Below are 81,596 nucleotides of genomic sequence, written 5' to 3'. Positions count from 1 at the left end.
TTTCTTTTTTGTGAACATTTGATAATTTAAGTATTCAACATCGCTTACGCTTTGTTGGCACCTTCATCAAACGCCCACACTTATCGACTGTTAATTGTTAAAGAACTTATTCGGTGTTTCTTCTGCCGCATGGTACGAAGCGTTGTGTTCGTTGCAGCAGAGAGGTGAGATTATGCAGCGTTTCGCGTTTCTCGTCAACCTCTTTTTCTTACTTCGCTTCTTTCGAAACGCCCCTGATCTGTCCTGCAACTACTTGATTTCGCTACCGAATCAGCGGGAGGCAAACTATAGCAAAAGGGCCGCGTTTCCACAAGCCACCTTTTGCCGATTACTTCGATTTATAGGTGATCAGCGGCATGGCCACATCCACGTTGTTGACCACATCATTGGTTCCGCCCGACATATCAAGGCTCGCCTTGTCGCACCATTGCACCCGACCCGACGTACTCTGGCCCAGCACCTCAGCCATGACCTCATGAATCTTGGCCGCGACCTCGCCCTGGAGTGCAGTCCGCCTGGCGGGAGCCATGTCGGCCATCGCGCGCCGCTGCTTTTCGATAAAGCTGCTGTTGCGCTGCTTCCAGCCGTTGGCGGCGGTAACGAATTTCTTGCTCAGGGGCGCCGCATTGGAACAGACCGGCTCAAACTTGGCGGCCACTTCGGACATCAGCGCCACCACCAGCACGGCATGCTGCAGCTCGGGCGACGGCACGCCGGCAGCCGAGATGCCACCGCCGGACGCATCGGCGCCGCTTCCCTTGGGGCGCGGCGCGATCTTGGGCTGGGCCGGCACCGGACCCTCCACTGCGCGCAGCACCGAGCCCTTCATCACGCTGACCTTGAGCTTGTCGCCGTTTTGCGGACGGTCGGAAAACGTGACTTTCCCATCCGGACCGACGGTCTTGTACATTTGCTGCGCGGACGCGGCGCAGCAAATAAGGGCAGCAACGATGACAAAAATGGGCTTTAATTTATTCATGTGACAAAAAGTGGCGCACTACTCCACACGAGGGTGATCGATTCATATACTAACGTAGCATGGGGGCGATATGCGTAAATATATTTCCCATACGCACTTTTCTGAGCAAGAACACAACAGCTTGGCTCTTCAACCGCATTTGAATGCAAGATTTATGCCTGAAATTGTCATATGGTAGCAAAATCCCACTGGCACCTGCCGGTCACCAGCCCTGCGCGCAGGTAGAATGGCAGCTTTCGCCAACGCCGCCCGCCATGACCATCCTGCTCTCGACCCTGAACGCCCGTTACGCCCACGCCTCGCTGGGGCTGCGCTATCTACTGGCAAACATGGGCCCCCTGCAGGAGCAAACCAGCCTGCACGAATTCGTGATCGGCGCGAAGACCACCGAAATCGTCGAACGCCTGCTGGCGCAATCGCCGCGCATCATCGGTTTCGGTATCTATATATGGAACGTCGAGGAAACCACCAGGGTTGTCGCCATGCTCAAGCGCGTCGCGCCCCAGGTGGTGATCGTGCTGGGCGGGCCGGAAGTGTCGCACGAGCCGGGCGAGCAAGCCATTGTGCAGATGGCGGACTACCTAGTGACCGGCTGGGGCGACGTCACCTTCCCCAAGCTGTGCGGCGAGATCCTGCACGGCCCCAAGCCGCTGATGAAGATCCACGCCGGCGTGCAGCCGCCGATGGCCGACATCGCCATGCCCTACTCCTTATATACGGACAACGACATCGCCAACCGCACCTTATATGTGGAAGCGTCGCGCGGCTGCCCGTTCAAGTGCGAGTTCTGCCTGTCGGCGCTCGACAAGACCGCCTGGCCCTTCGGCCTGGACACCTTCCTGGGCGAGCTCGAAACGCTGCACGCCCGCGGCGCGCGCCTGTTCAAGTTCGTCGACCGCACCTTCAACCTCAATATCAAGACCAGCCTGAAGATCATGCAGTTCTTCCTCGACAAACTCGAAGCGAACCCGGACGACCCGGTCTACGCCCACTTCGAGCTGGTCCCCGACCACCTGCCCGATGCGCTCAAGGATGGCATCCGCAAGTTCCCGCCCGGCGCGCTGCAGTTCGAGATCGGCATCCAGAGTTTCAATCCGGCGGTCCAGGCGCTGGTGAGCCGGCGCCAGGACAACGCCAAGGCCGCCGAGAACATCCGCTGGCTGTGCGAACAGTCGCACGCCCACCTGCACGTCGACCTGATCGCCGGCCTCCCGGGCGAGGACATGGACAGCTTCGCGCGCGGCTTCGACCAGCTGGTGGCCCTCAAGCCGCACGAAATCCAGTTCGGCATTCTCAAGCGCCTGCGCGGCACGCCGATCATCCGCCACACCGAAGAACACGGACTGGTCTTCGATCCCTACCCGCCGTACACCATCCTGGCGACGAAGCTGATCGACTTCCAGACCATGCAGCGCCTGGTGCGCTTTGCGCGCTACTGGGACCTGGTGGCCAACTCGGGACGCTTCGCGCACACGCTCGTGCACCTCCTGGGCGAGTCGCCCTTCGCCAACTTCATGGCCTTCTCCGACTGGATCTATGCGAAAACCGATGCCACCCACCGCATTGCGCTCGACCGCCTGGCCAAGCTGGTCGCGCAATGGCTCGAGACGCGCGGCATGAGCCGTACCGACGCGGCGCAACTGGTGGGCAGCGATTATGCCGGCCGCATCGACGCCCCGGCCGAGAAGGCCAAGCCGGTAGCGAGCGTGCCGCAGCGCCAGGCGCGTCATCTGGCAGCGTGACGGCCGTGCATACGCGCGCGCTGTAAACAAACGATTACATAGGCGGTCCCGCCCCCCGCGCACGAACTCCTGTAGCGGTCACGGCGATTCTCTTTTACACTGGCGCAATGCAGATTGAAAATGCGCCAACTTTAACCCTCGAATCGCCTGATGCAGGCTCGCCCCAATCGGTCGTCGCCAACGGGATCTGGCAGGTCCACGCGCTGGCCCAGTGCGGCGCGATCAAGACCATCAACGCCACCCTCACCTCGCTCAAGGACAAGCCGGCGCTGGTATGGGACCTGACCCAGATCGTCCGCCTCGACCACATCGGCGCCCAGATGTTCTGGAACGCCTGGGGCAAGAAGCGTCCCGCGCAGCTCCAGCTGGCCGAAAAACAGGAAGAACTGTTCAAGCGCATCGAAGAAGCGAGCAAGCTGCAGATGCCGCGCACGCGCCCCAACCGTTTCAACTGGGTGATGACACTGGGCAGCGGCATGCTCAACTTCTTCGAGCATACGCAAGGTTTCATCCGCCTGATCGGCCAGGTGGTGCAGGATATCGGCCGCTTCATCCGCCATCCGATGACGGGGCCGTGGCGCGAAGTCTCGGCCAATATTTTCCATTCCGGCTTCCAGGCGCTCGGCATCACCGCGCTGGTGGGCTTTCTGATCGGCGTCGTGCTGTCCTATCTGTCGGCCCAGCAGCTGCGCATGTTCGGCGGCGATATGTACCTGGTCAACATCCTGGGCATGAGCGTGATCCGCGAACTAGGACCGCTGCTGGCCGCCATTCTGGTCGCGGGCCGTTCCGGGTCCTCCATCACCGCGCAGCTCGGGGTGATGCGCGTGACCGAGGAACTCGACGCCATGCTGGTCATGGGCATCTCGCACGGCTACCGCCTGATCATGCCGAAAGTGGTGGCGCTGGCGATTTCGATGCCGCTGCTGGTGGTATGGACCGATGCCATGGCCCTGATCGGCGGCATGGTCTCGGCCAAGGTCGAACTGAACCTGTCGGCGCGCTACTTCCTGCAAAAGCTGCCGGACGCGGTGCCGCTGTCGAACTACATCATCGGCCTGCTCAAGGGGACCACCTTCGGCATGCTCATTGCGCTGGTATCCTGTCACTTCGGCCTGCGCATCAAGCCGAACACCGAAAGCCTGGGGCGCGGAACCACCACCTCGGTCGTCACCGCCATCACGGTGGTGATCCTGGCCGACGCGGTGTTTGCGATTATTTTCAGCGGAGTCGGTTTCTGATGGATGAACAACAAGCGGAAGGCGCGCGCCAGCACCTGAACATGCGGCCCGAGGAAGATGTCGGCCCGCCGGTGGTCCAGATCACCAAGCTGTGGACCAAATTCGGCCGCACCGTGGTGCACCAGGACCTGAACCTGGACATCTACCAGGGCGAGATCCTGTCGATCGTGGGCGGCTCGGGCACCGGCAAGACCGTGCTGCTGCGCCAGATGCTGGGCCTGGAGACGCCCGCGAAAGGCTGCGTGCGCGTGTTCGGCGAAGACATCAGCGAGGCCGACGCCGACCAGCTGCAGCGCATGCGCAACCACTGGGGCATGCTGTTCCAGCAGGGCGCGCTGTATTCGGCGCTGACCGTGTTCGACAACATCGCCCAGCCGCTGCGCGAATTGCGCGCCCTGCCCGAAGACGTGATCCAGGACGCCGTGCTGCTGAAAATGAACATGGTGGGACTGGGCGTCGAACACGCCAAGAAGATGCCGTCCGACCTGTCCGGCGGCATGATCAAGCGCGCCTCGCTGGCGCGCGCGCTGGCGCTCGAACCGCAGCTGCTGTTCCTCGACGAGCCCACCGCGGGCCTCGACCCCGACCTGTCGGACGCGTTTGTCGCGCTGATCCAGTCGCTGCACCGCGAGCTGGGACTGACCGTGGTCATGGTCACGCACGACCTGGACACCCTGTTCGCGCTGTCGACCCGGATCGCGGTGCTAGCCGAAAAACACGTGATCGCGATCGGACCGACGCGCGATGTCCTGAAAGTGGACCATCCCTTCATCAAACAATTCTTCCTGGGTGCGCGCGGCCAGCGCGCCCTCGAAGTGCTCGACGAATACGACGCCGAGCACGCACCGGAGCACTAGCATATGGAAAACAGATCACACGCCCTGATGACAGGTTTCTTTACGATTGCGCTGCTGGTGGCCACGGTCCTGGCGGGCATCTGGTTCAACCGCGACCGGGTCGAGCGCGTGCCCTACCAGATCGCCACCATCCAGTCGATCCCGGGCCTCAATCCCCAGGCGGCGGTGCGCTACCGCGGCCTGGAAGTGGGCAAGGTCGACGACATCAGCTTCGATACCAAGACTCCCGGCCAGATCCTGATCCATCTGTCGGTCGATGCGGAAGCGCCGATCACCCGCACCACCTTCGCCACCCTCGGCTACCAGGGCGTGACCGGAATCGCCTTCATCCAGCTCGACGACGAAAAAACCGGCTCGACCCTGATGGCCAGCAGCGAAGAGAAGCTGGCGCGCATTCCGCTGCGTCCCGGCCTGCTCGACCAGCTTGAAAAGCGCGGCCTGGTGATCCTCGACAAAGCCGAGGAACTGGCCACCCGCCTGGACGCCATGGCGGCGCCGGAAAACCAGAAGATCATCCTCGATGCCTTCGCCAACATCAGCAAGGCCGCCATTGCCTACGGCGAGATTCCGGCCAAGCTCGAACCGACCCTGGCGCGCCTGCCGCAACTGACGGCCAAGGCCGACCAGAGCCTGGCTTCGTTCGACACCTTCACGTCCAGCGCCACCGCCATGACGCGCAGCTACACCAAACTGGCCGACGACCTGCAGTCGCCCAATGGCGCCATTGCACGCCTGAACAGCACCGTGGACCGGGTCGGCGGCTCGCTCGAAGCGGTCACCACCGACCTCGAAATGCAAACGCTGCCGCACTTCGTGGCCATGACCGACGAAGCGCGCACCTCGCTGCGGGCCGTGCGCCGCACCATGAATTCGCTCAACGACCGTCCGCAAAGCCTGCTGTTCGGCGCCGCGCCGCCCACCCCGGGGCCGGGTGAACCAGGTTTTACCGCACCGACCAAATGAGGACCACCGTGAATCACACCCAGAATCCACGCACGAACGTGTCCACGAACGTGACCACGAACGTGTCCACGAATGTGCATGCCAGCCTGCGCCGCCTGCTGCTGGCCGCAAGCACCGGCGCCGCCCTCCTGCTGGCCGGCTGCGCCAGCGAAAAACCGGCCCTGAACACCACCTTCGACTTCGGTCCCGCGACCAATGCCGCGCAGGCCGCGCGCGCGCCGATCGCCGCCGTCGTGGTGGGCGACGTCACCGGTTCGGCGGCGCTCGACAGCGAGCGTATGTACTACCGCCTGAACTACAGCGACCCGCTGCAGGCGCGCGCCTACGCCAACAGCCGCTGGAGCGCCACGCCGCTGCAGATGGTCACCCAGCGCCTGAAGTCGCGCATCGCCCAGTCGGGCGCCAAGGTGCTCAGCGTGAGCGACGCCTCCGACGGCGTGCCGATCCTGCGCCTCGAAATCGACGACTTCACCCACAACTTCGACAGTCAGGCCCAGAGCCACGGCCAGCTGGTGCTGCGCGCGTCGCTGTTCCAGGGGCATAAACTGATCGACCAGAAAACCTTCGACCGCAAGAACCCCGCCACCAGCATGGATGCCGGCGGCGGCGCGCGCGCGCTGGCCGGCGCCACCGACACGGTCGCCGCCGACGTCATCGCCTGGCTCGCCACGCTGCCGCTCAAAAAAGAATGAACGCGCCCGACGCGCCGGGGCCCGGTCCCGTACCCGCACCGCTGACGGCCGCCGTGCGCGGTTCGCCCGTGGCGCGCGCGTCGCTGCTGGCCTACATGCTGCTGATCGTGTACGCCAGCTGGTTTCCGTTTTCCGGCTGGCGCGGCAGTGGCCTGTCGCCGCTGATTTTCCTGACCCTGTCCATGCCCCAGTACTGGACCGGCTTCGACGTGATGGTCAACATCATCGGCTACATCCCGCTCGGCACTCTGCTGGTGCTGGCCATGTACCCGCGCGTGCGCGGCGTGTGGGCCGTCCTCGCCGCGGCCATCCTCGGCATCCTCGCATCGGGCACGATGGAAGCGGTACAGACCTACCTTCCCAGCCGCGTGCCGTCGAGCCTGGACTTCATCACCAACTCGGCCGGCTCGCTGGTGGGGGCCATCATCGGCGCCCTCGGCGCGCGCTCGTTCCTCGACCAGAGCCGCCTGTACAAGCTGCGCCAGCGCTGGTTCGCGGCCCACGCCAGCCAGGGCCTGGTGCTGCTGGCCCTGTGGCCGCTGGCCCAGATCTATCCGCTCGGCTACATGTTCGGCCATGGCCAGCTGCTGCCGATTTTTTCCGAATGGCTCTCGGCCTGGCTCGACACCGATATCGACCTGGTCACCCTGCTGCGTCCCGGCGCCGCCATGAGCGTGGAACAATACTGGCTGTCGGAAACCATCATCACCGCCTGCGGCATGACCGGCGCCGTCCTGACCATGCTGTGCCTGCTGCGGCGCGGCGCCCCGCGCCTGTTGCTGATCGGCGCCATGCTGGGCGCGGCGCTGCTGACCAAGACCCTGGCCAGCTCCCTGCTGTTCAAGCCCGACAATGCGCTGGCCTGGATCACCCCGGGTGCCCAGGGCGGCTTCCTGATCGGCCTGATCATGCTCGCCGGCCTGGCCTTCGCGCCTGAAAAAGCGCAGCGGCGGCTGGCGGTGGTCACTCTCGTGCTCAGCCTGCTGGTGGTGAACACGATCCCGGTCAACCCCTACTTCAGTGCCACCCTGCAAGGCTGGGTGCAAGGCAAGTTCCTGAACTTTAATGGCGCAGCGCAATTCCTATCCCTGCTATGGCCGTTTTTTGCGATCTGGTTCCTGCTGCTGCCCTCGCATAAACTCAATCGGCGCGAAGAGCGCGTATCATTGCGCTAGCTTGACGCGTAGTTTTGCGCGCATGCAAATACCGATCACGCAGTACAGGAAAGAAACGGGAACCCCCATGAGCGATACACCCTACTTCGAGCAGCACGTCTTTATCTGCATAAATGTGCGCGAGGATGGACGCCAGTGCTGCGGCAAGCTCGGCGCCGAAATCGCGCAAAAGCACGCCAAGCGCCGCATGAAGGAGCTCGGCCTGAACGGGCACGGCAAGGTGCGCATCAACCAGGCCGGCTGCCTCGACCGCTGCGACGAAGGCCCGGTGCTGGTGGTCTATCCGCAAGGCACCTGGTACACCTATGTCGACACCAGCGACATCGATGACATCATCGACTCCCATTTGGTTGGCGGCAAGGTTGTCGACCGTCTCAAAATCTGATTACTTGTTTACATGAACACTGCCACGCATAATCTGCTGAACAAAAACGCTGAAAAATTCACCCTGGCCGGCGGCGCCGGCCCGATGGAATGCCTGCTCGACCTGCCGGCAGGCGCGCCGCGCGGCATCGCCCTGGTAGCCCATCCGCACCCGCTGTACGGCGGCACCATGGATAACAAGGTGGCGCAAACCCTGGCGCGCACGTTCGTTGCGCTCGGCTACGCGGTGGCGCGCTTTAACTTTCGCGGTGTCGGCGCATCGGCCGGCGTGCACGATGGCGGCGCCGGCGAGACCGATGACATGGCCCTCATGCTCGCGCACATGCAAGCCCAGTACCCGGGGCTGCCGGTGGCGCTGTCGGGCTTTTCGTTCGGCACCTTTGTGCAAGCCCAGCTGCAGCAACGCCTGATCGCCGCAGGGCGCCCGGCCGAGCGCCTGGTGCTGGTCGGCACGGCCGCCGGCAAGTGGCCGATGCCCGATGTGCCGGCCGACACCATCCTGATCCACGGCGAAGTCGACGACACCATTACCCTGGCCCAGGTGCTGGACTGGGCGCGGCCGCAAGACATTCCGGTCATCGTCATTCCCGGCGCCGATCATTTCTTCCACCGCAAACTGGCCCACATCAAGACACTGGTGGTCCAACTGTGGCGGCGTGAGGGTGAAACCCCACTATAATTGGGCGCCCTTTTTTTGCACCACCTTTATTGAGTACTTATTCCCATGAGAAAACTTATTGCCGCACTGGCTGCCAGTGTCCTGGCGCTATCGTCCGCCGTTGCGCAAACCATGCCCTCGCCGACCATCGCTGCGCGCTCCTGGATGCTGCTCGACGCCACCAGTGGTCAGATCATCGCCTCGCACGAGCCCAACGCCCGCATCGAACCGGCCTCGCTGACCAAGATCATGACGGCCTACCTGACCTTTGCCGCGCTCAAGGAAAAGAAGCTGGCCCTGAACCAGATGATCAACGTCTCGGTCAGGGCCTGGAAGGTCGACGCCAGCAGCTCCAAGATGTTCATCGACCCGGCCACGCCGGTCTCGGTGGACGACCTGCTGCACGGCCTGATGGTGCAGTCCGGTAACGACGCCGCCGTCGCCCTGGCCGAAGCGGTCGCCGGCGACGAAAGCGCCTTCGTGTTCCTGATGAACCGTGAAGCCCAGCGCATGGGCCTGAAAAACACGCGCTTCGCCAACCCGCACGGCTTGCCGCACCCCGACAACTTTTCCACCGCCCACGACCTGTCGGTCCTGGCCGCGCGCGTGATCGCCGACTACCCCGAGTTTTACAAGATCGACTCGGTCAAAAGCTTCACCTACAACAAGATCACCCAGCCGAACCGCAACCGCCTGCTGTGGCTCGACCCGACGGTGGACGGCATGAAGACCGGCCACACCGAAGCGGCCGGATTCTGCATGATCGCCTCGGCGCGCCGTCCCAACGGCAACAGCCAGCGCCGCCTGATTTCGGTCGTGCTCGGCACCAATTCCGACCAGGCGCGCACGCAGGAAAGCCAGAAGCTGCTCAACTGGGGCTTCCAGAACTTCGACACGGTCAAGCTGTATGCCAAGGGCCAGGCGATCCAGACGCCGGAAGTGTGGAAAGGATCGGCCAACGTGGTCAAGATCGGCTTCAACCAGGACGTGCTGGTGACGGTGCCGAAAGGTGTCGCGGCCAAGATGAAGCCTGTACTCGAACGCAACGACCCGCTGGTCGCCCCGCTGCCGCTCAACAGCAAAGTCGGCACCCTGAAGATGATGGTCGATGGCAAGCAGATGCTGGAATTGCCGGTGGTGGCGCTGGAAGAAGTGCCGCAAGCCTCGATCTTCGGCCGCGCCTGGGACTCGATGCGTCTCTGGCTCAAGTAAGCCGCAAAGTTGCCTGACCGGGGTCAGACCTCGCTTAGGCAATTGACGCTATTAAATTTGAAAAAGAAAGAAACCGATGACCGCAGTCCTGCCCGCCGACCTGTTTTGCCCACGCGTAAGTACACGCTCCCATGGCCCCGACCTGTCGCGCATCGTCGCCGGCATGTGGCGCATGGGCGAGTGGGGCATGTCGGCCGAGCAGCGCGTCGCGTTCATCGAGCAGTGCATCGCGCTCGGCGTGACCAGCTTCGACCATGCCGATATCTACGGCAACTATGGCGTCGAGGGCCTGTTCGGCGAAGCCCTGCGCCTGCAGCCTTCGCTGCGCGACCGTATCGAGCTGATCAGCAAGTGCGGCATCAAGCTGGTATCCCCGCAACGCCCGCAGCATGCAATCCAGCATTACGACACCAGCGCCGCCCACATCGTGGCCTCGGTCGAGCAATCGCTGCGCCAGCTGCACACCGACCGCCTCGACCTGCTGCTGATCCACCGTCCCGATCCGCTCATGGAGTTCGACGAGATCGCCGCCGCCTTCGCGGCCCTGCGCCAGGCCGGCAAGGTGCGCCATTTCGGCGTGTCGAATTTTTCGCGCCACCAGTTCGAGTCGCTCAACCGGCGCATCGAACTGGCCACCAACCAGGTCGAGTTCTCGCCCCTGCACACCACGCCCATGTTCGACGAGACCTTCGACGGCCTGCAGGACCTGGACGTGGCGCCGATGATCTGGTCGCCGCTGGCCGGCGGACGCCTGTTCGCCAGCAGCGACGACAATGCCGATCACCTGCGCCTGGTCATCAAGGGCATCGCCGATGCGCTGAACCAGCCATTCGCCAGCGTGGTGTTTGCGTGGATCATGCAGTTGCCGTGCCGTCCAGTGCCGCTGACCGGCACCGGCCGCATCGAAGCGATTGCCGTGGCCGTCGCCGGCACCCGCTTCACGCTCAGCCGCGGCGACTGGTTCGCCATCCTGCGCGCCGCGCGCGGTCACGAAGTGGCGTAAGCCGGCCGGGAGCAACGAGGATGACGGAGATCGTCGAGAGCACGGCCCTCACCGCCCTGCAAAAGAAGGACTTGCTGCACCGACTGGCGCGCATCGAGGGCCAGTTGCGCGGGGTGCAGAAGCTGATCGCGCAAGCCGCCACGCCGTCCGATTGCGACGCGGTGGCGCAGCAGATGGCGGCGGCGCGCAAGGCGCTGGACCGCTCTTTCGTGCAACTGCTCACCAATACCATCCAAACCCAGAGCGCCAACGCGCGCGACCTGACCGAAGCACAAGCCAGCGCCAGCAAGCTGGCCGCCATGCTCGACAAGTTCGCCTGAGGCGCTCGCGCCCCGGGTGCTAGTCTTCGTACACGGCCGGGGCCGGCACGCCGCGCCAGCCCAGTTGCCACGCGATATTGAGCAGCAGGGTCACGCTGATGTACAGCACGAAAAACAGCACGAAGAAGCGCGTCTGCAGCCAGGCGAGCAAGGCGACCCCGATGCCGATAACGACGAACAGCAGCATGCTTTTCGGCTGCTTGGAGCTGGGAAAACGCACCGTCGAGACCATCAGCGTGCCGACGCCCACCATCAGCAGCATGACCAGATAAGCTTGCATGGTGGTGGTCAGCGGCGCCGGCCAGGCGACCACGACGGCGGCGACGCAGGCGGCGCCGGCCGTGATCGGCATGCCGACGAAGTAGCGCGGATCGGTGCGTCCGACATTGACGTTAAAGCGCGCCAGCCGCAGCGCGCCGCAGGCGACAAAGACGAAACAGGCCAGGCCGCCGGCGCGCAGCAGGGTCGGATGGTCGGCGCCCAGTTGCACGAAGCCGTAGCAATAGAGCAGCATGGCCGGCGCGCAGCCGAAATTCATGACGTCGGCGATCGAGTCGAGCTGCATGCCGAATTCGGATGAGGTATTGGTGGCGCGCGCGACAAAGCCGTCGAGCGCGTCGAACACGCCGGCCAGCACCAGCAGGATGGCGGACATGCGGTAGTCCGCGGCAAGGCCGACGTGGGCATTGTCGACCGACATGACGATACTGCCGAAGCCGCACGCAATCGATAGCAGCGTGACAAAGCTCGGCAGGGCAAACTTGGCGCGCGCGAGGCGCTGCTGGCGTGTGGGTTTCAAGTGGTTTCGCAATCGCATCGAGGATAGTGTTGGTATTTTACAGCGTCGACCTGCATGCGCCAGATCAAACGGCGGCAAACAAATCTCACCGATTTCTGAATTCCCCTAGAATCAATTCTCAAGAGATTTTTCCAGCCGGGGGAGAGCAGGATGAACAGATTGCATCGCTGGAGCACGCTGGCAGCGGGTCTGTCATGCGCGCTGGCCATGTCCGCCTGCGGCGGCGACGGCGACAATCCCCCCTCGGCCCAGACCAGCGCCTCGGCCGCGCTGGCCCAGGTGCCGGGCGCCCCCCTCGCCACCAACAATACCGCGGTCGACGGCTTGAACTGGATTAACTTCCGCCGTGCCCAGATCGGCATGCCTGCACTCACGCGCAACGCCAATATCGAGCGTGCCGCCCAGGGTCACTCTGACTATCAGAAGAGCAACAACAAGGTGACGCACGACCAGACCGCCGGCGCCCCCGGCTATACCGGCGCGCAGCTGCTGGACCGCCTGACCGGTGCCGGCTATGTGTTCGTACCGAGCAACACTGCCTATGGCGAAGTGATCTCGGCCACCTCGAACGCGTCCGGCTTTTACATGGCGGAAGAATTGATCACGGCCATCTATCACCGCTTCGTGATGTTCGAGCCCAAATTCAAGGAAATCGGCACCGGTTCGGCCACCAACGCCGCCGGCTACACCTATTTCACCAGCAACTTCGCGTCCAACAACGGCTTCGGCCCCGGCGTGGGACGCGGCAATATCGCGACCTGGCCGGCCGATGGCCAGGCTGGCGTCACGCCTAATTTTTTCAGCAACTACGAAGAACCGGACCCGGTCGAGAACCTCAACGAAGTGGGCTACCCGATCAGTGTGCACGCCGACCTCGACGCCGCGCTGACGGTGGACAGCTTCACCGTGCGCCCGCGCGGCGCAGCGCTGCTCGACGTCAAGCTGCTCAAGCTCGGCGTGGACAGCCACACGCCCAAGTCGGCCGCCGCCATCATCCCGCTCACCGTGCTGGCGCCACGAACGGTGTACGACGTCAGCTTCTCCGGCACCATCGACGGCCTGCCAATCACGAAAACCTGGTCTTTCACGAGCAAATAGGGCGATACGGCCGCGGTTTGCCGTTGAAAATCTGCTATCGTGTGGTTTATTAGATAATGAACATCAGTCCATTCATGCCTCCGAGAGAGAAGCCGCCCGCCCCCATCGAATTGCGTGCCGATGCGACCGCGCGCGCGGTGATCGATATGGCCGACGGCATCGACCGCATCATGGGCAACCGCGATCTCTACGCGCGCATGCTCAAGCGCTTTCGCAGCGATTATGCGCACGGGGCGGTGCCGATCGCCGAAGCGCTTGGCGCGGGCGACACCATCGTGGCGCATCGCCTGGCGCATACCCTGAAAGGCGCGGCCGGCATGATCGGCGCGCACCGCCTGCACCAGCATGCCTGCGCCCTGGAACTGGCGATCCGCACCGATCCCCTGGCGCAGCAAGTGGCGCTCAATGCGCTCGCGGGCGCCTTCGACAAGGTCTTGCACCTGCTCGACCAGGTGCTGGCCGGCAGTGCGCCGGACGGCTTCGTGCTCGACATGCCGCAGCGCCCGCTGCTGCAGGACCCGGTGCTGCTGGCGCGGCTGGTGGAATTACTGATCGACGCCGATGGCGCGGCGGTCGACCTGCTGGACGAGTCGGGTGCGAGCCTGCGCGTGATCCTGGGCGAGGCCAGGCTGGCACGGGTGACGGCAGCGGTGAATGACTTCGATTTCGATGGCGCCCTGCGCGCGCTCAGGCAAACCGCGCTCTGATCGACGGCGATCGCGCGGCGTGGCGCGGCCGCGTCAGCGGGTGTATTCGGCTTCCTCGTCGAACGAATCGGCGCAGGCCTTGCCGCAGAAGCGCTTGACGCTGTCGAGCGGCTTTTCACAATACCAGCACGAGCCCTTGGGCGGCAGGGCCTGACGCGGCCTCACCGGCGCCGACGGCGCGTCGGACGAGACGTCGAGCCCCGCCTCCTTTTCCGGCAAACTTTCCTCTATCGTTCCCACGAGTCACCCCCAAAATGGCAGCACAGCGAATTCTCAGAGCAAGATTACTTTAGCGGAATACTTTGGACATGAGAATTCGCAAGTCCGGCGGCATTCGGTGAAACGGTCACGATCAATCCCAAGTTTGCACGCAATATGCGGCTGCCGCAATCAAGGGAAAACACACGTTCGTTGCGACGCAACAACCACGGAGATACCCGACAGTGGGTAGATTCGCAGCGTTAAATCATAGCAGGGTTGGAAATGCGCGTCGGCCGCGGGGACGGCCGGGAAGGAAGGGAAAATGCCGGCGGCCTTACTTCGCCGGCTCGACCGTGACGATGAGGGAGGAGGCGGTGGTCTGGATGCGCGTCGGTACGAATTGCACCCCGGCATAGCGCAAATCTTCCGGGCGGAAGTTGTAGACCGCGACATCGGCGACGACCTTGTTCATCAGCACATTCGCCGCCGCGGCCAGGTTGCGCTGTTGTGCGGCGTCGATGCCATCGATGGCGAAGCGGTCCACGCGCGGCTCGGCCATCAGCACGGCGTTGCGGCCCGCATCGATATACGGGCGGCCGGACATGGCCAGGCTGCCGCGCCATGACTGGCGCGTGAAGGGCGAGGCCACCGCCGCCTCCAGGGAAACGCCGACGCGGCCGCTGCCGGGGACGAGCGACAGTTGCGGGCGGTGGAGCTGGATATCGAAGATGTCCAGCGCCCGGTTGCTGATGGGGAAGCGCCGGTCCATGCCTGCCTGCAGCTTACTTAATGGAAGTTCAATCTGGCGCGGGCCGATCACGCTGGCGCAGGAGGCCAGCAGGCTGCCGGCCAGCGCCAGCAGCGCGCATGTGCGGAGGAGCTTTTTCATGAGACGAAGGCTAGCATAATTCAATGGGGACGGCCGCGAGCGTGATGATGCGCGGGACTTCCCGTCCGCATTTGGACCGACGACCGTTCACTGAATCTATTTTTGCCACCGCCATTAAGACCGTCATTCCTGCCATTGGCAGAAATGACTTCCCGCGTAGGCGGGAATCCAAGGGGCTGTCGCTGAGCAAACAGGGCTTGGATTCCCGCCGAGGGCCGCCTTGGCGCGGGAATGACGGTTTTGAGTGTAGTGGCAAAAACGACTGACGCTACACCCAGCGGCAGCGGCACGCAGCGCATCCGTCTATCCCCCATCCCCAGCGCAACCTTGCGCGCGCGCCAGCAGCAGCGCCCGCTCGCGCAAATTATTGGTCAACTCCGCCGCCTGCCTGAACTCGGCACAGGCCTCGTCCATGCGCCCCAGGCGCGCCAGCAAATCGCCTCGCACGCTGGGCAGCAAGTGATAATTGCGCAGCGTATCGCTGGCGATCAGCGCATCGACCAGTTCCAGCCCGGCCGCCGGCCCGTACGCCATCCCCAGCACCACCGCGCGGTTGAGCTCCACCACGGGCGACGGCATCAGCTGCGCCAGCGCATCGTACAGCGCGGCAATGCGCTGCCAGTCGGTCTGCTCCGGTGCCAATGCGCGCGCATGGCAGGCGGCGATGGCGGCCTGCAGCGCGTACGGCCCGTAGCTCTCGCCCAGCTGCCCTGCCCGTTCCAGCGCCGCCAGCCCGCGCCGGATCAGCAACTGGTCCCAGCGGCTGCGGTCCTGGTCGAGCAGCAAGACCGGCTCGCCTTGAGGCCCGAGCCGCGCCCGCGCGCGCGAGGACTGGATTTCCATCAGCGCCACCAAGCCGTGCACCTCGGATTCCTGCGGCAACAGGCCAGCGAGGATGCGCCCCAGCCGCAAGGCCTCGTCGCACAGCTTGGGGCGCATCCAGTCGCCGCCGGCGCTGGCCGAATAGCCTTCGTTGTAGATCAGATAAATGACTTGCAGCACCGACGCCAGGCGCGCCACCAACTGGTCGGTGCGCGGCACCTCGAACGGGACCTTCGCTTCGGCCAGGGTGCGCTTGGCGCGCACGATGCGCTGCGCCACCGTCGCTTCGGAGACGAGGAACGCATGGGCGATTTCATCGGTCGTCAGCCCGCCCAGCAGGCGCAGGGTGAGCGCCACGCGCGCCTCGGTCGAGAGCACCGGGTGGCAGGCGATGAACATCAGGCGCAGCAGATCGTCGCCGATGTCGTCTTCCAGGGTGGCGTCGAGGTCGGGCGAAGCATCCTGCAGCAAGGTTTCGATTTCGTAGGTGAGCTCGGACTCCTTGTTACGCTGCAAGGTGGCATGGCGCAGATGGTCGAGCGCGCGGTTCTTGGCCACCGTCATCAGCCAGGCGGCCGGATTGTCGGGAATGCCGGCCTCGGGCCAGCGTTCCAGCGCACTGACCAAGGCGTCCTGCGCCAGTTCCTCGGCCAGGCCGACATTGCGCAGCATGCGCGCCAGCGCCCCGATGATGCGGGCCGACTCGATGCGCCAGACGCCTTCGATAACGCGCGCGGCCGCGTGCTTCGCCTGCGTCGCTCCCTTTGCCGGCATCGGTTCCTTTGCTTGCGTCGCTTCCTTTGCCGCCATCGGCTAGCGTGGCACGGGCGCGCCGGCCAGCTGCGCGCGCATGCCGGCGTCGAGCTGATGAGTGCGCATGTGCTGCTCGGCGGCGCGCAACTCGGGCGTGAAGACGGCGGCGCCGTCATGCAGCTCGGCCAGCTGGCGGATTTCCACCTCGACCGGCGGGCCGACCGGATACGGATTGCGCGTGGCCCAGGCGATAGCGTCCTGCAGCGACGGGGCGCGGATCAGCCAGTAGCCGGCGATCATTTCCTTGATTTCGGTGAAGGGGCCATCGACCACGGTCAGCTTGCCGGACGCCAGCCTGACGCGCGTGCCCAATGCGCTCGAGCGCAGCCCGTCGGCCCCCAGCAGCACGCCGGCGCGCGCCTCGGCCGCATTATGGGCGTCCAGGGCGTCAAGCCGGGCGCGGGCGACCGGGGCTTCATTTTCCAGGTCGACGCTGGAACGCAGCAGGATGGCGTAGCGCTGGCCGGACGCACCGGGCTGCTCGGCCGCGTGGACGTCGGCGCAGCCATCCGGGCAGCCGCTCACGCGCACCTCGACCTCGGCGGCGCCCGCCTCGCCCGGCGGCCAGCGCGCGGCCCATTCCAGCGCTTCGCCTTTCGATGCGACATCGATCGCGGCGAAGCCGGCAATGAGCGCGTGCGCACCCGCAAAAGGACCGTCAGTCCGGATCACGCGGCCGTCGGCGATGCTCAGGCGCACGCCGCTGGCGCTGGGAAGCAAGTGCTCGCAGGCGCGCAGGATGCCGGCGTCCGCCATGGCGCCGGTGTAGGCCACCAGGGCCGCGCGGCCGGCGGGCGAGATGGGCAGGCCGGCTTCGTGGGCCGGGTCGGATCGCCGCAAGAGCATGTAGCGCATGGTGTTCTCCAGGTGGGGGCGCAGTGAACGAATCGTGCCGATGAACCGCCCTTCCCGCCTGATGGGCGGGAAGGGCAGGAACGGCATGGACTACAGCTGCGCGCGCAATCGTTCTTCCTGCTCGCGCAGCTCCGGCGTGAATTCGGCGCCGAAATCTTCCGCCTCAAACACTTGCCGGATCTCGATCTCGGAATCGCTTTCCATCGGATTCGGACAGCGCTTGACCCACTCGATCGCTTCTTCCTTCGACTTTACCTGAATCAGCCAGAAGCCCGCAACGAGCTCCTTGGTTTCGGCAAACGGCCCGTCGACCACAGTGCGCTTGTTGCCCGAAAACTGGACGCGCGCGCCACGCGAACTCGGGTGCAAGCCTTCGCCTGCGAGCATCACGCCGGCCTTGACCAATTCTTCGTTGTATTTGCCCATCTCGGTCAGCAGCTTTTCGCTGGGCATTTTTCCAGCCTCGGACTCGGGGCTGGCCTTGACGATGATCATGAATCGCATGGTCGGTCTCCTGTCATGCGCCGGGTTCGCCGCAGGCCTTGGCCGCGCCTTCCTGCATTTCTTCCATGGTCATGTCGCGCACGTGATGGGCGATCGACCAGCTGTGGCCGTACGGGTCCTTGACCACGCCATAGCGGTCGCCCCAGAACATGTCGGCCGGCGGCATGACGGCGGTGGCGCCGGCGTCGATGGCGCGCTGGAATGCCGCGTCGGCATCCTGCACGTACAGGTGCAGGGTGACGGGCGAGCCTTTCAGGGTCAGGGGGCCGATGGAACCCCACTCCGGCGTTTCTTCGGCCAGCATGATGGCGGAATCGCCGATGCGGATCATTCCGTGGATCAGCTTGCCATTCGGCGCCAGCATCTTGCCGGTATCGGTGGCGCCGAAGGCCTTGACATAAAAATCGATGGCCGACACGGCGTCCGCGCACACGATGTGCGGGGTAACGGTGTGCATGTCTTCGGGAATACGTTGGACGGCTTGCGTGCTCATGGAGATTCTCCTTTGCGTATATTGGTTAGTCAGTCAATGGTTGGTTAAGTTCCGTGCGCCAGGTGGATGGATCGGGATCGAGATCCGGACCGCTGACGTACACTTCCCACAGGCCAGGCGCTTTGCTCAGGCCCTGCGCCTCGATCCAGGCCATCAGCTGGCCCCAGGCGCCGGGCAAGGCGTCGTAGGGCCCATGCAGGACGGCGCGTGCCACCCGCGCCGCCGGCAGTACACCGGGCTGCACGCGCCCGGCTGGCGTGACCGGCGCGGACACCGGAACGCCGATTTCAAAGTCGAAACGGTCGGGCTGCATGCTGAAGTGGTGCGAATAGCAGCGTCCGGCAGGGCCGTTGCCCTGGGCCGCGGTCGTGGCCAGCAATTCGGCCATGCCGGGGCCCATCACGTGGACGATCTCGGCGCGTGGAATGTCGAGGCGAATGACGGCCGCCTGCACCGGGTCGGTACGGGTGATATACGGCGTGTCGAGCATAGCGTTTTCTCCTTGAAGAGTGGGTTGCTACTACGACGACGAAGCAGCCATCGCGAAATCGACAGCTTTTTTGATTATTTTTTAGTTTACTTCCAGGCGGCCGGATCGACCACGCCGATCGCGCGGAACGCGGGCTGGCAGAACAGATAGCCCTGCATCAGGTCCACGCCGGCATCGCGCAGGAAATCGCGCTCGCCGGGCGTTTCGATGCCTTCGGCCAGCACCGCGATATCCAGCTTGGCGCAGATGCTCACGATCCCGGACACGATGGCTTGCCTGGCCGGGCTGGTATCGATATCGCGCACCAGCTGCATGTCGATCTTGATGATATCGGGCTGGAATTCGGACAAAAGGTTCAAGCCGGCATAGCCGGCGCCGAAATCGTCGATGGCGGTGCGAAAACCGAAGCGGCGGTACTCCTCGAAGATATTGACGAGGTGCGGGCGGTCCATCACCTGTTCGCTTTCGGTGACCTCGAAGATAATCCGCTCGATCGGAAAGCCATATTCGCGCGCCGCATTGAAGGTGCTGCGGATGCAGGCTTCGGGCCGGTACACGGCATTCGGCAGGAAGTTAATCGACAGTAGCTCGGCGATGCCCAGTTCGGCCGCGCCGCGAATGGCCCGCACCCGGCAGGCCTGGTCGAACATGTAGCGGTTGGTATCGTTGACCTTGGAAAGCACCGAATACGCCGATTCGCCGTTCGGCCCGCGCACCAGCGCTTCGTGCGCGTAAATGGCGCGCTGGCGCAGGTGAACGATCGGCTGGTAGGCGTATTCGAAATCGAAACCCAGTTCGTCGTTATTCCTGCATTGCACGCAAGCGGCAACCGGCTTGACGTGGGCATCGTCGGCGGGGCAAATGGGGATCATCGGGCAGCCACTCCTGGAAATGCGGCGAATGAGCCACTATATCAAATGAGCGGACTCATGCGCGCACCGTGCAAGCGGCCCGGTGCGGCTTGCCGCTTGCCGGTGTAAAACTATCGCGCGAGGATCGCCGCTGCCGTCTGCTTCAGTATGCCGACCCGTTTGGCGGTGCAGCGCACGTCCTGCTCATTGTACGTTTCATCGGCCAGCTTTTCGCACTCGACCGCACGGGCAATAATCTTATGTACTGCGCTGCCGCGGCGCACCAGCAATTCACTGGTGTAGCTATTCATCCACGCCTCGTCGCCAAGGCCGGCGACCGGGATCACCTGGCTGGACGGCGTGGTCATCACCATGTCTTTTTCGGCGCCGGCCGGCAGCGGCTTGGTGTATTGCTCGATGATGAACATGGATGGACCTTGCTTGGCGGCCGCCGTCGTGAACACACATGCTTCCGAGAACATCCCCGTGCTGGCTTCCTTGCCGACCACCGGCATGCCGATCAGCGCCGCGATGGTCGCGCTTGGCAGAATATCGCAGACAGGCGTCGCGATCGCGGGCGCGGCAAAAGCAGGCAAGGCTGCCAGTTGCACTAGCAGAATAGCTGCGGCGCGAAAATACTTCTTCATACACATCCCTTCGGTTGTCATTGTGTCGATCAGCTGAGCATTATAGCAACATTAGTTTCATTGCTATAGAGATAACTGATGCACATTCACAACACAACGGAACGGGCGGTCATGCCTGTTGCAACTGCCGGCGCGCTTCCATCACGGCGAATCCGAGCAGGTTCGGCCCTTCCCACTGGTTCGGGTCTTCCGAACGGGGATCGGCCGCGGCCAGGCCGGTGCCCCAGATGCGGTCGACCGGACTGGCTTCGACCAGCACGTGCGCGCCGGTACCGGTCAGGAACTCGCGCAGGGCCGGGTTTTGTCCGAATTTGGCGACGTTGGCGCGGCAGACGATATCGAAACGGTGCGCCAGCCAGTCGGCATCGACAAAACCGGCCACGCCGCGGCCGAGCGCCTTGGCGGCGCCGGGGGTGGGCGCGGCAAGTACCTTGGCGCGGGTGGGCTCGTCGTTGAACAGGCGCGCCTTGGCGGCCATCATGAAGTGCTCGGCGGTGGCGTAACGGTCGCCGTCGAGCTCGAACGGGGCTTCGTACCACTGGCTGAAGCAGCTGCGCGTGATCTTGCCGTCCTTGGCGGGCGTGTGGCCCCAGAACTGCAAAAACGAAAACGATTCGCCGGCGTTGAAACGGCTGCGCAGTTCATCCAGGGTGCGTGGTAATTCCATGTTGAAGCCTTTTCGTGCAGGGAAATCATTAAAAATAACGCTGTGGCGCTGGCCGGTAACCTATTTACCGATACAAAAGCGGCTGAAAATCACACCCAGCAAATCATCCGACGAAAACTGGCCGGTGATACTCGACAGCTGCGCCTGCGCCAGCCGCAATTCCTCGGCGAACAGGTCGAGGGACTGGTCGTTTTGCGCGGCATGCTCGCCCGCCAGCGCCAGGTGCTTGTGCGCCGAGCGCAAGGCGATCAGATGCCGTTCGCGCGCCAGGAACAGCGATTCGCCGGTCTGTTGCCAGCCGGCGATGCGCAACAATTCCGCGCGCAGCAAGTCCATGCCCACGTGCTCATGCGCAGACAGATAGATATTGGTCGCTTCCTCGGTCGGGTTGACCGAGGGCTTGTGGCCCGACAGGTCGATCTTGTTCCACACGCGCAGCACCGGCACGCCGGCCGGAAAGGCGGCGACGATGGCGTCGTCGGCCCGGGTCGGCCCCTGGTCGGCGTCGAGCAGGTGCAGGATGACATCGGCCTTGGCCACTTCGCCCCAGGTGCGCTCGATGCCGATGCGTTCGACCACGTCCACGGCGTCATCGATGGTGCGGATGCCCGCGGTGTCGATGATGTTAAGCGGAATGCCTTCGATCTGGATGGTTTCGCTGACCTTGTCGCGCGTGGTGCCGGCGATCGGGGTGACGATGGCCACGTCGGCCCCGGCCAGGGCATTGAGAAGTGAAGACTTACCCACGTTGGGCTGGCCGACCAGCACCACGTTGAGCCCTTCGCGCAGCAGCGCGCCCTGGGCCGCCTGCTGGAACACACGCTCCAGGGAGGCCACGATGACGGCCAGCTGGCCGCGCGCGTCGGACTTTTCGAGGAAGTCGATCTCTTCTTCCGGGAAATCAAGGGTCGCTTCGACCAGCATGCGTAGGCCGATGGTTTGCTCGACCAGGGTATTGATGGTCTTGGAAAAGGCACCGGAGAGCGACTGCGTGGCCGACTTGGCGGCGGCCTCGGTGGAGGCGTCGATCAGATCGGCGACCGCTTCGGCCTGGGCCAGGTCGAGCTTGTCGTTCAGATAGGCGCGGCGCGTGAATTCACCCGGCTCGGCCAGGCGCAAGCCGGATTCGGCGCCCGCTTCGAGCACGCGTGCGAGCAGCATCTGCAACACAATCGGTCCGCCATGGCCCTGCAGTTCGAGCACGTCTTCGCCGGTGTACGAGTGCGGGCCCTTGAAATACAGGGCGATACCCTGGTCGATCACGCTGCCGTCGGCCTGCTTGAAAGGAATATAGGTCGCGCGGCGCGCGCTCAACGTGACATCCGGAAACAGCACGGCCAGCAGCGGCGCCAGCGATTTGCCGGAGGCGCGCACGACGCCGATGCCGCCGCGGCCCGGTGCGGTGGCGATTGCGGCGATGGGGGAAGTATCGAGTTTCATAGGTGTGATTGTAATTTAATTGCCGCAACAGGCTGGCGGCATTGTGTTGGCGCGCGCGCGGGCATAAAAAAAGCCCGTGGGGAACACGGGCTTTTTTGAGCGCGGCTAACGCTTATTTCTTGGCTGCGGCGTCTTCAAATTTCTTGGTGATCACCCATTGCTGGCCGATCGACAAGATGTTGTTGACTACCCAGTACAGCACCAGACCCGACGGGAAGAAGATGAACATGACCGAGAACGCCAGCGGCATGAACAGCATCATCTTCGCTTGCATCGGATCGGCCGGGGCCGGGTTCAGCTTGGTCGTGATGAACATCGAGATCGCGTACAGCACCGGCAGGATGAAGTACGGGTCGGGCGCGGTCAGGTCGGTGATCCAGCCGATCCATGGGGCGCCGCGCATTTCGGCGGACGCCTGCAGCACCCAGTACAGGGCGATAAAGACCGGCATCTGGACCAGGATCGGCAGGCAGCCGCCCAGCGGATTGATCTTTTCGGTCTTGTACAGTTCCATCGTGGCCTGGTTCATCTTGGCCGGGTCGCCTTTGTACTTCTCGCGGATGGCTTGCATCTTCGGCGTCACCACCTTGATGCGCGCCATGCTCTTGTAGCCGGCAGCCGACAGCGGGAAGAACAGCAGCTTGATCAGGATGGTGAAGGCGATGATGGTCCAGCCCCAGTTGCCCAGGACATTATGGATCTGGTCCATGACCCAGAAGATCGGCTGCGCAATGATGGTCAGGAAACCATAATCCTTGACCCGCTCCAGGCCCGGCGCGATGGTGGCCAGCTTGTTTTCGTCCTGCGGGCCGGAATACAGGCGCACGTCGCTCGACACGCTCGCGCCAGGGGCGATGGTGCCCAGCGGCATCAGGGTACCGATGGCGTAGAGATTGGTGTCGATCTTCTTGGTGAAGATATCACGCGGCTTGTTTGCCGGCGGCAGGAAAGCCGAGACGAAATAGTGCTGCGAAATGGCGACCCAGCCATCGTTCGCCTTGGTGGCGTGCTCGGCATGGCCTTTTTTCTCGATGGCTTCGAACGTCAGCTTCTGGTAGTGCTCGCCCGGGGTGTACATCGTCGGGCCCGTGTAGCTCGAATTGAAGTAGGACTCGCCCTCTGGCTTGTTGCCGTGGTGCAGCAACTGCACGTACAGTGACGGATTGACCGGCGCGGTGCCGACGTTGGCGACATCGTGGCGCATGCCGATCAGGTAATCGCCACGCTTGAAGGTGAAGGTCTTGGTCAGCTTGACGCCGGCCTGCTCGGCTTCGAGCACCAGCTGGACTTCATTGGCGCTGTCGAGCGCGCGCGGACCGGACTTGGCGACGAAGCCGGTTTCATGGCTCGGCATCGCCGCGCCCGCCACATTGCCGATCAGGCCGGTCTGGCCGACATAGATACCCTTGGGCGTCACATCGAACAGGACCTGGTTCTTGGTCTTGTCGATGGAATCGCGGAACTTGAGCAATTCAAGACGCTTGATCACGCCACCGGCGGTATCGATGTCGACTTTCATGACATCGGTGGTGATGGTGATCGTTTCGCCCTTGAAAGCGGCCGGCGCGGCGGCGCCAGGCACGCCGGCGACGCCAGCGGCGGCCGCCGGCAGGCTGGTGGCCGGTGCGGTGGTGGCGACCACGGCCGTCTTCGCAGGCGGCGCGGCGGAAAACATGGACTGTTTACCGTTCGCTACCATCCAGTCGTTCCAGAGAACCACCAGCGAGACGGAAAACACGATCCACAGGATAGTACGTTTATTGATTTCCATTGAGGTATTGGTCAGGAGTGGTTGCAGCCGCAAGCGGCTGTAGAAGAATTCTTCGGGCGCGCGGGGGGCACCGGATCGAATCCGCCATCATCCCACGGATGGCAGCGGCACAGGCGGCGCGCGCTCAGCAGGCTGCCGCGCGCGGCGCCGTGGGTGCGGATCGCTTCGATCGCATAATTGGAGCAGGTCGGGTAAAAGCGGCAGCGCTGCCCCAGCATCGGGGATAACATCAGCTGATAGCCACGCAATAACCAGACGAGCAGGGTATTCATGGGGACGCTTTCGGCTCGCTTGCCGCGTCGGGTGTCGCATCGCGCGGCGCACCAGGTGACGCACTACGTGGCGCTTGGGACGAAAACAGGCGCGCAATTTCAGCGCGCAGGATCGCCTTGAGCGCGGCGGTGGTGGCCGGGCCTTGCTTGGTGTTGACCGGGCGCGCGAGGCGCACGATGCAGTCGACGGGAGGCAGCGGCGCCATGCGGAACAGCTCGCGCGTCACGCGCTTGATCGTATTGCGGGTGACGGCACGAGGCGCAAAGCGCTTGGCCACGACCACGCCGAGCCGCGCATGCGGCAAGTCGTTCGAGCGGGTGTAGAGCACGAAATGGGCTGTTTTTTGGGCAGGGCGCAAACGAAAAACGGATGAAAATTCATCCGTTTTAACGATACGCCGAACGCGCGCGAAGTCGTGTGAACCTTCGCTAGTCATAGCCAACCGCGATCGAGCAGTAAGTGCCAGACTTATACAGCCAGGCGTTTGCGACCCTTGGCGCGGCGTGCATTGAGCACATCGCGACCGCCACGGGTAGCCATACGTGCGCGGAAGCCGTGCGTACGCTTGCGACGAACGACGGAAGGTTGGTAAGTACGTTTCATGGTGGTCTCGCTTAAAGCAAAATAAAATGCAAAATCGGGTCTGACGTCCCGTCAGTTTTCGGCGCCAATGACATTTCGCAGATGTTAAGCCAGCGTCACGCCACAGCAAAAATACTCGTATTTACCCGCTAAGCCACACCAACAAGTCACAGCAAGCTGACTCATTTGCACGGAGTACGGGCGGGGAACCTTGGATTAGAACTCATTTGACTGGCTTTTGTCAAGGAAGGCTGTGGTTTGGGGGCTTGGCTGGGGTGGATGGGCGGGGAAATGTTGGGTGGGAAACACAGTGCAACCGCGTCGTTCCCGCCGAGGGCCGCCTTGGCGCGGGAACGACGGTGGGGGTAGGTGCGTGCAGCTGGCGCAGAATACGAGAACGACGTGAATTTACGACAACTTGCCTTTCCTCTATTTCCCCTCTGCCACGTCACCTCCGCACCGAAAATAAGCAGCGTGCCTGTGGATAACTCGGGCCTTCGCGGGTAGAATAGCGTGTTACGTGTGGCGAACCGCTCGCAACGCATGCGCTAGCGAAGCATCATCGAACCGCCCCTCCACACCTTATTCAGACAGAAGATTCATGGAAAATTTTTGGCAGACCTGTTCCGCGCAGTTGGAACTGGAGCTGACGCCGCAACAATTCAGTGCGTGGATCAAACCGCTGGTTGCCCTCGACTACGAGGACGGCAAGTTGCGCATCGCAGCACCGAACCGCTTCAAGCTGGACTGGGTGAAGTCGCAGTTCGCCAACCGCATCACCGCCCTCGCCTCCCAATACTGGGAAGCGCCGACGGAAGTGCAGTTCGTGCTCGACCCGCGTAACGCGCTGCCGAAAAAACCGGTCGCGCCCCATCCGGCCCCGAACGACGGCCCGCTGCCCGGCACCATCAACAATGGTCCCGGCAATGGCCCGGCGGACAATCCGGCTGCGCCCGAAATGTTCAACATCGGAAATTCGCCGCGCCGCGAACAGAGCCGCGTCAACACCGACCTGACCTTCGACAGCTTTGTCACCGGTAAGGCCAACCAGCTGGCGCGCGCCGCCGCGATCCAGGTGGCCAACAATCCGGGCGTGAGCTACAACCCACTGTTCTTCTACGGCGGTGTGGGCCTCGGTAAAACGCACTTGATCCACGCGATCGGCAACCAGGTGATGGCCGACCAGCCGGGCGCCAAGATTCGCTACATCCACGCGGAACAGTATGTGCGCGACGTCGTCACGGCCTATCAACGCAAGGGCTTCGACGACTTCAAGCATTACTACCACTCGCTGGACATGCTGCTGATCGATGATATTCAATTCTTCGGCGGCAAAAGCCGCACGCAGGAAGAGTTTTTCTATGCGTTCGAGGCACTGATTGCCGCGAAAAAGCAGATCATCATCACCAGCGATACGTATCCCAAAGAAATCACCGGCATGGACGACCGCCTGATCTCGCGTTTCGATTCCGGCCTGACGGTGGCGATCGAGCCGCCGGAGCTGGAAATGCGCGTGGCGATTTTGCTGAAAAAAGCCCAGTCCGAAGGCGTGACGTTCTCGGACGACGTGGCCTTTTTTGTGGCCAAGCATCTGCGCTCGAACGTGCGCGAGCTCGAAGGCGCGCTGCGCAAGATCCTGGCGTACTCGCGCTTCCACGGCAAGGACATCACCATCGACGTGGTGAAAGAAGCGCTGAAGGATTTGCTGTCGGTACAGAACCGCCAGATCTCGGTGGAAAACATCCAGAAGACGGTGGCCGACTTCTTCAGCATCAAGGTGGCCGACATGTATTCCAAGCGCCGGCCTGCGAACATTGCGCGGCCGCGCCAGATCGCGATGTACCTGGCCAAGGAATTGACGCAGAAGAGCTTGCCGGAGATCGGCGAACTGTTCGGCGGACGCGACCACACCACGGTGCTGCACGCGGTGCGCAAGATCGCACTCGACCGCACCAAGAACGCGGAGTGCAACCACGAGCTGCACGTCCTGGAACAGACTTTGAAGGGTTAAAGCCTGAATTAATGTGCGGACGGCAATTTCTGGCAAAATATAGCATTAGCAGCAAGGTTACCGTGGCCCTGTTGTTGCGTTGTCAGCCTCAAGGCAAGTCCGCTTGCCGGGGGCGGCCAGCGTAGCGGCACTGCTTACCGGGCCATACAGTACATTTCTGACAACTCTACCGAGGATTACTATGCAATTGGTCAAAACCACCCGAGATACCCTTCTCCGGCCACTGCAGATCGTGAGCGGTATTGTCGAGCGTCGGCACACTATGCCGATTCTGGCCAATATCCTCATCCGCAAGGACGGCGAAAACGTCTCGTTCCTGTCGACGGACACCGAAGTGCAGATCACGACGCACGCCAGCATCGGCTCGGGTGCCGATGTGGCCGGTACCACCGTGGCCGCGCGCAAGCTGCTGGACATTTTGCGCGCCCTGCCCGAGTCGGGCGACGTGACGATGACCTTGCTGAACAAGCGCCTGACGGTGCAGACCGGCAAATCGCGCTTCGCGCTGCAAACCCTGGCGGCGGAAGAGTTTCCGACCGTCTCGGTCGCGGACACCTACAACGCCACAGTCACCCTGCCGCAGAAAACGCTCAAGCACCTGTTCAACATGGTGCACTTTTCGATGGCGCAACAGGACATCCGTTACTACCTGAACGGCCTGCTGCTGGTGCTGGACGGCCGCAACGTGATCGCCGTGGCGACCGACGGCCACCGCCTGGCGTTTTGCCAGGTCGAGACCGAGCAGGAATTCACGCGCCAGGAAGTCATCATTCCGCGCAAGACGATTATCGAATTGCAGCGTTTGCTGGAAGAAAGCGACGAGACGGTCCAGCTGGACATTTCGACTTCGCAAGTCAAGCTGACGTTTGCCGACATCGAGCTGGTCTCGAAGCTGGTGGAAGGCAAGTTCCCGGATTACACGCGTGTGATTCCGAAGGGCTACAAGAACGACTTCACGATCGGCCGCGACGAGCTGCTGCGTTCCTTGCAACGCGCGGCGATCATGACCAGCGACAAGTTCAAGGGCGTACGCTGCATCATCAGCCCGGGCAGCATGAAGATCAGCTCGACCAATGCCGATCAGGAAGAAGCGGTTGAAGAGCTGGAGATCGACTACGGCGGCGACAGCGTCGACATCGGCTTCAACGTGACGTATCTGCTGGACGTGTTGAACAATTTGAAGTGCGACCAGATCAACATCGCCTTGGGCGACTCGAACTCGTCGGCGCTGATTTCGATTCCGGATAACGCGGACTTCAAGTACGTCGTTATGCCGATGCGGATTTAAGCAGCAAGCAATACCCGGAACCTAAACCCGTCGTTCCCGCGCAGGCGGGAACCCAAGTTTGCAGCGCTACCCGCGACGCATATAACTTGGGTTCCCGCCGAGTGCCACCTTGGTGCGGGAACGTCGAAGTAGTTTCCACCTTTAGTACCCGATACATCGTTTTTTGAGAAAGCAGTCCATGTCCGAGAACACACCAGCAATCCCCGCCAAGATCGAAGAATACGGAGCCTCGTCAATCCAGATCCTCGAAGGTCTGGAAGCGGTGCGCAAGCGCCCCGGCATGTACATTGGCGACACCTCGGACGGCACCGGCCTGCACCACCTGGTGTTCGAAGTGCTGGACAACTCAATTGACGAATCGCTGGCCGGTCACTGCACCGAAATCCACGTCACGATCCACTCCGACAATTCGATTTCGATCACCGATAATGGCCGCGGCGTACCGACCGGCCTCAAATTCGACGACAAGCACGAGCCGAAGCGCAGCGCTGCCGAAATCGTCATGACCGAACTGCACGCCGGCGGCAAGTTCGACCAGAACTCGTACAAAGTTTCGGGCGGCCTGCACGGCGTGGGCGTGTCCTGCGTCAACGGCCTGTCGAAACTGCTCAAGCTGACCATCCGCCGCGACGGCAAAGTGCACTACATGGAATTCGTGCGCGGCGTGCCGCAAAACCGCGAAATTGAAATGATCGACGGCGTGGCTGTTTCGCCGATCAAGGTCATCGGCGAAACCGACAAGCGCGGCACCGACGTCCACTTCTGGGCCGACGAAGAGATTTTCACGCACGTCGAATTCCACTACGAAATCCTGGCCAAGCGGATTCGCGAACTGTCGTTCCTCAATAACGGCGTCAACATCAAACTGACCGACCAGCGCACCGGCAAGGAAGAAATCTTCGCCTTCGAAGGCGGCACGCGCGGCTTCGTCGAGTACATCAACAAAGCCAAGACCGTGCTGCACCCGACCGTGTTCCAGGCAACCGGTGAGCGCCTGTCGGACCAGGGCACCAATATCAGCGTCGACGTCTCCATGCAGTGGAACGACGCCTACAACGAACAGGTACTGTGCTTCACCAATAACATTCCGCAGCGCGACGGCGGCACCCACCTGACCGGCCTGCGCGCGGCGATGACGCGCGTCATCAACAAATATATCGACGAGCACGATTTCGCCAAGAAAGCCAAGGTTGAAATCAGCGGCGACGACATGCGCGAAGGCCTGACCTGCGTGCTGTCGGTGAAAGTGCCCGAGCCGAAATTCAGCTCGCAGACCAAGGACAAACTGGTATCGAGCGAAGTGCGCGGCCCGGTCGAGGAAATCGTCGCCAAGACGCTGACCGACTACCTGATGGAAAAGCCGAACGACGCCAAAATCATCTGCGGCAAAATCGTGGAAGCGGCGCGCGCGCGCGAAGCGGCCCGCAAGGCGCGCGACCTGACCCGCCGCAAAGGCGTGATGGATGGTTTGGGTCTGTCGGCCAAACTGGCCGATTGCCAGGAAAAAGACCCGGCGCTGTGCGAACTGTACATCGTCGAGGGTGATTCGGCAGGTGGCTCGGCAAAACAAGGGCGCGACCGTAAATTCCAGGCCATTTTGCCGCTGCGCGGCAAGGTGCTGAACGTGGAAAAGGCGCGCTTTGAAAAGATGCTGTCGTCGGAACAGATCACGACCCTGATCGCGACCCTGGGTACCTCGATCGGACCGGACGAATTCAACGTCGACAAGCTGCGTTATCACCGCATCATTATCATGACCGATGCCGACGTCGACGGCGCCCACATCCGCACGCTGCTGCTGACGTTGTTCTATCGCCAGATGCCGCAATTGGTGGAACGCGGCCATATCTACATCGCGCAACCGCCTCTGTACAAGGTCAAGGCGGGCCGCGACGAGCGTTATCTCAAGGATGACGTGGAAGAAGCGAGCTACATGATGACGGTGGCGTTAAATACCGCCATGCTGACCCCGCGCGATGGCGGCGAACCGATTTCCGGCGAACCGCTGGCCGAACTGGTACGCCAGTTCAACCTGGCGAACGCGATCATGATGCGCTTGACGCGCGTGATCGACCGCGCCGCGCTGACCGCCATCATGACCGGCGTCACGCTCAATCTGGACACGCTGGACAACGCCGGGGTATCGGCCGCCGCGATGGAAAAGATGATCGACGACAAAGCAGTCAAGGTGACTGTACGTTCGGACGACCTGAGCGAAAAACACGCGCTGCGCATCGAGCGTATGCACCACGGCAATATCCAGGTCAGCTCGATCGATGCCGATTTCGTGCAGGGTGCCGATTACTCGACGCTGGCCAGTGCAGCGGCGACGTTCCAGGGTTTAATCGGCGAAGGCGCGTTTATCCGCCGCGGCGAAGGCGAGCGGATGAAGGAATCGGCGGTTGACGACTTCCACCACGCTATGCAATGGCTGCGCGACGAAGCCGAGCGCACCGTCAGCAAGCAGCGCTACAAAGGGCTGGGCGAGATGAACCCGGAACAGCTGTGGGAAACCACGATGGACCCGACTGTGCGCCGTTTGCTGAAGGTGCAGATTGATGACGCGATTGCGGCGGATCAGATTTTCACCACGCTGATGGGCGACGAGGTTGAGCCGCGCAGGAATTTCATTGAGTCGAATGCGCTGCGCGCGGGTAACATCGACGCCTAAGCTGATTAACGGGTTCCACATCCTGACAGGTTGGGAATGGTGAATGTGCGGTGGCGCTAGCACGAGAGAAAAAATTCTCGTGTCAGCGCGCTACATACTTTCGAGAGCTTGCACCCATTCGTTGAACCGGGGACACTGTTGACGAATCCGCGGCAATCCAATCTCAAGTGCAATCAAGACGCCAAACTGCGGCTTGGCGTATGCATAACGAGGCCAGCGTGCAATCAGGCGTTTCGATGGTGCGGTCAACTTGGAGTTATTTACCTGCTCCGGGCTTCCGCATTGGGCCAGTTCCATCTGCCAAGCGTCGATCACGACCTGCGGCACGTCTGCATATTGGAATGCTGTCAAGTCACTAAACAACAATGCCTCGTATTCATGCATTTGCAGATAAGGAATCAGGTTCGGCTGGGAAACGCTCGCAGCCAAGCTAGCTTCCAGCGTAGCAACCTGCAACGACGCTGACTGATTATTGTTCCAGGTGCCTACGCCAGGAAAGTCCGACGGTAAGCCGTACACATCAAACATTGTCGTGACCTTGGCGGTCGGGTCCTGCATGCACCACAGTTTAACTTGGTGGACAATTTTGCCAAAGCTAACGACGCCACCCTTGTGGCCTTTGCTGGTTTCGATAATGCGCGGAGTCAAATACACCTGGAAATCCGCCAAATGCGGCGCCAGCAGTTCACGCACAAATGTTTCTTCGGTTTGGCCCTCAACCAAGATGTTCACGCGCGTATGGTGGCCAGCCATTATCGTGGTCTCCCGCCGAATACGTTACGTTTCCACAAGTCGCCCAAGGTATATTCGTCAAGCCAATCCTTTAGCTTTGCCGCATCAAGACGTTTGAAGGTGGACTGATCATCTTCCCGGTCGACAACAATCACATGTCCCGGGTCGAAGTGATTGAGCAATTCGACTGATTGGGACGACACAATCAGTTGGTGCTGACTGGACGCCTGGCGCATCAGCGATGCAAGCAGCTCAATCGCATACGGGTGCAGACCAAGTTCCGGCTCATCGAACAGGATCGTTGCCGGCATCAGTTCATCCGGCTGCAACAAGACTGAAGCGAGGCAAATGAATCGTAACGTGCCGTCCGATAGTTGATGGCCGAGGAAAGGAAAATCACTGCCCTTTTCGTGCCACTCCAACTGTATCGAATTCGGGTCCAGCGGATTGGGGCGCAATTGAAATTCTGCGAAGAAGGGCGCAACCAGGCGTACCGTATCGGCAATTCGGCGGAAATGATCCGGGAACTGCTGCTGCACGCGGTACAGAAAGGCAGCGAGATTTGCTCCGTCCGGCCGCAGCCAGGCGTTATCATTTAATGCGCAGCTTTGCTTCATCGGCGCACTGTCGCTGGTGTCGTGGAAGTGATAGACGATCCAACTCTTAACGGATGGCACAACGTAGGCAGCGATGTTGGCATGACGCCCATTGCCCGACTCGGTCTCGGCATGACCAACTCCTAGGGGAAAATCGCGGCCAATGTAGTCCCAATAGAAGTGTTCCTTAGCGAAAATAAAGCCATTTCCTTGCGTGGGTTCAAGCGCAAGCTTGTAGCCGTTGTTGCCAAAATACATTTCCGCTTCTAACTGGGGCGTGCGTTTGCGGCCATGATAGAGGAAGGTCTCAGGCCCACCGTTTTTGGCGACATAGTAGTTCAACTCGCTCGCCATCAGGCGCGCCAACAAGCGGAAAAAACTGATGAAGTTGCTCTTCCCTGCACCATTGGCGCCAATCAGCACATTAAGATTGCTAAGCCTGAGCTTTTCCAATGAGCGAATTGACTTGTAGCCGCGAATGGTAATTTTATCGATAGAATTCATGCTGTGTCATTCGTGAGACGTGATGAGAACATCATAGCGCAGGCGCCCTTCTACCGCAGTTGCCGCCCGCGCCGGCTAGTTTTTTGCGTTGATGATACAGAGCGGCATCAACCAGCGTCGTAACCAAATGATTTATACTGCCGCGCAGCATAAATTTAGGCCCTACACAGCATACAATCCCGGTTCCGGCCCCGTGGCACCATGCACCTTGCCCGGCCAACCCTATCAGTCCGACACACAGCCGGCATACTCAGGAGTAATTGATGATCGACTCGTCGCCGAATTCGAATCACCCGTCCCCGGACAACAACCCGCCTTCTTTCCTGCGCCGCATTCCGATCGCCTTCGGCGCCTTTTTCGGCGCGCTGTCGGATGGCGGCTTCGCCGGCCGCATCGAGCGCGTGCGTGATGGCATGCCCGCGCCAACGCCGGCCCCAGTACCGGTCGCCCCGGTCGCCGCCGCACCAGCGCCAGCGCCGAAACCAGCAGCCCCCACGCCCGACACCGCCCTGCAACTGCTCTCCCTGTTCCAGCGCGACGCCCGCCTGATCGACTTCACCCAGGAAAACCTGAGCGGCTTCTCCGACGCCGACATCGGCGCCGCCGCGCGCGTGGTCCATGAAGGCTGCGCCAAGGTACTGCGCGAACACTTCACCATCGTCCCCGTGCGCGACGAAGCCGAAGGCAGCCGCGTCACCCTGAACGAAGGCTTCGACGCCCGCGCCGTACGCCTGACCGGCAACGTGGTCGGCAAGGCCCCATTCAACGGCAGCATCAGCCACCGCGGCTGGCGCGCCGCCGACGTCCGCCTGCCAACCCTGGCCGCCGGCCACGACGCCACCGTGCTGGCCCAGGCGGAGGTGGAACTGTGAGCAACGCCTACTTCTCGATCGGCATCGATCTCGGCACCACCCATTGCGCCCTGGCCTGGGTCGACCTGACCGCCAGCGATGGCGAAAAAACCACCCACGGCGTACTCGACATTCCCCAACTGGTCGACGCCGGCGCAGTCGGTAACGGCCACCTGCTGCCCTCCTTCCTGTACATGCCGCACGGCGATGAATTGCCGCCCGGCGCGCTGAACCTGCCGTGGACCAGCACGCAAGACTACGCCGTCGGCGAATTCGCCCGCGCGCGCGGCGCCCAAACGCCGATCCGCCTGGTGTCGAGCGCCAAGAGCTGGCTGTGCCATCCCGGCGTGGACCGCCGCGCGGCCATCCTGCCGAGCGACGCGCCACCGGAAGTGACCAAACTCTCGCCCCTGGAAGCGTCCACCCGCTACCTGGCGCACCTGCGCAATGCGTGGAACGCGGCCCATCCCGAAGCCCCGTTCGACGAGCAGGACATCACCGTCACCATTCCGGCCTCGTTCGACCCGGCCGCGCGCGAGCTGACGGTGGAAGCGGCCAAGGCGGCCGGCTACGTCAACCTGACCCTGTTGGAAGAACCGCAAGCGGCGCTCTACAACTGGATCCAGAACAGCGGCGGACGCTGGCGCAAGGATGCCAAGCCGGGCGACATCATCCTCGTCATCGACGTGGGCGGCGGCACCAGCGACTTTTCGCTGGTCACCGTCCTGGAGCGCGACGGCAACCTGGAACTGCACCGCATCGCCGTGGGCGACCACATCCTGCTCGGCGGCGACAATATGGACCTGGCGCTGGCCCACCTGGTAGCGCGCAAGGTTGCCGCCACCGGCACCCAGCTGGACGCGTGGCAAATGCGCGCGCTGGCCTACGCTTGCCGCGCGGCCAAGGAAAACCTGCTCAGCGATGCGCAGCTGGCCACCCAGCCGATCGTGGTGCCGAGCCGCGGCTCCAAGCTGATCGGCGGATCGATCCGCACCGAACTGACCCAGGAAGAAGTGCGCGCCACCATCCTCGAAGGCTTCTTCCCGCAGGTGGAAGCGGCGGCGCGTCCGGTCAGCCGCCCGCGCGGCGGTCTGGTCCAGCTGGGCCTGCCGTATGCGCAGGATGCCGGCGTCACCCGCCACCTGGCCGCCCTGCTGGGCCGTCAGGCCGGCGCCACGGCCGAACTGGAAGGCTTCGCCGGCAAGACCAGCGAAGGCGCCAGCTTCCTGCACCCGACCGCCGTCCTGTTCAACGGCGGCGTGTTCAAGTCGGATGTGCTGGCCGAACGCACCCTCACCACCCTCAACGACTGGCTGGCCGGCGAAGGCGCGGAACCTGCGCGCATGCTCACCGGCGCCGACCTCGACCTGGCAGTGGCGCGCGGCGCCGCGTACTACGGTTACGTGCGGCGCGGCAAGGGCATCCGCATCCGCGGCGGCACCGCGCGCGCCTACTATGTGGCCATCGAATCGTCGATGCCAGCCGTACCTGGCTTCGAGCCACCGATCCAGCTGCTGTGCGTGGCGCCATTCGGCATGGAAGAAGGCATCGAAGCGCAACTCAAGACCCAGCAATTCGGTCTGGTGGTCGGGCACGCCATCACCCTGCGCTTCTTCGGCTCGTCGGTACGGCGCCAGGACCGCCTGGGCGATCTGCTCGACTTCTGGAATCCGGACGACATGCAGGAAGTCGGCGAAATCCAGGCCACCCTGCCTGCTGAAGGACGCCAGGCGGGCGACGTGGTCGCGGTGACCCTGGCCGCCGTTGCCACCGATACCGGCACCCTGGAACTGGTGGCGCAAGCCGTCCAGGGCGAAGAGCGCTGGAAGGTGGAGTTCGACGTGCGCGGCAACAGCTAGGGCACGGCGTGGCGCGCCAGTACATCGTCGGCATCGACCTCGGTACCACCAATACCGTGGTGGCGTACGCGCCCATCGATGCGCAGGCGGATGGGCGCGCCGCCATCACACTGTTCGAGATCGGGCAGCTGGTGGCGCCAGGCCAGCTGGCGGCCTTGCCGCTGCTGCCGTCGGTGCGCTACCACCCGGCCGACGGTGAGTTGCCGGCGGCCGATGTGCGGTTGCCGTGGCCGCAAGATCATGCCGAAGCGCAGCCGATTGTCATCGGCCAACTCGCGCGCCGGCTCGGTGCGCAAGTGCCGGGCCGCATGGTGGCCAGCGCCAAAAGCTGGCTGTCGCACACGGCGGTGGACCGCTTGGCGCCGATCCTGCCATGGGGCGCCGCGCCCGATGTGGCCAAGGTGTCGCCGGTGGCGGCCAGCGCTAGCTATCTGGCGTACCTGCGCTCGGCGTGGAACAGCAAGTTTCCCGCTCATCCCCTGGAACAACAAGAACTGGTGCTGACGGTTCCTGCATCGTTCGATGAAGGCGCGCGTGCGCTGACCCTGAGCGCGGCGCGCCAGGCCGGACTGCATCAACTGCGCCTGCTGGAAGAGCCGCAGGCGGTCTTCTACGACTGGCTGTTCCGCCATCGGGGCGAACTGGCCGGGGAACTCGCGCACACGCGCATGGTGCTGGTGTGCGACGTCGGCGGCGGCACCACCGACCTGAGCCTCATCAAGGTTGATCTGCACGATGGCCAGCCGCAACTGACGCGCATCGGCGTAGGCAACCACGTGATGCTCGGCGGCGACAACATGGACCTGGCACTGGCCCATGTAACGGAAGCGAAAATGGCGCAGATGGCGGGCACCGATCAGCCGCGCGCGCATCTGTCGGCCAGTGCCCTCTCTCAATTGATGGAACGCTGCCGCGCCGCCAAGGAGCAATTGCTGGCGGCCGATGCGCCCGAGCAGGCACAGGTGACCTTGCTGGGCTCCGGGTCGCGCATGATCGGCGGCATGCGTTCGGTGGCGCTGACGCGCGATGAAGTCGGCAGCATCATCGTCGATGGCTTTTTCCCGCTGGTAGCGGCCAGCGACCGCGTGCAGCAGGGCCGCGCCGGCATCGTGGAGTTCGGCTTGCCATACGCGCGCGATCCGGCCGTCACCCGTCACATCGCCGACTTTTTGCAGCAGCACGCCAGTGCCCTGCAAGCGGCGCAGGAAGACGGCACGGCCATGCCCGATACCCTGCTGCTCAACGGCGGCGTGTTCCGCGCCGACGCGCTGGTCGAGCGCTTGCAGGAAACCTTGGGCAACTGGCGCGGCGCACCCTTGCGCCTGCTGCACAACGACAATCCGGACGTGGCCGTGGCCCGTGGCGCGGTGGCCTATGCCCTGTCGCTGCAAGGCCATGCGCCGCGCATCGATGCCGGCGCGGCGCGCAGCTATTTCCTTGTGCTCGACGAGGCAGGCACGGGGCCGAAACGCGGCATCTGCATCCTGCCGCGCGGCAGCGAAGCCGGCCGTGAAATCCTGCTCAAGGACCGCACCTTCGCCTTGCGCCTGGGGCAGCCGGTGCGCTTTCACGTGATGACGTCGAATGCCGACGGCGCCGATGCGCCGCCCACGCCCGGCGAACTGGTCGACCTGGACGATCCGAAATACGTGCGCTTGCCGCCCATTGCAACCGTGCTGCACGCGGCCAACGGCAAGGCCAAGCCGGCGGGCGGCAAACAGGAAACCACCGTGCAACTGGCCACCGCGCTGACCGAGGTCGGCACCTTGGAAATGCACTGCGTCAACCTGACCGATGCCGGCCAGCGCTGGCTGCTGGAATTCGACCTGCGGCACGACAGCGCGGAGGCCGGGAACGGCAATGCGGACGGCGTGCGCTCTCCCCAGCTGACGGGGGCCATCGACAAGATCGACCGCATTTTCGGCAAGAGCGGGCAGCAGGTGACGGCCAAGGAAGTCAAGCAGCTGCGCGCCCAACTGGAGCAACTGCTGGGCGACCGCGAGCAATGGCACACGCCGCTGCTGCGCCAGTTGTTCGACGCCTTGTGGCAGCGCGCGCGCGGAAGGCGCCGCTCCGCCGAACATGAACGGGTGTGGCTGAACCTGGCCGGCTACTGCCTGCGTCCAGGCTTCGGCTACGCGCTCGACGAATGGCGCCTGGAACAGCTGTGGACCCTGTTCGAGGCCGGCGTGCGCCATGCCAACGACAAGCAGGCGCGCGCGGAATGGTGGACCCTGTGGCGCCGCGTCGCAGGCGGGCTGGGCACTACCGAGCAATTGCGCCTGCTCGATGACTTCGCCTTCAATCTGCAAACCAATAAAGAAGGCGGCGACGCCAGCGCCACGGTGGTGGCCGGGAGCGATGACGACATGCTGCGCCTGGGCGCTTCGCTCGAACGCATTCCGGTCGATTACAAGGCGGAAATCGGCGGATGGCTGCTGGAGCGCATCCAGGCAGCGCCAGCCGCGCCGGGCAAGGACAGCACCAGCGCCAGCCGCTACCTGTGGGCGCTGGGCCGCATCGGCGCGCGCCAGCCCTTCCACGGCAGCACGCACGACGTGGTGCCGACCGAGGTGGTCGAGGGCTGGCTCGATGCCATCCTGGCGCTCGACTGGAAGCGGGTCGAGTCGGCCGCCTTTGCCGCCGTGCACCTGGCGCGCATGACCGACGACCGTTCGCGCGACCTGCCGCTGGCATTGCGCGAACGGATCGTGCAGCGGCTGGTGGCGATCAACGCGCCGCCGGCGACCATCACGATGGTGCGGCAGGTGGTGCAGCTCGATCAGGCGACCGAACGCTGGATTTTGGGGGAATCGCTGCCGCCGGGACTGAAGCTGATCGCTTGAAGGCCCGGGATGACCTGCGGTCTTATATAAAAGAAATTGAACACCTGGTACACTGGCCGCGTTCCCTTATCGACCGCGCCCACCCATCCAGATGCCTGTTTCTTTTCCACCCGAGGCATCGACCACAAGTACGGATTGGACCGACGACGAGCTGGCTGCGGCCGTGCGTGCCTACGTGGCGATGCTGCGCAGCGAACTGGTCGGCGAGCCCATCAACAAGGCGGAAGTGAACCGGCAGTTGCGCGAAGGCGCGCTGGCCGGGCGCACCAAGTCCGCCGTCGAATTCCGGATGCAGAATATCTCCTCCACCCTGTTCGACCTACGCCTTCCCCATATCATCGGCTACCGCCCTGCCAGAAACGTGGGCAGCAGCGTCAAACTGCGCATCGAGCAGATGCTGGAAGCAAACGGCCTGGAAACGCTGACGATCTACCAGCACACGGCCGACGAGCGCGAGCTTGCGCATAAGGTCACCGCGCTGCTGCGCCAGCCCGGCGGTGGCATGCCCGCCGGAACAGCCGCGCCCGCCCAAGTGATGACCCACACCTTGCGCTACGTGCGCGATCCGGCGGTCAAGGCTTGGGTGCTCAAGCTCGCCGGCGGCATCTGCGAAGGCTGCGACATGCCGGCGCCGTTCACGGGCACCGACGGCTTTCCGTATCTGGAAGTGCATCACGTCATGCCGCTCGCCAGCCACGGCTCCGACAAGCCATCGAATACCGCCGCGCTGTGTCCGAATTGCCACAGGCGCTGCCACCTGTCCCTCGACCGCGACGAATTTCGGCTCGCGCTGTACGAAAAAATCGACCGCCTCGTGCTGGAAGTGCCCGAACCCGTGCCGCACGACACCGCTGTCTACATCGATGACGCAGGCGACACCTGATGCGGCGCTGCAACAATAAATACATGCAGCGCGACATCTTTTCTCATATTGCGCTACAGTAATCACCCTTTGTCATTTTAGAAACATCCCACATGCGCGCCGCCCGACTGCCCCTCCTCCTGACCACCCTTTTTATCTCCGCTGGCGCCGCCCAGGCAGGCGAGCTCGAGCAGCAAATGCTGCGCTGCTCCGTGCTTGGCGACCCGAGCGCGCGACTCGGGTGCTTCGACGCGCTCACCAAGGCGGCCACGGCCGACACCGTTGCCGGCAATCCAACGCCGGACGCGACCGTCGCCGCTCCAGCCGCCAAGAAGGGTGAGCCAGCCGAGCCAGCAACGCCGATCCCAGCCGTGGCATCGGCCACGCCAGCACCGCCGGAAACGCCGATTTCGCGTACCGAGCAGTTGTGGGAATTGACCAAGGCGTCGCGCCGCGGCGTGTTTTCCTTCCGTCCGCACCGCGAGAATTACCTGCTGGTGGCCAACTACAGCACCTCGTCGAACGATGAGCCATACCGCCATTTCACACCGGCCGGCCTGAAAACCAAGCGCGTGGAGCTGACTTATCAGCTGAGCCTGAAAATGAAGGCCGCCGAACAGGTCGCGGGCTTGCCGGTCGATATCTGGCTCGGCTACACGCAGCAGAGTTTCTGGCAGGCGTACAACCGCTCGCAATCGAGCCCGTTCCGCGAAACGAACTACCAGCCTGAAATCATGGCGGTTGTGCCGATCAACCAATCGTTCGCCGGGTTCAATCTGCGCTTCGTCAATTTCGGCCTGATTCACCAGTCGAACGGGCAGACCTCGACCCTGTCGCGCAGCTGGAACCGCTTGTACACCGAAGTGGGTATCGACCGTGGCAATTTCGCGATGAGCGCACGCCTGTGGCGCCGTCTGGATAATGCCAAATCGAACAACGATAACGCCGACATCACCGATTTCCTGGCGCGCGGCGATGTGCGTGCCAGCTATCGCAAGGATGGCTACGAGTATTCGATCATGGCGCGCCGGAACATGTCGACCGACCATGGCGCGATCCAGGCGGCGATGTCGTATCCGCTCACGACCAACCTGAAAGGCTATGTCCAGCTGTTTTCCGGCTACGGTCAAAGCTTGATCGACTATAACTATTCGCAGCGCTCGGTGGGCGCCGGGTTCACCGTCGATTTCTGATCCGCGTTCAAGCGATGGAATAAAAAAACGGCCTCGAAAGAGGCCGTTTTCATGTGTGCCGCAGCCGCCATGCGCATGGCGGCCCGGTGATATCGCTACTTACGCGGCGGCCGGCTTGCCCGACAGGCGTTGCAGGCGTTGCAGCGCGGTTTCGCCGCTGGTGTCGTTCTGCACCGACTTGCGGATTGCATCGATTTCGGCAGCCTGGTCGAGCGGCTTCTGGCCGATGTCGGCGACGATGCGCATGCCTTCGGCTTCGTTGCTCACTTCCTGGGCGCGGCGCGTCAATGCGTTGAGCGCGGTCGAATTGCCTTTCATGCCGGTCAGGCCCGCGAGCTGGCTCTGGCGCTCGGCGCGCATCGCTTGCAGATCCTTCTGCGCCTGGGCCGCTGCCAGCTGCTGCAGCGCTTTCTTGGCCTGGGCATCGAACTCGGCGAGCTGCTTGGACAGCGCATCGATGATCTTTTGCAGCTCGTCCATGTACGCCTTGGCGTCGGCTTCTTCCTGGATCTCTTGTGGCAGGCGGCTCTTGTTCGCTTCGAGTTCGTCGCAGAACATGGTCACCGTGGCTTCCGAAATCTTGCCCGCGGCCAGACGTTCGGCCAGCGTTTCCGTGGCTTTTTCGTCGTTGGCGATCAGCGCACGCAGGTTGATCACATCCTTGTGTTCCTTCTCGAAGGAGGAGCGCGCCGATGCCAGCACTTGCGCGGTGGCGCGCAGGGTGTCGGCCAGACGGTCGCGGTCGGCCTCGGTCGCCGTTTCAGGGTCAAAATTGGCGATCGCTGACGATATACGGTCGCCCAGCACGCCGAAGTGCTTCGAAATCAAACGCGCCGTCAGTCCCCATCCACTTGCATTGCTCATCTTGAATCCCTTTCGTTGTTAAGTAAGACTGCCTTTACCGAACCGTTACTGAATAACGACCCGTTCTTGCTCCACCGGTATGCCAATGACGAAATCGACATGGATACCGCGTTTTGAGTTATCGCCATTCACGCTGGAGATGATCTCCGTCGTGATCAGCAAATATTCGCTGCCGCCGCCCGCCAATTCGCGCACGTACGGCATGAAATACATTTCCTGCTTCAGACCCTGCACCCCGCCGGCGTCGTCGATCCGGGTTTCGGTGCCCATGAACGGGGCCACGAAGGTGGCGTTGCGGTCGCCCGCGTCGCGCACATAATCGAGGCGGTCGCTGTCGCCGAAGACCGTGGCCAGTTCATCTTCGCTCAGGCCCACGTCGTCGAGCTGCTCGCGCCACAAGGTGTAGGTCTGGTCGCCCAGGCCAAAGCCGGAGCGGCCGGTGTAGGCATCCTGGTCTTCCGCCGTTTCCGGAATCACGCGCGCCAGCTGGGTGCAATACATGATCTCGGCCACCTTGCCGTCCTTATCGGCGTACAGCTGCAAAAACTTTTCCTTGGCATCGTCGTCGCCCTTGGCCAGGTAATACCGATACAGCCCGCCCGCCAGATTGAGCTTGATCTGCGATACCGCCAGAATCAGCGTGTCGGCATCGCGCGGCATGGCGATCAGCGAACCGTTGGCCTGCGCCCGGATCAGCGGCGACATCTGCAGCTGGAGCATGCCGCCGATGCGCGCGCCGAGCGGCAAGCCTTCATCTTCGCGCCGCGCTTTGCCATCGGCGCCATGGTTGCCGGCGATGCCGCGCATGTAATCGAATGCGTTCTTCCAACCCATGTCAGTTCCTGTCAAAAGAATAGTTTGCCGTGCTTGGCGCTTTGCCGCGCCTTAAAAACTTCCATCCCAGATAAGCCACCCACGCCAGCACCGACAGGATCACCAGCCAGACAAAGGTACGCAGCAGCGATTTGCCGAGCGAGCGTTCCGCCGGCGCTGCGGCCCCCGCTACCGGACCGGTGCTGCTGGCGCCGCTGCCCGGAACGGTACCGACCATCCCGCTATTGTTCGTGTTACCCGGATAACCGCTGTTCGCATGCGAGTTGGACATCGACCGTCCCAGCAAGAAGCCGAGAATGGCATTGCCCATGCCGTTATTATTCTGCGGCACCATAATCGGCGGCATCGAATTGCCGCCATATTGGCCATTCCGGTTGCCGTTGTACTGGCCGCTATTCGTATTGCCGTACTGCCCCGCATTGTTCGATCCGTACTGCCCGCCCGATGGCTGCGACGACGGCACCGGCTTGATCTCGCGCGGCGCATTGGCTGCCTGCTCGGCCGCCCTGCGCGCTTCCAAGGTGCGCAAGGCGTTCGCTTCGGCGTTACTCTTGTCCAGGCGTTGCGACAGCACCGAACCCGACTTCTGCTGCCCTGGCTGGGCGCCGCTGTCCTGCCGCGCCGGCGCCCCGCCGAAGGAACCGAAGCCCCCGAACGAACCCTTCTTCTCCGCCTTGCCCGCATCCGCGCTGCTATCCTGCGAACGCTGCGACCATATCGAACCCGACTTCTGCGGCGGCGGCGAGGTGTCCTGCGAGCGATCCGACCACGACGACCCGGACTTCTGGGGTGGCGGCGACGAAGACCGGCTCCCAAACGAGCCGAACGACGAGTTCTTCGACGACGTTGACGACTTGCTACTTGATGGACTGGATTTTTGGGAGGAAAATCCACTCTTATACGAGCTCGACCGCGAGCTCGAACTCGAACTTGATGCCGGTTTCGCGCCGGCCGTGACTGTGGCCGCGGCGGGTAGCAGCAGTGCCAGCAGCAACATGATCTGAGTTGACTTCATTTTTCTTTGGCCGGGTTGAAGGTTGAAAGAAGCATAACAGCACCAATACTGCCAATGCACCGGTAAAAATAGGCAAGATTCACCATGACTCGTAAATATCTGGACATGAACCAGCACGACGCGCTGTACAGCGTGGCACGCCGCTATCCCGGAGGCATTGATATGCTGGCCAAGGAGATTGGCATTTCCGCCAATGTTCTGCGCAATAAGCTGTCGCCCACCATTTCATCACATTACCCATCGTTCGAGGAGGTTTCCATCATCGTCGAGCATTGTCACAAGGCCGGCGTGCAGGAAGCGATGATGCCGCTGCATGCGCTGCTGAACCGGCACGGCATGGCCGCCTTCATCGTGCCGCAACCGGAACAGGTGGGCCGCGACGACCTGTCGCAGACGGTATGCCGGGTGATGAGCGAAGTCGGGGCCGTGGCCGAAGCCGTGTCGGGCGCGCTGATGGACGGCGTGGTCACCAGTGCCGAAGCAGACCTGATCGAGCGCGAATTTCATTCTGCGTTATCGGCGTTGGGTGAATGGCGCGCGCGGCTGCGCATGCGTACCGGCGGAACCTGACAAGGACGGCGATGCGCACAGCATGCGCATCGCCAGCGCCTTATGGCGCCCGCGGCGGCGCTGCCTGCGCCGGCTTGAGCGAACGCAGGAACAGACCAAGTCCGCCGATCGCCAGCACCAGGATGCAAATGAGCTCGAAGGCCGACATGGTGCGCAAGCTCATGCTGACCGAGGAAATTACGCCAAATACCAGCGCCGCGAACGAGCACAGGGCAATCAGCCAGCCAAGGTAATTCTTCGAATTATAGAAAACCATGCCGATCCCGATCATCAGCGGAATGAGCACCATGCCGCCGCTGATGCCAAAACCCGAGCCGAAGCCGAACAGACGCGTGCCGAATCCGAAATTGGAACTGACCACGATCCCGTTAAGCAGTAAATAGAAACCGCCGCACATCATGATCAGGCCGAGAAAAAACTGGCCCGTGCCACCGCTGGTTCCACCTGCTCCGTTCATGTCCACATCTCCGCTGTTCAAATAATGTCGACACTATAACAAAAAGTAATGCGGGTAAACATATCCGCTCAATGGAAGGTTAAACAGACAGTTGCCGCGTGGCTTGTGTCTTTTCTTTGCTACACCAGCGCCGCAACCGGCTCGCTGACCACGACCTGGTTGCGGCCCAGGTGCTTGGCCTGGTACAGCGCCTCGTCGGCTGCCCGCAGCAGGGCTGCGGCATCGTCGCCGGCGCAGGGTAGGCCGATCGCCACGCCGACGCTGACAGTCAGCCTGCCCAGGTCGCTATCGAGGTGCTCGATGTGGAGCGCCGCCACCGCGGCGGTGAGCACCTCGCCCATCGCCTGCAATTCGCCGGGAACCGGGTTATGCCAGATCACGACGAATTCTTCGCCGCCGTAGCGGGCGGTCAGGTCGAGCGGGCGGCGCGCCAGGCCGGCGATCACGTCGGCCACGGCTTTCAAGGCCGCGTCGCCGCGGGCGTGGCCATAGCGGTCGTTATAGCGCTTGAAATAATCGATATCGATCATCGCGATGGCCACCGCTTGCCGGTCGCGCAGGGCCTGGCGCCAGACGCGCTCCAGATGAATATTCAGGCTGCGCCGATTCGACAGTCCGGTCAGGCCGTCGAGCGCCGCCAGTTCGTGCAGCAGCGTATCGACCAGAAAAGTGGTGCGGATGCTGTGTTCGAGGAAGTAGGCGCCGTACGCGCCCACGCCATTGGCCGCGCACATGAAAACAATCTGGTACAGGCGTGCCTGGGCATTGGTCTGCAGCGCGAATTCCATGACGACGAAAGCGAACAAGGTCACCATATTGGCAAACAGCGCGCGCCGCCATTCCAGGCAGGCGATCAGGTACACGAACAGCGCCACCAGCAGGATGCCTTCGTACGGGATCTGATAACCGACATCGAGCGCGCTGCCGATCACCGCGACGGTGCTCACGCCCGTGACCAGGGCGGCGGTAAATACAGCCGTTCCGAGAAACGGACGCCACGCGGCCCGGTAGCTGGCCAACAACACGATGATGAAGCTCGGGATAATCAGCGTCAGGCGGATGCTGACCGTGCGTACCGACACATATGCGGGCAGCGTGGCCAGATCGATCAGCACGAACATGATGAAGAGGACAATACTCACATAAGCGGCCACGCGTACGCGCACCAAATGCCCCTGCGTAAAAAAAGCCTGGAACTGCCTTTCCAGGCCATCCTCGAAGCGCAGCCAGCGATAACCCTGCTCCAATGCGCGGCGATGCGGCGACATGCTGGCGTTATTCAGTAACTCAGGATCGATTTTCAGCATCGGCGGCGGAAGTGGAGTGGAAGCGGGCAAGCCCATGATACGCGCGCAAGCCCATGCACAGCGCGTTGATTGCACCGATTCGTCGCCCCCATGAACGCGAGGCACAAACGGGATGCAGCATGATGCAACGTCGACAACGCTGTCCGGGCTATGATGGCGCATCTCAATCGACGCGGGAACCGAACACCATGAAAATTGCCATTTTCAGCACCCAGGCCTACGACCGGCGTTTTCTCGATGAAGCGCTCAAAGCCCATCGAGACAGTCAGCACATCGAACTGGTGTATCAGGAAGCGGCGCTGGCGCTGCACACCGTCGCGCTGGCCCAGGGGTGCGACGCGGTGTGCGCCTTCGTCAACGACCGGCTCGATGCGCCAGTGCTCGACGCATTGCACCAGGTCGGCGTGCGCGCGGTGCTGATGCGCTGTGCGGGATTCAACAATGTCGATATCGAAGCGGCGCAGCGGCTGGGATTTTTCGTCGCGCGCGTGCCCGCCTACTCGCCGGAAGCGGTGGCCGAGCATACGCTGGCGCTGATCCTGACGCTCAACCGCAACACGCACCGGGCGTACGCGCGGGTCCGCGAGGGAAACTTCGCGCTCGATGGACTGCTGGGCAGCAATCTGCACGGGAAAACCGCGGGAATTGTCGGTACCGGCAAGATCGGGCTGGCGACGGCGCGCATTCTCAACGGCTTCGGCTGCAAGGTGCTCGGGTACGATCCCGCGCCGGCGCCGGAGTTCGCCGCGCTGGGGACGATGGTGGATCTGCCGGCCTTGCTGGCGCAGTCCGATATCGTGTCGCTGCACTGCCCATTGGTGGACGCGACCCGGCACATGATCAATCGCGACAGCCTGGCTGGAATGAAGCGTGGGGCGATGCTGGTCAATACCTCGCGCGGGGCGCTGATCGATACGTCGGCCGTGATCGAGGCGCTGAAATCGCGCCAGCTGGGGTTTCTGGCGATCGACGTGTATGAGCAGGAAGGGTCGCTGTTTTTTCACGACCGCTCGGGCGATATCATCGAAGACGATGTGTTCCAGCGCTTGATGACGTTCCCGAACGTGCTGGTGACTGGGCACCAGGGGTTCTTTACCGTGGAAGCGATGCGGGAAATTGCGGAGGTGACGTTCGGGAATATTGCTTGTTTTTTGGATGGAAAGCATTGTGCGAACGAGATAACTCCGTAAGGAGTATCCCGGTCGAATCAACCTTACGGCGTGGTCGGGAGCTCTTTCATGCGCTTTAATCGCACGCCCATAATGCCGTTGCCCTTGCCATCCTTTGATTGTCCGTCCATATAAATTGTCAATATCATGTCGCCTTGTCTGTCAAACCAGGCATCGATATTATGCGATTTGCTAAAATCGACAAGATGATATTCAATTGGTTTCACGCTTGGCCACATCGACCTTCTCGCACGATCCTCAGCATCCCATTTCACAATCTCGACAATCATAAAATTCATCATGTAATTTTTTGGATGTTGAGCGCATAGATCAGACCAATACGTTTTACACAGATCCTTTTCAAACGGAGTAAGAACCGTCACTTCCAATGCCTCGCCTATAGGGCCATCAAAATTCATTTTTTCAGAATTATAGTTACCAGGCATATAGGACAACCCTGTCCTTTCGATTCGTATTGCTTGCCCGACCGGAAAAGATCCTGCTTCTTTCAGCATTTGCTTTTCCAAATCTATCGGTACGGTTAAAAATTCCCGCCAATCGTGATCATAAACGCACCATGTTCCTACAAACTGATTAGCGGGATTCTTAAATTTTTTCATGGATTGCCTCGCCATTCCATCGTTAATTGAAAAAACTAAAATTGCCATCAGTAGACAGGAAACAGTATTTTTCATACAAACTCCTTCATTCCTTATCACTTGGCATAGAGTCGAAAAGATATTCTCTCTCACGTATATCAGGAATCAAACTTCGTTTTCCTTGCACAATAGCCTTTAATAAAAGATTGCTGGGCGTTCCATATTGATATGTATGGGATAGCAATGTTGTTTGCTGCTCCACAGTCAGCTCATGAAAATCTTTAGCGTTTGCGGACTTGGTCAGTTTTTTATATACATGCATGGTTCCCTCTAAAGCGTCGTCCTGCGAAATTTTGTCCAAAAAATTGGTTTGTCGTTCGTCCAACTCCAAGGGGTGTTCGCGTAAAAATTTGCACGCCTCTCCCCCAATAAGCTGGAAATATGGAGTAATTTTCTCATGCAATGCTTCCACCTCTGCTGCAGAAATTGCATGCTCTCCGCTATTCCACTCTTTCATTTTTTTTAGAAATTTATCTGATGCAAACTGTCCGAGATCCACACCGACTCCAATGGTAACGCCGGATTTATTGTGTGGTTCCCCACCATACCCCCCCGCAAGGCGCGGCATGTTGGGATCCCGCGTGTTGGAATAAAACGTGATCACTGGTTTATCTTTTTTCAGATAAGGCCACCAGGGCACATAGGCAACAGTGTGCTCCCCACCTTCAAGCTCAACCAGCTTGCCAAAATCAATTTTCGTCCCATTTCTTCTATTAATTTCATCTCCAATGGATTTCGGAATGAGTATTCTTTTTGAGTCCTTGGTCGGAACGCATCCGGGATGCCGCAGCTTGCAAACTGCTTTGGACACTCCCTGATGCGCCACTATTCTCGCTTCTATCTCTCTTGATTTTTTAGTGAAATCCGGATCTTTTTTACTGAGACCCTTTTTTTCTTTAGTTAGCCTTTCTATTTCCTCCTTTGCCAGCTTTGCACTAACGAAACATGCTTCGGATTTGGCAATCAGTTCGCGTTCTTTCTGCAACTCATCTTTGTCATAATCGGGCAAGTTCTCCTCTACCAGTGCAACTCGCACCACCGGGGCGGATGATCCTTTTTTGCCCATATCAATCAACCTCTTCCAAATATGTTTCTATCCAATTTGTCGCAAAATCTGCATTTCCGGCTCTTGCATTCCCGCAAAAATATTGAACAATGGCCGTGATGTCTTCCTGAGAACAGCCAAGCATATTGGCGTATAAGACCTTGAACCCCAAGAGCGAAATATGTTGTACGTTCTCAATATCATTTTCGCGACAGGCGAAATAGACCTTGCGCAAATCAGATACCAGGTCGGCCGCTCGATACTCAGTTGCGTGAGGATGATCGCTCATGTACCACGCCTCAACCATGAACTCCGTCCAGATTCGACAGTCCCTCCGCATGGCACGTTTTTCCTGGTCAGCCGTGAACTCAATCATTGCGCCCTCTTCACTATTGAGTGATAACGATATCGCGCACATGAAACTGCATCACGCCTGGATCGAGAATCCGGCTGATCACCGTTGTCTTCCGCCTGGCCAACGCAATCATCTTCCCGCTAGCGGCATCGGCAAAATAGACAGTCCCGCATGCACTTCCAAAAAACTGGCTCAGCTGATTGTTACTGGCCTGCCGTACAAACCGTGCAAACGCACGGGCGTCGTAGTAGCGGAAGTAGCATTCCACCCCTTGGCTATTCCGGACAAAACTGTTTTTCTTGAGCTGAACCTTGAGCGCATCGCACCCCGCATCCGACTCAACCAGCATCGTCACGCCCCGGTGCCAGACATGATCAATGAAGCCCGCTACGTCAGACTGAAACTGCGCGCACGGGATCAGATAAGGCGCCACATTACGCAGCGTGATTGCCTTGGTGCCGCTGTACAGGCATTCATGCGTCACACCATCCCGCTGCAAATCGAGCAGCAAACGGTTGTCCGCCGCCGCGTCGTACAAGGCATACAGCGTGCCGCTGCGCTCGCTGAGCAGGCGGTGAAGCGCATTCCGGGTCGCATCATTCCCCATCTCAGCTCCCTGGTTGGACCGTCATCGCGCCCGCTGCGGCGGCTTCGATAAGGCAGGTCTCGTCCTTGTCCTTCCCGAACAACACCGTCATGCAGCCTCCGGTGACAATGCCATGGCAGCTGACCCTGTCGCTCATGCATGCCGCAGGTTTGCCGTTGATAAGGACCGTTTTCTCGCCCTCGACCAGGGTATCCCTCGCGCCGTTGTGCTGGACCTTGTCGCCAATGCGCGCCGCAGGCAGATTTCCGACAAGGACATTGGCGCTGCCCTCCAGAATGGCGCCGCTTCCGTGCGGATGCGCGACGTCATCCGTTTGCCTGGCTGATGGTTTTCCCATGGCTGACGCCTCCCTGCATCGAAAAACGGTTAAATGCCACCGGCGCCCTTGCCGCTGCCCTTGATCACAGCCGCCGCACTGCCGGCCACCGATCCAATCACATCCGCAATCGCGCCAACATCGCCGTTTTTGACCGCTTTCGCTGTTCGCGCGAGATTCTTGAGTTCCTTAAATACGGCCAACGGACTCATTTCCCCGCTCATCAACCGTTCCAGTCCAGCGTCCATGCCAACCACGCCCGGACCGCCGCAATCGACCAGCGACGACCCAGTCGCCGCTGTCTTGTCGGAAGGCGTTTCCTTCTTGACCTCGGGCGCCGCTGGCGCCGCTGGCGGCGCTTGGGCAGCGCCGCAATTGAGCTGCACCACACCGCCGTCGGCGTTGATCTGCGCGCTGCCCTGCAAATGAATCCGGGTACCTTGCAAAAAAATGCCGCCATCGCTGCGCAAGACAATCTTGGCCGCTCCGCAAACCAGTTCCAGATGTTCGCCCACCGACGTGGTATGACTCTGTCCAATGGTTCTGGTTTCCGTCTTGCCGATGCTGATTTCCTGGCTCTCGCCCACCGTCACCTTGCGCGATTTACCTACCGTCAGCAGGTCAACCACGCCCACGGCGGTATTACGGACCATCCCCACGATCAGCGAGTACGCAATGCCGATATTGGTCATGCGCGCCAGACCGATATTCTCCAGATTGGCCATGCCGATGTTTTCCTTCTTCAGGCGGCCCACCTTGATCGACCAGTTCTTGCCGATCTTGTCGGACTCGTTATTGCGAACATCCTTGTCGCGGTTCTTCCCGATCGTGATGCGTTCGTTCTGCCCGACCGTCTCGGTGCGGTTCTGGCCAATGTGGATCGTTTCGTTCTTGCCCACGTCCTCATCGCGATGGTTGCCTATGCTGATCGTTTCGTTATGGTCGACCCGCTCGCTGCGGTTGTTATGAACGGTGATGGTTTCGTCATGGTCAACCGTTTCGGTACGGTCGTGATGGACCGTAATGGTTTCATCGCGGTGGACGGTCTCGGTGCGATCGCGCCTGATATGACTGGTCTCGTCGCGATCGATGGTCTTGCGCCGGTCATTGCCGACCCATTTATCCTCATCGTGCTCGACTTCCGTCAGCTGGTCCTTTTCGGCGTGTAGCCAGAGCTGCTCCGCGCCTTTCTTGTCCTCGAAACGCAGTGCATTGGCATTGTCGTATCTGCCGCCCGGCGTGGAACGCGTCAGGATGCCGGACTGGGTTTTGTTATCCGGCAGTGTCCACGGCGGCATGGTATTCACATTCGGGACCATGCCGGTGATGATCGGACGATCGGGATTGCCGTCCATGAACTGCACCAGCACTTCGGTTCCGACGCGGGGAATGGTGGTCATACCGAAATTGGCGCCCGCCCAGGGCGTGGCAACGCGCAGCCATGTGGAACTTTTCTCATCGTTGATTCCCGCGCGGTCCCAGTGGAATTGCACGCGTACGCGCCCGTATTCGTCGGTGTGAATCTCTTCGCCGGCGGGACCGACAACGATGGCGGTCTGGATGCCGTGAATGCGGGTATCGTTGCTGTTATGCCCGCGCGGGGGCCGCCAGGTGATGATTTTGCGGATCGCCTTGAGCCGATTTTCATAATGCGATGGCGTGGCAGCCTTGCGGTGGTAATTATTGCTCGCGCTGTGATGGACTTCGGTAATCAGGAATTCACGCGCCTGCGCGTCATCGCCCAAGGTGGCGGTATCAAAATGTCCGGATAGCCGGAACCAGCGGCCCGGCATGGCATGGCATGGCGGTTATTGCCAGTGCCATCGAACTGCTTTCCACCCGCTTCAAGCGCCTCGATCTGGCGCTGCGCTACCTCGCGCGCATTGCCGCTGTCCTTAAAGCCGTAGGCTCCTGCGTATTCGTACGACTCGATACAGAGCACGTCGCCCTGCTGCTGCACCGTTGGCAGCGATGTTGTCGCCGGCCGGTTTTGAAATCATAGGACGCCAGCGCCAACGTTCCCTGGGTGATCTGACGGCCCGGCGACCATTCGCAGATGCCATCTTCTTCCGCCGATCCAGCATGCCGCTGAAATGGCACCTCGGGATCGCCATCGATCGCCGGCGCGCTGGTCGAATCATCCGAGAGCACCATTTTATGGCCATGCTCCGTATGCTCGAACCAGTAAAGAATGCCCGCCGTTGCCCAGCGCCGCTCCAGGTAATTGCTGTCGGTTTCGCCGAACTGGCAGGCGTCGGTCATGATTGTATCGGCACCGCTCACGCGCCAGTCCCAGTCGGCCACGTTACTGTAGTCGTCGAAAATGCTGGCAGTCTGCTGGTAAAGCGTGGTGTTGTGAAACAGGTAGTTATCCTTGCGCATGTCCAGATAGTTGTACCAGGGGCCTATCCGCGCCTCGTAATACGACACGCCGCCATCGACCGTCTTGAGACTGAAACCGAAAACCCGGCCGGTGAAATAGCGCATGCTGCCATCCTTGCGCACAAGCTGCACGCACAGCATCTTCCCCTGCAGGCTTTTGAGCGGGATATTCGGCTCGTCCGATAGCAGCTCGACGATGTATTCAAACGGCTTGGACAACGCCTCGGATGCGTCGAGCGAGTTAACAAGCAACTGCGTGGCCGGGCCATCGTCGTGCGGAAACGACAGGCGCAGGATGCGGTCGTGCTGGCGATCGCTGATCAGGTCGCGCAGGCTGTGCGGCGCTTCGCTCATGCCGGCACCTTCCGATGGCGTAAGTGACGCGGCAGGCTACGGCAGATCGCAACGAAGGCGGCTGGCATGGCGGTCCCGGAAAATTGAACGATTGGCGAAAGCAGATGTCTGACTTAAGCTTCGCGTTTTATCGTTCAGATGACAGGGCGCAACATTTTTGTTAGGAATTTAGTCGACGTCAGCCGTATGCCCGGGAAGTCGTCAAAGAGGATGGAATCAGTGAGATAAATACGACAGATACGGAACCCAGAACGAGCCCAAAAGCGGCATCATGCCAGTCATGGCGAGACTGATATGGCCAACCCCGCCGTCACGTACCGGCGCGCGCTGCGCCGGTACAGTCATGCCATTAACGCTTGCCGGCGTTCTGCTCGTTCGCTTCGCCCACCACCGGCGGCTTGACACCAGCGGCCGGAGCCGGCGTTTTGGCGCCCGCCATCGGCGTGTTGTGGGCGCCTCCGTGCGCGGCGCCGCCCTTGGCGGGGGCAAGGCTGATGGCCGAATGCAGGTGCTGTTCGACGGTCGGCAGCATCTTCGCGGCCAGGGCTTTGACGTCCGGGTCCTTGGCCTTGGCTTCAAACTTTTTCAGCGCCGCGTGCACGGCCTTGTGGTCGCCCACGCCTGCCTGGGCCATGTAGGCCTTGTCGAAGGCATCGCCGGTCAGCTTGCTCAGTTTGGCGGCCATCGCCTTGTGCTTGCTGTCGAGCTCGGTCGGGAGCGTGACGCCCTTGGTTTGCGCAAGTTGCGTCACGTCGCCCAGCGCCTTGGTGTGGTCGTCGATCATTTGCTGCGCGAACGCTTTCACTTGCGCGTTCTGGCTATTGGCCAGCGCCAGCTTGCCGGCCTCGATTTCGGCCATGTTCGCGCGTGCCATGTCGGCCACGATTTTCTGATCGGCCTTGTTCAGCGCGCTCGCCGCAGGCGTGTCCATGGTCGCCTTCCCCGCCTGGGCGTAACTGGTGACCGGCATGGCGAAAGCGGTGGCAACAGCGGCGCCCAGTACACATTTGATCAAAGTCGTTTTCAGCATGTGGATCTCCTTTTGAAATAATGTCATTAAACCAATAACGCTGTGGCGCCAGTCTAGCCGGGTAGGCATTTTCCGAGCGCCCTGTAGCCTTTACGCAAGCTTACTTTCTGGCTGGCGATGAATCTCAGCGAGACCTATGTGCGTGGGGAGACAAAAGAAAGGAACAACAAGGAAGGAGATCAACAGCGCGAGTGCAAGGAAGGCATTTTTTTGCGGGCGCGTTACTGGCGATGCCAGGGAAAGCGGCGCCGGCATACCAGCGCGGGTATGCCGGCGCGTCATGCGGTGACGTCAGATGCCGACCACGCTCTGGATGCAGGAATACAGCGTTTCCCATTTGAAGGGTTTGAAGATGTAGCCATCGGCTCCCGCCTTTAAACCTTTCATTACCTGGTCGTCGGACACTTCCGACGTCACCATGACAACCGGCGCCTTGGACCAGCCTTCGTTGCGGCGGATAGCGGCCAGCAGATCGAAGCCATCCTTGCCGGGCAGCCCGGGCAGGACGATGTCGAGCAGCACCAGGTCGGGCGCCATGGCGGTCTGCACCACCGCCAGCGCATCGTTCATGTTGCCGGTCGCGTGCACGGTAAAACCCTTTTCGCTCAGCAGCACCACCAGCAGTTCCGACAGTTCCTCATCGTCTTCGACCACCAGGGCCGTCAGGGCATGTTTGCTCGCGCCCAGCTGCGCCTTGTTCCCATAGGAATAGAAGCCGGTATTTTTCAGCTCGGTCGCGCCGCGCCGGGCCTGGGCCCAGGCTTCCACGCTCTCTTGCGGGGTCAGCTCGGTCACGTCGAGGGTCGGCAGGGTTTCCGAAAAATCGAATCCGTCATCGTGCACGGCGGCCTGTTCCTGCGCTGCCGGCAGGCTTTGCTGCGCACCGGCAAACACGCGCACCAGACCCTGTTTGGTCAGCGCGTCGAGCTCGCTGACGAGCTTATCGACCGGCATGCCGCCCAGCGCCAGAAAATCGTGCACGCTGGAGCGTCCGTTAATCATCGATAAAACGCGGGCCGGATCGCGGGCCAGGTTCTTGCACCCGTTTTTCAATTCCGTCATGCCCTTGGAAGTTTTGCTGTAGATCGTCGATATATCCATCATTTCCTGTCCCTGCCTGATAGGCGCTGTCATTGCGGTGCGGGCGTGGACAAGGCCATGCGCTTGAGCGCGGCCATGTCGGCACCGATGTCATTCAGATTCTCGATTGTCCAGTCGTTTTCGGTAAGCTGCGTTTTGATTTTTTCTTCGATGCGGCGCGCCGCCAATCCCAGCCCGGCCGAACCAAACGTACCGGCCGCGCCGCCCAGCGAATGCAATAGCCGGTACAGTTCCTGCCAGTGCGCGCGCTCGGCCATATCGCTGCGGCACAGCGCATACGCCGCATCCATCTGCTCGAAGCGGGCCGGCAGACGCGTGCGAAATCCCTGTGCCAGCAGCGCCACCCTGGCCTGCAGATCGGCGGGCGTGTTCATGCCATGGCCTCGTCCCACAGCTGGCGCACTTGCACCGCCAACTGCATCGGATCGAAGGGTTTGGCGATCACCCCCAGCGCCCCGAGCGAGCGGTAATACGCCACTTCGCCGGACTGCACCTTGGCCGTCATGAAAATGACGGGCGTACTGGCGGTATTGGGCAGCTTGCGCAATTCGGACAGGGTCGTCGGGCCATCCATTCCGGGCATCATGACGTCGAGCAGGAGCAGGTCCGGCTTACACTCTGCGGCCGCCGCCAGCGCTTCGCGGCCCGAACTGCAGGTACGCAAGGCCAGTCCGCCGACCATTTCGAGCGCCATCTGGGCGACGGTCTGGATATCGGGATCGTCTTCCACGTACAGGACCAGGGAAAGTGCAGTCATAAATAAGGATGTCCTGAAAAAAGCGGTTATGCCGCGAGCGGCAGTTCAAAGAAAAACGCGGTGCGCACGCCGCATTCGCTGAGAAAATCGATGCGGCCGCGGTGCCGTTCGATGATGGCTTTCGAGATATTCAGGCCAAGGCCGGTGCCGCCTTTCGGGCGCGTGTCCGAGGCATCGGCCTGGGCGAATTTCTGGAAAATGCGGCTGCGGAACTGGTCGGGAATGCCGGGGCCATGATCGGTCACCGACAGGCGCGCATATCCCGGCTGGCGCAGCAGGCGCACTTCGACCACGCCGCCGGGCGGGGCGAATTTGGCCGCGTTCGAGAGCAGGTTGACGATCACCTGGATCAGGCGGTCGGTATCGGCGGCCACGATCAGGTCGCCATGCTCCGAGCGCAGATCGAAGCTGACCTTGAAGGGCGAGGCAAAGGCGTGGGTTGCGGCGATGGCCTGTTCCACCAGCGGCAGCAAGGGCTGGACCACGGGCTCGAAACGCATATTGCCGGACTCGATTTTTTCGACGTCGAGAATGTCGTTAATCAGGCGCACCAGGCGGTCGCAATTCTTGCTGGCGATATCGAGCAGCACCTTGGCGCGCACGGGAATCTCGCCGGCCGCGCCGCCCGCCAGCAGGCCGAGCGAACCTTTGATGGAGGTCATCGGCGTTCTCAGTTCATGCGAGACCGTGGAAATGAATTCGTTCTTCATGTTTTCCATTTTCTTGCGTTCGCTGATGTCCTGGGCGATGCCGACAAAGCCGGACAGCGCGTTGTCATCATCCCACACGGCGGAAACTGACAGCAGCACCGGCAGCCGGCTGCCATCCTTGCGGATATACGTCCATTCGGATTCGTCGGGCAGGCGCTCGCGCGCCTTGGCGATGAACATCTCGGCGCCGGGCCGGATCGGACGCCCCAATTCAACGCTGAGCGCATGCACGCGCGCTTCCAGCTCCGCCGGATCGTGCAGCACCAGCAGCGAGGACTGAGTGCGCATTTCGGCTTCGGAATAACCGAGCATGCGCTGGGCGCCATCGTTGAACATGATGACCTGGCCGTGCGCATTGACGTAAATGATGGCGTAGTTATTGCTGTTCAAAATCGCATGCTGCAGGCTGAGCGTTTCGGCCAGGCGCCGGTTCAGGCGTTTCATTTCATCGGCATTGCGGCGCCGCGCGGAAATATCGCGTACCAGGCCGGTAAAGGCGCGGCGCCCGTTGATGTGCATTTCGCTCACCACCAGGTTGGCCGGAAAACGGGTGCCGTCGCTGCGCTGCCCGAATACCTGGCGGTTGATGCGCACGCCGTCGCCGATGCCGCCGCGCGCCAGTGCGCGCACATAACTGGTGACGGCGGCACGGTAATGACGCGCCACCAGCTTGCTGAATGACCCGCCGATGACCTGGTCCGGCCGGCATGCGAACAGGCGCTGCGCCTCGGGATTGAAGGTTTCGACCAGGCCCTGGTCGTCGATGGTGATGATGGCGTCGCCCGCGTGTTCGACAATCGCCTGCAGGCGCGCTTCCTTTTCGCGGCTGACCTGGGTGGCCTGCTTGATCGTGTACACATTCAGTTCGAGTTCGGCCCATTGCGCCAGGTCGCACAGGGCAGCAATATCGTCGTCGGAAAAGCTGCGCGGCACGCGGTCGATCAGGCACAGAGTCGCGACCAGGGCGCCGTTATCGGCACGCAGGGGAATGCCGGCGTAAAAGCGGATGTGCGGGGGACCGAGCACGAGCGGATTATCGGCAAAGCGCGGGTCGGCGGCCGTGTCGGGAATGATGAATGGGAAGTTGCGCAGGATGGCATGCCCGCAAAAGGAGATAGTGCGCGGCGTTTCAGGCGCATCGAGGCCAAGGCGCGATTTGAACCACTGGCGTTCGCTGTCGACCAGGGTCACCAGCGCGATCGGACAGTCGAACATGCGCTGGGCGCTGCGCGTGATGCGGTCGAAGCGCTCCTCGGGCGGGGTATCGAGGATATTGAGGCCGCATAGTGCGGCCATGCGCGCGCTTTCGTCGGCGGGTACTGGGGCATCAAGCAAGATAATGGCTTTCCAGGTTTGGCGCCGCCCCCGGACAAGCAAGCCGCGGGCGCTCATTTCACATCCGGCGCGGTCCTGCCGCTATCGTTTGCAAGCTGCACAGATAGCTATCGGTAATGGTTAAATATACCCGATTCTCCTGTTTCGTGGTGCTGCTTGCACCCGCCGGCCAAGCTGGTTCCCGCCCTCTGTTGTGTTTCCGTTAGGAAGTTATTTATTAGTGAAGGCTAATGGATTTACGATATTATCGGCACTGCTTGCACATGCCGGGAAATTGACCAAATGACTGACCAAGGAATTACCATGAACATCACCTCCAAAGCATTGCTCTTTGCTTCATGCCTGTCGGGGGCGGTATTGCTGCAAGGCTGTGGCGCCACCAGAATCAAGGCGTCGTCGACCACCAATCCGCCGCCATCGGAAGCGTTTTCGGCGTTCGGCCGCATCGACGTCAAGCCGGTGGTGTTCGGGCCCGACGTCAAGGCCGATCGGGATGGCCTGAACAAGATCGAAGCGAACCTGCAGAAGGATTTGTCGGCCTCGCTGCTGGAATGGAACGTGCGCCCGGCGAATGGCCGCACCCTGATCATCCAGCCCGTGATCGAGCAGATGAGCTTCAAGCGCGGCGCCCAGCGCGTGCTGCTGGGGCCACTGGCCGGCAGCTCGGGCGTGCTGCTGCGCCTGAAAATTACTGACGGCAAGGGCCGCGTGGTGGCCAATCCCGAATTCTTCCAGCGCGCCAACGCCATGTCGGCCGGCTTCACCCTGGGCGTTCACGACAACATGATGCTGACCCACGTGGCCAGCCTGGCCAGCCGCTACGTGATCAACAATTACAGCCGGGCCGAAGGTGGCGCGACCGGTGCCGACGCCAAGGCGATTGCCCCGTAATAGCGCTTTCTCAAACAAGCTCATGCGGCCCAGCGAGGGCCGCTTTTCTTTGGGCGGCGCGCAAACGGTTTGTTTGATCCAGTCGGCATGGTATGACGCGATGCGGGTGGACACTACTCCCATGGCGGAGTAGCAAAATGGCAATGCACCAGCTTGCAACGCTGGGGACGTCGGTTCGATTCCGGCATCCGCCTCACCTCTTCCAGCACGATCCGGCGAAAAGGAACTGTTGATGAACTTGTCCAGGCCACACCATCCTCTCCTGCTGGCAGCATGCCTTGCCTGCCTTGGGCTGTCCCTGACGGCGCGCGGCACCCCGGCGCCAGGCACACCGGCGGCGGCCGCCCCGGCCCCCGCCAGCTACCACTATTACGTTGCGAGCAACGGTTCGGACGCCAATCCGGGCACGTCGGCCCAGCCGTTCGAAACCATCCCGCGCGCATCCCGGGTCGCCCTGCCCGGCACCACCGTGCACGTGGCGCCGGGCACGTACGCGGGCGGCTTTCGCACCACGATGAGCGGCACGGCCGAGCGCCGCATCAGCTACGTCTCCACCGTGCGCGGCGGCGCGCGCCTGGTGCCGCCGCGCGGCTCGACCACCAAGATGGCGTGGGAAAACCGCGGCGACTTTGTCGATATCGTCGGCTTCCAGGTGGACGGGCGCCACGGCCACGGCGGCGTGCGCTGGACCTACGGCATCTACAACGCCGGCTCGGGCGCGCTGATCCGCAACAACCATGTGCACCATGTGGGCCAGGACGTGCCCTGCACCAGCGCCAGCGCGGCCGGCATCAGCATCGACAGCTACTACAAGGGCCGCGTGGGCACGGTGACCGGCAATACCGTGCATGACATCGGCCCGACCGATTGCCGCTTCGTCCAGGGCATCAACATGAGCACCACCGGCAGCGTCACCAACAATGTGCTGTATGCCATCGGCGGCGCCGCGATCCAGATGTGGCACGACGCCACCAACGTTGTCGTGAGCCACAACACGATCGCCCGCTCGATGACCGGCATCCTGGTCGGCGGTGGCGACCCCTACTACATCAAGGGACCGAACGACTTCACCACCGTGCACAACAACATCGTCTACGACAACAAATACGGCATCTCGGAACAAGGCTCGACAGGCCTGCACAACAGCTACCGCAACAACCTGGTGTACCTGAACGCGGCCGCCGACTGGCAGTTGAAAAACGGCCTCAAGCATAGCGGCACGGTGGCGCAAGCGCCGCAGTTCGTGCGCTACGGCAAAGGCGGCCTGCCCGATTTCCGCCTGCGCCCCAGTTCGCCCGGGGTCGGCAAGGGCAGCGGCGAACCCGCTTTACCGGCCGACATCGCCGGCAAGGCGCGCGCCAGGGAAAGCGGCATCGATATCGGGGCGTACCAGCGTTAGACATCCTGCAGCAAACAAGCGTGGGGCTTGGGGTGGGCCGGAGGATTTTTTCTCCGGCTTTTTTGTTTTTTGCGCCAGCCATGGCGATGTAGATATGCTACATCGATGTCAGATGAAATACAGAAAACCTTTCATTCCCGAGCAAAATTGATACATTCTTCATACTTCAGTTTACATTCAATGTAGTTGTGCTACATTCCCACTCCGGAGACACATAAGGGCACAGCCCGCAGCTCCGTCCGGCGCCCACCCGGCGCAGCACTATCGTCCTCGTTTCACACGGCCGCATCCCATGCATGGAGACAGATGGGATCAGCGTGCTTCTGCCGTAACTGTTATGCATTCCACGACCAAAAACCATAAGGAAGCAACATGACATCATTTCGTACATCGCCCCTGGTGCGCTCGCTGATCGCCGCCGGCATCCTGTTCGGCGCCGCCGGCCAGGCAAGCGCGGCCGGTTTCAATGCCCCCGACACCTCGGTCCAGATGTTCCGCTGGAAATGGAACGACATCGCCCGCGAGTGCACCAACTGGCTCGGCCCGCAGGGCTACGGCGCGGTCCAGGTATCGCCGCCGCAGGCGTCCGCCAGCCTGGGCACGTGGTGGGACATCTACCAGCCCGTCAACTTCACTTCGCTGGCCAGCAACATGGGTACCGAAGCCGAATTCCAGGCGATGATCACTACCTGCCACGCCGCCAAGGTGCGCGTGTACGCGGACGTGGTGGTAAACCACATGGCGGCCGGCGCCGGCACCGCCACCAACGGCTCGGCCTGGAACTCGACCGCGCTGACCTACCCCAACTTCAGCGGCCCGGATTTTCATCCCGCCTGCGACATCCAGGGCGGCGACTACGGCTCGCCGGGCAACCGCAACAGCGTGACCAACTGCCGCCTGAGCGGCCTGCCCGACCTCAAGACCGAGAGCAGCTACGTCCAGGGCCAGGTGCGCACCTTCTTCAACAAGCTGGTGGCGATGGGCGTGGACGGCCTGCGCATCGACGCCGCCAAGCACATGGCGCCGGGCGACATCAGCGCCATCCTGGCCGGCACCAACCGCACCACCACCTCGGGCGAAGCGCTGTGGCTCACGCAGGAGGTCATCCCGGACAGCAACGTGGTGCGCTCGGGCTACTTCGGCAACGGCACCCTGAACGAATTCCAGTACGCGTACGCCATGAAAGCGGTGTTTCGCAACGAGAACGGTGCCAATCTTGCGCAGATCCGCAGCATCATGGGCACGCCCGGCAACTGGGGCGGGACCTGGGGATTCGTGCCAAGCGACAAGGCGAGCGTGTTCGTCAACAACTGGGACACCGAACGCAACGGCAGTTCGCTGGTGGCCAGCAACTACGTGGCGGGGCAAATCAACGACACCCAGGGCAGCAAGCGCTACGACCTGGCCAATATCTTCATGCTGGCCTGGCCGTACGGACACGCGCAGGTGCATTCGGGCTTCCGTTTCAACAGCTACGACCAGGGTCCGCCGGCAGCCAGCCCGTTCGATGCGAACGGCAATCCGCTGATCAACCAGTCGTGGGATTTCATCCACCGCTGGTCGGACATTTCCAATATGGTCGCCTTCCGCGCGGCCACGGCCGGCCAGGGGATCGACCACTTCGTCAACGGCACGCCGAACCAGATTGCCTTTGCGCGCGGCAGCAAGGGCTTTGTTGCGATCAACAATGACGGAGCGGCGTGGAATGCATCCCTGCAAACGCTGCTACCGGCGGGGACGTACTGCAATGTCGTGACGGGCAAGCTCAATGCCGCGCAGACAGCGTGCAGCGGCGACAGCGCGACGGTCGGCAGCAACGGCATCGCCAGCGTCAGCCTTGCGGGCAACGGCGGCGCCAGTGTGCCGGCGCTGGCCTTGCATGTGAATCAGAAAGTCAGCGGCGGCGGTGGGACCACGCCGCCAGCCTGCAGCACCGTGGCGGTCACCTTCCGCGTGGCCAATGCGAATACGGTGCCGGGACAGAACGTGCATGTGACGGGCAACCGCAACGAACTGGGCAACTGGACCGCGACCAACGGCAACCAGCTGGCGATCGAGGGCAGCGGCGCCAATGCGGCGTGGTCGCGCACGGTACAGCTGCCGCCGTCGACCGCGATCCAGTACAAGTTCCTCAAGCACGGCGCGGTGGCCGATGTGTGGGAACGCAGCCAGGCGACCAGCAGCGGCAATCGCCAGGCCACCAGTCCGGCGTGCGGGGCGGCGGCGTTGGTGCTTGATGCGGGGAGTTTTGCGTTTTAAGTGTTGGCAGAATAGGAACCGGGGGCGGGGCGACGGTTGAGGGCAGAGAAGACGAGGGGGTATCAATCCGTACGGCAACAGCGCGTAGGGAAACAGTTGTCTTCTGTAGAATCGCCCCACTCCCCTCTTCCCGCCGATGCTATTCATGACGACTACCCACTGGTTTATTCTGATCGGCTGCCTGATGCTGGCGCGGGGCTTGATGGCGACCAGTATTTCGCGCCTGCCGTTCACGTCGGCCATCGTCTACCTGTGCGTCGGCCTCGGCCTCGGCCCCATGGTGCTGGGGATTTTTTCCTTCAGCCCGGTCGAGCAATCGCACCTGCTCGAAACCCTGACCGAAATTGCCGTGCTCGTCTCCCTGTTCTCGGCCGGCGTGAAGATGCCGGTGCCGATTTCGCGCCAGCGCTGGATGCCCGCCATCCGCCTGGCGTGGGTCTCGATGAGCCTGAGCGTGGGCGTGATCGCCACCTTCTGCTACTTCGTGCTCGGCTTGCCGCTGGGCGCCGGCGTGCTGCTCGGCGCCATCCTCGCCCCCACCGACCCGGTGCTGGCCACCGACGTCCAGGTGCGCCATCCCGACGACCGCGACAAGCTGCGCTTCACCCTCACCTGTGAAGCGGGCATGAACGATGGCTCGGCCTTCCCCTTCGTGATGCTGGGCCTGGGCTTGCTCGGCGCCCATGAACTGGGCGACTTCGGCTGGCGCTGGGTGCTGGTCGACGTGCTGTGGGCTACCCTGGCCGCGATCGCCATCGGCACCTTGGGCGGGGCGGCGCTGGGCCGGCTCGGATGGATGCTGCGCGGAAAAGATCCCAAGCACGAGGTACTCGACGACCTCGTCGGCCTGGGCCTGATCGCCGTGGTGTACGGGCTGAGCGTGGTGTTCGTGGCCTGGGGCTTCCTGGCCGTGTTTTTCGCCGGCGTGGCCCTGCGCCAGACTGAACTTGTGTTGTCGGGCGCCCACAAGGACCGCCAGGGCTTGCTGGTGCCCGAACACAGCAAGGACGACCCGGGCGCCGCCGCGCCGCCAATCGACGTTCCGCTGACCGTCAGCGCCGAGTCGCTGGTGTTCAAGGAGCATCTCGAACGGCTGTCGGAACTGACCCTGGTCCTGCTGCTCGGCGGCATGGTGTCGATGCACGACTGGAACTGGCGCAGCATCGGCACGGCCCTGTTCCTGTTCGTGGTGGCCAGGCCGCTGAGCGTGATGATCGGCCTGATCGGCTCGGACAGCTCGATGCGCATCCGCGGCATCACCGCCTGGTTTGGCGTGCGCGGCATCGGCTCGCTGTACTACCTTATGTACGCCCTCAACCACGGCCTGCCGGTCTCGCTTTCGGGCCAGCTGATCCAGATTACGATCGTCGTCATCATGCTCTCGATCGTGGTGCATGGCACCAGCGTCAAGCCGCTGCTCGACCGCTTCTGGCGCCGGAAACAGCGCTAGGCCAACAACCCGGCCGCATCGCCCACACGCGATGCGGCGCGCATGAGCCAAGCCAAACCGGCCTCGCGGGCCGCGCCTACAATCGAACTCCTCCCCAGTGATTTTTCGCGAGGCGGTGACGGTCATGGCTACTTTTTCCAGTGCATCGACGGCGGCGCTGACAGCCGCGCTGACCCTTTCCTGCGGCGCCGCGCTGGCGCAGGCCCACTTCCCGGCCGACGACCTGGCGCACTTCGGCGCGGCCGACAACAGCTGGCTGTCGGAGCCGCCGCGCTACTACGCGGGCGCGGCCACGCGCATCGCCTCTCCCGAGTTCGCCCGCGCCATGCGCTTGAGCACCAGCGCCTGGTGGGGCATGGCCAACAGCAACACCACCAATTACTCGGTGGGCGGCATCGCGATCATGCTCGGGCAGGATGCGCTGCCCGGCGCGCCGGTGGAGATCGCGCGCCTGCTGGCGCACCGCGCGCTGGCCGCCACGCCGGCCGCAACCTCAACCTGCATGGTGCCCTGGCTGCAGTGCGCCGCCTTCGGCAGCCTGGAAGCGCGCATGCGGGCGCATAACGCGTTCCTGAACGGCAGGAACCCCGACGACGACGCCATGGCGGGCAGGCGCAACTTCATCCATGCGCTCAGCGCCGGCATGCGTTTCGATTTTCCGTACACGCGCACGGCTGCGCATGGCCCCTGGTTCGTGCAACTGCGGGCCACGCGCCGCTCGTCCGCGTTCAAAGGCTCGCTGCACAGGCAGGGGCGCAGGGGCGTCTCCCTGACCATCGGCACCGAGTTCTGATCTATACTTGCTGGCATTACTCCACAGGAAAGCGATCATGCGCAGGTTCTGGATTTTACTGACGCCGCTGCTCCTGGCCGGCTGCATCAAGGGCTCGGCCAGTTACTACATCGATGACGCCAGCAACGACCACGTCATTACCGTGCGCGCGGAGCAGGAATACTTCTGGAAAAAAGACATCACCCTGACCCTGGTCGCCTCGCACATGCCGGAATGCCAGCGCGTCTTTCCCATGACCAGCATGCCGGCCGACGAAGTGTCGGTCGAGCTGTTCTCGAACGGCGACGACGTCTACACCGTGCGCTCGGGCACGGAAGTGATGCAGGTCGACACCCTCGGCTGCGCGCTGCTGGCCGAACCGGCGCCCAAGGCGCTGGGACAGCCGGTCGGCACCTTCTTCCTCGATGAGAAGACCATGACGTTTGAAAAGGCAACAGCGCCACCCGCGCCAGCAACAGGCGCTGCTGGCGCTAGCGGCTGAGGCGCCGCTGACGGGCGCCCCAGCCGGCGCGTCACTGCCGGGCCAGCACCTTGTGCAGGGTTGCCACGGTGGCGGGCCGGCCAATCTGCTCCAGCGCCGTTTCGAGCAGCATGGGTTCGCCCGGCCGTACCGCCGTCCACTGGGTGAAATATTCGTGCACCGTGCGCCAGGGCGGAAACCCCTCCGGCACGCCGCGCCAGGCGGTGCCACTTTCCAGAAAATACAACACTGCGCAAAACACATCGTACAGATCGTGCTTGCGCGGACGCGTCTTGCGGCGCGCCGCTTCCAGCATGCCGCGTACCGCCTCAAACTCTTCGCGCGAAACGTCGCTCGCGAACTCGGGTCGTGCCATCGTCGTTAACCTCAAATCTTGTTTGAGGGTCTGATCTGGAACAGGTTCCCTAAATTTATTCGTTGACTCTGATCAGTAAGCCCTGCTTAAGTTTTTCGACTTGCTCGCTGGAAGCATTCAAGGCGCTCAGCTTGTTCAGCATGCGTGCGAGCTGGGTGCCGTTGCGGCGGCAGTTGGCGTCCGTCATGCCGTCCACCTCGGGCAGCAGCGCGACGGCGAGGCGGCCGATGCGCTCCCTGTCATCCGGCGTCGCATCGATCAGCGCCAGCAGGCAGGTGGCGCCCCATTGCAATCGCGTGGCGGGGCCACTGGCCTGTTCCCAGGCTTGCTGGTACCAGTCGAGCATGGCGGAAATATCGCCACGTTTCTTGGCGACGGCGGCCAGATTGTGCATGAAGTAGAAAGGCGCGTGCGAGCCGGGCAGCGCGGCGCGCAGGAGCGCATCGGCGTCGTCGAGCAAGCCGGCATCGGAGAACGCGCCGGCCGCGGTATTGATCACGTGATGGCGCAGCGCCGGTTCTTGCGCGCCCGCCAGCGCGCTGGCACCCCGCTCGCGCAGCAGTGCGTTCAGGCCGGCAACAGGGCTGCCGAGGCGCGCCATGCGCACCCGCACGCGCAAGGCCGCCAGCTGATCGGCCGGGTCCAGCGCCTCGGACGACTCAAGCCGCTGCAGCGCCGCTGACCATGCCGTGCTCAAAACCATGCGCTGCTCCGACTGCGGCGCCGTCAGTGCGCGCACCAGGTCGACCGCGTAGTTAATCACCAGATCGACATGCGCCAGCACCGCCTGCGGGTCGGCCAGCGTGCGCAGCAGCATGTCCAGCCCATCCGGCTGGTTGGGCGATCCGGCGGCGTGCAGCGCGTGCCAGGCCAGGCGCAGCGCCGGCTCGGGCAGGGTGCAGGCAACGCACAGGGCGGCCAGTGTGGCGGCCAGGTCGCGCCCGGCCAGCAGTTGGCCTTCATCGGTATCCCAGGAATAAAAAGCGAGCAGGCGCCATTCGTCGGCCGACAAGGCGCGCTGGCCCGACAGGGCGTCCCGCAGCGATTGCGCCGCCGTGAACGGCGCCGTCAGCGCCAATTGCAGCATTTCAAGAAAGCGCGGACCGGCCAGTTCGCACGGCAGGCGCGTGATTTCGGTGCCGTCGGGGCGGTACAGCACCAGGGTCGGGTAGCTGCGCAGATGCAGGCGATCGGCGGCACGCTGGGCGCCGGCGGCGTCGCCATCGACGTGCAGCGGCACGAACGATGGCGCCAGCGCGGCAAAGCCGGGTTGCGACAGCACCGCCGCCTTGAGCCGGTTGCACGGCGGACACCACCCGGCGCCCCAGTAGAGGAACACCGGCTTGGCCGCCGCGCGCGCCTGGGCAAAAGCGGCGTCCGGATCATGATGCCAGCCGATGACGGTGGTTGTCTGCGCGTTGGCATCGTTGGCCATGGTCTGTCCCGTGAATATTGAAAATGGCGAAAGTATATCCAAAACCGGGGCATGCCGGCGGGCCTGCCCGGTGCTACACTCGACGCCTTTCCCGCCTCCGAGTTTCGTCATGCAAGCACGCATCAGGATCGCCGTCATCGCGCTGGGCGCCACCGTGCTGGTGCTGGGCAGCGCCCTGGGCATCCTGGCGGCCCGGTTCGATCCGAACGCCTACAAGAGCGCCATCGTCGAGCGGGTGCATGAAAAAACGCACCGCACCCTGAGCATCGGCGGCGATATCCGGCTGGCTGTGTATCCGCGCCTCGGCGTGCACCTCGGCAAGGCCAGCCTGTCGGAACTGGGCGGCAAGGGCGAATTCGCCGCGCTCGACAGCGTGCGCCTGTCGTTCGCGCTGGTGCCGCTGCTGCTGCGCCAGGAAGTCGTGATCGACCGCATCGAACTGCGCGGCATGCGCGCCACCCTGGTGCGCCAGGCCGACGGCAGCATGAACATCGACGACCTGACCGCCGCGCGCGTCAAACCCAACGCCGGCGAGCGTGCCGGCGCGGCCGGAAACGCCGGCGCCGGACCGGCCCGCATCCGTTTCGCGGTCGACAGCATTCGCGTCGACAACGCCCATCTGCGCTTCGACGACCGCAAGGCCGGACGCGTCTTTGACATCGCGCGCCTGAACATCGATTCCGGCCCGATCGCGCACGGCGTGCCGAGCCGGGTCGCGCTGTCGGCCAATATCGGCGTGGACAAGCCGGCGCTCAACACCGTACTGATTTTCGAGAGCGGCTTTGCGCTCGACCGCGACACGCGCCGGGTAGCGATGACGGAACTGGACGCCAATCTCGACCTGTCGAGCCGGGCGGGGATCGAGTCGCGCGCCAAATTGAAAGGCAGCATCGAGATCGACTTCGGCAAGAACGCCATCGCCGCCGCGCTCAAAGGCAAGATCGATGACAGCGCGGTCAGCGGCAAGGGCGCATTGCGCGACGGCATGCTGCAGCTCGACATCGATATCGACCGCCTCGACATGGCGCGCTATCTTGCGCACGCGCCATCCGCGCCGCCAGCCGGCGACGCAGCGCCAGACCAGCCGCTCGACCTGTCGGCCCTGGCCCGGCTGCGCGCCAGCGGCACCTTGCAGGTGGGCGAACTGACGGCGGGCGGCCTGCGCGCCGCGAACGTGCACGCGGTGCTGCTGGCCGATGCCGGCAAGACCACCATCAAGCCGCTCTCGGCCACGCTGTACGGCGGCAACGGCAACGGCTCGCTGAGCCTCGATTTCACGGGCGACGCCAGCAGTCCGCGCATGGCGCTGGTACAAGACCTGCGCGGCATCTCGCTCGGCGCCCTGCTGCTTGATGCTACCGGCAAGACGCCGCTGACAGGACGCGGCGACGTCCAGCTCGACCTGACCACGCGCGGCGCCGGCACGATGGCCCTGCGCGAGGCGCTCGGCGGCACGGCAGCGCTGCGGCTGCGCGACGGCGTCATCGGCGGCATCGACCTGGGCCGGATGGTGCGCGAAGCCAAGGCTGCCGCAGGCGTGGGCAGCGGTGCCGACTCGACCGGTTTCAGCGAATTGAGCGCGACGTTCCGCATCGACAGCGGCGTTGCCCACAACAAGGATTTTTCGGCGAGCACACCGCTGCTGCGCATCGGCGGCGACGGCCGGATCGACCTGGCGCACGCCACCATCGATGCCCGCCTGCGCTGCACGGTGGTAGCGAGCCTCACGGGCCAGGATGGACCCGCAGTTGGCACCTTGAACGGGCTGACGGTACCGGTCGCCCTGAGCGGTCCGCTGGCGCAGATGACATGGCAGGTCGATGTGGCGGCACTGGGCACCGAGGCGGCGCAAAAGATGCGCGGCGCCCTGCCGAGTGGCGGCAAGGAAAAACTGAAAGACCGGGTGAAGGACGCGCTCGGCGGACTGTTTCCGCGCTAACAGCCTATTCGTGGCAAGGGCGCCACGGCGCTTCCTTTTGTTGAGCAAAACGGCGCCGTGCGGCTGGGCTTTGGGCTAGCGTCGGAGATAGCAAACCTTGGCAAACACATCGGGAGGATCTATGTTCGGAAGCACAGTCCTTGAAGTGGCGGTTGGCCTGACTTTTTGCTACGCGACGGTAGCATTGATTGTCAGCACGGTGCAGGAAGCGCTGGCGTCGGCGCTGAAACTGCGCGCACGCGGGCTGCTCGAAGGCATCAAGAGCATGCTCAACGATCCAAATTTCAACGCCCTGGCGCGCACCCTGTACGCCCACGCGCTGGTCAATCCGCACAGCAACCCGGCTCTTCCCGAGCAGGAACACATCGGAACCAAACCGTCGTACATCAAGCCCGAGCATTTCGCCATCGCCCTGATCGACGCCATCGAGTCGATTCCGGGCGACTACGCCCAGCTCGGACGCGACATCGACGCCCTGACCGACCCGCAGATCAAGCGCGCGCTGCAAGGCATCTACCAGCGCGCGGAAGGCGACATGGCGCGCTTCCAGGCATCCGTGGAAGGCTGGTTCGACACGGCGATGGAAAGGGTGTCCGGCCTCTACAAGCGGCGCTCGATGATGGTCAGCGTGCTGCTGTCGCTGCTGCTGGCGGCGCTGTTCAACATCGACAGCATCCACCTGTTCAGGACGCTATGGGCGCATCCCTCGCTGGCGGCCCAGCTTGGTGCGGCCCCGGCCACCATGAACCCGCAAGCGCTGCAGATGCTGTGGACCTTGCCGATTGGCTGGGAACAGTTTCCCCCGGCATTGAACCGCGAGTTCGCGCTCAGTGTCGCCGGCTGGGCGCTGACGGCCTCGACCGCGCTATTCGGCGCCCCGTTCTGGTTCGACCTGATGAAGCGCACGGTCCAGGTGCGCGGCACCGGGCCCAAGCCATAGGGCCAGCGCCCGCCGTCAGGCAGTGCGGTCCGGACGGTGGGCGTCGACCAGGATCGTCGATACGGAAAAGTGCGGCACGCGTTCGGGCCATTCGTCGTTCGGCCCGAACCAGCGCGCTTCGACGATTTCGCTGGGGTCCACCCGGATCTCGCCGTCCAGATAATCGGCGGTGAAGGCAATCATCAGGGAGTGGGGAAACGGCCACGACTGGCTCGAAAAGTACTGCAGGTTGTGGACCCGTAATCCGACTTCTTCAAACACTTCGCGGTGCACCGCTTCTTCCACCGATTCGCCTGCTTCCAGGAAACCCGCCAGCGGCGTGAAGCGCTTGCTCGGCGAGGCGGCGTGCAGCGCCAGCAAGACATGGTCGCCCTTGCGGATCAGCACCATCATCGCCGGTGAAATGCGCGGATAGGCCATCATGCCGCAGGCGCTGCATACGTAGCAGCGCTCGCCGGCTTTAAGCTGCATCGGCTGGGCGCAGGCACCGCAGTAGCGGTGGGTGCGAGCCCACTCGGCAATCTGGCTGGCACGGCCGGCCACGCTGAGCAGATCCTCGTCGAAGCCGCCGAACAGGGAACGCATGCTGCGCCAGGTGTAACCCGGCAGGGCCAGCTCCTCGCTGGCGTGCCAGACGGTCTGGCAATAGCGACCGCCCAGGATGCCAACCGGATGCGGCGTGCCCGCGATGTCCAGGCCGGCAAGCTCTTCTACGGAGGGAATACCCAGGTCCGCTTCGCGCAGCAGCAGGCGGCTGCCATGGAAGACAAACGTCACCGGATCGGAGTGCGATTGCGCCGTGATCAGCGGCGTAAACGTTGATGGCATCTGAAGCATGCGGCCAGCCTTTTGTGTTGTGGACTGCAGGCAGCATACCGCATTTTTCAAGCACGGATTGCGAGGCCGGGGAGCCGCAACCGGCACCACATACGATTTGCATCAAGCTGGCGCGCGCTGCATCGAACGGATGCGAAAACGCCCTGTCATACCGGAAGTGCCCGCGCGGGCATGGCCGGGCTGCGCAATCGGCGGCAAAGACGTTCACATCAATGGCACTACCCCATGACGACATCCTCCTGGTTAGCCCGGCACGACAACGCCAGCGTGGTCATTTTCCGCGCGCTTCAGCTCGGCGATATGCTGTGCGCGGTGCCGGCACTGCGCGCCTTGCGGGCGGCCATGCCACGCTCGCGCATCAGCCTGGTCGGCCTGCCCTGGGCGGACCAGTTCGTTCGCCGATTCAGTGCGTATGTCGACGAGTTCATTGCGTTCCCCGGGCACGAAGCGTTTCCCGAGCAGCCGGCCAGGCTCGACCAGCTGCATGATTTCTACGCCGGCATGCGCGCGCGCCGCTTCGATTTGGCGCTGCAGATGCACGGGAACGGCCAGTACAGCAACGCCGTCGTGCGGGCATTCGGAGCGCGCGCGATGGGGGGATTCGGGGCCGCTCCGGGGCGTGGCGATGAATGCCTGATTCCCTTCCCCGACACGGGAGCGGAACCGCTGCGGCTGCTGGAACTGGCGACCGGCCTCGGTGCGCCGGCGTGCGGTCCCCAGCTTGAGTTTCCGATCACCGCTGCCGACGAGCGGGAGCTGGAAGCGAGCGGTGTGGCGCGCGGACTGGCGCCCGGCAGCTACGTGTGCATTCATCCGGGCGCGCGTTGCGCCGACAAGTGCTGGCCGGCGGAGAAGTTTGCGGCGGTGGCGGACCAGCTTGCGATCCGGCCACGGCTGACAACGGTGCTGACAGGCTCGCCGGCCGAGGTGCCGCTGACGGCCGCCGTGGCGCGCCTGATGCGGCGTGCACCGGTCGATGCGGCCGGACCCTTGTCGATCGGCGCGATGGCCGCGCTGATGAGCCGTGCGCGCCTGATCTGCAACGATACTGGCGTGTCCCACCTCGCGGCCGGGCTCAGGCTGCGCAGCGTGGTTATTTTCAGCAAGGCGGATATCCGGCGCTGGGCGCCGCTCGACCAGCAATTGCATCGCTGTTTATGGGACCCGTTTGGCGAGCAGGCGAAGACCGTGCTGGATCAGGCAAGAGCGTTGTTGATGCTGCGTTGAGGAAGGTGGCGCGGATGCGCCTTGCGTGCACTACGCCATGATGCTTTCATACCATTTGTGTACTGCCACCTTCTGATATTCCAGGCACTGCCCTTCGTCATTCTGGCTGCCATCTTCGTCGTTCCGGCTGCCTTCCGCGTCTTTCTGGTCAGCCCCGTCGCTCCGGTCACCCCCGTCGTTCCTGCCATTGGCAGAAACGACTTCCCGCGATAGCGGTGCAAACGCGATAGCGGTGGGAACGGCGAGCTTAGTTGCGGCTATGGGAATCCTGACTCCGGTGACCAACGCTGCTTGAGCCGACGCTATGAGCTTCAGTGCTGCGTCCGGCACGCAGCAACCCCAGCGCCAGCCCGTTGACCTCATCCTGCGTTACATCATCAACAAAGCTCGCATCATGCGCGCAGCGCGTCCTGATGTTTTCCTCGCCGCAAACAGGACAGTGCACGCGCAGCGATACCGCGGCGCGATGGCCGTCCTGCCGCAGCGGCCCGGATTCGATCAGGTTGGTCAGCCAGTAAATGCCCACGGCAGGCGTGCCAATCGCCAGCGCCAGGTGCAGCGGGCCGGTATCGTTCGATACCACCAGCGTGCTGCGCGCCAGAATCCCGCACAAGGCACCGAGCGACGCCTTGCCGCTCAGATCAATCGCCGGATGGCGCATCGCCCCGATAAGCTCGCGTACCAGCGGCGCTTCCTGCGCGCTGCCATTCACCGCGACGATGGCGCCTTCAGTCACCAGCAGATCGGCCAGCGCCGCAAAACGCCCGACCGGCCAGCGCCGCCGAGGGTCGCTCGCCCCCGGCTGCAGCAACACCAGCGGCCGGTCGCGCGTCGGCGGCAGCAGCAGCGCTGCCTGGGCAAGATCGTCCTCGGAAACGTCAAGCTCGCGCCGCATCGGCCAGGCCGCGGCACCGGCCAGGGCCGCCACTTCCAGCAGTTGCAATCGCCGGTTGACCAGCCCGTCATGCCGGACATTGCGGTCCAGCGGCTCGGCATCGCCCGCGCACATGCCCACCGCCAGGCGCGCGCCGAGCCGCCGGATGAACGGGTTGGCGTGGCGCCCGCCGCCGAACAGCTGGATGGCGAGATCGATCCCGCTCATGCGCAGGTTTTCCACAAACGCCTCGACGGCGCAGGGATCGGCATCGTCTTGCCCGCACACACCCATGCCGGGATACGGTGGCATGATGGCCACGGCATCGACCGGCCCCGGCCGCCCCTCCAGAAACGCCGAGTGCCACGGCAAGCCGATGTACAACAACTGCGCCTCCGGATAACTGTGCTTGAGTGCATGCAAGGCCGGCAGGCAGAACACGAAATCACCGAGCGCGTTCGGACGCAGCACGACGATCTTGCGCACACGGGCCAGCCGCGCGTGCTGCCCGCTCTTCACAGCAACACCCTGGGTGCGTCGACCCAGCGCGACACCACGGTGGTCGGCAACTCCATATGATAGGCACCGGACGGAATGATGCCGCACCCGCCCGAGCACGCCATCACGCGCAGTTGTGCCAGCACGTCCTCACCGCAGTGTTCCGGCGGCAGCTCCTTCCAGAAATCGAACCCGCCGGCGGCGCGCAGTTTGGCCGTGTCGAACAGCACGCAACCGCCGATCCAGGCAACCCGGTACGGCCGCGTTGCGTCGCGTCCGATGCCCAGTTGCGCCTGCACGTGGAACAGGTTGGCCGCGCTGTGCAAATGATGCCGTTCCCAGGCGCTGCCGCCGGGCACGACCAGTTCCGGTTCGACCTGCCCTTCCCAGAATTCGATGGCTTGCTGATGCGGCCGCCAGTCGTGCCGATGACTGAGGCCGTGCAGGGCGCTGCCGACAAAGCCGCAGCGCTGCTGCCGCATGGTGTACGCCAGACGCTCGATCAGGTCGCTTTCGATGATGACGTCGTCGTCGAGAAACAGGCACCAGGGCGCCGCTGCCTGCGCCAGCAGAAAGGCGCGCTGCTCGGCCATGCCACGCCGCGGCAGGTGGCGCAGCATGTCGACCGGCACTCCGCGCGCCGCAAGGTAGCGCAGCACGGCGCGCACTTCGGCGCTGGCGGCGGCGCCCTCGCCATCGGACTGGTCGGACACCACGATGCGCAGATTGCGCGCCGTTTGCGATGCCAGCGCCGTCAAGGTCACCGCCAGCGACGCCGCGCGATTGCAGGTCGGAATCAGCACATCGATGCGGCCGTCGCTCATGGCGCAGTCCCGCTGCGGTCCCGGCGCGGCGCGGCTCCGTACAGCCAGGGATTGAGCGCGGGGTCGTTGTACATCTTGAACTGGCGGTAGACCTTGAAGTAGGCATGCCCGCTGGCGACTTCGGCAAGCAGGCGGTCGAGGCAGCAAGCCAGGTCGTGCCGCTGCAGCACCAGCCGCTGCAGCCTGGCCAGGCAGGCGCTCACGTGCTCCGCGCCCGCCTCGGTGCGGCGGGTCTGCGCACGCATGTGGAAAATCTTGAGCGCGAGGATGGACAGCCGGTCGATCATGGCGCCCGCCGTCTCGCTGCTCAGGCGCGCGCCGGGCTGGGGCAGCGCGCCGTCGAGCTGCGCGAGCAGCGCTTCGTCGATCGCTTCGACCGCATCGTTGCGCAACTGGTTATGGCGGTCGATCAGGCGCTTGCTGGCGGCAATGGCGGCGTTGCCGGCATCGGTGCGGCGCGCGCGGTCTTCCTCATCCCACAACAGGTGGTTGTGATGGTGATTGGCCTCGACCCAGCGCCACAGCACACTGTCGGCCGGGGCCGGCAAGCAGGCATCGTCCAGTTGCGCGTCGTGCCACTGCAACAACGATACGGCATCGAACTCCTTGAGCATCGCCACTCTCCTCGGGGTGTACATCCGGATGCCAGCGCAACCAGGTACAGCTTGGAGCGCCAGAGCGTGCCCGAAGTTCCCGTAGCCGTTCAATCGTCGTCGTCGGGCCCCCTGAACGCCTGGCTGACCTCGGCCGGCGTCTGGAACTCGTCGTCGGGCAGCGCGTCGAGCGACGCGCACACGTTCTCATCGGCGCCGAGCTTTTTGGCGTTGGCGAGCAGGGCGGCCTTGTTGGCCGGATAGTCCACGCCCTTGAGGAATTTTTGAATCTGGATGGGGTTTGCATGCGCCATGGTCGTCTCCCGAGTGGTTCAGGGTTGGACAGCATGGCGCCGCGCAGGTTCACCCGAGATCGCGCTACGAGATGTCAGATACTAGCTTGCGCCCTGCGCGATCGCATGGCGCGACAGCGAGCGTTCCAGTTCGGCCATGCCAGCCGGCAGGTCGAGGCTGGCGCCGCCAGCCTGCATGCTGGAACCGAAGGCGTGCAGGGTGCGGAACAGGTTGTGCGCGCGGCTCTGCTCGCCCATCTGGCCGATGCGCAGGATGTTCAGGCCGAACGCGCCGGAAATTTCAACCTTGTGCACGCGCGACATGTGCGCCCGCACCACGTCGGACGATACATGATCGGGCGTGACGATGCCGATCACGGAATTGAGCCGGTGCTGCTTGGGCACCAGCAATGCCAGCCCCAGCGCTTCGATGCCGGCCTGCAGCGCTTCCGAGCATTGCTGGTGGCGCGCGAAGCGGCGCGGCAGGGTTTCGGCGCAGACCAGGCGCAGCGCTTCGTGCAGGGCCAGGATGCCCGATACCGGCGCCGTGTAGTGATACGACTTCTGGTTCCAGAACTGGTCGGCCAGCTGGGCGTCGAGGCACCAGTGGTAGGGCTGGTGGCTGCGCGAGGCAATCTTGTTGGCCCAGGCATGTTCCGAGAACGCCAGCAGCGACACGCCCGGAATCGAGGACAGCCCCTTCTGCCCGCCCGTGATGACCGCGTCGACCTGCCAGGCATCCATGTCGAGCGTCATCGTGCTCAGGGTGCAGACGGCATCGACAATCACCAGGCAGCCGTGCTCGTGCGCCATGCGCGCGATGCTGCCCAGGCTGTGGTTGCACACCGTGTTCGAGGTTTCGCCCTGCACCAGGGTGATGGCGGCATAGTTGCCCTTGGCCAGTTCGCGCTGCACCAGTTCGACGCTCGCGCTTTCGTTGTTGTCGATGTGCAGCAAGGTCGGCTCGCCGCGCACGCGGCTGACCATCTCGGCCATGCGCTTGCTGAAGTAGCCGTTGCAGATGCATAAAACCTTGTCGCCCGGATGGACCAGGTTGGCGATCGCCATTTCCATCGCCGCCGAGCCCGGCCCGCCAACCCCCATCACGTGCGAGGAACGGGTCTGGAAGACGTAGCGCCCCATCTCCTTCACCTGCGCGATCACCTGGTTCATGGTGTCGCCGAGGTGGTTGATGACGATCGAATTGGCGGCCGCCACGGCGGCCGGAATCGGCACCGGGCCCGCGCCCATCATCAGCAAGGGTTCATCCGGCAGGATGTGTTCGAGCGGAACTATGTCGGGAACGCGGATTGCCTCAACCATTCAATGACTCCTCAAATATGTGCGATGGATAGTCATCATAGCCTGCAATCGATTAACTAGTTTCCAAACGGTCATTTTTGATCGGACCGGGTTCCGGCCGCGCCAAGCGTGATCCGGACGGCGGTTTTTTCTCCCCGACATGAGGTAGATCAATAACTTTGCTGAATATGCGTAAATACAACCCTTTATTGTCCGTTTTAGCATAGCACCCGCCGTTCCGCACATTCCATTGCTGCATATTCAAGCGCACTCAGCTTAATAAACAGGCAGATGAATATGACAAGGCCGTGAAAAATATGGTCTTTTTACCATAACAATTAATGTTCAATTAATTAATCGAGGGGTTTCGTGTCTATACATATACTTCGCCGTCTAGCCCCGGGAAGGCAGTCGGGAGTGATCTAATTTTCAACATCTCAATTGGCGCAACAACAACACCATAAAATAGAAGCGAAAACCCAACCCGTTTAAATTCAATTACTTAGCGCATTTTCTTATGCGACATAAATTGCGATTGGTAATATGTGTGCAATATTGATTGACACTCCGATGCCAAATCGTTTTTAATCGCCCCGGCGAAATAACAATATTTCGCAAAAATGCCGCATCCGGCATTAACTGCGCGTTCCCGGCCGGCGCAAAAGGCCGGCCGTTTCATTTATCCGTCCTGCGAGTGGTGAATACAATGTCGACATGTCGATCTATTGATGTGATGTCCCGATCCGGGCAATTGGCCTTACCGGCCGGTTACACTGCGCCCTGTGCCATGGGCCGCGCGGAGCTGTGCCGGTGAGCGCCGCTTTGCCCACCTTCGCCGACCTGGCCGCGCGCGTCGCCGGCGGCGCACTGAACCGGCCCCGCATCGCCATCATCGGCGCCGGCAGCAGTGCTCTGGCCTGTGCCGCCGAGATGCTGCAACGCGGCCTGGACCCGGTCCTGTTCGAGGCGCGCTCGCAGCCCGGCGGGCTGTGGGGCAAGGATCCGCTGTCGACGATTTACCCGGACCTGGTCCAGAATGCGGCCGCGCAACTGCCGCTGTCGCGCCCGGAAGCCGGCAGCTGGGCCGCGTACACCGAACAATGCCTCGACACCATCAAGCGCCAGGGCCTGGCTTCCCGCATCTTCACCTCGACCAAGGTGCTGTGCGTGACGCCGTCGCTGCATTCGGGTGGCGCCGACCTGCTGATCGCCAGCGCGGACCAGGCCGCCCCGCCCCTGCTGCGCCACTTCGAGCAGGTGGTGTACGCGGGCGGGCTGTACCACACGCCGCAGATGCCTGACATCGCCGGGGCGGCGGACTTCGCGGGCCGCATCATCCATTCGTCCGACGTGCGCGACATCAGCCGCTTTGCCGGCCAGCGCGTGCTGATCGTCGGCCTGGGCAATACGGCCATGGAGTGCGCGGCCAGGCTGTTTCCGGTAGCGCAGCAACTGGTGCTGTCGGGCCGCAGTCCGACCTGGCTGGTGCCGCGCCTGATTTACGGCAGCCCGATCGATGTGGCCACGCGCGCGCTCAAGGATGCCTACCGCCACAGCTACCAGGCCAGGCTGTGGGAAGCGTGCCGCGTCCACGGGGCGGTCGGCCATGCGGTCGACCCGTCCAGCCACGAAATCGACGTGGGACGCCAGCGCATCACCGTCAGCGACGCCATGCTCGGGCCGGTGCGCAGCGGCATGGTGCCGCTGCGCCCGGCACTGGCGCACGTCGCCGAACGCAGCGTCCATTTTGTCGATGGCAGCAGCTGCGATGCCGACGTGATCGTCTGCTGCACCGGCTACCAGAGCCAGTCGATCCTGGCCGAGGGCAGCGAGGTGCCGCAGCAGCTGGTCGGCAACGTGCTGCATGCGCGCTACCCGGGCCTGTGGTTCACCGGCGCGCCGGCGCTGTGGGGCAGCCCGGCGCCGATTGCCAAGAAGCAGGGCCGCCTGATCGCCCATGCGATCGCTACCGGTTGGAACCGCGAGGACCTGACCCAGGCCGTGCGCCCGCACGCCAATTACGACAAGGCCGCCACGCGCCTGCCGTTCGGCTTCGAGGTAGCCGACTTCAGCGGATACGCACACATGGTCGACGAGGCCAGCGCCAGCGCGGTCCCCGGCGACGCGCACGCGCCGCTGGCCGGCAGCCCGGTCAACTACGCCGGATAGGATAGCGCCGCGCCGGACAGCGCCGCGCCGGATAGCGCCGGGCCGGCAAGGAGAGCGGCAACCGCCGGCAGCGTGCGCCATTGTGAAATCGGCGCATGTTTTTCCCTTGGTGAAGTTACAATCCCGCCTTGTCAAATGGCCGCCCCCGCACGGTCATGCATGATGGCTGCCGGCGTGTTCACCGGGCAGCCACGCTCCCGGAAAAATCCTATGCCTGCACAGTATGTCAACACGCTTCGATACTGGTTCGATGTCGAAGCGCTCATGTATCCGGATGTTCCCAGATCCGGCAAGCGGCCCGCCTTTTTCAAGCGCTACGACGAGAAGCTGCCGTGGCTGCCGGCGCCCCGCGGCACGCTGGCGGACGACGCGCCGCACGGCCGGCACAAGTATTTCGTCTGGTTCGGCCTGGTCGAGAAAGGCGTGCTGGAAGCGGAACTGGTGGAGATGTTCCCGCTCGAGGCGGCCGAGGAAAAATTCAGCGGCAACCACGTCCATCCGGCCAAGGGCAACACCTTCCTGTGCGCCATCGAGATCGGTTCGGACGGCAGGCCCAGTGTCGACACGCTGCAGCTGGCCGCGTTCGCCGTCGCCTTCGCGGAAAAGAAAAACAAGACCCGGATCGGCTACGGCGTGACCTTGTTCGGCCTGAAGAACAAGCTGCACGAACTGGCCATGGGCAACCACGGCATCGCCGACGCCGACTGGTTCGACGAAGTCACCGACTTCCTCATCAGCGAGTTGGACTGGAAGCCGCGCACCCTGCTCGCGCGCGCCCAGCTGTGCGCGCACGAGGTCACGCTGGTCGACCGCCGCGGCAAGAAATTTTCGCGTGAGCCGGAGATGGACCCGGTCAATTCTTTCTATCTCGACGACCTCGACCGCATGCGCCAGGAGGCCGAGCACGGCACCGGTTCGGCCCAGATCCAGGCTTACCTCGACGGCCACGAGCGTGGCGACGCCCGGCGTGGCGACGCCCGGCGTGGCGACGCGCGACGTAGCGACGCCCGCCTTGACATCACCCGTCCCGCCTCGGTCAACGCCGCGCTCGATCCGCGCCGTTTTCCGCTGGGACGCTGGCCGACCGAGTTTCCGCTGTTCCTGATGCAGCAGGTGGCCGTCAACATCGGCCTGGAAACCCTGGCCGACGGCGGCATCTTTTCGGTCAACGGCCCGCCCGGCACCGGCAAGACTACCCTGCTGATGGACATCATCGCCGCCCGCGTGGTCGAGCGCGCCAGGATTCTGGTGCAATTCGCCAATCCGGAAGCGGCGTTTGCGCGCTCGCCGCAGCAGGTGGAGTATCCGGCCAACAGCAGCGGCGTCGCCTACAAGGGGCCATGCTTTCACATCGATGAGCGCCTGCTGGACACCGGCATCGTGGTCGCCAGCGAAAACAACAAGGCCGTCGAAAACATCACGCTCGACCTGCCCAGCATCAAGAAGGTGGCGCCGCAGGCGCTGCTGGTGGACGGCGAACCGTTCGACTATTTTGCCGCCAGCGCCGAATCGATTCTCAACGAAGAAAAGAAAAAGGTGCCGGGCGAGGCCGACGTCGACACGCCAGAGGACAACGATACCGACGAAGACCATGGCAAGATTCGCTGCTGGGGCCTGATTTCGGTCCCCCTCGGCAAGATGGCAAACCGCAGCCTGGTGGCCAACCGCCTCAGCGCCTTCAAGGAGTTCGGCCTGGCGAAACAGCTCGCCGCCGCCGGCGCCTCGCTCAACTGGGAAGCGGCGCGCACCCGTTTCAACGAGGCTGTGGCCGAGGTCGAAGCGATCCAGGCCGCCATCCTCGATTACGACAGCGCGCTGCCGGAATGGAAGGCGGCGCGCGAGCTGAGCGCGGCTTTTGACGGCGCCGCCGCCGCGGCACGCCAGCGCAACGAGGATGCCAACGCGGCGCTGGCCACGCTCGATACCGATACCGCCGGCAATGCCTCGGCCATCGCCACCAATCTGCAGGAACGCGAACTGCACGCCACCGAATGGCCGGCCTGGCGCCAGTTGCTGGCGCGCTTTTTTAACAAGGCAAAATTCGCCGGATTCCAGTCGCGCCAGCAGGCATTATCGGACGAGTACGACGGCCTGCGCAGCGAGCGCGCGCGCCTGAAAGTGGCGCGCCTGGAAGCGCTCACCAGCGCCAGCACCTGCGCGGCGCACTGGCAGGCGGCCCGGGCCGACGCTGCCACGCACACCGCGGCGCTGCGCACCGTCCGCCAGCGCCTCGACGCGCTCGCCGCCACCTTGGGCGAAGCCGCCTTCGACCCGGCCGCGTTTGCCGCGCTGCCGGTCGAGCAGCAACAGAAGTCCCTGCCGCGCAGCAACGCCAAGTACCACGCGGCGCGCGCCACGGTGTTCGTCGCCGCCATGCAGCTGCACAAGGCGTTCCTCAAGCATGCCGGCAAGCCGTTCGAAACCAATTTCCGCCTGGCGCTGGCCATGCTGGCGCAGGAAGGCTACATCCAGCCGCACCTGGCGGCCATGGCGCGCCACTTGTGGGCCACCTTCTTCCTGGCCGTGCCGGTGGTGTCGAGCACGTTCGCATCGGTATCGCGCTGCTTCGCCGACCTTGGCGAAGGAGAAATCGGGCTGCTGCTGGTGGATGAAGCCGGCCAGGCGGTGCCATCGCACGCGCTGGGCGCCATCTGGCGCTCGAAGCGCGCGCTGATCGTCGGCGACCCGCTGCAGGTCGAACCGGTGGTCGCGATGGACAAGAAGCTCGACTACGGCATCCTCAGCTACCACCAGGCCCCGGCCGAGCACCAGCTGACCGCGTATTCGGCCCAGCACCTGGCCGACCGCGGCAACCGCTTCGGCGCCAACGTGGTGCAGTACGACGGCAGCGACCTGTGGGTCGGCGCGCCGCTGCGCGTGCACCGGCGCTGCGCCGACCCGATGTTTTCGCTGTCGAACCAGATTGCCTACAACGCCAAGATGGTCTACGGCCCGGCGCGTGCCGAGGAAGAACAAGTCACCGCGCTGCGGCCGCTGCTCGGTCCATCGTGCTGGCACGACATCGCCGGCGGCGAGTTCGAGGAGCACTACAACGAGCGCGAAGGCGCGGTTGCTGCCGGCATCGTGGTGCGCTACGCCAGCAACGGCTGGGTCGACAAGGCGCACGGCTTGCCGGACCTGTTCCTGATCTCGCCGTTCAAATCGGTGGCGCAAGAGCTGACGGGGCTGCTGCGGGCATGCGCCGACGAGTGGGCAGGCGAGGCGGACGACGAGGCCATCGCCAAATGGCTGCACGGGCACGTGGGCACGGTGCATACCTTCCAGGGAAAAGAGTGCGAGACGGTGGTATTCGTCCTCGGCGGCAAGACCAACGAAGCGCGCAACTGGGCCGCTGGCCGGCCCAACATCATCAACGTTGCCGCGACCAGAGCCAAGCGGCGCCTGTACGTGATCGGCAGCCGCCAGCAATGGTCGCGTACGCTGTTCGGCCGCCAACTGGCCGACGCCCTGCCCATTGTTTCCCAACCGGGGTCAGAGCTCTGACTCGAAACTTTTTCGTTGCCTAACCGGGGTCAGACCTCCGAATCGAAACTTTTTCATTGCCTGAGCGGGTCGGTACCACTGGTGCGGCACTTTTTTCGTTCTCATCAAGCATTTGTTTCTAATTG

The 81,596-nt window shown here is 62.9% G+C and carries 79 protein-coding genes and 1 tRNA gene; 36 read left to right on the top strand and 44 right to left on the bottom strand.

Annotated elements, in window-relative coordinates; all coding sequences use genetic code 11:
• Positions 1-328: 328 nt before the first annotated feature.
• Positions 329-910 (bottom strand): hypothetical protein, encoded by a 582-nt coding sequence (locus tag RBA40_RS28420; RefSeq protein WP_374710561.1) that lies wholly within the window; start codon positions 908-910, stop codon positions 329-331.
• 323 nt (positions 911-1,233) lie between these two features.
• On the opposite strand from RBA40_RS28420, the gene RBA40_RS28415 reads away from it, so the two are divergent.
• The 11 genes from RBA40_RS28415 (at position 1,234) to RBA40_RS28365 (ending at position 11,226) form a co-directional block, all read left to right on the top strand.
• Positions 1,234-2,721 (top strand): B12-binding domain-containing radical SAM protein, encoded by a 1,488-nt coding sequence (locus RBA40_RS28415; RefSeq protein WP_306651823.1) that lies wholly within the window; start codon positions 1,234-1,236, stop codon positions 2,719-2,721.
• 107 nt (positions 2,722-2,828) lie between these two features.
• Entirely contained in the window at positions 2,829-3,962 is a 1,134-nt protein-coding gene (locus tag RBA40_RS28410) for an MlaE family ABC transporter permease (RefSeq protein WP_306651821.1), read from the top strand.
• A gap of 41 nt (positions 3,963-4,003) precedes the next feature.
• The gene (locus tag RBA40_RS28405) at positions 4,004-4,819 is read left to right on the top strand and encodes an ABC transporter ATP-binding protein (protein ID WP_229423808.1); all 816 of its coding nucleotides are present in this window, start codon (positions 4,004-4,006) and stop codon (positions 4,817-4,819) included.
• Between the two features lie 3 nt (positions 4,820-4,822).
• The gene (locus RBA40_RS28400) at positions 4,823-5,782 is read left to right on the top strand and encodes an MlaD family protein (protein ID WP_306651820.1); all 960 of its coding nucleotides are present in this window, start codon (positions 4,823-4,825) and stop codon (positions 5,780-5,782) included.
• Between the two features lie 8 nt (positions 5,783-5,790).
• On the top strand, positions 5,791-6,474 hold the full coding sequence (locus RBA40_RS28395) for an ABC-type transport auxiliary lipoprotein family protein (RefSeq protein ID WP_306651819.1): 684 nt from the start codon (positions 5,791-5,793) through the stop codon (positions 6,472-6,474).
• Entirely contained in the window at positions 6,471-7,649 is a 1,179-nt protein-coding gene (locus tag RBA40_RS28390) for a VanZ family protein (protein WP_306651817.1), read from the top strand. The genes RBA40_RS28395 and RBA40_RS28390 overlap by 4 nt, the downstream gene beginning before the upstream one ends.
• Positions 7,650-7,716: 67 nt before the next feature.
• A complete protein-coding gene (locus RBA40_RS28385) occupies positions 7,717-8,034 on the top strand; it encodes a (2Fe-2S) ferredoxin domain-containing protein (protein WP_306651815.1) in 318 nt (105 codons plus the stop codon).
• Between the two features lie 12 nt (positions 8,035-8,046).
• A complete protein-coding gene (locus tag RBA40_RS28380; protein WP_374710560.1) occupies positions 8,047-8,712 on the top strand; it encodes an alpha/beta hydrolase in 666 nt (221 codons plus the stop codon).
• A gap of 45 nt (positions 8,713-8,757) precedes the next feature.
• Positions 8,758-9,903, top strand: coding sequence for a D-alanyl-D-alanine carboxypeptidase family protein (locus tag RBA40_RS28375; RefSeq protein WP_306651813.1), 1,146 nt, complete (start codon positions 8,758-8,760; stop codon positions 9,901-9,903).
• Between the two features lie 76 nt (positions 9,904-9,979).
• Positions 9,980-10,906, top strand: a complete 927-nt coding sequence (locus RBA40_RS28370) for an aldo/keto reductase (RefSeq protein ID WP_306651812.1) — start codon at positions 9,980-9,982, stop codon at positions 10,904-10,906.
• Between the two features lie 20 nt (positions 10,907-10,926).
• Positions 10,927-11,226 (top strand): metal-sensitive transcriptional regulator, encoded by a 300-nt coding sequence (locus tag RBA40_RS28365; protein WP_306651811.1) that lies wholly within the window; start codon positions 10,927-10,929, stop codon positions 11,224-11,226.
• Positions 11,227-11,245: 19 nt separating this feature from the next.
• Here the strand turns inward: RBA40_RS28365 and pssA are convergent, their stop codons facing one another.
• Entirely contained in the window at positions 11,246-12,025 is a 780-nt protein-coding gene (gene pssA / locus RBA40_RS28360; protein ID WP_306651810.1) for a CDP-diacylglycerol--serine O-phosphatidyltransferase, read from the bottom strand.
• 150 nt (positions 12,026-12,175) lie between these two features.
• Between pssA and RBA40_RS28355 the strand changes: the two genes are divergently transcribed.
• A complete protein-coding gene (locus RBA40_RS28355) occupies positions 12,176-13,123 on the top strand; it encodes a CAP domain-containing protein (protein WP_306651809.1) in 948 nt (315 codons plus the stop codon).
• A gap of 74 nt (positions 13,124-13,197) precedes the next feature.
• On the top strand, positions 13,198-13,830 hold the full coding sequence (locus RBA40_RS28350; protein WP_306651807.1) for an Hpt domain-containing protein: 633 nt from the start codon (positions 13,198-13,200) through the stop codon (positions 13,828-13,830).
• Between the two features lie 33 nt (positions 13,831-13,863).
• On the opposite strand, the gene RBA40_RS28345 is transcribed toward RBA40_RS28350, so the two are convergent.
• From RBA40_RS28345 to rpmH, 15 genes are all read right to left on the bottom strand, one after another.
• Positions 13,864-14,049 (bottom strand): hypothetical protein, encoded by a 186-nt coding sequence (locus RBA40_RS28345; protein ID WP_306651806.1) that lies wholly within the window; start codon positions 14,047-14,049, stop codon positions 13,864-13,866.
• Between the two features lie 316 nt (positions 14,050-14,365).
• Complete coding sequence (locus RBA40_RS28340) at positions 14,366-14,920, bottom strand: DUF1439 domain-containing protein (protein ID WP_306651804.1); 555 nt, start codon at positions 14,918-14,920, stop codon at positions 14,366-14,368.
• A gap of 303 nt (positions 14,921-15,223) precedes the next feature.
• On the bottom strand, positions 15,224-16,516 hold the full coding sequence (locus RBA40_RS28335; protein ID WP_306651802.1) for an RNA polymerase sigma factor: 1,293 nt from the start codon (positions 16,514-16,516) through the stop codon (positions 15,224-15,226).
• A gap of 39 nt (positions 16,517-16,555) precedes the next feature.
• On the bottom strand, positions 16,556-17,410 hold the full coding sequence (locus tag RBA40_RS28330) for a YciI family protein (protein ID WP_306651800.1): 855 nt from the start codon (positions 17,408-17,410) through the stop codon (positions 16,556-16,558).
• A gap of 90 nt (positions 17,411-17,500) precedes the next feature.
• Positions 17,501-17,914, bottom strand: a complete 414-nt coding sequence (locus RBA40_RS28325; RefSeq protein ID WP_099872656.1) for a YciI family protein — start codon at positions 17,912-17,914, stop codon at positions 17,501-17,503.
• 13 nt (positions 17,915-17,927) lie between these two features.
• Positions 17,928-18,407 (bottom strand): VOC family protein, encoded by a 480-nt coding sequence (locus RBA40_RS28320; RefSeq protein WP_306651798.1) that lies wholly within the window; start codon positions 18,405-18,407, stop codon positions 17,928-17,930.
• Positions 18,408-18,432: 25 nt separating this feature from the next.
• Positions 18,433-18,897 carry a GyrI-like domain-containing protein gene (locus RBA40_RS28315; RefSeq protein WP_306651796.1) on the bottom strand — a complete coding sequence of 155 codons (465 nt, stop codon included), beginning with the start codon at positions 18,895-18,897 and terminating at the stop codon, positions 18,433-18,435.
• Between the two features lie 86 nt (positions 18,898-18,983).
• A complete protein-coding gene (locus RBA40_RS28310) occupies positions 18,984-19,769 on the bottom strand; it encodes an EAL domain-containing protein (protein WP_306651794.1) in 786 nt (261 codons plus the stop codon).
• Between the two features lie 110 nt (positions 19,770-19,879).
• Entirely contained in the window at positions 19,880-20,395 is a 516-nt protein-coding gene (locus RBA40_RS28305; RefSeq protein ID WP_306651793.1) for a hypothetical protein, read from the bottom strand.
• Positions 20,396-20,504: 109 nt separating this feature from the next.
• Complete coding sequence (ybiA, locus tag RBA40_RS28300; RefSeq protein WP_306651791.1) at positions 20,505-21,062, bottom strand: riboflavin biosynthesis intermediates N-glycosidase; 558 nt, start codon at positions 21,060-21,062, stop codon at positions 20,505-20,507.
• 60 nt (positions 21,063-21,122) lie between these two features.
• Entirely contained in the window at positions 21,123-22,502 is a 1,380-nt protein-coding gene (gene mnmE / locus RBA40_RS28295) for a tRNA uridine-5-carboxymethylaminomethyl(34) synthesis GTPase MnmE (RefSeq protein WP_306651789.1), read from the bottom strand.
• A gap of 112 nt (positions 22,503-22,614) precedes the next feature.
• Positions 22,615-24,273 carry a membrane protein insertase YidC gene (yidC, locus tag RBA40_RS28290; protein WP_306651787.1) on the bottom strand — a complete coding sequence of 553 codons (1,659 nt, stop codon included), beginning with the start codon at positions 24,271-24,273 and terminating at the stop codon, positions 22,615-22,617.
• Between the two features lie 11 nt (positions 24,274-24,284).
• Positions 24,285-24,545: a membrane protein insertion efficiency factor YidD gene (gene yidD / locus RBA40_RS28285; RefSeq protein ID WP_099872682.1), complete on the bottom strand. Its 261-nt coding sequence runs from the start codon at positions 24,543-24,545 to the stop codon at positions 24,285-24,287.
• Entirely contained in the window at positions 24,542-24,982 is a 441-nt protein-coding gene (gene rnpA, locus RBA40_RS28280) for a ribonuclease P protein component (RefSeq protein WP_306651785.1), read from the bottom strand. Before rnpA ends, yidD begins: the two co-directional genes overlap by 4 nt.
• Before the next feature lie 32 nt (positions 24,983-25,014).
• Positions 25,015-25,149, bottom strand: coding sequence for a 50S ribosomal protein L34 (gene rpmH / locus RBA40_RS28275; protein WP_010401996.1), 135 nt, complete (start codon positions 25,147-25,149; stop codon positions 25,015-25,017).
• Between the two features lie 580 nt (positions 25,150-25,729).
• On the opposite strand from rpmH, the gene dnaA reads away from it, so the two are divergent.
• The 3 genes from dnaA to gyrB all read left to right on the top strand — a co-directional run bounded on the left by dnaA (position 25,730) and on the right by gyrB (position 31,098).
• On the top strand, positions 25,730-27,139 hold the full coding sequence (dnaA, locus tag RBA40_RS28270; RefSeq protein WP_054265132.1) for a chromosomal replication initiator protein DnaA: 1,410 nt from the start codon (positions 25,730-25,732) through the stop codon (positions 27,137-27,139).
• A gap of 181 nt (positions 27,140-27,320) precedes the next feature.
• Positions 27,321-28,427: a DNA polymerase III subunit beta gene (dnaN, locus tag RBA40_RS28265; RefSeq protein ID WP_054265133.1), complete on the top strand. Its 1,107-nt coding sequence runs from the start codon at positions 27,321-27,323 to the stop codon at positions 28,425-28,427.
• Between the two features lie 178 nt (positions 28,428-28,605).
• A complete protein-coding gene (gyrB, locus tag RBA40_RS28260; protein WP_306651783.1) occupies positions 28,606-31,098 on the top strand; it encodes a DNA topoisomerase (ATP-hydrolyzing) subunit B in 2,493 nt (830 codons plus the stop codon).
• A gap of 90 nt (positions 31,099-31,188) precedes the next feature.
• Here the strand turns inward: gyrB and RBA40_RS28255 are convergent, their stop codons facing one another.
• Both RBA40_RS28255 and RBA40_RS28250 read right to left on the bottom strand, forming a co-directional pair.
• Positions 31,189-31,851, bottom strand: a complete 663-nt coding sequence (locus RBA40_RS28255; protein WP_306651781.1) for a DUF4276 family protein — start codon at positions 31,849-31,851, stop codon at positions 31,189-31,191.
• Positions 31,851-32,930 carry an AAA family ATPase gene (locus RBA40_RS28250; RefSeq protein WP_306651780.1) on the bottom strand — a complete coding sequence of 360 codons (1,080 nt, stop codon included), beginning with the start codon at positions 32,928-32,930 and terminating at the stop codon, positions 31,851-31,853. Before RBA40_RS28250 ends, RBA40_RS28255 begins: the two co-directional genes overlap by 1 nt.
• 263 nt (positions 32,931-33,193) lie before the next feature.
• Here RBA40_RS28250 and RBA40_RS28245 point away from each other — a divergent pair, with 263 nt between their 5' ends.
• From RBA40_RS28245 to RBA40_RS28225, 5 genes are all read left to right on the top strand, one after another.
• Positions 33,194-33,802, top strand: coding sequence for a DUF2760 domain-containing protein (locus tag RBA40_RS28245; protein WP_306651777.1), 609 nt, complete (start codon positions 33,194-33,196; stop codon positions 33,800-33,802).
• Positions 33,799-35,640, top strand: coding sequence for an Hsp70 family protein (locus RBA40_RS28240; RefSeq protein WP_306651776.1), 1,842 nt, complete (start codon positions 33,799-33,801; stop codon positions 35,638-35,640). Before RBA40_RS28245 ends, RBA40_RS28240 begins: the two co-directional genes overlap by 4 nt.
• An 8-nt stretch (positions 35,641-35,648) precedes the next feature.
• Positions 35,649-38,486, top strand: a complete 2,838-nt coding sequence (locus RBA40_RS28235; RefSeq protein WP_306651774.1) for an Hsp70 family protein — start codon at positions 35,649-35,651, stop codon at positions 38,484-38,486.
• A gap of 91 nt (positions 38,487-38,577) precedes the next feature.
• Entirely contained in the window at positions 38,578-39,369 is a 792-nt protein-coding gene (locus tag RBA40_RS28230; protein ID WP_306651773.1) for an HNH endonuclease, read from the top strand.
• Between the two features lie 92 nt (positions 39,370-39,461).
• Positions 39,462-40,541, top strand: coding sequence for a phospholipase A (locus RBA40_RS28225; RefSeq protein ID WP_306651771.1), 1,080 nt, complete (start codon positions 39,462-39,464; stop codon positions 40,539-40,541).
• Between the two features lie 99 nt (positions 40,542-40,640).
• Here RBA40_RS28225 and RBA40_RS28220 read toward each other — a convergent pair whose 3' ends face one another.
• The 3 genes from RBA40_RS28220 to RBA40_RS28210 are packed head-to-tail and all read right to left on the bottom strand — an operon-like array spanning position 40,641 to position 42,813.
• Positions 40,641-41,405, bottom strand: a complete 765-nt coding sequence (locus RBA40_RS28220) for a hypothetical protein (protein WP_306651770.1) — start codon at positions 41,403-41,405, stop codon at positions 40,641-40,643.
• Between the two features lie 45 nt (positions 41,406-41,450).
• Entirely contained in the window at positions 41,451-42,239 is a 789-nt protein-coding gene (locus RBA40_RS28215; RefSeq protein WP_306651769.1) for a DUF2491 family protein, read from the bottom strand.
• A 1-nt stretch (position 42,240) separates the two neighbouring features.
• A complete protein-coding gene (locus RBA40_RS28210; protein ID WP_306651768.1) occupies positions 42,241-42,813 on the bottom strand; it encodes a hypothetical protein in 573 nt (190 codons plus the stop codon).
• On the opposite strand from RBA40_RS28210, the gene RBA40_RS28205 reads away from it, so the two are divergent.
• Complete coding sequence (locus RBA40_RS28205) at positions 42,791-43,243, top strand: hypothetical protein (protein ID WP_306651766.1); 453 nt, start codon at positions 42,791-42,793, stop codon at positions 43,241-43,243. The genes RBA40_RS28210 and RBA40_RS28205 overlap by 23 nt on opposite strands.
• Positions 43,244-43,359: 116 nt before the next feature.
• Positions 43,360-43,824 (top strand): phage regulatory CII family protein, encoded by a 465-nt coding sequence (locus RBA40_RS28200; protein ID WP_306651765.1) that lies wholly within the window; start codon positions 43,360-43,362, stop codon positions 43,822-43,824.
• A gap of 40 nt (positions 43,825-43,864) precedes the next feature.
• Here RBA40_RS28200 and RBA40_RS28195 read toward each other — a convergent pair whose 3' ends face one another.
• Positions 43,865-44,281: a hypothetical protein gene (locus RBA40_RS28195; RefSeq protein ID WP_306651763.1), complete on the bottom strand. Its 417-nt coding sequence runs from the start codon at positions 44,279-44,281 to the stop codon at positions 43,865-43,867.
• A gap of 119 nt (positions 44,282-44,400) precedes the next feature.
• Positions 44,401-45,549: a GGDEF domain-containing protein gene (locus RBA40_RS28190; RefSeq protein WP_306651762.1), complete on the bottom strand. Its 1,149-nt coding sequence runs from the start codon at positions 45,547-45,549 to the stop codon at positions 44,401-44,403.
• Positions 45,550-45,776: 227 nt separating this feature from the next.
• Between RBA40_RS28190 and RBA40_RS28185 the strand changes: the two genes are divergently transcribed.
• On the top strand, positions 45,777-46,778 hold the full coding sequence (locus RBA40_RS28185) for a 2-hydroxyacid dehydrogenase (RefSeq protein ID WP_306651761.1): 1,002 nt from the start codon (positions 45,777-45,779) through the stop codon (positions 46,776-46,778).
• 23 nt (positions 46,779-46,801) lie between these two features.
• On the opposite strand, the gene RBA40_RS28180 is transcribed toward RBA40_RS28185, so the two are convergent.
• The 12 genes from RBA40_RS28180 to RBA40_RS28125 form a co-directional block, all read right to left on the bottom strand.
• On the bottom strand, positions 46,802-47,452 hold the full coding sequence (locus tag RBA40_RS28180) for a hypothetical protein (RefSeq protein ID WP_306651760.1): 651 nt from the start codon (positions 47,450-47,452) through the stop codon (positions 46,802-46,804).
• A 10-nt stretch (positions 47,453-47,462) separates the two neighbouring features.
• Positions 47,463-48,482, bottom strand: coding sequence for a pesticin C-terminus-like muramidase (locus RBA40_RS28175; protein WP_306651826.1), 1,020 nt, complete (start codon positions 48,480-48,482; stop codon positions 47,463-47,465).
• Position 48,483: 1 nt separating this feature from the next.
• Positions 48,484-48,837, bottom strand: a complete 354-nt coding sequence (locus RBA40_RS28170) for a hypothetical protein (RefSeq protein ID WP_306651759.1) — start codon at positions 48,835-48,837, stop codon at positions 48,484-48,486.
• A 13-nt stretch (positions 48,838-48,850) separates the two neighbouring features.
• Entirely contained in the window at positions 48,851-49,423 is a 573-nt protein-coding gene (locus RBA40_RS28165) for a DUF4123 domain-containing protein (protein WP_306651757.1), read from the bottom strand.
• 1 nt (position 49,424) lies between these two features.
• Positions 49,425-49,760: a PAAR domain-containing contractile injection system baseplate protein gene (locus RBA40_RS28160; RefSeq protein ID WP_306651756.1), complete on the bottom strand. Its 336-nt coding sequence runs from the start codon at positions 49,758-49,760 to the stop codon at positions 49,425-49,427.
• A gap of 29 nt (positions 49,761-49,789) precedes the next feature.
• Positions 49,790-51,532 (bottom strand): type VI secretion system Vgr family protein, encoded by a 1,743-nt coding sequence (locus RBA40_RS28155; protein ID WP_306651755.1) that lies wholly within the window; start codon positions 51,530-51,532, stop codon positions 49,790-49,792.
• 76 nt (positions 51,533-51,608) lie between these two features.
• Positions 51,609-52,475 (bottom strand): type VI secretion system Vgr family protein, encoded by an 867-nt coding sequence (locus RBA40_RS28150; RefSeq protein WP_306651754.1) that lies wholly within the window; start codon positions 52,473-52,475, stop codon positions 51,609-51,611.
• A 349-nt stretch (positions 52,476-52,824) separates the two neighbouring features.
• The gene (locus tag RBA40_RS28145) at positions 52,825-53,505 is read right to left on the bottom strand and encodes a DUF4142 domain-containing protein (protein WP_306651752.1); all 681 of its coding nucleotides are present in this window, start codon (positions 53,503-53,505) and stop codon (positions 52,825-52,827) included.
• 291 nt (positions 53,506-53,796) lie between these two features.
• Positions 53,797-54,609: a response regulator gene (locus tag RBA40_RS28140; RefSeq protein WP_306651751.1), complete on the bottom strand. Its 813-nt coding sequence runs from the start codon at positions 54,607-54,609 to the stop codon at positions 53,797-53,799.
• Positions 54,610-54,635: 26 nt separating this feature from the next.
• Entirely contained in the window at positions 54,636-54,980 is a 345-nt protein-coding gene (locus RBA40_RS28135) for an Hpt domain-containing protein (protein WP_306651749.1), read from the bottom strand.
• Positions 54,977-55,363, bottom strand: a complete 387-nt coding sequence (locus tag RBA40_RS28130; RefSeq protein ID WP_306651748.1) for a response regulator — start codon at positions 55,361-55,363, stop codon at positions 54,977-54,979. Before RBA40_RS28130 ends, RBA40_RS28135 begins: the two co-directional genes overlap by 4 nt.
• A 26-nt stretch (positions 55,364-55,389) precedes the next feature.
• Complete coding sequence (locus tag RBA40_RS28125) at positions 55,390-57,408, bottom strand: PAS domain S-box protein (RefSeq protein WP_306651746.1); 2,019 nt, start codon at positions 57,406-57,408, stop codon at positions 55,390-55,392.
• Between the two features lie 303 nt (positions 57,409-57,711).
• On the opposite strand from RBA40_RS28125, the gene RBA40_RS28120 reads away from it, so the two are divergent.
• From RBA40_RS28120 to RBA40_RS28090, 7 genes are all read left to right on the top strand, one after another.
• Positions 57,712-58,299 carry a hypothetical protein gene (locus RBA40_RS28120; RefSeq protein WP_099872761.1) on the top strand — a complete coding sequence of 196 codons (588 nt, stop codon included), beginning with the start codon at positions 57,712-57,714 and terminating at the stop codon, positions 58,297-58,299.
• Positions 58,300-58,422: 123 nt separating this feature from the next.
• Positions 58,423-58,493 (top strand) — tRNA-Cys (locus RBA40_RS28115).
• A 38-nt stretch (positions 58,494-58,531) separates the two neighbouring features.
• Complete coding sequence (locus RBA40_RS28110) at positions 58,532-59,698, top strand: right-handed parallel beta-helix repeat-containing protein (protein WP_306651744.1); 1,167 nt, start codon at positions 58,532-58,534, stop codon at positions 59,696-59,698.
• Positions 59,699-60,070: 372 nt separating this feature from the next.
• On the top strand, positions 60,071-61,957 hold the full coding sequence (locus tag RBA40_RS28105; protein ID WP_306651742.1) for a carbohydrate-binding module family 20 domain-containing protein: 1,887 nt from the start codon (positions 60,071-60,073) through the stop codon (positions 61,955-61,957).
• Between the two features lie 145 nt (positions 61,958-62,102).
• Positions 62,103-63,407, top strand: a complete 1,305-nt coding sequence (locus RBA40_RS28100; protein WP_306651741.1) for a cation:proton antiporter — start codon at positions 62,103-62,105, stop codon at positions 63,405-63,407.
• A gap of 124 nt (positions 63,408-63,531) precedes the next feature.
• On the top strand, positions 63,532-64,200 hold the full coding sequence (locus tag RBA40_RS28095; protein ID WP_306651739.1) for a hypothetical protein: 669 nt from the start codon (positions 63,532-63,534) through the stop codon (positions 64,198-64,200).
• Between the two features lie 37 nt (positions 64,201-64,237).
• Complete coding sequence (locus RBA40_RS28090; protein WP_306651737.1) at positions 64,238-64,681, top strand: hypothetical protein; 444 nt, start codon at positions 64,238-64,240, stop codon at positions 64,679-64,681.
• A gap of 31 nt (positions 64,682-64,712) precedes the next feature.
• Here the strand turns inward: RBA40_RS28090 and RBA40_RS28085 are convergent, their stop codons facing one another.
• Together RBA40_RS28085 and RBA40_RS28080 are read right to left on the bottom strand one after the other, a co-directional pair.
• Positions 64,713-65,036 carry a transposase gene (locus tag RBA40_RS28085; protein ID WP_374710559.1) on the bottom strand — a complete coding sequence of 108 codons (324 nt, stop codon included), beginning with the start codon at positions 65,034-65,036 and terminating at the stop codon, positions 64,713-64,715.
• Positions 65,037-65,091: 55 nt separating this feature from the next.
• On the bottom strand, positions 65,092-66,471 hold the full coding sequence (locus RBA40_RS28080; protein WP_306651735.1) for a thioredoxin family protein: 1,380 nt from the start codon (positions 66,469-66,471) through the stop codon (positions 65,092-65,094).
• Between the two features lie 109 nt (positions 66,472-66,580).
• Here RBA40_RS28080 and RBA40_RS28075 point away from each other — a divergent pair, with 109 nt between their 5' ends.
• Together RBA40_RS28075 and RBA40_RS28070 are read left to right on the top strand one after the other, a co-directional pair.
• Positions 66,581-68,410 carry an AsmA family protein gene (locus RBA40_RS28075; RefSeq protein WP_306651733.1) on the top strand — a complete coding sequence of 610 codons (1,830 nt, stop codon included), beginning with the start codon at positions 66,581-66,583 and terminating at the stop codon, positions 68,408-68,410.
• A gap of 121 nt (positions 68,411-68,531) precedes the next feature.
• Complete coding sequence (locus RBA40_RS28070) at positions 68,532-69,350, top strand: hypothetical protein (protein WP_306651731.1); 819 nt, start codon at positions 68,532-68,534, stop codon at positions 69,348-69,350.
• A gap of 15 nt (positions 69,351-69,365) precedes the next feature.
• Here RBA40_RS28070 and nudC read toward each other — a convergent pair whose 3' ends face one another.
• Positions 69,366-70,187, bottom strand: a complete 822-nt coding sequence (nudC, locus tag RBA40_RS28065) for an NAD(+) diphosphatase (protein ID WP_306651729.1) — start codon at positions 70,185-70,187, stop codon at positions 69,366-69,368.
• Positions 70,188-70,412: 225 nt separating this feature from the next.
• On the opposite strand from nudC, the gene RBA40_RS28060 reads away from it, so the two are divergent.
• Positions 70,413-71,414 carry a glycosyltransferase family 9 protein gene (locus RBA40_RS28060; RefSeq protein ID WP_306651728.1) on the top strand — a complete coding sequence of 334 codons (1,002 nt, stop codon included), beginning with the start codon at positions 70,413-70,415 and terminating at the stop codon, positions 71,412-71,414.
• 247 nt (positions 71,415-71,661) lie between these two features.
• On the opposite strand, the gene RBA40_RS28055 is transcribed toward RBA40_RS28060, so the two are convergent.
• The 5 genes from RBA40_RS28055 to RBA40_RS28035 form a co-directional block, all read right to left on the bottom strand.
• Positions 71,662-72,774, bottom strand: a complete 1,113-nt coding sequence (locus RBA40_RS28055; RefSeq protein ID WP_306651726.1) for a glycosyltransferase family 9 protein — start codon at positions 72,772-72,774, stop codon at positions 71,662-71,664.
• A gap of 29 nt (positions 72,775-72,803) precedes the next feature.
• Positions 72,804-73,610, bottom strand: a complete 807-nt coding sequence (locus RBA40_RS28050) for a glycosyltransferase family 2 protein (RefSeq protein ID WP_306651724.1) — start codon at positions 73,608-73,610, stop codon at positions 72,804-72,806.
• The gene (locus RBA40_RS28045) at positions 73,607-74,224 is read right to left on the bottom strand and encodes a DUF4254 domain-containing protein (RefSeq protein WP_306651722.1); all 618 of its coding nucleotides are present in this window, start codon (positions 74,222-74,224) and stop codon (positions 73,607-73,609) included. The genes RBA40_RS28050 and RBA40_RS28045 overlap by 4 nt, the downstream gene beginning before the upstream one ends.
• A gap of 89 nt (positions 74,225-74,313) precedes the next feature.
• Positions 74,314-74,517, bottom strand: coding sequence for a DUF2795 domain-containing protein (locus RBA40_RS28040; protein ID WP_306651721.1), 204 nt, complete (start codon positions 74,515-74,517; stop codon positions 74,314-74,316).
• Between the two features lie 81 nt (positions 74,518-74,598).
• The gene (locus RBA40_RS28035; protein WP_306651720.1) at positions 74,599-75,819 is read right to left on the bottom strand and encodes a pyridoxal-phosphate-dependent aminotransferase family protein; all 1,221 of its coding nucleotides are present in this window, start codon (positions 75,817-75,819) and stop codon (positions 74,599-74,601) included.
• Positions 75,820-76,608: 789 nt separating this feature from the next.
• Here RBA40_RS28035 and RBA40_RS28030 point away from each other — a divergent pair.
• Together RBA40_RS28030 and RBA40_RS28025 are read left to right on the top strand one after the other, a co-directional pair.
• Positions 76,609-77,967 carry a flavin-containing monooxygenase gene (locus RBA40_RS28030; protein ID WP_306651719.1) on the top strand — a complete coding sequence of 453 codons (1,359 nt, stop codon included), beginning with the start codon at positions 76,609-76,611 and terminating at the stop codon, positions 77,965-77,967.
• Between the two features lie 210 nt (positions 77,968-78,177).
• Positions 78,178-81,471 carry a DEAD/DEAH box helicase gene (locus tag RBA40_RS28025; protein WP_306651717.1) on the top strand — a complete coding sequence of 1,098 codons (3,294 nt, stop codon included), beginning with the start codon at positions 78,178-78,180 and terminating at the stop codon, positions 81,469-81,471.
• Positions 81,472-81,596 lie beyond the last annotated feature (125 nt).

The organism is Massilia pseudoviolaceinigra (assembly GCF_030846505.1).
GTDB lineage: Bacteria > Pseudomonadota > Gammaproteobacteria > Burkholderiales > Burkholderiaceae_D > Telluria_A > Telluria_A violaceinigra.
Note: the sequence above shows the minus strand (reverse complement) of the source record. Positions and strands in the feature narration are given on the sequence as shown.

Coding starts and splice junctions, on each gene's coding strand:
- RBA40_RS28420 (WP_374710561.1), bottom strand. CDS start 910: ATGTACAAGACCGTCGGTCCGGATGGGAAAGTCACGTTTTCCGACCGT.
- RBA40_RS28415 (WP_306651823.1), top strand. CDS start 1,234: ATGACCATCCTGCTCTCGACCCTGAACGCCCGTTACGCCCACGCCTCG.
- RBA40_RS28410 (WP_306651821.1), top strand. CDS start 2,829: ATGCAGATTGAAAATGCGCCAACTTTAACCCTCGAATCGCCTGATGCA.
- RBA40_RS28405 (WP_229423808.1), top strand. CDS start 4,004: ATGCGGCCCGAGGAAGATGTCGGCCCGCCGGTGGTCCAGATCACCAAG.
- RBA40_RS28400 (WP_306651820.1), top strand. CDS start 4,823: ATGGAAAACAGATCACACGCCCTGATGACAGGTTTCTTTACGATTGCG.
- RBA40_RS28390 (WP_306651817.1), top strand. CDS start 6,471: ATGAACGCGCCCGACGCGCCGGGGCCCGGTCCCGTACCCGCACCGCTG.
- RBA40_RS28385 (WP_306651815.1), top strand. CDS start 7,717: ATGAGCGATACACCCTACTTCGAGCAGCACGTCTTTATCTGCATAAAT.
- RBA40_RS28380 (WP_374710560.1), top strand. CDS start 8,047: ATGAACACTGCCACGCATAATCTGCTGAACAAAAACGCTGAAAAATTC.
- RBA40_RS28375 (WP_306651813.1), top strand. CDS start 8,758: ATGAGAAAACTTATTGCCGCACTGGCTGCCAGTGTCCTGGCGCTATCG.
- RBA40_RS28370 (WP_306651812.1), top strand. CDS start 9,980: ATGACCGCAGTCCTGCCCGCCGACCTGTTTTGCCCACGCGTAAGTACA.
- RBA40_RS28365 (WP_306651811.1), top strand. CDS start 10,927: ATGACGGAGATCGTCGAGAGCACGGCCCTCACCGCCCTGCAAAAGAAG.
- RBA40_RS28355 (WP_306651809.1), top strand. CDS start 12,176: ATGAACAGATTGCATCGCTGGAGCACGCTGGCAGCGGGTCTGTCATGC.
- RBA40_RS28350 (WP_306651807.1), top strand. CDS start 13,198: ATGCCTCCGAGAGAGAAGCCGCCCGCCCCCATCGAATTGCGTGCCGAT.
- RBA40_RS28340 (WP_306651804.1), bottom strand. CDS start 14,920: ATGAAAAAGCTCCTCCGCACATGCGCGCTGCTGGCGCTGGCCGGCAGC.
- RBA40_RS28335 (WP_306651802.1), bottom strand. CDS start 16,516: ATGCCGGCAAAGGGAGCGACGCAGGCGAAGCACGCGGCCGCGCGCGTT.
- RBA40_RS28330 (WP_306651800.1), bottom strand. CDS start 17,410: ATGCGCTACATGCTCTTGCGGCGATCCGACCCGGCCCACGAAGCCGGC.
- RBA40_RS28325 (WP_099872656.1), bottom strand. CDS start 17,914: ATGCGATTCATGATCATCGTCAAGGCCAGCCCCGAGTCCGAGGCTGGA.
- RBA40_RS28320 (WP_306651798.1), bottom strand. CDS start 18,407: ATGAGCACGCAAGCCGTCCAACGTATTCCCGAAGACATGCACACCGTT.
- RBA40_RS28315 (WP_306651796.1), bottom strand. CDS start 18,897: ATGCTCGACACGCCGTATATCACCCGTACCGACCCGGTGCAGGCGGCC.
- RBA40_RS28310 (WP_306651794.1), bottom strand. CDS start 19,769: ATGATCCCCATTTGCCCCGCCGACGATGCCCACGTCAAGCCGGTTGCC.
- RBA40_RS28305 (WP_306651793.1), bottom strand. CDS start 20,395: ATGAAGAAGTATTTTCGCGCCGCAGCTATTCTGCTAGTGCAACTGGCA.
- ybiA (WP_306651791.1), bottom strand. CDS start 21,062: ATGGAATTACCACGCACCCTGGATGAACTGCGCAGCCGTTTCAACGCC.
- mnmE (WP_306651789.1), bottom strand. CDS start 22,502: ATGAAACTCGATACTTCCCCCATCGCCGCAATCGCCACCGCACCGGGC.
- yidC (WP_306651787.1), bottom strand. CDS start 24,273: ATGGAAATCAATAAACGTACTATCCTGTGGATCGTGTTTTCCGTCTCG.
- yidD (WP_099872682.1), bottom strand. CDS start 24,545: ATGAATACCCTGCTCGTCTGGTTATTGCGTGGCTATCAGCTGATGTTA.
- rnpA (WP_306651785.1), bottom strand. CDS start 24,982: ATGACTAGCGAAGGTTCACACGACTTCGCGCGCGTTCGGCGTATCGTT.
- rpmH (WP_010401996.1), bottom strand. CDS start 25,149: ATGAAACGTACTTACCAACCTTCCGTCGTTCGTCGCAAGCGTACGCAC.
- dnaA (WP_054265132.1), top strand. CDS start 25,730: ATGGAAAATTTTTGGCAGACCTGTTCCGCGCAGTTGGAACTGGAGCTG.
- dnaN (WP_054265133.1), top strand. CDS start 27,321: ATGCAATTGGTCAAAACCACCCGAGATACCCTTCTCCGGCCACTGCAG.
- gyrB (WP_306651783.1), top strand. CDS start 28,606: ATGTCCGAGAACACACCAGCAATCCCCGCCAAGATCGAAGAATACGGA.
- RBA40_RS28255 (WP_306651781.1), bottom strand. CDS start 31,851: ATGGCTGGCCACCATACGCGCGTGAACATCTTGGTTGAGGGCCAAACC.
- RBA40_RS28250 (WP_306651780.1), bottom strand. CDS start 32,930: ATGAATTCTATCGATAAAATTACCATTCGCGGCTACAAGTCAATTCGC.
- RBA40_RS28245 (WP_306651777.1), top strand. CDS start 33,194: ATGATCGACTCGTCGCCGAATTCGAATCACCCGTCCCCGGACAACAAC.
- RBA40_RS28230 (WP_306651773.1), top strand. CDS start 38,578: ATGCCTGTTTCTTTTCCACCCGAGGCATCGACCACAAGTACGGATTGG.
- RBA40_RS28225 (WP_306651771.1), top strand. CDS start 39,462: ATGCGCGCCGCCCGACTGCCCCTCCTCCTGACCACCCTTTTTATCTCC.
- RBA40_RS28220 (WP_306651770.1), bottom strand. CDS start 41,405: ATGAGCAATGCAAGTGGATGGGGACTGACGGCGCGTTTGATTTCGAAG.
- RBA40_RS28215 (WP_306651769.1), bottom strand. CDS start 42,239: ATGGGTTGGAAGAACGCATTCGATTACATGCGCGGCATCGCCGGCAAC.
- RBA40_RS28200 (WP_306651765.1), top strand. CDS start 43,360: ATGAACCAGCACGACGCGCTGTACAGCGTGGCACGCCGCTATCCCGGA.
- RBA40_RS28195 (WP_306651763.1), bottom strand. CDS start 44,281: ATGAACGGAGCAGGTGGAACCAGCGGTGGCACGGGCCAGTTTTTTCTC.
- RBA40_RS28190 (WP_306651762.1), bottom strand. CDS start 45,549: ATGTCGCCGCATCGCCGCGCATTGGAGCAGGGTTATCGCTGGCTGCGC.
- RBA40_RS28185 (WP_306651761.1), top strand. CDS start 45,777: ATGAAAATTGCCATTTTCAGCACCCAGGCCTACGACCGGCGTTTTCTC.
- RBA40_RS28180 (WP_306651760.1), bottom strand. CDS start 47,452: ATGAAAAATACTGTTTCCTGTCTACTGATGGCAATTTTAGTTTTTTCA.
- RBA40_RS28175 (WP_306651826.1), bottom strand. CDS start 48,482: ATGGGCAAAAAAGGATCATCCGCCCCGGTGGTGCGAGTTGCACTGGTA.
- RBA40_RS28170 (WP_306651759.1), bottom strand. CDS start 48,837: ATGATTGAGTTCACGGCTGACCAGGAAAAACGTGCCATGCGGAGGGAC.
- RBA40_RS28165 (WP_306651757.1), bottom strand. CDS start 49,423: ATGGGGAATGATGCGACCCGGAATGCGCTTCACCGCCTGCTCAGCGAG.
- RBA40_RS28160 (WP_306651756.1), bottom strand. CDS start 49,760: ATGGGAAAACCATCAGCCAGGCAAACGGATGACGTCGCGCATCCGCAC.
- RBA40_RS28155 (WP_306651755.1), bottom strand. CDS start 51,532: ATGCCGGGCCGCTGGTTCCGGCTATCCGGACATTTTGATACCGCCACC.
- RBA40_RS28150 (WP_306651754.1), bottom strand. CDS start 52,475: ATGAGCGAAGCGCCGCACAGCCTGCGCGACCTGATCAGCGATCGCCAG.
- RBA40_RS28145 (WP_306651752.1), bottom strand. CDS start 53,505: ATGCTGAAAACGACTTTGATCAAATGTGTACTGGGCGCCGCTGTTGCC.
- RBA40_RS28140 (WP_306651751.1), bottom strand. CDS start 54,609: ATGATGGATATATCGACGATCTACAGCAAAACTTCCAAGGGCATGACG.
- RBA40_RS28135 (WP_306651749.1), bottom strand. CDS start 54,980: ATGAACACGCCCGCCGATCTGCAGGCCAGGGTGGCGCTGCTGGCACAG.
- RBA40_RS28130 (WP_306651748.1), bottom strand. CDS start 55,363: ATGACTGCACTTTCCCTGGTCCTGTACGTGGAAGACGATCCCGATATC.
- RBA40_RS28120 (WP_099872761.1), top strand. CDS start 57,712: ATGAACATCACCTCCAAAGCATTGCTCTTTGCTTCATGCCTGTCGGGG.
- RBA40_RS28110 (WP_306651744.1), top strand. CDS start 58,532: ATGAACTTGTCCAGGCCACACCATCCTCTCCTGCTGGCAGCATGCCTT.
- RBA40_RS28105 (WP_306651742.1), top strand. CDS start 60,071: ATGACATCATTTCGTACATCGCCCCTGGTGCGCTCGCTGATCGCCGCC.
- RBA40_RS28100 (WP_306651741.1), top strand. CDS start 62,103: ATGACGACTACCCACTGGTTTATTCTGATCGGCTGCCTGATGCTGGCG.
- RBA40_RS28095 (WP_306651739.1), top strand. CDS start 63,532: ATGGCTACTTTTTCCAGTGCATCGACGGCGGCGCTGACAGCCGCGCTG.
- RBA40_RS28090 (WP_306651737.1), top strand. CDS start 64,238: ATGCGCAGGTTCTGGATTTTACTGACGCCGCTGCTCCTGGCCGGCTGC.
- RBA40_RS28085 (WP_374710559.1), bottom strand. CDS start 65,036: ATGGCACGACCCGAGTTCGCGAGCGACGTTTCGCGCGAAGAGTTTGAG.
- RBA40_RS28080 (WP_306651735.1), bottom strand. CDS start 66,471: ATGGCCAACGATGCCAACGCGCAGACAACCACCGTCATCGGCTGGCAT.
- RBA40_RS28075 (WP_306651733.1), top strand. CDS start 66,581: ATGCAAGCACGCATCAGGATCGCCGTCATCGCGCTGGGCGCCACCGTG.
- RBA40_RS28070 (WP_306651731.1), top strand. CDS start 68,532: ATGTTCGGAAGCACAGTCCTTGAAGTGGCGGTTGGCCTGACTTTTTGC.
- nudC (WP_306651729.1), bottom strand. CDS start 70,187: ATGCTTCAGATGCCATCAACGTTTACGCCGCTGATCACGGCGCAATCG.
- RBA40_RS28060 (WP_306651728.1), top strand. CDS start 70,413: ATGACGACATCCTCCTGGTTAGCCCGGCACGACAACGCCAGCGTGGTC.
- RBA40_RS28050 (WP_306651724.1), bottom strand. CDS start 73,610: ATGAGCGACGGCCGCATCGATGTGCTGATTCCGACCTGCAATCGCGCG.
- RBA40_RS28045 (WP_306651722.1), bottom strand. CDS start 74,224: ATGCTCAAGGAGTTCGATGCCGTATCGTTGTTGCAGTGGCACGACGCG.
- RBA40_RS28040 (WP_306651721.1), bottom strand. CDS start 74,517: ATGGCGCATGCAAACCCCATCCAGATTCAAAAATTCCTCAAGGGCGTG.
- RBA40_RS28035 (WP_306651720.1), bottom strand. CDS start 75,819: ATGGTTGAGGCAATCCGCGTTCCCGACATAGTTCCGCTCGAACACATC.
- RBA40_RS28025 (WP_306651717.1), top strand. CDS start 78,178: ATGCCTGCACAGTATGTCAACACGCTTCGATACTGGTTCGATGTCGAA.